The organism is Silanimonas sp. (assembly GCF_044377035.1).
In the GTDB taxonomy this organism is placed as follows: Bacteria; Pseudomonadota; Gammaproteobacteria; order Xanthomonadales; family Xanthomonadaceae; genus Silanimonas.
Genome location: NZ_JBILJW010000010.1, coordinates 1 through 113096, shown reverse-complemented (window position 1 = coordinate 113096; position 113096 = coordinate 1). Strand labels below are relative to the sequence as shown.

At 70.0% G+C, this 113096-nt stretch carries 97 protein-coding genes, 1 other RNA gene and 1 pseudogene (1 of these 99 running past the window's edge); 27 read left to right on the top strand and 72 right to left on the bottom strand.

What is annotated here, in order from left to right:
- On the top strand, positions 1-2180 hold the 3' portion of the coding sequence (locus ACIQ6S_RS07575) for a PAS-domain containing protein (RefSeq protein ID WP_397607826.1). Its footprint begins 1141 nt before the window's first position; 2180 of the gene's 3321 nt are visible here — the last part of the coding sequence; the start codon falls outside the window, past its left edge; its stop codon occupies positions 2178-2180.
- 7 nt (positions 2181-2187) lie between these two features.
- On the opposite strand, the gene ACIQ6S_RS07570 is transcribed toward ACIQ6S_RS07575, so the two are convergent.
- A complete protein-coding gene (locus tag ACIQ6S_RS07570; RefSeq protein WP_397607825.1) occupies positions 2188-2829 on the bottom strand; it encodes a response regulator in 642 nt (213 codons plus the stop codon).
- Between the two features lie 17 nt (positions 2830-2846).
- Complete coding sequence (locus ACIQ6S_RS07565; protein WP_397607824.1) at positions 2847-3641, bottom strand: 3-hydroxybutyrate dehydrogenase; 795 nt, start codon at positions 3639-3641, stop codon at positions 2847-2849.
- A gap of 85 nt (positions 3642-3726) precedes the next feature.
- On the opposite strand from ACIQ6S_RS07565, the gene ACIQ6S_RS07560 reads away from it, so the two are divergent.
- Positions 3727-5463 carry a 3-hydroxybutyrate oligomer hydrolase family protein gene (locus tag ACIQ6S_RS07560; protein ID WP_397607823.1) on the top strand — a complete coding sequence of 579 codons (1737 nt, stop codon included), beginning with the start codon at positions 3727-3729 and terminating at the stop codon, positions 5461-5463.
- 18 nt (positions 5464-5481) lie between these two features.
- On the opposite strand, the gene clpB is transcribed toward ACIQ6S_RS07560, so the two are convergent.
- The 5 genes from clpB to rluD form a co-directional block, all read right to left on the bottom strand.
- Positions 5482-8064: an ATP-dependent chaperone ClpB gene (clpB, locus tag ACIQ6S_RS07555; RefSeq protein WP_397607822.1), complete on the bottom strand. Its 2583-nt coding sequence runs from the start codon at positions 8062-8064 to the stop codon at positions 5482-5484.
- Positions 8065-8225: 161 nt separating this feature from the next.
- On the bottom strand, positions 8226-9200 hold the full coding sequence (locus ACIQ6S_RS07550) for a tetratricopeptide repeat protein (protein WP_397607821.1): 975 nt from the start codon (positions 9198-9200) through the stop codon (positions 8226-8228).
- Between the two features lie 115 nt (positions 9201-9315).
- Positions 9316-11424 (bottom strand): S8 family serine peptidase, encoded by a 2109-nt coding sequence (locus tag ACIQ6S_RS07545; RefSeq protein ID WP_397607820.1) that lies wholly within the window; start codon positions 11422-11424, stop codon positions 9316-9318.
- 170 nt (positions 11425-11594) lie between these two features.
- The gene (gene pgeF / locus ACIQ6S_RS07540; RefSeq protein WP_397607819.1) at positions 11595-12383 is read right to left on the bottom strand and encodes a peptidoglycan editing factor PgeF; all 789 of its coding nucleotides are present in this window, start codon (positions 12381-12383) and stop codon (positions 11595-11597) included.
- Positions 12384-12411: 28 nt separating this feature from the next.
- Positions 12412-13434: a 23S rRNA pseudouridine(1911/1915/1917) synthase RluD gene (gene rluD / locus ACIQ6S_RS07535; protein ID WP_397607818.1), complete on the bottom strand. Its 1023-nt coding sequence runs from the start codon at positions 13432-13434 to the stop codon at positions 12412-12414.
- Between the two features lie 84 nt (positions 13435-13518).
- Here rluD and ACIQ6S_RS07530 point away from each other — a divergent pair, with 84 nt between their 5' ends.
- Complete coding sequence (locus tag ACIQ6S_RS07530) at positions 13519-14358, top strand: outer membrane protein assembly factor BamD (protein WP_397607817.1); 840 nt, start codon at positions 13519-13521, stop codon at positions 14356-14358.
- A gap of 66 nt (positions 14359-14424) precedes the next feature.
- Here ACIQ6S_RS07530 and ACIQ6S_RS07525 read toward each other — a convergent pair whose 3' ends face one another.
- From ACIQ6S_RS07525 to sucC, 3 genes are all read right to left on the bottom strand, one after another.
- The gene (locus ACIQ6S_RS07525; RefSeq protein WP_397607816.1) at positions 14425-16062 is read right to left on the bottom strand and encodes an NAD+ synthase; all 1638 of its coding nucleotides are present in this window, start codon (positions 16060-16062) and stop codon (positions 14425-14427) included.
- A 146-nt stretch (positions 16063-16208) separates the two neighbouring features.
- Positions 16209-17084 (bottom strand): succinate--CoA ligase subunit alpha, encoded by an 876-nt coding sequence (sucD, locus tag ACIQ6S_RS07520; RefSeq protein WP_298337644.1) that lies wholly within the window; start codon positions 17082-17084, stop codon positions 16209-16211.
- 22 nt (positions 17085-17106) lie between these two features.
- Positions 17107-18267, bottom strand: a complete 1161-nt coding sequence (gene sucC / locus ACIQ6S_RS07515; RefSeq protein WP_397607815.1) for an ADP-forming succinate--CoA ligase subunit beta — start codon at positions 18265-18267, stop codon at positions 17107-17109.
- A 169-nt stretch (positions 18268-18436) separates the two neighbouring features.
- On the opposite strand from sucC, the gene ACIQ6S_RS07510 reads away from it, so the two are divergent.
- The 10 genes from ACIQ6S_RS07510 to coaE all read left to right on the top strand — a co-directional run bounded on the left by ACIQ6S_RS07510 (position 18437) and on the right by coaE (position 29397).
- Positions 18437-20071 carry a sensor histidine kinase gene (locus tag ACIQ6S_RS07510; protein ID WP_397607814.1) on the top strand — a complete coding sequence of 545 codons (1635 nt, stop codon included), beginning with the start codon at positions 18437-18439 and terminating at the stop codon, positions 20069-20071.
- On the top strand, positions 20068-21474 hold the full coding sequence (locus ACIQ6S_RS07505) for a sigma-54-dependent transcriptional regulator (protein ID WP_397607813.1): 1407 nt from the start codon (positions 20068-20070) through the stop codon (positions 21472-21474). Before ACIQ6S_RS07510 ends, ACIQ6S_RS07505 begins: the two co-directional genes overlap by 4 nt.
- 236 nt (positions 21475-21710) lie before the next feature.
- Positions 21711-22064 carry a prepilin-type N-terminal cleavage/methylation domain-containing protein gene (locus ACIQ6S_RS07500; RefSeq protein WP_397607812.1) on the top strand — a complete coding sequence of 118 codons (354 nt, stop codon included), beginning with the start codon at positions 21711-21713 and terminating at the stop codon, positions 22062-22064.
- A gap of 166 nt (positions 22065-22230) precedes the next feature.
- Positions 22231-22602 (top strand): prepilin-type N-terminal cleavage/methylation domain-containing protein, encoded by a 372-nt coding sequence (locus ACIQ6S_RS07495; protein WP_397607811.1) that lies wholly within the window; start codon positions 22231-22233, stop codon positions 22600-22602.
- A gap of 214 nt (positions 22603-22816) precedes the next feature.
- On the top strand, positions 22817-23767 hold the full coding sequence (locus ACIQ6S_RS07490) for a hypothetical protein (RefSeq protein ID WP_397607810.1): 951 nt from the start codon (positions 22817-22819) through the stop codon (positions 23765-23767).
- Between the two features lie 3 nt (positions 23768-23770).
- A complete protein-coding gene (locus ACIQ6S_RS07485; RefSeq protein WP_397607809.1) occupies positions 23771-24850 on the top strand; it encodes an acyltransferase family protein in 1080 nt (359 codons plus the stop codon).
- 60 nt (positions 24851-24910) lie between these two features.
- Complete coding sequence (pilB, locus tag ACIQ6S_RS07480; protein WP_397607808.1) at positions 24911-26632, top strand: type IV-A pilus assembly ATPase PilB; 1722 nt, start codon at positions 24911-24913, stop codon at positions 26630-26632.
- A gap of 3 nt (positions 26633-26635) precedes the next feature.
- Positions 26636-27895, top strand: a complete 1260-nt coding sequence (locus ACIQ6S_RS07475; RefSeq protein WP_397607807.1) for a type II secretion system F family protein — start codon at positions 26636-26638, stop codon at positions 27893-27895.
- 10 nt (positions 27896-27905) lie between these two features.
- A complete protein-coding gene (locus ACIQ6S_RS07470) occupies positions 27906-28778 on the top strand; it encodes a prepilin peptidase (RefSeq protein WP_397607840.1) in 873 nt (290 codons plus the stop codon).
- Positions 28779-28785: 7 nt separating this feature from the next.
- Entirely contained in the window at positions 28786-29397 is a 612-nt protein-coding gene (coaE, locus tag ACIQ6S_RS07465) for a dephospho-CoA kinase (protein WP_397607806.1), read from the top strand.
- Between the two features lie 24 nt (positions 29398-29421).
- On the opposite strand, the gene ACIQ6S_RS07460 is transcribed toward coaE, so the two are convergent.
- From ACIQ6S_RS07460 to ACIQ6S_RS07450, 3 genes are all read right to left on the bottom strand, one after another.
- Positions 29422-30408, bottom strand: a complete 987-nt coding sequence (locus ACIQ6S_RS07460) for a Nudix family hydrolase (RefSeq protein WP_397607805.1) — start codon at positions 30406-30408, stop codon at positions 29422-29424.
- A gap of 28 nt (positions 30409-30436) precedes the next feature.
- A complete protein-coding gene (secA, locus tag ACIQ6S_RS07455) occupies positions 30437-33184 on the bottom strand; it encodes a preprotein translocase subunit SecA (protein ID WP_397607804.1) in 2748 nt (915 codons plus the stop codon).
- Positions 33185-33322: 138 nt separating this feature from the next.
- Positions 33323-34231 carry a M23 family metallopeptidase gene (locus tag ACIQ6S_RS07450; protein ID WP_397607803.1) on the bottom strand — a complete coding sequence of 303 codons (909 nt, stop codon included), beginning with the start codon at positions 34229-34231 and terminating at the stop codon, positions 33323-33325.
- Here ACIQ6S_RS07450 and ACIQ6S_RS07445 point away from each other — a divergent pair.
- On the top strand, positions 34230-34757 hold the full coding sequence (locus tag ACIQ6S_RS07445) for a DciA family protein (protein WP_397572090.1): 528 nt from the start codon (positions 34230-34232) through the stop codon (positions 34755-34757). The two genes, ACIQ6S_RS07450 and ACIQ6S_RS07445, sit on opposite strands and share 2 nt — an antisense overlap.
- 116 nt (positions 34758-34873) lie before the next feature.
- Here ACIQ6S_RS07445 and lpxC read toward each other — a convergent pair whose 3' ends face one another.
- The 19 genes and pseudogenes from lpxC to rsmI all read right to left on the bottom strand — a co-directional run bounded on the left by lpxC (position 34874) and on the right by rsmI (position 55872).
- Positions 34874-35785, bottom strand: coding sequence for a UDP-3-O-acyl-N-acetylglucosamine deacetylase (lpxC, locus tag ACIQ6S_RS07440; protein ID WP_397607802.1), 912 nt, complete (start codon positions 35783-35785; stop codon positions 34874-34876).
- A gap of 210 nt (positions 35786-35995) precedes the next feature.
- The gene (ftsZ, locus tag ACIQ6S_RS07435; protein WP_297865752.1) at positions 35996-37246 is read right to left on the bottom strand and encodes a cell division protein FtsZ; all 1251 of its coding nucleotides are present in this window, start codon (positions 37244-37246) and stop codon (positions 35996-35998) included.
- A gap of 62 nt (positions 37247-37308) precedes the next feature.
- Complete coding sequence (gene ftsA / locus ACIQ6S_RS07430) at positions 37309-38544, bottom strand: cell division protein FtsA (RefSeq protein WP_297865751.1); 1236 nt, start codon at positions 38542-38544, stop codon at positions 37309-37311.
- Entirely contained in the window at positions 38541-39278 is a 738-nt protein-coding gene (locus ACIQ6S_RS07425; RefSeq protein WP_397607801.1) for a cell division protein FtsQ/DivIB, read from the bottom strand. Before ACIQ6S_RS07425 ends, ftsA begins: the two co-directional genes overlap by 4 nt.
- Positions 39275-40261, bottom strand: coding sequence for a D-alanine--D-alanine ligase (locus ACIQ6S_RS07420; protein ID WP_397607800.1), 987 nt, complete (start codon positions 40259-40261; stop codon positions 39275-39277). Before ACIQ6S_RS07420 ends, ACIQ6S_RS07425 begins: the two co-directional genes overlap by 4 nt.
- A complete protein-coding gene (murC, locus tag ACIQ6S_RS07415) occupies positions 40258-41691 on the bottom strand; it encodes a UDP-N-acetylmuramate--L-alanine ligase (protein WP_397607839.1) in 1434 nt (477 codons plus the stop codon). Before murC ends, ACIQ6S_RS07420 begins: the two co-directional genes overlap by 4 nt.
- Before the next feature lie 8 nt (positions 41692-41699).
- Positions 41700-42758: pseudogene (murG, locus tag ACIQ6S_RS07410) on the bottom strand (undecaprenyldiphospho-muramoylpentapeptide beta-N-acetylglucosaminyltransferase); the annotation flags it as partial.
- Positions 42755-44086 (bottom strand): putative lipid II flippase FtsW, encoded by a 1332-nt coding sequence (gene ftsW / locus ACIQ6S_RS07405; RefSeq protein ID WP_397607799.1) that lies wholly within the window; start codon positions 44084-44086, stop codon positions 42755-42757. The gene ftsW and the pseudogene murG, both read right to left, overlap by 4 nt.
- Positions 44086-45162 carry a phospho-N-acetylmuramoyl-pentapeptide-transferase gene (gene mraY / locus ACIQ6S_RS07400; RefSeq protein ID WP_397572098.1) on the bottom strand — a complete coding sequence of 359 codons (1077 nt, stop codon included), beginning with the start codon at positions 45160-45162 and terminating at the stop codon, positions 44086-44088. The genes ftsW and mraY overlap by 1 nt, the downstream gene beginning before the upstream one ends.
- Positions 45152-46516: a UDP-N-acetylmuramoyl-tripeptide--D-alanyl-D-alanine ligase gene (gene murF, locus ACIQ6S_RS07395; RefSeq protein ID WP_397607798.1), complete on the bottom strand. Its 1365-nt coding sequence runs from the start codon at positions 46514-46516 to the stop codon at positions 45152-45154. Before murF ends, mraY begins: the two co-directional genes overlap by 11 nt.
- Entirely contained in the window at positions 46513-47994 is a 1482-nt protein-coding gene (locus ACIQ6S_RS07390; RefSeq protein WP_397607797.1) for a UDP-N-acetylmuramoyl-L-alanyl-D-glutamate--2,6-diaminopimelate ligase, read from the bottom strand. Before ACIQ6S_RS07390 ends, murF begins: the two co-directional genes overlap by 4 nt.
- Positions 47991-49763 carry a peptidoglycan D,D-transpeptidase FtsI family protein gene (locus tag ACIQ6S_RS07385; RefSeq protein ID WP_397607796.1) on the bottom strand — a complete coding sequence of 591 codons (1773 nt, stop codon included), beginning with the start codon at positions 49761-49763 and terminating at the stop codon, positions 47991-47993. The genes ACIQ6S_RS07390 and ACIQ6S_RS07385 overlap by 4 nt, the downstream gene beginning before the upstream one ends.
- The gene (gene ftsL / locus ACIQ6S_RS07380) at positions 49760-50023 is read right to left on the bottom strand and encodes a cell division protein FtsL (protein ID WP_297865879.1); all 264 of its coding nucleotides are present in this window, start codon (positions 50021-50023) and stop codon (positions 49760-49762) included. Before ftsL ends, ACIQ6S_RS07385 begins: the two co-directional genes overlap by 4 nt.
- A 2-nt stretch (positions 50024-50025) precedes the next feature.
- Positions 50026-50982 (bottom strand): 16S rRNA (cytosine(1402)-N(4))-methyltransferase RsmH, encoded by a 957-nt coding sequence (rsmH, locus tag ACIQ6S_RS07375; protein ID WP_397607795.1) that lies wholly within the window; start codon positions 50980-50982, stop codon positions 50026-50028.
- A gap of 5 nt (positions 50983-50987) precedes the next feature.
- A complete protein-coding gene (mraZ, locus tag ACIQ6S_RS07370; RefSeq protein WP_397607794.1) occupies positions 50988-51434 on the bottom strand; it encodes a division/cell wall cluster transcriptional repressor MraZ in 447 nt (148 codons plus the stop codon).
- 186 nt (positions 51435-51620) lie between these two features.
- Positions 51621-53741: an LpqB family beta-propeller domain-containing protein gene (locus tag ACIQ6S_RS07365; protein ID WP_397607793.1), complete on the bottom strand. Its 2121-nt coding sequence runs from the start codon at positions 53739-53741 to the stop codon at positions 51621-51623.
- A 101-nt stretch (positions 53742-53842) separates the two neighbouring features.
- Positions 53843-54562 carry a 2OG-Fe(II) oxygenase gene (locus tag ACIQ6S_RS07360; protein ID WP_397607792.1) on the bottom strand — a complete coding sequence of 240 codons (720 nt, stop codon included), beginning with the start codon at positions 54560-54562 and terminating at the stop codon, positions 53843-53845.
- A 24-nt stretch (positions 54563-54586) separates the two neighbouring features.
- An RNA gene (gene rnpB, locus ACIQ6S_RS07355) (RNase P RNA component class A) lies at positions 54587-54956 on the bottom strand.
- Positions 54957-55032: 76 nt separating this feature from the next.
- Positions 55033-55872, bottom strand: a complete 840-nt coding sequence (gene rsmI / locus ACIQ6S_RS07350; RefSeq protein WP_397607791.1) for a 16S rRNA (cytidine(1402)-2'-O)-methyltransferase — start codon at positions 55870-55872, stop codon at positions 55033-55035.
- 56 nt (positions 55873-55928) lie between these two features.
- On the opposite strand from rsmI, the gene ACIQ6S_RS07345 reads away from it, so the two are divergent.
- On the top strand, positions 55929-57662 hold the full coding sequence (locus ACIQ6S_RS07345) for a penicillin-binding protein activator (protein ID WP_397607790.1): 1734 nt from the start codon (positions 55929-55931) through the stop codon (positions 57660-57662).
- 26 nt (positions 57663-57688) lie between these two features.
- Positions 57689-58099: a YraN family protein gene (locus ACIQ6S_RS07340; protein WP_397607789.1), complete on the top strand. Its 411-nt coding sequence runs from the start codon at positions 57689-57691 to the stop codon at positions 58097-58099.
- On the opposite strand, the gene ACIQ6S_RS07335 is transcribed toward ACIQ6S_RS07340, so the two are convergent.
- Genes ACIQ6S_RS07335 through ribH form a run of 4 tightly spaced genes read right to left on the bottom strand, consistent with a single transcriptional unit; the run spans position 58096 to position 60528 of the window.
- Positions 58096-58599, bottom strand: a complete 504-nt coding sequence (locus ACIQ6S_RS07335) for a phosphatidylglycerophosphatase A (RefSeq protein ID WP_397607788.1) — start codon at positions 58597-58599, stop codon at positions 58096-58098. The genes ACIQ6S_RS07340 and ACIQ6S_RS07335 overlap by 4 nt on opposite strands.
- Positions 58596-59567 carry a thiamine-phosphate kinase gene (thiL, locus tag ACIQ6S_RS07330; protein ID WP_397607787.1) on the bottom strand — a complete coding sequence of 324 codons (972 nt, stop codon included), beginning with the start codon at positions 59565-59567 and terminating at the stop codon, positions 58596-58598. Before thiL ends, ACIQ6S_RS07335 begins: the two co-directional genes overlap by 4 nt.
- 26 nt (positions 59568-59593) lie before the next feature.
- The gene (nusB, locus tag ACIQ6S_RS07325) at positions 59594-60052 is read right to left on the bottom strand and encodes a transcription antitermination factor NusB (RefSeq protein WP_297865734.1); all 459 of its coding nucleotides are present in this window, start codon (positions 60050-60052) and stop codon (positions 59594-59596) included.
- Entirely contained in the window at positions 60049-60528 is a 480-nt protein-coding gene (gene ribH, locus ACIQ6S_RS07320) for a 6,7-dimethyl-8-ribityllumazine synthase (RefSeq protein WP_397607786.1), read from the bottom strand. The genes nusB and ribH overlap by 4 nt, the downstream gene beginning before the upstream one ends.
- Before the next feature lie 124 nt (positions 60529-60652).
- On the opposite strand from ribH, the gene ACIQ6S_RS07315 reads away from it, so the two are divergent.
- The gene (locus tag ACIQ6S_RS07315) at positions 60653-62002 is read left to right on the top strand and encodes a DUF389 domain-containing protein (protein ID WP_397607785.1); all 1350 of its coding nucleotides are present in this window, start codon (positions 60653-60655) and stop codon (positions 62000-62002) included.
- Here the strand turns inward: ACIQ6S_RS07315 and ribB are convergent, their stop codons facing one another.
- Positions 62003-63124 (bottom strand): 3,4-dihydroxy-2-butanone-4-phosphate synthase, encoded by a 1122-nt coding sequence (gene ribB, locus ACIQ6S_RS07310; protein ID WP_397607784.1) that lies wholly within the window; start codon positions 63122-63124, stop codon positions 62003-62005.
- Between the two features lie 304 nt (positions 63125-63428).
- On the opposite strand from ribB, the gene ACIQ6S_RS07305 reads away from it, so the two are divergent.
- The 4 genes from ACIQ6S_RS07305 to ACIQ6S_RS07290 all read left to right on the top strand — a co-directional run bounded on the left by ACIQ6S_RS07305 (position 63429) and on the right by ACIQ6S_RS07290 (position 68247).
- A complete protein-coding gene (locus ACIQ6S_RS07305; RefSeq protein WP_397607783.1) occupies positions 63429-63995 on the top strand; it encodes a hypothetical protein in 567 nt (188 codons plus the stop codon).
- A 184-nt stretch (positions 63996-64179) separates the two neighbouring features.
- Positions 64180-64875 (top strand): response regulator transcription factor, encoded by a 696-nt coding sequence (locus ACIQ6S_RS07300; RefSeq protein WP_397607782.1) that lies wholly within the window; start codon positions 64180-64182, stop codon positions 64873-64875.
- A 14-nt stretch (positions 64876-64889) separates the two neighbouring features.
- Positions 64890-66017, top strand: a complete 1128-nt coding sequence (locus ACIQ6S_RS07295; RefSeq protein ID WP_397607838.1) for a sensor histidine kinase — start codon at positions 64890-64892, stop codon at positions 66015-66017.
- A 91-nt stretch (positions 66018-66108) separates the two neighbouring features.
- A complete protein-coding gene (locus ACIQ6S_RS07290; RefSeq protein WP_397607781.1) occupies positions 66109-68247 on the top strand; it encodes a TonB-dependent receptor plug domain-containing protein in 2139 nt (712 codons plus the stop codon).
- A 60-nt stretch (positions 68248-68307) separates the two neighbouring features.
- Here the strand turns inward: ACIQ6S_RS07290 and ACIQ6S_RS07285 are convergent, their stop codons facing one another.
- The 12 genes from ACIQ6S_RS07285 to ACIQ6S_RS07230 form a co-directional block, all read right to left on the bottom strand.
- The gene (locus ACIQ6S_RS07285; RefSeq protein WP_397607780.1) at positions 68308-69009 is read right to left on the bottom strand and encodes a cytochrome b/b6 domain-containing protein; all 702 of its coding nucleotides are present in this window, start codon (positions 69007-69009) and stop codon (positions 68308-68310) included.
- Between the two features lie 5 nt (positions 69010-69014).
- On the bottom strand, positions 69015-69500 hold the full coding sequence (locus ACIQ6S_RS07280; RefSeq protein WP_397596185.1) for a c-type cytochrome: 486 nt from the start codon (positions 69498-69500) through the stop codon (positions 69015-69017).
- 216 nt (positions 69501-69716) lie between these two features.
- Positions 69717-70319: a riboflavin synthase gene (locus ACIQ6S_RS07275; protein WP_397607779.1), complete on the bottom strand. Its 603-nt coding sequence runs from the start codon at positions 70317-70319 to the stop codon at positions 69717-69719.
- 112 nt (positions 70320-70431) lie between these two features.
- Entirely contained in the window at positions 70432-70893 is a 462-nt protein-coding gene (locus ACIQ6S_RS07270; RefSeq protein ID WP_397596186.1) for a DUF962 domain-containing protein, read from the bottom strand.
- Positions 70894-70992: 99 nt separating this feature from the next.
- The gene (locus tag ACIQ6S_RS07265) at positions 70993-71724 is read right to left on the bottom strand and encodes a helix-turn-helix transcriptional regulator (protein ID WP_397607778.1); all 732 of its coding nucleotides are present in this window, start codon (positions 71722-71724) and stop codon (positions 70993-70995) included.
- 2 nt (positions 71725-71726) lie between these two features.
- Entirely contained in the window at positions 71727-72818 is a 1092-nt protein-coding gene (gene ribD / locus ACIQ6S_RS07260; protein ID WP_397607777.1) for a bifunctional diaminohydroxyphosphoribosylaminopyrimidine deaminase/5-amino-6-(5-phosphoribosylamino)uracil reductase RibD, read from the bottom strand.
- Between the two features lie 9 nt (positions 72819-72827).
- The gene (locus ACIQ6S_RS07255) at positions 72828-73313 is read right to left on the bottom strand and encodes a GNAT family N-acetyltransferase (protein WP_397607776.1); all 486 of its coding nucleotides are present in this window, start codon (positions 73311-73313) and stop codon (positions 72828-72830) included.
- Entirely contained in the window at positions 73310-73834 is a 525-nt protein-coding gene (gene nrdR, locus ACIQ6S_RS07250; protein ID WP_397572117.1) for a transcriptional regulator NrdR, read from the bottom strand. The genes ACIQ6S_RS07255 and nrdR overlap by 4 nt, the downstream gene beginning before the upstream one ends.
- Before the next feature lie 11 nt (positions 73835-73845).
- Positions 73846-75114 carry a serine hydroxymethyltransferase gene (gene glyA / locus ACIQ6S_RS07245; RefSeq protein ID WP_397607775.1) on the bottom strand — a complete coding sequence of 423 codons (1269 nt, stop codon included), beginning with the start codon at positions 75112-75114 and terminating at the stop codon, positions 73846-73848.
- A 104-nt stretch (positions 75115-75218) separates the two neighbouring features.
- The gene (gene creD / locus ACIQ6S_RS07240; protein ID WP_397607774.1) at positions 75219-76556 is read right to left on the bottom strand and encodes a cell envelope integrity protein CreD; all 1338 of its coding nucleotides are present in this window, start codon (positions 76554-76556) and stop codon (positions 75219-75221) included.
- Between the two features lie 123 nt (positions 76557-76679).
- Positions 76680-80270 (bottom strand): condensation domain-containing protein, encoded by a 3591-nt coding sequence (locus ACIQ6S_RS07235; RefSeq protein WP_397607773.1) that lies wholly within the window; start codon positions 80268-80270, stop codon positions 76680-76682.
- A 173-nt stretch (positions 80271-80443) separates the two neighbouring features.
- Positions 80444-80959: an RcnB family protein gene (locus ACIQ6S_RS07230; protein ID WP_397607772.1), complete on the bottom strand. Its 516-nt coding sequence runs from the start codon at positions 80957-80959 to the stop codon at positions 80444-80446.
- Between the two features lie 207 nt (positions 80960-81166).
- On the opposite strand from ACIQ6S_RS07230, the gene ettA reads away from it, so the two are divergent.
- Positions 81167-82828 carry an energy-dependent translational throttle protein EttA gene (ettA, locus tag ACIQ6S_RS07225; RefSeq protein WP_397607771.1) on the top strand — a complete coding sequence of 554 codons (1662 nt, stop codon included), beginning with the start codon at positions 81167-81169 and terminating at the stop codon, positions 82826-82828.
- A 4-nt stretch (positions 82829-82832) separates the two neighbouring features.
- Positions 82833-83678, top strand: coding sequence for an orotidine-5'-phosphate decarboxylase (gene pyrF, locus ACIQ6S_RS07220; protein WP_397607770.1), 846 nt, complete (start codon positions 82833-82835; stop codon positions 83676-83678).
- On the opposite strand, the gene ACIQ6S_RS07215 is transcribed toward pyrF, so the two are convergent.
- The 19 genes from ACIQ6S_RS07215 to xerD all read right to left on the bottom strand — a co-directional run bounded on the left by ACIQ6S_RS07215 (position 83669) and on the right by xerD (position 104763).
- Positions 83669-84532 carry a glycosyltransferase gene (locus ACIQ6S_RS07215; protein ID WP_397607769.1) on the bottom strand — a complete coding sequence of 288 codons (864 nt, stop codon included), beginning with the start codon at positions 84530-84532 and terminating at the stop codon, positions 83669-83671. The genes pyrF and ACIQ6S_RS07215 overlap by 10 nt on opposite strands.
- Positions 84529-85374, bottom strand: coding sequence for a class I SAM-dependent methyltransferase (locus ACIQ6S_RS07210; protein ID WP_397607768.1), 846 nt, complete (start codon positions 85372-85374; stop codon positions 84529-84531). The genes ACIQ6S_RS07215 and ACIQ6S_RS07210 overlap by 4 nt, the downstream gene beginning before the upstream one ends.
- Positions 85371-86237: a glycosyltransferase family 2 protein gene (locus ACIQ6S_RS07205; RefSeq protein ID WP_397607767.1), complete on the bottom strand. Its 867-nt coding sequence runs from the start codon at positions 86235-86237 to the stop codon at positions 85371-85373. Before ACIQ6S_RS07205 ends, ACIQ6S_RS07210 begins: the two co-directional genes overlap by 4 nt.
- Positions 86234-87433, bottom strand: coding sequence for an ABC transporter ATP-binding protein (locus ACIQ6S_RS07200; protein WP_297865709.1), 1200 nt, complete (start codon positions 87431-87433; stop codon positions 86234-86236). The genes ACIQ6S_RS07205 and ACIQ6S_RS07200 overlap by 4 nt, the downstream gene beginning before the upstream one ends.
- On the bottom strand, positions 87430-88203 hold the full coding sequence (locus tag ACIQ6S_RS07195; RefSeq protein ID WP_397607766.1) for an ABC transporter permease: 774 nt from the start codon (positions 88201-88203) through the stop codon (positions 87430-87432). The genes ACIQ6S_RS07200 and ACIQ6S_RS07195 overlap by 4 nt, the downstream gene beginning before the upstream one ends.
- Positions 88204-88209: 6 nt before the next feature.
- The gene (gene gspD / locus ACIQ6S_RS07190) at positions 88210-90381 is read right to left on the bottom strand and encodes a type II secretion system secretin GspD (protein ID WP_397607765.1); all 2172 of its coding nucleotides are present in this window, start codon (positions 90379-90381) and stop codon (positions 88210-88212) included.
- Positions 90378-91127, bottom strand: a complete 750-nt coding sequence (locus ACIQ6S_RS07185; protein ID WP_397607764.1) for a hypothetical protein — start codon at positions 91125-91127, stop codon at positions 90378-90380. Before ACIQ6S_RS07185 ends, gspD begins: the two co-directional genes overlap by 4 nt.
- On the bottom strand, positions 91120-91731 hold the full coding sequence (gspM, locus tag ACIQ6S_RS07180; RefSeq protein WP_397607763.1) for a type II secretion system protein GspM: 612 nt from the start codon (positions 91729-91731) through the stop codon (positions 91120-91122). The genes ACIQ6S_RS07185 and gspM overlap by 8 nt, the downstream gene beginning before the upstream one ends.
- The gene (locus tag ACIQ6S_RS07175; RefSeq protein ID WP_397607762.1) at positions 91715-92848 is read right to left on the bottom strand and encodes a PilN domain-containing protein; all 1134 of its coding nucleotides are present in this window, start codon (positions 92846-92848) and stop codon (positions 91715-91717) included. Before ACIQ6S_RS07175 ends, gspM begins: the two co-directional genes overlap by 17 nt.
- A complete protein-coding gene (locus ACIQ6S_RS07170; RefSeq protein WP_397607761.1) occupies positions 92848-93759 on the bottom strand; it encodes a general secretion pathway protein GspK in 912 nt (303 codons plus the stop codon). Before ACIQ6S_RS07170 ends, ACIQ6S_RS07175 begins: the two co-directional genes overlap by 1 nt.
- Positions 93756-94424 carry a prepilin-type N-terminal cleavage/methylation domain-containing protein gene (locus tag ACIQ6S_RS07165; RefSeq protein WP_297865702.1) on the bottom strand — a complete coding sequence of 223 codons (669 nt, stop codon included), beginning with the start codon at positions 94422-94424 and terminating at the stop codon, positions 93756-93758. Before ACIQ6S_RS07165 ends, ACIQ6S_RS07170 begins: the two co-directional genes overlap by 4 nt.
- Positions 94421-94909: a prepilin-type N-terminal cleavage/methylation domain-containing protein gene (locus ACIQ6S_RS07160; protein WP_297865701.1), complete on the bottom strand. Its 489-nt coding sequence runs from the start codon at positions 94907-94909 to the stop codon at positions 94421-94423. The genes ACIQ6S_RS07165 and ACIQ6S_RS07160 overlap by 4 nt, the downstream gene beginning before the upstream one ends.
- Positions 94906-95436, bottom strand: a complete 531-nt coding sequence (locus tag ACIQ6S_RS07155; RefSeq protein ID WP_297865700.1) for a GspH/FimT family pseudopilin — start codon at positions 95434-95436, stop codon at positions 94906-94908. The genes ACIQ6S_RS07160 and ACIQ6S_RS07155 overlap by 4 nt, the downstream gene beginning before the upstream one ends.
- A gap of 38 nt (positions 95437-95474) precedes the next feature.
- On the bottom strand, positions 95475-95900 hold the full coding sequence (gspG, locus tag ACIQ6S_RS07150) for a type II secretion system major pseudopilin GspG (RefSeq protein WP_397572135.1): 426 nt from the start codon (positions 95898-95900) through the stop codon (positions 95475-95477).
- Positions 95900-97123, bottom strand: coding sequence for a type II secretion system F family protein (locus ACIQ6S_RS07145; protein WP_397607760.1), 1224 nt, complete (start codon positions 97121-97123; stop codon positions 95900-95902). The genes gspG and ACIQ6S_RS07145 overlap by 1 nt, the downstream gene beginning before the upstream one ends.
- 4 nt (positions 97124-97127) lie before the next feature.
- Entirely contained in the window at positions 97128-98855 is a 1728-nt protein-coding gene (gene gspE / locus ACIQ6S_RS07140; protein ID WP_397607759.1) for a type II secretion system ATPase GspE, read from the bottom strand.
- Positions 98856-98914: 59 nt separating this feature from the next.
- Positions 98915-102766, bottom strand: a complete 3852-nt coding sequence (purL, locus tag ACIQ6S_RS07135; RefSeq protein ID WP_397607758.1) for a phosphoribosylformylglycinamidine synthase — start codon at positions 102764-102766, stop codon at positions 98915-98917.
- 115 nt (positions 102767-102881) lie between these two features.
- Complete coding sequence (locus ACIQ6S_RS07130; protein ID WP_397607757.1) at positions 102882-103688, bottom strand: DsbC family protein; 807 nt, start codon at positions 103686-103688, stop codon at positions 102882-102884.
- A 112-nt stretch (positions 103689-103800) separates the two neighbouring features.
- Positions 103801-104763 (bottom strand): site-specific tyrosine recombinase XerD, encoded by a 963-nt coding sequence (gene xerD / locus ACIQ6S_RS07125; protein ID WP_397607837.1) that lies wholly within the window; start codon positions 104761-104763, stop codon positions 103801-103803.
- An 80-nt stretch (positions 104764-104843) separates the two neighbouring features.
- Here xerD and ACIQ6S_RS07120 point away from each other — a divergent pair, with 80 nt between their 5' ends.
- Positions 104844-105365 (top strand): RDD family protein, encoded by a 522-nt coding sequence (locus ACIQ6S_RS07120; protein WP_397607756.1) that lies wholly within the window; start codon positions 104844-104846, stop codon positions 105363-105365.
- Here the strand turns inward: ACIQ6S_RS07120 and lptG are convergent, their stop codons facing one another.
- Positions 105366-106460: an LPS export ABC transporter permease LptG gene (gene lptG, locus ACIQ6S_RS07115; RefSeq protein ID WP_397607755.1), complete on the bottom strand. Its 1095-nt coding sequence runs from the start codon at positions 106458-106460 to the stop codon at positions 105366-105368. It lies immediately after the preceding gene.
- Entirely contained in the window at positions 106457-107545 is a 1089-nt protein-coding gene (lptF, locus tag ACIQ6S_RS07110; protein ID WP_397607754.1) for an LPS export ABC transporter permease LptF, read from the bottom strand. Before lptF ends, lptG begins: the two co-directional genes overlap by 4 nt.
- 132 nt (positions 107546-107677) lie before the next feature.
- Between lptF and ACIQ6S_RS07105 the strand changes: the two genes are divergently transcribed.
- A complete protein-coding gene (locus ACIQ6S_RS07105) occupies positions 107678-109144 on the top strand; it encodes a leucyl aminopeptidase (RefSeq protein WP_397607753.1) in 1467 nt (488 codons plus the stop codon).
- Positions 109141-109566, top strand: coding sequence for a DNA polymerase III subunit chi (locus tag ACIQ6S_RS07100; protein WP_397607752.1), 426 nt, complete (start codon positions 109141-109143; stop codon positions 109564-109566). The genes ACIQ6S_RS07105 and ACIQ6S_RS07100 overlap by 4 nt, the downstream gene beginning before the upstream one ends.
- A gap of 10 nt (positions 109567-109576) precedes the next feature.
- Here the strand turns inward: ACIQ6S_RS07100 and ACIQ6S_RS07095 are convergent, their stop codons facing one another.
- Both ACIQ6S_RS07095 and ACIQ6S_RS07090 read right to left on the bottom strand, forming a co-directional pair.
- On the bottom strand, positions 109577-110905 hold the full coding sequence (locus ACIQ6S_RS07095) for an aminopeptidase P N-terminal domain-containing protein (protein WP_397607751.1): 1329 nt from the start codon (positions 110903-110905) through the stop codon (positions 109577-109579).
- The gene (locus ACIQ6S_RS07090; protein ID WP_397607750.1) at positions 110905-111444 is read right to left on the bottom strand and encodes a UPF0149 family protein; all 540 of its coding nucleotides are present in this window, start codon (positions 111442-111444) and stop codon (positions 110905-110907) included. The genes ACIQ6S_RS07095 and ACIQ6S_RS07090 overlap by 1 nt, the downstream gene beginning before the upstream one ends.
- Before the next feature lie 115 nt (positions 111445-111559).
- On the opposite strand from ACIQ6S_RS07090, the gene ACIQ6S_RS07085 reads away from it, so the two are divergent.
- On the top strand, positions 111560-113096 hold a 1537-nt coding region (locus ACIQ6S_RS07085; protein ID WP_397607749.1), incomplete at its 3' end, for a putative bifunctional diguanylate cyclase/phosphodiesterase.

Below are 113096 nucleotides of genomic sequence, written 5' to 3'. Positions count from 1 at the left end.
CCTGGGGCTACAGCCGCGTGCTGGGCGACGACGGCGCGCTCGCCGACCTCGGCGCGCTCTCGTTCTCGGGCCTCGGCACGCTGGCACCGGCCGTCGGATTCGCCCTGTGGCGGCCGCAGACGCCGCCCTGGGCGGTGATCGCCGGTCTCGTGGCGGGCTTCCTGGTCTGGGCGTGGGTGCTGCTGCCCGGCGTGGCCGAGCCGATGGGCTTCACGCTCATCGACCGGCACAGTGCGCCCTTCGGATGGGCGTGGCTGTCGCCGGCCGGTCTGTTCGGTCTGGGCGACTGGAGCCCGCTCAGCCGCGGCGTGGCCGCCAGCCTGCTGGTCGGCACGGCCGTGCCTCTGCTGCTGGCGAGTTGGCGCGGCTCGGCCGACGACCGTCGCGACGGCCCGCTCGATGTCGCGGCGGTGAAGCGGCTGGCCTCGCGCTTCCTGGCCACGGATCGCCTCGACGCCGCGCTGCGCGATGCGCCCGCCACCGGTCTGTTGCCCGTGGCGCAGTTGGCCCGCGTGGAGCGCGAACTCGCGGCCGTCGTGGGCGCCTCTTCCGCGCGCCTGCTGCTCGATGCGCTGCGTCAGCCCAGCGGCCCGGCGCCGGAGCAGGTGGCGGAACTCGTCGACGAGGCCACGCAAGGCCTGCGCTTCAACCAGCAGCTGCTCGAGGTGGCGCTCGAGCACATGAGCCAGGGCATCAGCGTCGTCGACCGCGACCTGCGTCTGGTGGTGTGGAACCGGCGCTATCGCGAGATCTTCGGCTACCCCGAGGGCCTGCTGCAGGTCGGGCTGCCCGTCGCGGCGCTGGTGGAGCACAACCTGCGTCGCGGGCTCACCGGCGACATCGACGTCGCGCGCGGCCTCGAGCAACGCCTCGCGCACATGCGCGCCGGCACGCCTTACTTGAGCGAACGTCGCATCGGCGGCGCGGTCATCGAGATCCGTGGCGAACCGATGCCCGGCGGCGGCTTCGTCGCCACCTTCACCGACGTGACGGTGTTCCGCGCCAGCGAAGATGCGCTGCGCCGCGATGCCGAAACGCTGGAAGCCCGAGTGGCGGAGCGCACGCGTGAACTCGTGGCGGCGAAGGCCGAAGCCGATCGCGCGAACCAGGCCAAGACGCGCTTCCTCGCCGCCGTGAGCCACGACCTCACGCAACCGCTGCACGCCGCGCGGCTGTTCACCGATGCGCTGGCGCGGCGAAGCGACGAGGCGGGGGTCGCACCGCAGGTCGCACGGATCGCGGGTGCGCTGGAGTCGGCGGAAGACCTGCTCGGCGGCCTGCTCGATATCTCGCGGCTCGATGCCGGCGGCCTCGCGGCGCAGCCGGTCGACCTGCCGCTGCAGCCGCTGCTCGACGGATTGGCGCGGGAAGCGGGCGTCATGGCGGAAGCGAAAGGCCTCTCGCTGCGCTGCGTACCGACCGCGGCCTGGGTGCGCAGCGACCCGCAGCTGCTGCGCCGCGTGCTGCAGAACTTCCTCGCCAACGCGGTGCGTTACACACCACGCGGCGGCCTCGTGATCGGCGTGCGTCGACGCGGCAAGAACGCCCTGGCGATCGAAGTCTGGGACAGCGGCATTGGCATCGCACCCGAGCAGCAGCGACTCGTGTTCGAGGAGTTCCGCCGCCTGCAGCGCGGCGGCCAGGGCCTTGGCCTCGGCCTCGCCATCGCCGACCGTCTCGCGCGCTTGCTCGATGCTCCGCTGGCGCTGCGCTCGCGGCCTGGGCGCGGCAGCGTGTTCTCGATCACCGTCGCACGCGTCGCCGCTCGATCCACCCATGCGACGACGGCCCCGGTTCCCGCCGCTGCCGCGGCGGACCTGCCTCTTCGCGTGCTCGTGGTCGACAACGACACCGTCGTGCTCGAGGCCACCCGCCAGTGGCTCGAAAGCTGGGGCGCGACGGTGCGCACCGCCACCACGCCCGAGGAGGCCCTGCGCGCTGCCGCTGCGCTGTCGCCACAGGCCTGGGTGCTGGACTTCCACTTGGACGACGGGGCGACCGGCGATGCCTTGCACCAGGCCCTGTCGCTGCGCCATCCACGCGGCATCGGGATCGTTGTCAGCGCGGACCACGGCGAAGCTGTGCGCCAGGCCGTGCTTGCCGCAGGCGCCACGCCACTGACGAAGCCACTGAAACCCCTGCGCCTGAAATCCCTGCTGGCCGCTTTGGCCCGCGCCTGAGTCGCCGCTATTCCCCGGCCAGCCCGCTGAGCAGCACGCCCGCCTGCGTGCGATTGCGCACGCCAAGCTTCTCGAAGACGACGGTGAGATGCGCCTTCACCGTGCGCTCCTGGATGCCGAGTTCGTCGGCGATCTGCTTGTTGAGGCGCCCCTCGGCGACGCGCTGCAGCACCTTCAACTGCTGCGGCGAGAGGGTCGCGAGACGCCCGGCCAGCGATTCCGACTCGCCGTCGCGCGGCGTGCGCGCCAGCAGCTCGCGCAAGGCCGCCGGCATCCAGGTCTCCCCGGCCAAGAGGGCACGCACGCCGGCATGCAGTTCCTCGGTGCCCGCGTGCTTGGTGAGGTAACCGCAGGCGCCCATGGCCAGCGCACGGCGCACGATGGCCGGATCGTCCTGCCCGGACAGGATCGCCACCGCGACGCCCGGATGCGCGGCACGCAGTTCACCCAAGGCGAGCAGGCCGTGCGTACCCGGCAACTGGAGGTCCAGCAGCACGAGATCGGTGTCCGGGGCTTCGGCCAGCAGGCCCTGCGCCCCGGCGAGGTCGCCCGCTTCGTCGATGCGGGCCCCGGGCAGGCCGGCGGCCAGCGTCTGCCGCAGGGCGAGCCGGTACAGCGGGTGGTCGTCGACGATCAGCAGATGGTGCATGGCGGCAGCTTAGCCGCTCATTGCACCGTCCACCCGCCATCCACCGGGAGCGCCGCGCCGTTGAGGTTGTGCGCTTCGCGGCGGCAGAGCCACAGCACCAGGGAGGCGATTTCCGCCGGCAGCGTCATGCGCAGGCTGGGCTGCTTCTCCGCCAGCAGGGCGCGGACGCCGGCCTCGCGGTCACCGTCCACCGACCGCGCGGCGATCTGCGGCTCGATCAGCGGCGTTTCCACCCAGCCCGGGCACACGCAGTTGGCGGTGACGCCGCCCGAAGCGCGCGAACCCTGCGCTGCCATCTCCAGCGCGGCCACTTTAGTCAGCCCGATCAGGCCGTGCTTCGCCGCGACGTAGGGCGCCTTGTTCACCGACGCGACCAGGCCGTGCACCGAGGCGATGTTGATGACGCGGCCGAAACCGCGTGCGGCCATGCCGGGCATCGCCGCCTTCATCGTGTGGAAGCAGGCGCTGAGGTTGATGGCGATCAGCGCGTCCCAGCGCTCGTCGGGCATCTCGGCCAGCGACGCGGTGTGCTGGACGCCGGCGTTGTTGACGAGCACGTCCACGGTGCCGACGGCCGCCATCATCGCGCGGATGGCGTCGGGGTCGCGCAGGTCGGCATCGTGGTGCGAAGCGGACGGCGCACCGGCCATGCGGACCGCGGCGAGCGCAGCCGCGATCTGCCCGCTGCTGCCGAGGCCATTGATGTGCACGTGCGCGCCGGCGGCGCCCAGGGCTTCAGCGACGGCGAGGCCGATGCCGGAGGTGGCGCCGGTGACGAGCGCGATGCGGCCTTCGAGGAATCGATCAGTCATGGCGCCAGCTTGCCGCGCGCGCGGCCGGCCGGCCTTTGGACGAAAGTACGATGGCCACGCCGACCCCGGACCTCAGACTGCCGCGATGAACGCCGATTCGCCCTCGCCACTCCGTCCGCGCGCCCTCGCCGCGATCCAGCCGATGACGCTCGCGCTGCTGGCCTTGCTGGGCGTTGGCGCGGCGCAGGCCGAGGCGCCGGCTATCGCGAACAGCGTGGCGGTGCCGACCACGAGCACCCATCGCGACGGGGACGACCTGCTCACCGCTGGCCTCGGCATCGACGGCCTGCGCGGCCCCATCCCCCCGCTGGCGGACGCGGACGCACCGACCTTCGCCGAACTGCGTCGCCGCGCGTTCTGGACCAATTGGCGAGGCATCGCCGACGTGAGCTCCACCGGCGGCCTCGGCACGGCCTACGGTGATCTCCGGCCGGTGCCGGGCCGAGAGTTCCACGGCAGCGCGACTGCCCCGGGCGCGACCCATCCGCATCGCCTGCTGCTGCAGGTGCCCGACACCTTCGACCGCGAGAGCCCCTGCCTGGTCGTCACCGCCTCCTCCGGCTCGCGCGGCGTCTATGGCGCCATCGCGCTGGCCGGCGGTTGGGGCCTGCCGAAAGGCTGCGCCGTCGCCTACACCGACAAGGGCGCGGGCACCGACTGGCGGCGCGTTCCGATCGGAAGCGGCGACGATGCGGTGCACGTGCCGCACGCCCATTCCGGCGACCACCCGGAAGCCGACTGGGGCCGCCACGTGCTTCAGGCCGCCGCGTTCGGTCGCGAGGTACTGGTTCGCGAAACGGGCATCGACCCAGATGCGTTGATCGTCATCGCCGCCGGCGTCTCGAACGGGGCAGGCGCAGTGCTGCGCGCGGCCGGTGACGAAGCGGCCAGCGAACGCGGCATCGAGGGTGCACCGCGTCTCGATGGCGTGGTCGCCGTCTCGCCCAACATCCACATCGACGGCGCGCGCCCGCTGTTCGACGTGGCGACCCACGCCGCGCTGCTGATGCCCTGTGCGCTCGCCGCTCCGCACTTCGACGGCGATGCCCTGCTGCGGCCGGGCGCTGCGATTCCGCCCGCCTACGCCGCAAGCTGCGCGGCGCTCGCCGCGCGCGGAGCAATCGACGGCGATGACGTCGCCACGCAGGCCACGAACGCGTGGACCGCGATGCAGAGGGCTGGCTGGACCGACGCGGCGATGCGCGCGGGCAGCTTGAGCGTCGCGTTCGATCTGTGGCGCGCAGTCGCGTCAGGCTACGCCTCGGCCTATCGGCGCACGCCGGCCGAGTCCATGCCGCTCGGCTACCGCTACGCCGTGCGCGACGCGCAGGGCGCGCCGGTGCCGCCCTCGACGGCCGAAGCCGCGCTGTGGTGGAGCGACAGCAGCGGCATTCCGCCCGGCAATGGCGTGGTGCTGCTCGATCCACCCGGCGACAACGGGCGTCTGGAGGGTCTGCTCGGTCTGCGCGAACTGGCGACGGACGATCCCGCCGTGCGCGACGCCATCGCCGCCACGCGCGCCCTGCCGCCTCGCGAGGGCCTGCCGATCCTGCTGCTGCACGGCCTCGACGACGGCCTCGTACCGGAGTGGGAGACGAGCGCGCCCTACGCCGCGTTCGCCCGAAAGCAAGGCGCGCGCCTCGTCTACTGGCGCATCGAACGCGCACAACACTTCGACGCCTTCCTCGGCAACCCAGCGCTGGCCGCCCGCTACGTGCCCCTGATGCCGCAGGCCTACGCCGCACTCGACGCGATGCTGGCGCACCTGCGCGAAGGCGCGCCGCTACCGGGCGACCGCACGATCAGTGCGCCGGGGCGCTAGGCCGCCGGCGCGTCCGCTTCAGTTTTTCCGGAAGGTGATCGTTCCGCCGTCGCTGCTCACCTGCAGCGCGTCGCCGGCGACGAACTCGCCACCGAGGATCTTCTGCGCCAGCGGGTTCTCGATCTGCTGCTGGATCGCGCGCTTCAGCGGCCGCGCGCCGTAGACCGGATCGAAGCCGACGTTGCCGAGCACGTCCAGCGCCTTGTCGTCGATGCTGAACTTGATCTGCCGCTCGGCGAGACGCTTGGCCAAGTAGGCGGTCTGGATGCGCGCGATCTCGCGGATCTGCTCGCGGCCCAGCGGGTGGAACACCACGATCTCATCGAGGCGGTTGATGAACTCCGGGCGGAAGTGCGACTGCACCACGCCCATCACCTCGGCTTTCATCTGGATGTAGGCGGCATCGCCCTCGCCGCTCAGCTCCTGGATGTGCTGGCTGCCGAGGTTCGACGTCATCACGATCACGGTGTTGCGGAAATCCACCGTGCGACCCTGGCCGTCGGTGAGGCGCCCGTCATCGAGGACCTGCAGCAGCACGTTGAACACGTCCGGATGCGCCTTCTCGACCTCATCGAGCAGGATCACGCTGTACGGGCGGCGACGCACGGCTTCCGTGAGGTAGCCACCCTCTTCGTAGCCCACGTAGCCCGGGGGCGCACCGATCAGGCGGGCCACGGAGTGCTTCTCCATGAACTCGCTCATGTCGATGCGCACCATCGCTTCCTCGGTGTCGAAGAGGAAGCTCGCCAGCGCCTTGCATAGCTCGGTCTTGCCCACGCCGGTGGGGCCGAGGAACAGGAAGCTGCCGTTGGGGCGGTTCGGGTCGGAGAGGCCCGCACGCGAACGGCGGATCGCATCCGACACCGCGCGCACGGCCTCGCGCTGGCCGACCACGCGGGCCGCCAGCACCTCGTCCATCTTCAGCAGTTTCTCGCGTTCGCCTTCCAGCATCTTGCTGACCGGAATGCCGGTCCAACGCGACACCACCTCGGCGATCTCCTCGGCCGTCACCTTGTCCTGCAGCAGGGTGAAGCCCTTGGTCTCGGCGGCCTGCGCATCGGCGAGCTGCTTCTCCAGCTTCGGCAGCGCGCCGTACTGGATCTCCGAGGCGCGCGCGAGGTCCTGCCGGCGGTGCGCGGCTTCGAGCTCCTGCTTCAGGTGCTCGATCTGCTCCTTCACCTTGGTGGTGCCGCTGACGATGGCCTTCTCGGCCTTCCACACCTCTTCGAGGTCGTTGAACTCGCGCTCCAGCTTGGCGATCTCGGCCTCGAGGTCGGCGAGGCGCTGCTTCGATTCGTCGTCCTTTTCCTTTTTCAGCGCTTCGCGCTGGATCTTGAGCTGGATCAGGCGGCGCTCCTTGCGGTCCATCTCCTCGGGCTTGGAGTCGATTTCCATGCGGATGCGCGAGGCCGCCTCGTCCATCAGGTCGATGGCCTTGTCGGGCAGCTGGCGGTCGGCGATGTAGCGATTCGAGAGCGTGGCCGCGGCGACGATGGCCGGGTCGGTGATCTCCACGCCGTGGTGGACCGCATAGCGTTCCTTGAGGCCGCGAAGGATGGCGATGGTGTCCTCCACACTCGGCTCGCCGACGAACACCTTCTGGAATCGGCGCTCGAGCGCAGCGTCCTTCTCGACGTACTTGCGGTACTCGTCCAGCGTGGTGGCACCGATGCAATGCAGTTCGCCGCGCGCGAGCGCGGGCTTCAGCATGTTGCCGGCGTCCATCGAGCCTTCCGCCTTGCCGGCGCCGACCATCGTGTGCAGCTCGTCGATGAACAGGATGACGTTGCCCTCCTGCTTCGCGAGGTCGTTCAGCACGGCCTTGAGGCGCTCTTCGAACTCGCCACGGAACTTCGCGCCGGCAATCAGCGCGCCCATGTCGAGCGAGAGCACACGGCGACCGCGCAGCCCTTCCGGCACTTCCCCGTTGATGATCCGCTGCGCGAGGCCTTCGACGATGGCGGTCTTGCCCACGCCGGGTTCGCCGATCAGCACCGGGTTGTTCTTGGTGCGCCGCTGCAGCACCTGGATGGTGCGGCGGATCTCCTCGTCGCGGCCGATCACCGGGTCGAGCTTGCTGCTCTCGGCGCGGGCCGTGAGGTCGATGCAGTACTTCTCCAGCGCTTGGCGCTGGTCTTCGGCGTTTTCGCTCTGCACTTTCTCGCCCCCGCGCATCTTCTGGATGGCCGCCTCGAGCCGGGCCTTGTCGAAACCCGCCGACTTCAGCAGCTTGCCGGCGTCGCCACCGTCCTCGATGCAGGCGAGCAGGAACAGTTCGCTGGCGATGAAGGCGTCGCCGCGCTGGCTGGCCAGCTTGTCGGTGACGTTGAGCAGGCGCGCCAGTTCGTTGCCGAGGTTCACCTGGCCGGCCTGGCCAGTCACCTTCGGCAGCTTGTCGAGCGCCTCGCCGATCTTCTCGCGCAGCACCACCACGTTGCCGCCGGCCTGCGCCAGCAACGGCCGCGTGCCACCGCCCTGCTGGTCGAGCAAGGCCGAGAGCAAGTGCGCGGGTTCGATCAGGTTGTGGTCGCGAACGAGCGCCAGCGACTGCGCGTCCTGTAGGGCCTGGGCGAAGCGGGAGGTGAGCTTGTCCATCCGCATGGGTCGTCTCCGAAAGGGGCGGCGGCCCACGGAACGGGCCGCGATAGCTTCCAGATGCGGATGATGAAGAGGTGATTCAAGGCCGGCTTGATCCGGCGCAAGCCGGCCACGCCGAATCGTTCAGTCCGGAAGACTGCCTCGGCCCCGGGCGTCGACCTTCCTCAGAGCGCCTCGAGATCCTTCTTCGCTTCGGCGTTGGCGGGATCGAGGCGCAACGCGGTCTGGAACGAAGAGCGCGCGGCGGCCGTGTCGCCCTGCTTGGCCTGGATCTGGCCGAGGCGCCACCACGCGGCCGTGTCCCGCGGATCGTTGTCACCGCGGGTGAGGCCGCCGTCGAGGTAGTGTTTCAGCCCGGCGCTGCCCTCGTCGAGGAACTGGCCGCTGATCGCGGCGAGGCGGCCGAGGTGGTAGTGCGGCGCGGCATGTCGCGGCTGCGCGGCCGCCCACGCACTGTAGAAGGTGTGGGCGTCGGCATAACGCTCGAGCGCGACGAGGCTATTGCCCAACATCACGCGGGTGTCGATGTCGTCGGCGGCCAGCGCCGGCGCCGCAGCCATGGCGGCATCGATGGCACGCATCGCCGCCGCGTTGTCCTCGAAGTGGGCGCGTTGGATGGTCGCTTCCGCAAGATGACCTCGCACCGGGTTGCGCTTCGCGATCTCCACGACCTGTGCCTGCGCCTTTTCCACGCCGCCACCGGGTGCCGCCGGATACAGGTAGTACTGGATCAGCCTGCTGCGGGCGTCGAGCAGGTTGCCGTCGAGGCGCACGGCGGCCTCGTAGGCGTCGCGCAAGGACGGCGCCATGGTCAGCTTGCGCAGCATGTTCACCTCGTTGATGCGCACGCCCAGGCTATTGCCCAGCCAGAACTGCGCCTGCGCATCGTTCGGCGCCAGTTCGACCGCCTGTTCAGCACTTTCGACGGCCTCGTCGGCCTCGCCTTTCTGCAGCTGCGCGCGCGCCAACAGCACCCAGGCGCGGGCGTTGGCCTCGTTGGTCTCGACGAAGGCCTGCGCCTTCGCCAGCGCGCCGGGATCACGGACCTTCAACAGGGACTCGATGTCGGCGGCGTTCGCGAAGGCCGCCGCGGAGAAGCCGGCGAAGCACAGGGCGAGGGCAAGGGGGGCGAGGCGCATCACGACACTCCGGGGGACAAGGGCGGTGAGGTGAGCATCACCTCACGGCCCCGTCGTCGTCGCCCTGCCGTTCGTCATGCCTGCGCCCGTCGTTCAGCCACGGGCCGGGGCGGCCTCAGAACGCGAGGCTCCAGCGGTCGATCAGGCCGGTGTTGCCCGTCACCTGGTCGGTGACGCGCAAGGTCCACGTGCCGTTCGCGGCGCGGCCCGGCGCCTGCAGGCTGATGCGGCCCGCGAGGTTCGGCGTGGCACCGCCAGCGCGGTTGTGCAGCAGCACCACGAGGCCGTCGGGCATCACCAGCTCCACCTTCAGCTCGCCGGAAGCCGGGTGCTTCAGTGCGAAGTTGATCGTGACCGGTGCCGACAGCGTGGCGGCACGGCCGCTCACCGCGATCGCGCTGGTGGCCGTGGCGTTGTCGCGGATGGCGACATCGGTCTCGTTCGCGAAGGTCGCCGGGGTGGTGCTGCCGCCCTGCACGTAGCTGATCTTCAGCGTCATGCCGCTGAAGGCCGCCGTGGCGTTGATCAGCACGTGGTAGGTGCCGGCCACCGGCGTGGCGAAGGCGCACAGGCCCGCGTTGCCGGCAGCGTTGGCTTTGCACGTGGCCTGCGCCGTCGTCGGGGCGGTGCCCTGGCCGACGAAGAGGTCGGCATTGCCGATGCCCCCACTGGTCTCGATGCGCAGGTCGCGCGCGCCGGCCGGCACGTTGAGGCTGGTGCGCATCTGCGTACCGGTGCTGGCCGTCAGGTTCAGGAAGGTCTGGGTGAAGGTGGTGCCCGGCGTCGTCGGGTTCGTCGGCGTCGTGGGGGTCGTCGGCGTGGTCGGGTTGGTGGGCGTCGTCGGCGTCGTGCTCGCGCCGCCCGCCGCCTGCACGGCGGCCTGCGCGCTCAGCAGGCCGGCACCGCAGCCGCTGCAGCCGGCGGCCGCGGCGTAGGTGCTGCGCTTCAGCAGGGCTTCCTGATCGGCCACCGTCAGCGGCGAGAGACGCAGCGCCGTGCGGCGCGCCTGCACCAGGGCAAGCGTCGCACTGACGTAGGGCGCGGCCATCGAGGTGCCGCTGTAGGCGAGGAAGTTCTCCGCACCCGGCACCTGCGTGCCGGCGTTCGCCGTCGAGAGGATCGACACGCCCGGCGCGGCGACATCCACCACCGCGCCGAAGTTCGAGAACGACGCGCGCGCACTGTTCGCGCCCACCGCCGCCACGGTGATGACGCCGGGGCAGTTGGCGGGCGTGTAGGCGCCGGCGTCGCGGGCATCGTTGCCCGCCGCCACCACCACCGGCACGCCGCGCGAGGCCGCGCTGGCGATGGCCGACTGCAGGGCGCTGGTGCAGGTGCCGGGGCCGCCCAACGAGAGGTTCAGCACGTCGGCCGCGTTCGCGGCGGAGAGCGTGGGCACGCCGGCGACGGCGCCGCCCGAGGCCCAGACGATGGCGTCGGCGATGTCCGAGGTGGTGCCGCCGCCGCGGCCCAGCACGCGCACCGGCATCACCTTCGCGCTGAAGGCGAGGCCGGCGATGCCGGCGGCGTTGTTGCCACGTGCCGCGGCGATGCCGGCGACGTGCGTACCGTGCCAGCTCGAATTGCGGCCGTTGGCGAAATCGCCCGGATCGCTGGCGTCCGCATCACGGCCGTTGCCGTCGCCCGCGGTGGTCACGCTGGTGATGAAGTCGTAGCCCGGCACCACATTGGCATCGAGGTCCGTGTGGCGGGCAAAGCCCGTGTCGAGCACGCCGATCACGACGCCACTGCCCGTCGAAAGATCCCACGCGGCTTCAGCACGCAGGCCGGCATCGGCATCGGTCATCGCCCACTGCTCGGCGTAGCGGGTGTCGTTCGGCCGCAGGTTGGCCTGCAGCACGTAGTCGTACTCGACCCGCGCAACGCCCGGCTGGGCCGCGAGTGCGGCGCGCGCAGCCGCGGCTTCGTCGAGGGCCAGCAAGCGCGTGGCCCGCAGCACATCGCCACCCACGGAAAGCCGGCGCTGGTAGCCGAGGCCGGCCGAAGGGCCCCGCTTGGCCATCAGGCCGGAGCGCGCCACCTGGCGGCTGGCGTCGGAGAGGCGCCGCGCCGCGATGTTCGCGTTGGCGGCCTCCGCCGTGCCGGGCGCGTACGTGACGATGAAGCCGGCGATCTCCGGCGTCGGCGTGGTCGACTGCGCGGAAACTCCCGCCGCGGAGAACAGCGCAGCAAGGGCGAGAGCGACAGGACGGACGACGGGCATGGCAGGACTCCGGTTCGGATGCCGCGCAGGCTGCGCCTTCAGCCGCCGCGCGAAAGCCACGCGCTGTCAACTGCGGCGCCACGTCTCAGTTCGCAGGTCGCGGCGCGCCCGCCATCACGCTTTTTCTGCGATGGCGCGCACGGGCCGTGTGCGCCGCAGCATGCGTTCGCTCAGGAAGCGCGCCAGAGAAGGCTGGCCATGCGGCCAGTGCGCGCATCGCGGCGATGCGAGAAAAACGCCTGCGGCTCGCCGATCGTGCAGCGTCCGCCGCCGTGCACGCGCGCGACGCCGATCGCCGCGAGACGACGCCGCGCGAGCGCATAAAGATCCACGCGCCAATGTCCGGGGCGCGTTGCGGTGAACGCGGCGGCCGCGCCGGCATCGCCATCGACGAAGGCGGCGCGCACCTCTTCGCCGATCTCGTAGTTCGCAGGCCCGGCGGCGGGGCCAAGCCACGCCATGACGCGCTCGCCCGGAACGCGCATCGCGTCGACCGTGGCTTCGACGACGCCGGCCGAGAGGCCACGCCATCCCGCATGCGCGGCACCGAGCACCGCGCCGTCATCGGAACACAGCAGCACCGGGAGGCAATCGGCATGCAGCACCGCCAGCACCACGACGGCGCACCGCGTCACCGCGGCGTCGGCCTCGGGTTCATCACCGTCCGATGGCAACGACGTGCCACTGACCGCGCCCGTGTCGGCATCGAACACCGCCGTGCCGTGCACCTGACGCAACCAGCGCGGCGCGGAAGGCAGTTCAAGCGCCTCACGCAGGGCCACGCGGTTTGCGAGCACGTGCCCCCCCGCGTCACCGTCGGCGCTGCGATGGCCACCGAGGTTCAAGGTGTCGAACGGCGGCGGCGAAGCGCCCAAGCCGAGGCGCTGCGTCGAGCCACCGCGCACGCCGGGCGGCGCCGGCCAGTCGGCCCACTCGAAGAACGGCAGCGCGACGTCCATCAGCGCCGCGCGATGCCGATCGTCGCCATCACTTGATGCCCTTGGCCGCCGCTTCCGCGGTGTCCTCGCGCAACTGCGCCAGCAGGGCAAGCATGTCGTCGGGCATGCCGGCCTCGAAGCGCAGCGTCTCGCCGCTGGCCGGGTGCACGAAAGCCAGCGATTCGGCATGCAGGGCTTGTCGCTTGAAGCCGCGCAGGCCCTCCACCAGCGCCTCCGTCGCGCCCTTCGGCAGGCGCAGGTTGCCGCCGTAAAGCGGGTCGCCGACCAGCGGATGGCGCACGTGCGCCATGTGGACGCGGATCTGGTGGGTGCGGCCCGTCTCGAGCCGGCATTCCACCAGCGTGTGGCTGCGGAAGCGTTCGCGCACGCGGTAGTGGGTGACGGCCTCGCGGCCGCTCTCATTCACCGCCTGGCGGATGCGGTCGGTCGGGTGGCGGCCGATGGGCGCGTCCACCGTGCCGCCCGCCACCATCGCGCCACAGGCCACCGCGAGGTACTGGCGGTGCACCTCGCGGCTGGAAAGCTGCTCCACCAGCGCGGTATGCGCGCGCAGGCTGCGGGCGACCACCATCAGGCCCGAGGTGTCCTTGTCGAGCCGGTGCACGATGCCCGCGCGCGGCAGCTCGGCCAGCTTCGGGTCGAAGTGCAGCAGCGCATTCACCAGGGTGCCGCGCGGATTGCCGGCACCGGGGTGCACCACGAGGCCGGCCGGCTTGTTCAGCACGATCACGTCCTCGTCGGCGTGGCGGAGATCGAGGGCGATGGCCTCGGGCTCGGCCGTCGTCTCGATCGAGAGCGTCACCCACACGGTGACGGTCTCGCCGCCGCGCAGGGCCTGCTTGGGCTTGGCTTCCGCGCCGTCCAGCAGGGCCTCGCCTGTCTTGATCCAGCTGGTCAGGCGGGAGCGCGAGAAGTCGGGGAAGAGGTCGGCCAGGACCTGGTCGAAGCGGCGGCCGGCGTGCTCCAGCGGCACCACGGCCTCGAGCAGTTCACGCTCGTCCTCGGCACGCGCATCGTCGGTGTCCGGGCGGCCGGAATGGGGAAGGGTCATGGGCGGGACGGCTCGGCGGCGATTCAGGGGATTCCGCTATTATCGACCGTCCTGAACCCCGCTGGTGCCCGTTCCGTGCCGTCCATGCCGTCCACGCGCGTCCTGACCCGCCTCGCCCTCCTTTCGCTGCTGGCTCTGGGCACCACCGGCTGCCAGACCATGAAGGGCTGGTTCGGCGGTGGAGAACCGGACACCGAGACCCTCCCGGTCGAGGCCCTCTACGCCGAAGCCCGCGAATCGCGCGAGAGCGGCAACTACTCGCGCGCTGAGGTCTACCTGACGCGCCTTACCGGCCGCTTCCCGTTCGGCCCCTACACCGAGCAGGCCCAGCTGGACCTCGCCTACGCCCAGTACAAGCAGGGCAAGCACGAGGACGCCACGTCGACCCTCGACCGCTTCATCCGCACCTACCCGACCCACCCGGCCATCGACTACGCGTTCTACCTGCGCGCGCTGAACGGCTTCGACCGCGAGAGCTTCTTCCTGCAGCGCGTGGCCCGCGCCGACATGTCGGCCCGCGACCTCACCCGCGTGCAGTCCAGCTTCGAGGCCTTCGCCGAGCTGCTTCGCCGCTACCCGAGCAGCCGCTACGCCGCCGATTCGCGGCAGCGCATGGTCTACCTGAAGAACTTCCTGGCCCGCCACGAAGCGACCACCGGCCTCTACTACCACCGCCGCGGCGCCTACGTGTCAGCCATCAACCGCGCGAAGTTCCTGCTGGAAACCTACCCGCAGAGCGAGTTCGAGGCCGACGGCATCGCCCTGCTGGCTTCCAGCCATGCCGCGCTCGGCCAGGACGACCTCGCCGCCGACGCCCGCCGCGTGCTGGAAAAGAACTACCCCGAGCACCCCTACCTCAGCGGCAACTGGCCGGAGCGCGGTGGCCTCTGGGGCCAGCTGAACCCGTTCGGCGCCGGCCGCTAACGGCCCCACCCCGGCCCAATCGGCACCCACGAAGACCGCCTCCGGGCGGTCTTCGCGTTTCCGGCCTCAGCTTCGCCAGCCGTTGGTGATCGGGTAGCGCCGCTCGCGGCCGAAGGCCCGGCGCGACAGCTTCGGCCCCGGCGCGGCCTGGCGGCGCTTCCACTCGCTGATGCGGACCAGGCGCAGCACCTGGTCGACCGATTCGATCGGAAAGCCCCAGGCCAGCAAGGCCTCACGGCCCTCGCGGCCTTCAATGTGCGCTTCGAGGATGGCGTCGAGCAGCGCGTAGGGCGGCAGCGAATCCTGGTCGGTCTGGTTCTCGCGCAGCTCGGCCGACGGCGGGCGCGTGATGACTTCGTCCGGGATCGCCGGTGGCGCGCCGGCCGGCTGCCGCGCGTTGCGCCAGCGCGCCAGCGCGAACACCTCCATCTTGTAGAGGTCCTTGATCGGCGCGTAGCCGCCGCACATGTCGCCGTAGATCGTCGCGTAGCCGACCGCGTACTCGCTCTTGTTGCCGGTGGTCAGCAGCAGGCCACCCTTCTTGTTGGCCAGCGCCATCATCAGCGCGCCGCGGCAGCGCGACTGCAGGTTCTCCTCCGTCACGTCCGGCGCGAGGCCCTCGAACAGCGGGCCAAGCGCCTGCAGGAAGCCATCGAACGGCGCTTCGATCGCAACGGTCTCCAGCCGCACGCCGAGCGCCGCCGCCTGCTCGGCGGCGAGGTCGTTCGACAGGTCCGAGGTGTAGCGCGAGGGCAGTCGCACGGCGGTGATGTTCGCAGCGCCCAGCGCATCCACCGCCATCGCCAGCACGAGGCCGGAATCGATGCCGCCGGAGAGCCCCAGCCACGCGGTCTTGAAGCCGTTCTTGCCGCAATAATCGCGCAAGCCCCGCACGGCGGCGCGGTAGGCGAGCGACTCGCGCGATTCGTCGTCTTCCGCCGGCCAGCGCACCGGGGTGAAGCGCCCGCTCGCCGCGTCGAAATCGGCGACCAACCACTGATCCTCGAAGGCGCGTGCGGCCGGATGCAGGCGGCCGTCGGCATCGGCCAGCACGGACGCGCCGTCGAACACCAGTTCGTCCTGCCCGCCGACGAGGTTGAGGTAAGCAATCGCCGTGCGGGCCTCGGCGGTGCGAGTGGCCAACAGGGCGTCGCGGTCGGCGAGCTTGTCGCGCTCGAAGGGCGAAGCGTTCGACACCACCACGAGTTGCGCGCCGGCAGCCACCGTCGCGGCGATCGGTTCCGGGTGCCAGAGGTCTTCGCAGACGATCACGCCCACCGGCACGCCGGCCACCTCGACCACGCAGTCCTCGTGGCCCGGCGCGAAGTGCCGGCGCTCGTCGAACACCGCGTAGTTCGGCAGCTTGCGCTTGCGGTACGTGGCTTCGACGCGCCCGTCGCGCAGCACGCTGGCCGCGTTGAACACCACGCCGCCCACGGCCTCGGGCCAGCCGACGATCGCGGTGATGCCGCCGGTGCAGGCCTCGGCCACCCGCTGCAGCTGTGCCGCGCACTCGGCCAGGAATCCGGGCCGCTCCAGCAGGTCTTCCGGCGGATAGCCCGAGAGCGTGAGCTCGGGGAACACCACGAGGTCGGCGCGATGCGTGTCGCGCGCTTGCGCGATCCACGCGATCACGCGGTCGGCGTTGGCGGCGACGGCGCCGACAGGGCAGTCGAACTGGGCGAGGGCGAGGCGCAGCGTCATCGAGGGGCGTCGGGCATCCGGGGGCGATAGTGTCGCGCGTCGCCGCGGTGGAAGTCGCGTGCCGCAGGCAGGCCCGAAAACACGAAGGCCGCCCCTGCGGGCGGCCTTCGGTACTCACGAACCCCGGCGCTTCTGCGCCGCGGCCCTTACTTCTTCAGCAGCTTGGCGATGGCCGCACCGAGGTCGCCCGGCGACTTCACGGTGACGACGCCAGCCTTTTCCAGCGCAGCGAACTTGCCTTCCGCCGTGCCCTGACCGCCCGAGGCGATGGCGCCGGCGTGGCCCATGCGCTTGCCCGGAGGGGCCGACGAGCCGGCGATGAAGCCGACGACCGGCTTGGTCACGTACTCGCTGATGAACTCAGCGGCTTCTTCTTCGGCCGAACCACCGATCTCGCCGACCATGATGATGCCTTCGGTCTGCGGATCGTCTTGGAACAGCTGCAGCGCGTCGATGAAGTTGGTGCCGTTGATCGGGTCGCCGCCGATGCCGATGCAGGTCGACTGGCCGAGGCCAGCGTCGGTGGTCTGCTTCACGGCTTCATAGGTCAGCGTGCCCGAGCGCGACACGATGCCGATCTTGCCCGGCATGTGGATGTGGCCCGGCATGATGCCGATCTTGCACTCGCCGGGCGTGATCACGCCGGGGCAGTTCGGGCCGATCAGCACGACGTCGTCGCACTGCGCCAGCACGTGCTTCACGCGCAGCATGTCGAGCACCGGAATGCCTTCGGTGATGCAGACGATCAGGCGGATGCCGGCGGCGGCCGCTTCGAGGATGGCGTCGGCCGCGAACGGCGGCGGCACGTAGATGACCGAGGCGTCGGCGCCGGTCTCATCGACCGCGTCCTGCACCGTGTTGAAAACCGGCAGGCCGATGTGGGTGGTGCCGCCCTTGCCGGGCGTCACGCCACCGACAACCTTGGTGCCGTAGTCGAGCATCTGCTCGGCGTGGAAGGTGCCCTGCTGGCCGGTGAAGCCCTGCACGATCACCTTGGTGTTCTTGTTGACGAGAACGCTCATGTTCGATTCCTTGGTGTCGTGATCAGGCAGCGGCGGCGACGGCTTTCTTCGCGCCGTCGTTGATGTCGTCAGCGGGCTGGATGGCCAGGCCGGAGTTCGCCAGCAGTTCCTTGCCCTTCTCGACGTTGGTGCCTTCAAGACGCACGATCACCGGCACCTTGACGTCCACTTCCTTGACCGCGGCGATGATGCCTTCCGCGATCATGTCGCAGCGGACGATGCCGCCGAAGATGTTGACGAAGATCGCCTTGACCTTGTCCGAGCTCAAGATGAGCTTGAAGGCTTCGGTCACGCGCTCCTTGGTGGCGCCGCCGCCGACGTCGAGGAAGTTGGCCGGCGAACCGCCGTTCAACTGGATGACGTCCATCGTGGCCATGGCGAGGCCCGCACCATTGACGAGGCAGCCGATGTTGCCGTCCATCGTCACGTAGTTGAGGTTGTACTTGACGGCCAGCACTTCGGCTTCGTCTTCCTGCGCGATGTCGCGCATGGCCGTGGTCTTCGGCTGGCGGAAGTCGGCGTTGTCGTCCGAGTTCACCTTGCCGTCGAGCGCGATCAGGTCGCCGTTCGTGTTGATGGCGAGCGGGTTCAACTCAATGATCGACAAGTCGTACTTGTTGAACAGGGTGAACAGGCCCAGCATGATCTTGGTGAGCTGGCCGCACTGCTTGGCGTTCAAACCCATCGCGAAGCCGACCTGGCGGCACTGGTAGGGCTGCAGGCCTTCCACGAAGTTCACGTGCACCGAGTGGATCAGTTCCGGCGTTTCGGCCGCGACCTTCTCGATTTCCACGCCGCCTTCAGCGGAGCAGATGAAGGTGATCGACTGCGTCGCGCGATCGACCAGAGCCGAGATGTACAGCTCTTTCGCGATGTCCGAAGCCTCGGTCACCAGCACCACGTCGATCGGCAGCGCGCGGCCACCCGACTGGTAGGTTTCCATCTTGCGGCCCAGCAGGCCGGCGGCCGCTTCCTTCACGGCATCGAGGCTCTTGCAGAGCTTCACGCCACCGGCCTTGCCGCGGCCACCCGCGTGGATCTGCGCCTTCACCACCCAGAAGTCGCCTCCGAGCGCCTTGGCGGCCTCGACGGCTTCATCAGCGGTGCGGGCGATCTTGCCGGCGGGAACGGGGATGCCGACCTCGGCGAACAGCTCTTTGGCCTGGTACTCGTGGAAATTCATGGGACACCTGGGTCTGGGGCGGCGGGAGCGCCGCGGGGCTGGGCCATCGGGGTGGCGATTCGGGATGCGCCCGCCGACGGGGCGCGTATTGTCGTCGCTCGGGGCGGGGAAGGCAAAACGCGGCGCCCGCACCGGCCCGCCGGCCACGAGGGCCGGCTACAGTGCGCCCATGCCCTTCGTACGCTCGACCAGCGAACTGCCCCAAGGCGGCGTGCAGCAGCGCGAGCTGTTCGGTTTCGCCCTGTACCGCGTGCTGGAAGCCGTCCTGCTGGCCACGCTGGCCTGGACCCCCGGGCACCTCGGCCTGCTGAGCGCCGTCGACGGCCCGCTGCTGCGCGGTGCCGCCACGCTCTACCTGCTGCTCTCGCTGGGCCTGCTCTGGGCCAGCCGCCGCGAGGGCGCGAACCTGCCCATCCAGGGCGGCTGGGGCCTGGCCCTCGACATCATCATCGCCGCGACGGCGCTCTCGGCCCAGCAAGGGCTGGACGCCGCCATCGGCCTGATGCTGCTGTTCAACATCACCATCGGCAGCCTGATCGTCGGGATGCGGCTGGCCCTCGCGCTGGCCCTGCTGGCCGCGGGCGCCGTGTTCGGCGAGTTCGCCATCAGCACCTTGGCCGCCCGCGACGACCGCCCGCTGGTGGAGCCAGCGATGTTCGCCGTCTGCTACCTCGCCGGCGCGGCCTTCTCGCAGTTCCTGCGCCGCGAACTCGCCCGCACCGAAGCGCTGGCCGACGAGCGCGGCAGCGAAGTGGCCCAGCTGGCGGAATTGAACGAACTGGTCATCCGCCGCATGCGCACCGGCGTGCTGGTGGTGGACGGCCAGCACCGCATCCGGCTGTTCAACGAGGCCGCCTGGGCCCTGCTCGGGGCGAAGGGCGAGGCGCAGCGCCTCGCCGACCTGCATCCGCCACTCGACGCCCTGCTGCGGCGCTGGCGCAGCACCGGCGAGGTGCAGCCGCGCAGCCTGCGGGTGGGCGAGGACGGCCCCGAGCTGCTGCCGCGCTTCGCCGCAACGGGCGTCCGTGACGAGTTGTATCTCTGCTTCCTCGACGACGCGCGCCACTACAGCGGCCGCGCCGAGGAGCTCACCCTGGCCACGCTGGGCCGCCTCGGCGCCAGCATCGCCCACGAGATCCGCAACCCGCTCTCAGCCATCCTCCACGCCGCGCAGCTGCTCGACGAATCGCCCGGCATGCCCGAGGCCGACCGCCGGCTGCTGGAGATCATCCAGGGCCAATGCCAGCGCATGGACGGCATCGTCGACAGCATCCTCGGCCTCGCCCGCCGCGAGAGCGCGCAGGCCGAAGTGGTGGACCTGCCCCGGCTGCTGCAGCGCTTCGTCGACGAGTACCGCACCATGCACCCGCTCGGCGCCGACGAGCTGAACGAGCGCAGCAGCGGGCCCTTGAGCGTGATGGTCGACCCGCGCCACCTGCAGCAGGTGCTCACGGTGCTGGTCGACAACGCCCGCGCCTACGGCCGCCTCCCCGGCCAACCGGCCCGCGTTCTGCTGCGCGCCCAGCCGGCGAGCGGCGAGGGCGTCGAACCCGGCGCCGTCGATCTCGACGTGGTGGACCATGGCCCCGGCATCCCGCCGGCCGTCGCCGCGCGCCTGTTCGAGCCCTTCTATACGACCAGCGAACACGGCACTGGGCTTGGCCTGTACATCGCCCGCCAGCTCTGCGAGGCCAACCAGGGCGGCCTGCGCTTCGTGGCCGTGCCCGGCGGCGGCGCCTGTTTCCGCATCCGGCTGCCGGGCCGTTACGCTAGCGAACGGCCAGGACGCCCCGGGACCCCATGATTTCGCGCAGCGCCCTCATCGTCGACGACGAACGCGACATCCGCGAGCTGGTGGCGCTCACCCTCGGGCGCATGGGGCTGCGCGTGGAAACCGCCGGCGACCTCGCGCAGGCGCGCGCCCAGCTGCAGGCGCACGATTTCGACTTCTGCCTCACCGACATGCGCCTGCCCGACGGCAACGGCACGCAGCTGGTCGAGCTGATCGCCGCGAAGCACCCGAACACGCCGGTGGCGATGATGACGGCCTACGGCAATGTCGAAGCCGCCGTCGCCGCGCTGAAGGCCGGCGCCTTCGATTTCGTCACCAAGCCCGTCGACCTGACCGTGCTGCGCCAGCTCGTCACCCACGCGCTGAACCTCGGCGTGCAGCGCCGCGCCGCCGCGCAGGCACACACCCCGCGCCTGATCGGCGATTCGCCGGCCATGCGCCAGCTGCGCGAGACCGCCGCCAAGGTGGCGCGCAGCCAAGCCCCGGTCTTCATCTGCGGCGAATCCGGCACCGGCAAGGAGCTGGTGGCTCGTCTTGTTCACGCCCAAAGTGGACGGAAGGACGGCCCCTTCGTGCCGGTGAACTGCGGCGCCATCCCGGCCGAATTGATGGAAAGCGAGCTGTTCGGCCACCGCAAGGGCAGCTTCACCGGCGCCCACGCCGACAAGGACGGCCTGTTCCAGGCCGCGCAGGGCGGCACCCTGTTCCTCGACGAGATCGCAGAGCTGCCCCTGCACATGCAGGTGAAGCTGCTGCGCGTCATCCAGGAGAAGGCCGTGCGCCCGGTCGGCGCGCCGGCCGAGGTGCCGGTGGACGTGCGCATCCTTTCGGCCACCCACAAAGATCTGGCGAAACTCGTCGACGACGGCCGCTTCCGCCACGACCTGTTCTACCGAATCAACGTGATCGGCCTGCCCGTGCCGCCGCTGCGCGAGCGCCGCGAGGACATCCCGGCCATCGCCGAGGCGGTGCTGGCCCGCATCGCGCAGGAGCAGGGCCTCGCCCTCGGCTTGGCCGACGACGCCCGCGCCGCGCTGGCCGCCTACCCCTTCCCCGGCAACGTGCGGGAACTCGAGAACGTGCTGGAGCGCGCCGTGGCCTTGGCCGACGGCCCGAGCCTGCGCGCTGCCGATCTCGGCCTGCCGGTGGCCGGCACCCCGGGAGGCATCCCGAACGGTCACGCCACCGAGGCCGAAGGCCCGGAAGCTGCCGACGCCCCCCTCCCCGCCACCGCCGCGGCCCTGGCCCGCGCCCGTGCGGAAGGCGCCTTGCCCGACGCGCTGGCCCAGATCGAGCGCGAGGCCCTGATCGCCGCACTGGACGCGCACCGCTGGCACCGCACCAAGACCGCCGAAGCCTTGGGCATCACCTTTCGGGCCCTGCGCTACAAGCTGAAGAAGTACGGGATCGAGTAGCGAGCGTGAAGGCCATCACCCAGTGACGCGGCCGGTCGCGTCACTTTGTGACCCTCCCCGTCCGGACGATGGCACAAGACCGCACCCACGGCCCACGTTTTGCAACGCGTCACAGAATCCGGGGTTCCGCCCTTGGCACGGATGGTGCATTGTTCGCCCCGTGCCGGCGTCGGCACCGACGGGTGCCACCACGGCTCCGGGCACGAAAACCACCACCACTAGCTAGGGGTATCACCATGAACAAGCAGCAGGGCTTCACCCTCATCGAACTGATGATCGTCGTCGCGATCATCGGCATCCTCGCCGCCATCGCGCTGCCGGCCTACAACGAGTACACCCGCAAGTCGGCCAACCGCGCCTGCCTCGGCGAAGCCAAAGCCTTCGCGAACGCCGCCGCCGTGGCCATTGCCGACAACTCGCTGATCCCGACCGCGGTTAACCGCGCTTGCACCAACATCCCGGTCGTGACCGCTGCAACGGCCACGTTCACTGCAACCGCGGCGCTGCCGGGCGACGGCACCGTGACCTGCACGATGGCCAGCGCCTCCTGTGTGCAGGCCTCGGGCGTCGGTGCCCCGGCCGCTCCGTAAAGGGACGCCAAACCCGTCCGGCGCCTCTGGCGACCGGCGCGTGGGTTTGAGGGCAAACCCCGCTTCGGCGGGGTTTGTTTTTTTTGGAGCGGCGGTCAAATGCGTCGGCCCGCGCAGTCCTTTCGCTGCTAGCATTCTGAGACAGGTTGCACTTACGAGGTCCGTCATGCGCAAGCAATCAGGAATCACACTGATCGAATTGATGGTCGCCGTGGCGGTGATCGGCATCATGGCAGCGGTCGCGCTGCCGGCCTACAGCGATTACACGGGGCGAGCAGAGGCGACACATGCCGTGTCATCGCTCGACATCTCGAAAGTCCTCGTCTCCGATGCGTTTGCGGCAACGGGGGCACTGGGTTGCACCGACACCTCGGGAGCCTCCATCACAGGCTGCAGCGGCGCAGGACAGCTCACTCACACGTATAAGGGCGTCACTGCCACGCTTGCGCCAAGCGCCGTCGTCGGTACCGGGACACTGGCGTGGACGTGCACGCTCACCCCGGCCAGCGCGCCCAAAGTACAAGGCTGCGGACTCTGAGCTCCTGCCGTCGGCGCCACAGCGCCGGTCGAGGGCTCGGCCCAGGCCTGCCACGCTTCCCGAGCACAAGAATTCTCGAGACCCCGAGCCTGAAGGGAACATCGAGAAAGCCCAATTCCTTTTGGAGGCGTCGATGACTGGCGCAATTGACTCGCAATCCTCCCGGCCTCACTTGCTCGGATACGGGTTCGATCGCGCCCTAGTCTTGCTCCCAGTGACCCTCGGACTCACAGCCCTGCTGGCGGTCGGCATCGAACCAGCGCTTTTTCTCGCGTTACTGATCGCAGACTTGTGGCTCCTCGGCTATCACCACGTCATCGCGACCTATTTGCGCCTCGGACTCGACGCGCAGACCAGGGCCGCGCACGTCGCTCTATGGCTGCTGTTACCCCTCATGCTTCTCTTGGTGGGGCTTCTGGCCTGGGCAGCGGGAGTTTGGGTGGTTACCTCCATCTACTTCTTCTGGCAATGGTTTCACTACGTTCGGCAAAGCTGGGGCATTTCCCTCGTTTTGCGCACCTCAAGCAAGGCCAGTGGGAGACTGGACTGGCTTGACAAGTGGGTTTTCTGGCTGGTTCCCATTACCGGGATAGTGTGGCGCTGCGCAGAACAGCACTCCCAGTTTCTGGACTTCGATTTCTGGACTCCACCGGTTCCGGCACCCGTCGCCCAGACGCTGGCGATCGTTACTGCTGCCTTCGCGGCAATATGGGCCATCAGGACGCTGAGGCGCGGGCGCAGCGAATGGCACCTGGGAACGTTGTTCGTCGCCTCGCATCTAGGCATGTTCGCCATCGGTTACATGTTTACGGCGAACATCGACCATGGCTGGCTGGCGATCAATATCTGGCACAATCTCCAATACCTGCTCTTCGTGTATGCCTTCAATAGGAAGCGCTATCGAGCCGGCGTCGAAAGCGGGTCGCTGGTTATCTCTTGGCTCAGCCAGCCCGAGCGCTTGCTTCCGTACTTCGGATTCTCGCTGCTCCTGACGCTCGTGATCTACCAGATAGGGAACTACTTCGCGTACTCGCTCTCTGAAATCGGGATCGCGGGTATCGTTATCGTGTTCCAAGCACTGAATTTCCATCACTACGTCGCTGACAGCAAGATTTGGAAGCTTCGACAATCGGCCATCAAGAACACCCTTCACTCTCCGGCCTGATCGATGGATCGCAAAGCCGGATTGGACGTGGTCCGCACCGCGGCAATCTCCTTTGTCCTGTTGCGCCACTGGTGGGTGGCCATCGAAGGGTACGGTCCGACTAGCTCCATCCTGGGCAATATCGCTGCGAATGGATGGCTCGGCGTAGATATCTTTTTTGCGCTATCCGGATTTCTTGTCTCGAGAAGTTTCTGGACGAAGAACGATGCGCGCGAATTCCTCGTACACCGGATCGCACGCATCGTGCCTGCGTATTTCTTTTGCCTGCTTGTTATCTTTGCCGCACCCGGCGTGTTCATGGGCGATCCGGCGGGGGCTTCTGCGCTGGAGATTGTCGAGCACCTGTTCTTCTTGAACGATTACACAGGATCAGAGCTTATCGTCGCGTTCTGGACGCTTGCCGTTGAAATGAAATTCTACGTAGTCGCGGCTGGCGTTTTTGTGATTCTGCGAGGGAGGAAGCCGACGACCATCGCGCTGGTTCTTGCGGGGCTTGCGTTTGCAAGCATCGCTGCACGCGCGCTGGAGGCCGCAATGCTTGGCGATGGAATCGATTATCTGTTGTACTTCCACAACCTGCGATCCCCGATGCATGTATCTCTGGACCCATTGTTTCTCGGTGCATCTGCGGGAGTTCTGACCCTTGCGCGAACTCCGAGCCAAAGCCTGTCTACTGCTATGGTCTGGGCCGGCACCTTGGGACTATTCACCTTGCTGGCATCCAAGCAGTGGATGGTCGTACCGGGAGTCATGGAGGTAGCGGCGGTGCCCGGCGCGGCCGGCATTTTTGCAGCGCTGCTGGTCGCTGGCGCCGCGCAATCGCGATCCATGCCTGCGTCAAGGGGATTCAAGAGGGCCGCGGAGTTAACCTTCGCTGTATACCTCGTCCATATGTCAACGATCCCATGGGCGAAGGGGGTTATGGAGTTTTTTCAGGGCAGCGAGTTAGCCTTCACGCTGTTCTATCTCTGTGCGACGCTGATGCTTGCCGCGATCCTTCACGCGGTCATTGAGCAGCCGGCACGCAGATACCTCTTGAATCGATTCAGCACATCACCACAACGCATGGCCGCAGGCAGTTGAGGGACTAGTGCGATTTCGGCGTATGCTTCAACGGTAACTTTTTCGGCCGTCCTCTAACCGATGAACGCGCAAGTCACTCCCAACCTAGTCGGCATCACCGGCATCGCCCGGCGCTTGGTGATGGATGGCGCCCTAAGCGAGACTGACGCCCGCAGGGCCATGGACGAGGCGCCCAAGGCCAAGCAGCCAGTGGTGCGCTGGCTGCTAGAGAAAAAGCTGGTCGGCAGCGCCGCCGTGGCCGCCGCGAACAGCATCGAGTTCGGCATTCCCCTGCTCGAGGTCAATGCCTTTGATCTGAGCCGCGCCGCCGTCAAGGCGGTCAACGAGGAGATGATCACCAAGCACGGCGTGCTACCGCTCTACAAGCGCGGCAACCGCCTGTTCCTCGGCATCAGCGACCCCACCAACACTCGCGCCATCGAAGAGATCCAGTTCGCCGCCGGCGCCACCGTCGAGCCGATCCTGATCGACGAGGAGCAACTGAAGCGCGCCATCGACCGCGCCTTCACGGCGGCCGAGGCCTTCGATGCCGGCGGCGACGACGAGGGTCTCGATGCGCTGGATTCCGAGGCCGGCGACGACGACAAGGCCGAGGGCGGCGGCAATGACTCCAAGGGCGACGACACCCCGGTCGTCAAGTTCGTCAACAAAATGCTTCTGGACGCGATCAAGCGCGGCGCCTCCGACCTTCACTTCGAGCCTTACGAGCACGACTTCCGCGTGCGCTTCCGCATGGATGGCGTGCTGAAGATCGTGTCGAAGGCGCCGGTGAAGCTGGCCCAGCGCATCACCGCCCGCCTGAAGGTGATGAGCGGGTTGGACATCGCCGAAAAACGTCTGCCGCAGGACGGACGCATCAAGCTCAACATCAGCAAGACCAAGGCGATGGACTTCCGCGTGTCCACTTGCCCCACCTTGTTTGGTGAGAAAACCGTGCTGCGTATCCTGGACGGCAGCGCCGCCAAGATGGGCATCGACAAGCTGGGCTACGAGGACTACCAGAAGCAGCTTTACTTGAGCGCGCTGGACAAGCCCTACGGGATGATCCTCGTCACCGGCCCCACCGGCTCGGGCAAGACCGTGTCGCTTTACACGGGCCTGAACATCCTCAACACCGAGGAGCGCAACATCAGCACCGCCGAGGACCCGGTCGAAATCCGAGTGCCCGGCATCAACCAGGTGCAGATGAACCCGAAGAAGGGCATGAACTTCGCTGCCGCCCTGCGCAGCTTCCTGCGCCAGGACCCGGACGTGGTGATGGTCGGCGAAATCCGCGATCTGGAAACCGCCGAGATCGCCATCAAGGCCGCACAGACCGGCCACCTGGTGCTCAGCACCCTGCACACCAACGACGCGCCGCAGACCGTGGCGCGCCTGATGAACATGGGCATCGCGCCCTACAACATCACCAGCTCGGTCACGCTGATCATTGCCCAGCGCCTCGCCCGCCGCCTGCACGACTGCAAGAAAAGGGTGCATATTCCGCAGGCGGCTCTGGTGGCCGAGGGCTTCAAACCCGAGGAATGCGAGGGCGGGCTCGACGTCTACGAGGCCGTGGGCTGCGACGACTGCAACGCCGGCTACAAGGGCCGCGTGGGCATCTACCAAGTGATGCCGATGACCGAGGAGATCCAGAAGATCATCTTGGAAGGCGGCAACGCCATGGACATCGGGCTGGTCTGTGCCCGCGAGGGGATCGGTGACCTGCGCCGCTCCGCCATCAACAAGGTCAAGGCCGGGCAGATCAGCCTGGCCGAGATGAACCGAGTGACCAAGGACTAAGCCATGTCTGCGACCGCAAAGAACGCGAAGGGCGCCAAGCCCACCGTCCGCGAGAACCCGCTCAGCCAGTTCGTCTGGACCGCCACCGACAAACGCGGCAAGACACTGAAGGGCGACATGGCCGCCAAATCGGCCAACTTTGTTCGCGCCGAGCTACGCAAGCAAGGCCTGAATCCGGGCGATATCAAGCCCAAATCGAAGCCGCTGTTCGGGTCTGCCGGCAAGACCGTAAGCCCCCGCGAGATCACCTTCTTCAGCCGGCAGATGGCGACGATGATGGCTTCGGGCATACCGATGGTGCAGTCGCTCGAGATTCTTTCGAACGGCCAGAAGAATCCGAAGTTCGCGGCTCTAATCAGGAGTCTCCGAGACGATGTGTCGGGAGGCTCCGCCTTCTCAGAGGCCCTCAAGGCGCACCCCATGCAGTTCAACGAACTGTATCGGAACCTGGTCAGGGCTGGCGAAGGTGCTGGCGTGCTGGATACGGTGCTCGACACACTCGCAACCTACCTCGAGCGCATCGAGGAGCTGAAGGGCAAGATCAAGAAGGCGCTGTTCTATCCTGTTTCGGTGCTGGCTGTCGGCATGATCGTCAGCCTCATCCTCCTGATGTTTGTGATTCCACAGTTCAAGGAAACATTCGCCGGCTTCGGTGCCGACCTGCCGGCCTTCACACTGCTGTACGTTAACGCCTCCGACTTCATGCTCGCCAATTGGTGGTGGCTACTGGTGGTGGCGATAGGCAGCGTAGTCGGGACGGGATTTGCCTACCGCGCCTCTCCGACACTCCAGCGCAATGTCGACCGCTGGATGCTGAAGGTGCCGGTGATTGGCAAGATCATGCACGACTCGGCCATCTCGCGATTCGCGCGCACCTTGGCCCTAACCTTCAAGGCCGGTGTGCCACTGGTGGAAGCCCTTGGCACCGTCTCCGGCGCCACGGGCAGCATCATTTATGACGAGGCCGTTGCCAAGATTCGTGACGATGTCGCCGTCGGCTATGCCCTCAACCTAGCCATGAAGCAGGTCGGCATCTTTCCTCCGATGGTCGTGCAGATGACGGCCATCGGTGAAGAAGCCGGTGCACTTGATCAAATGTTGTTCAAGGTGGCCGAGTTCCACGAGCAAGAAGTCAACAACGCAGTCGATGCCATGACCAGCCTGATGGAGCCCTTCATCATCGTGGTGCTCGGCACGTTGGTTGGCGGCATGGTGGTCGCGATGTACCTGCCGATCTTCAAGCTCGGCCAGGTCGTGGGCTGACGTGCTCGATCTGATTGCGCAACACCCGACGGCCGCGATCGCGGCCGTCTTCCTCTTCGGCCTGCTGGTCGGCAGCTTCCTCAACGTGGTCATCCTGCGCGTGCCGCCTCGCCTGATGTGGGCCTGGCGCCGCGAGGCGCGGGACGTGCTCGAGCTGCCCGAGGTGGGCGAGCCCGAGCCCCCGGGCATCGTCGTGAAGGGCTCGCATTGCCCCAAGTGTGGGCACGCGCTGCGCTGGTACGAAAACGTGCCGCTGGTGAGCTGGCTGGCGCTGCGCGGAAAGTGTTCCGCATGCAAGACGCCAATTTCCGTCCAGTACCCCATCGTCGAGCTGCTCACCGGCCTCGCCTTTGCGGCCTGCGTGTGGCGCTTCGGGCTGGGCGCGGAAGGCGCGGCGGCAATCGTCTTCACGGCACTGCTGATCGCCTTGTCGGGCATCGATTGGCACACCAAGCTGCTTCCTGACGATCTCACCTATCCGCTGCTGTGGCTGGGCCTCGGCGCCAGCGTGATGACCCTGTTCGTGCCGACGCAGAGCGCGATTCTTGGGGCGCTGGCGGGCTACCTGAGCCTCTGGACGGTCTACCAAGGCTTCAATCTGGTTACCGGCAAGGAGGGCATGGGCTTCGGGGACTTCAAGCTGCTGGCCGCGCTCGGTGCGTGGTGCGGCGTTTCGGCGATCCTTCCCATCGTGCTGCTGTCCTCCCTGGTCGGTGCCGTCATCGGCGGCGCTGCCATCGCCATCCAAGGGCGCGACCGCGCTACCCCGATCCCCTTCGGCCCCTTCCTGGCCATCGCCGGCTGGATCTGGTTCCTGTTCGGCCCGGAGCTCTCGGCGCTCTACTGGGGCCTGATGCTGCCGCCGGGCGCCACCGCGCCCTGAGACCGGCATGGCCCGCCGCCCTGCCCTGATCGGCCTCACGGGGGGCGTGGCTTCCGGCAAGTCCAGCGTGGCACGGGCCTTCGACGCCCGGCATCCCAGCTGCGTTGTCGATGCCGACATCGCCGCCCGCGCCGTAGTCGAGCCCGGCACGGAGGGGCTGGCTGCCGTGGTCGCGACCTTGGGCGCGGACGTGCTGGGGCCGGATGGGCGCTTGGACCGCGCGGCCCTGCGCGCCCGTGTCTTCGCCGACGCCAGCCAGCGCAAAGGGCTGGAGGCCCTGCTCCACCCGCGCATCCGCGCCTGGATGCTGGCACGCGCCGAGGCGACGGCGACGCCCTACGTGATCCTCGATATCGCCCTGCTCACCGAGGGCGGTGGCCGCACCACCTGGCCGATGCTCGACCGCATCGTGGTGGTCGATGTGCCCGTTTCGGTGCAGCGGGCGCGCCTGAAGGCTCGCGACGGCGTGGACGCGGACCTGGCGGAGCGGATGATCGCGGCGCAAGCCACGCGGGCGCAGCGTCTGGCGCTGGCCGACGATGTGATCGTCAACCTTGGGTCGCTGGAGGAACTGGACGCGGCAGTCGGCAGGCTGGACGCCCGTTGGCACCCCGGCTGAGCCGTCAGCCCAAGGACGCGTGACTTACGCCGGTCCGATCAAGGCCGGCCAAAACGCCCGGATGCCGGCCACGCCCTGCGCGCCGTGCCGCCGCGCCTCCGCGAGGTCGTCCGGGCACACTCCGCCCAGCGCATAGACCGGCAATGCCGTCTGGGCCCGCAGCCGTTCGAAGGCCGGCCAACCGAGCCCGGGCTGGCCCGGATGGGTTGCCGTGGGCTTCACCGGCCCCAGCAGCAGGTCGTCGACGCCGAGCGCCTCGGCCAAGGTGAGCTCTTCGGCGTCATGCACGGCGGCGCAGACGCGCCCACCGGCCTCGCGGTGGCGGCGGGTTATCGCGGCGGCCTCAGGGTCTCGCAGTTGGGAGGCGCGCCAGTGAAGGCCCACGCCCAGCTCGGCAGCCAGCGCGGCGTCGCCGTGCACCCAGAGGCCGGCGCCCGAGGCCCGGCAACGGTCCGCGAGGGCAGCGCAGAGCCGACGACGCTGCGCGGGGTCGGCGAGGCGCAGATGCACGCGGCGCAATTCCGCGCCGAGGGCGCGATCAATACCCGCAAGCCAGTCAACCTCGGCCGCGGGGCCGTCACCCGGCTCCGGCGTGACCAGCACCCGGTCAGACTCGCGCAGGGCGGCCACCACGGGGCGATCGGCCGGCGGCATCGGATAGCGGTCAAGCGCCTCCAGCGCCACCCAGGCGAGGGCGTCGTGCTCGTGGGCGATCGGCACACCGTCGAAGGCGAGGATCGTCCACGTGTCGAGGTGCAATCGGATCGGGGCGCCATCGTCCGTCGACGCCACGGGCACGAGGATCAGCGGCTCGCCGTCGAGTGCGCGAAGGCCCAGTTCCTCATGCAGTTCACGCCGCAGCGCGTCGAGCGCGGTTTCGCCGGGCTCGACTTTGCCACCGGGGAATTCCCACAGCCCGGCATCCGCCTTGCCGGCGGGACGCCGGGCCAGCAGCACGCGCCCCTGCGCGTCCCGCAGGACGCCAGCGACGACGTGCAGCGGCGCGTCCATCACCCGGCGGGCGGGCGACGGCCCGCGCTCAGGCCTGCCCGTGGCAGTGCTTGTACTTGCGGCCCGAGCCGCAGGGGCAGGGGTCGTTGCGGCCGATGGCCATGCCAGCGGTGCCGGCGGCCGCACCCGAGGCGGCGGCGATGCGGGCGAGGCGCTGCTGCTCCTCGAGGACGTCGGCCGCTTCCTCGTCGGCACCGTAGCTGCCGGTTTCCGGGTGCTGGAACTGCATCGCGCGGGCCTGGGCTTCGGCACGACGGCGATCCTCGGCTTCCATCGAGGCCACTTCTTCCTCGGTGCGGATGCGCACGCGGGCGAGCAGCGTGACGATGTCGCGCTTCACCTTGTCGAGCATCTCTTCGAACAGCTCGAAGGCTTCGCGCTTGTACTCCTGCTTCGGCTGCTTCTGCGCGTAGCTGCGCAGGTGGATGCCCTGGCGCAGGTAATCCATCCGCGCGAGATGCTCCTTCCAGTTCTGGTCGAGCATCGAGAGCATCACCTGGCTCTCGAGCTGGCGCATCAGCTCCGGGCCGAGCTGCGCTTCCTTGCTGGCGAAGTGGGCGCGGCCGGCCTCGATGACCTTCGCGAGGATGCCCTCGTCGTCCAGTTCGGCGCCGGCGGTGATCGCGCCGCGCACGTCGACCTGGACGCCGAACTCGTCGCGCAGGCTGTTCTCGAGCGCGGGCAGGTCCCACTGCTCGTCGATGGACTGCGCCGGCACGTACTTGCGGGTGTGCGAGGCCAGGACGTCATCGCGGATAGCGCCGATGGTCTCGTGGATCTCGCCCTGGTCGAGCAGCTCGTTGCGCTGCTCGTAGACCACCTTGCGCTGGTCGTTGGCGACGTCGTCGAAGTCGAGCAGGTTCTTTCGGATGTCGAAGTTGTGGGCCTCGACCTTGCGCTGCGCGTTCTCGATCTGGCGGGTGACGAGGCCGCTCTCGATGGCCTCGTCGTCCTTCATGCCCATGCGCTGCATCGCCTTCTGCACCCAGTCGCTGGCGAAGATGCGCATCAGGTTGTCTTCGAGCGACAGATAGAAGCGCGAGGAACCCGGATCGCCCTGGCGACCCGAACGGCCGCGCAGCTGGTTGTCGATGCGGCGGCTTTCGTGGCGCTCCGTGCCGATGATGTGCAGGCCGCCCGAGGCCTTGACCGCGTCATGGCGCTGCTGCCACTCGGCCTTGATGCGCGCCTTGGTGACTTCGTCGATCTCGCCCGCGGCGTGCAGTTCGGCTTCGAGGCTGCCACCCAGCACGATGTCGGTGCCGCGGCCGGCCATGTTGGTGGCGATGGTCACGGCACCGGGCTGGCCGGCCTGCGCGACGATGTGCGCTTCGCGCTCGTGCTGCTTGGCGTTGAGCACTTCGTGCTCGATGCCGGCGGCCTTCAGCTGCTCGCTGATGAGTTCCGAGGTCTCGATCGAGGTGGTGCCGACCAGCACCGGCTGGCCCTTGGCGTGACGCTCCTTGATGTCGTCGATCACCGCGAGGTACTTGCCCTTGCGGTTGAGGAAGACGAGATCCGACATGTCCTTGCGGACCATCGGGCGGTGCGTCGGGATCACCGCGACCTCGAGGTTGTAGATCGAGTTGAACTCGAAGGCCTCGGTGTCGGCGGTGCCGGTCATGCCGGCGAGCTTGCCGTACATGCGGAAGTAGTTCTGGAAGGTAATCGAGGCCAGCGTCTGGTTCTCGCGCTGGATCGGCACGTTCTCCTTCGCTTCGATCGCCTGGTGCAGGCCGTCCGACCAGCGGCGGCCCGACAGCGTGCGGCCGGTGAACTCGTCGACAATCACCACTTCGCCATTGCGGACGAGGTAGTCGACGTCGCGCTGGTAGATCGCGTGCGCACGCAGCGCCTGATTCAGGTGGTGCACGACGGCGATGTTGTGGCCGGCGTAGAGGCTGTCCTCGCCCTGCAGGATGCCGGCGGCGCGCAGCAACGCCTCGGCGTGCTCCATGCCGCCTTCCGACAGGTGCACCTGCTTGCCCTTCTCGTCGACCCAGAAGTCGCCATCGGCGTTCTCGTCGGCCTGGCGGCGCAGCTGCGGCACCACCTTGTTGACCTTGACGTACAGCTCCGGCGATTCATCGCCCGGGCCGGAGATGATCAGCGGCGTGCGCGCTTCGTCGATGAGGATCGAGTCCACTTCGTCGACGATGGCGAAGTTCAGGCCGCGCTGGTGGCGGTCTTCCTTGCGCAGCGCCATGTTGTCGCGCAGGTAGTCGAAGCCGAACTCGTTGTTGGTGCCGTAGGTGATGTCGGCGGCGTAAGCGGCCTTCTTGTCGCCCATCGGCATGCCCGGGTAGACGACGCCCACCGACAGGCCGAGGAAGTTGTAGAGCTTGCCCATCCATGCGGCGTCGCGGCGCGCGAGGTAGTCGTTGACCGTGACGACGTGCACGCCCTTGCCGGACAGCGCATTGAGGTAGACCGGCAGCGTCGCCATCAGCGTCTTGCCTTCGCCGGTGCGCATCTCGGCGATCTTGCCGCTGTGCAGCACCATGCCGCCGATCAGCTGCACGTCGTAGTGGCGCATGCCGAGCGAGCGCTTCGCGCCCTCGCGGCAGACGGCGAAGGCCTCCGGCAGCAGCGCGTCGAGCGTCTCGCCATTCGCCACCCGGGCCTTGAGCTCGGCCGTCTTGGCCTGCAGCGCGGCGTCATCGAGGTCCTTCAGCCCGGCTTCGAGCGCGTTGACCTTGGCGACGGATTTCGAGAGCTGGCGGACCAGACGCTCGTTGCGGCTGCCGAACAGGGCGGTGAGGAGGCGATTGAGCATGGACGGGTCTTTGCGGAATGGGGGCGCGCCATAGGCCGCGCTAAACGGAAGCGGCCGCCGGAGGGCAGCCGCGCATTCTAGCTGGTGGCGGAGGAGGCCGAAATCAAGCGGGCGCCGGGGGCCCGCCGCGGCGCGGCATCAGCCGCGGATACGCTCCAGGTAGGCCATCGGATTCACCGGACGGCCGTTGACGTGCACTTCGAAGTGCAGGTGGGCGCCGGTGGAGCGGCCGGTCGAACCGACCTTCGCCACTTCCTGGCCCGCGCGGACGACATCGCCGACCCGCACGAGGTTCCGCTGGTTGTGGCCGTAGAGCGTCTGGTAGCCGTCGCCGTGGTCGACGATGACGGTGTTGCCATAGCCGCTTTTCCAGCCGGCGAAGCTGACGATGCCGTTGCCTGCCGCCTTCACTGGATCACCGTAGTTCGCATCGAAATCGACGCCGAGGTGGTGGTCGCGGCCGCCGGTGAAGGGGTCGGCGCGGGTGCCGAAGCCGGAGGAGATGTAGCCCGGCGCCGGGGCGCGGCTGGGGCGCGAGGCGTCGGCCAGCTCCTGGCCTTCGAGCAGGGCGCCGAGCACGTCGAGCTGCTTTTCCGCCTGGGCGAACTGGGATTCCACCGAACCGAGCACGACGGCCACGTCCTGCGGCTGGCCCGGGTTCTCGGGGCCGCCCATCGCCGGGCGCTCGCTGAAGTCGAATTCGCCGTCCTTGAGCTGGCCCATGGCCGTGAGGCGATGGCCGAGGGCATTGAGGCGGTTGGCCTGCGCCTGCAGCTCGCCGAGCTTGGCGGCCATAGCATTGACGTCGCGCTGCGCGGCTTCGCGCGCATCGTCGACGGCGGCGCGGCTCGCCTGCACTTCGGCACGCAGCGGCTCGAGGGCCGCATCGGTGCCTGCCACCCAGTGGCCGATGCCGGCGCCGAGCAACCCGATGGCCGCGACGACCGCCGTGGCGCCGCCCGCGAGCATCCAGCGGTTGCGCCGGGACTCCAGGCTGAAGGTCCAGGGCGCGCGCAGGCTGCGGGAAACGACGATGATGTTGAGCATGCTTCGATCCAAAAATCGCAACGCGTCGGAACCGGCGCCGGGGGCCTCCAGCGCCCCCCGGCCGGCTGGCCAGTGGGTCGCGGAAGGCGACCTCGCCTCGGTGATCGCCCGCGCCCAGTGGCTGGACGCCGCCGACCAGCGTTTCCGCCGCCATCTGCCGCCAGCGCTGGCCGGGCAGGTGCGCCTGGCGAACGTCGACCGCGGAACCATGGTGGTGGTGGTCCCCTCCCCGGCTTGGAAGGCCCGGCTGCGCATGGACACCGCCCTGTTGCTGGCGGCGGCCGACGCGGCCGGCATCGAAGCCCGGTCGGTGACCCTCAAGGTGGTGCCGCCTGACGCGCCGTTGCCGGAACGCCCGGGGGCACCGCTCTCGGCGAAAGCCCGAGCCACGCTCGAAGCTGCCGCCCAATCCGTTGCGGACCCCGATCTCAAGGCCCAGCTCCTGCGCCTGGCCGCGAGCGGCCGGACCCCCGGCCTTTCGGTCGGGAACCCGGAGTCTACGGACGGGTCGTTAAAAAGCCGCTAACGAACGGTGAAGCGGGCCCCGGAACGACGAAGCCCGCCGGGGTCACCGACGGGCTTCAGGTCACTTTGTGACGGGGAGCACGCTTCGCGCGGCATCCCTGTCGATGGACGGGGCGATCAGACCGCCGCGGCCGGGCTCGCGTAGGAGATCGGCGACTTCGCCGGGTCGCTGAAGGTCACCTCTTCCCAAGCCGACTTGTCGGCCAGCAGGGTGCGCAGCAGGCGGTTGTTGAGCGCGTGGCCCGACTTGTGGCCGTAGAACGCGCCGATCAGGCTGTGGCCCAGCAGGTACAGGTCGCCGATCGCGTCGAGGATCTTGTGCTTCACGAACTCGTCCTCGTAGCGGAGGCCGTCGTCGTTGAGCACGCGGTAGTCGTCGAGCACGATGGCGTTGTCCATCGAGCCGCCCAGCGCCAGGTTGCGCTCGCGCAGGTACTCGATGTCCCGCATGAAACCGAAGGTGCGGGCGCGGCTGACTTCCTTGACGAAGGAGGTCGTCGAGAAATCGATCTCGGCGCTCGAGGTCGAGCGGCGGAAGGCCGGGTGTTGGAAATCGATGGTGAAGCCGACCTTGAAGCCTTCGAACGGCTCGAAGCGGGCCCACTTGTCGCCGTCCTCGACGAGGATCGGCTTCTTGATGCGGATGAAGCGCTTGGCGGCGTTCTGCTCTTCGATGCCCGCCGACTGCAGCAGGAACACGAAGGGGCCGGCCGAGCCGTCCATGATCGGCACTTCGGCCGTGGACAGGTCGACGTAGGCGTTGTCGATGCCGAGGCCGGCCATGGCCGAGAGCAGGTGCTCGATCGTCATGACGCGGACCTGGTCCTTGACCAGCGCGGTGCAGAGCGAGGTGTCGCCCACGGCCAGCGCCGTCGCCTGGATCTCGACCGGCTGGTCGAAATCGACGCGGCGGAACACGATCCCGGTGTCGACGGCCGCCGGGCGGAGGGTCATGTAGACCTTCTCGCCGCTGTGCAGACCGACGCCGGTGGCGCGGATGACGTTCTTGAGGGTGCGCTGCTTGAACATATCGTCAGGATCCCCGAGGGGGTTGACACGGTAGGGCGCGCACATTAGCACGCCCCTGCTTTAACGAAACCTTAAAAACTGAACTTCTCCGTGTCAAATCTGCAACAGAGCGGGCAGCCCCCTGCCCGCCTGTTGTCCAGCCGGCGACTGAGACGAGCAGTCCCCGGCCCGGAGCCCTCCGGCTCCGTCTACTTCGGCCGGGACCGGGTTTCAGTCGGCCTGGCGGCGCAGGAAGGCCGGGATGTCCAGGTAGGCCTGGTCGGCCGGCAGGTCGGAAAGCGCCGTCGGGCCAGCCACGTCCGCCGAGCGGCCGCGCAGGCCACCCGCGAAGCTGCCGCTGTCACGGCCGGTCGCGGCCGGGGCCACGGCGTCGGCGTACTCGGCCAGGCCGGTGCTGCCGTTGCGGATCAGCTGCACCTTCGGGCGGGCCACTTCGCGCTCGACGGCGCGGGCCAGCTCGCGGTGGCTGTCGCGGTTCGGCAGGCGGCCGGCCTGGACGCCGCGGTTGAGGCCGGTGGCCACCACGGTGACGCGGACGTCGTCCTGCATGTCCGGATCGAGCACCGTGCCGAGCACGACGGTGGCGTCTTCCGAGGCGAACTCCTCGATAGTGCGGCCGACTTCGTCGAACTCGCGCATGGTGAAGTTCGGGCCGGCGGTGATGTTGACCAGCACGCCGCAGGCGCCGGCGAGGTTGACCTCGTCGAGCAGCGGGTTGCTGATGGCGGCCTCGGCGGCGGCCTGGGCGCGGTCGTCGCCGCGAGCGGTTCCGGTGCCCATCATGGCCAGGCCCATCTCGCTCATCACGGTGCGCACGTCGGCGAAGTCGACGTTGATCAGGCCCGGACGGACGATCAGGTCGGCGATGCCCTGCACGGCGCCGAGGAGCACGTCATTGGCGGCGCGGAAGGCCTGCACCATGGTGGCGTCACGGCCGAGCACGGTGATCAGCTTCTCGTTCGGGATGGTGATCAGCGAATCGCAGTGGCTGGCCAGCTCCTCGATGCCCTTCAGCGCCACCTGCATGCGGCGCCGGCCTTCGAACGGGAAGGGCTTGGTGATGACGGCGACGGTGAGGATGCCCATCTCCTTCGCGAGCTGGGCCACGACCGGGGCGGCGCCCGTGCCGGTGCCGCCACCCATGCCGGCGGTGATGAACACCATGTCGGCGCCTTCGAGGGCATTCATGATGCGCTCGCGGTCCTCCAGCGCGGCCTGGCGGCCGACTTCCGGGTTCGCGCCGGCGCCGAGGCCCTTGGTCACGTTGGCGCCGAGCTGCAGGTGCAGCTTCGCGCCGACGTTCTTGATGGCCTGCGAATCCGTGTTGGCGACGACGAATTCCACGCCGTCCACGTTGGCATTGACCATGTGCGCCACGGCGTTGCCGCCGCCGCCGCCCACGCCGATGACCTTGATCACTGCGTTCGGAGCCAACTTCTCGATGAGTTCAAACTGCGCCATGGTCTCGTCCTCTCGTCTCGGGGGTGTTTCTTCTTGGTGGGAAAACGTCGGGGGGCCGACGGTCAGAACGCGCCCCGGAACCAGTTCCGGAAGCGCGTGAAAGCGACGCCGGCCTTGCCGGCGTTGAGGCTGGGGCGGGGGCCCGCTTCGAGCGAGCGCCCCCAGAGCAGCAGGCCCACGCCGGTGGCGTGGACCGGGTTGTTGATGACTTCGCCGAGGCCGGTGACGTGCTGCGGAATGCCGACGCGCACGGGCATGTGCAGCATCTCCTCAGCCAGCTCGACCACGCCTTCCATGCGGGCGCTGCCGCCGGTGAGCACCATGCCGGCGCGCACCAGCTCCTCGTAGCCGGCGCGGCGGAGTTCCGCCTGCACCATCTCGAAGATCTCCTCGTAGCGGTTCTGCACCGCTTCGGCGAGCGCCTGCCGGGCGAGGCGGCGCGGCGCGCGATCGCCGACGCTGGGCACTTGAATGGTCTCCTCGCGGCCAGCGAGCTGGGCGAGCGCGCAGGCGTAGCGCACCTTGATCTGCTCAGCCTCGGGCGTGGGCGTGCGCAGCAGGTGGGCGATGTCGTTGGTGATCTGGTCGCCGGCGATCGGCAGGCAGGCCGAATGGCGGATGGCGCCCTGCACGAACACATTGATGTCGGTGGTGCCCGCGCCGATGTCGACCAGCACGACGCCGAGTTCCTTCTCGTCGGCAGTGAGCACGGCGGTGCTCGAGGCCAGCGAGGACAGGATGAGGTCGTCGACCGAGAGGCCGCAGCGCTGGATGCACTTGCTGATGTTGGCGGCCGCGGCGGTGGCACCGGTGATCAGGTGGGCGCGCACTTCGAGGCGCACGCCGGACATGCCGACCGGGTTGCGGATGCCTTCCTGCGAACCGTCGACGATGTACTCCTGCGGGATGGCATGGAGGATGCGCTGGTCCGCCGGCACTGCGACGGCGCGGGCCGCTTCGAGCACGCGGTCGAGGTCGGCGTAGCTGACTTCGCCCGAGGCGATCGGCACCACGCCGTTGGAATTGCGGCACTGGATGTGGCTGCCAGCGATCGAAGCGTAGACCGAGCGGATCTCGCAGCCGGCCATCACGTCGGCTTCCTCGATGGCGCGCTGGATCGACTGCACCGTGGATTCGATGTCGACGACGACGCCGCGGCGCATGCCGCGCGATTCGTGCGACCCGATGCCGATCACTTCGATCGGCTGGTCGGGAGCGTATTCACCAACCAACGCCGTCACCTTGGAGGTGCCGATGTCGAGGCCGACGATGAGGGACTTGTCGCTCTTGCGGTTCATGCGTTGCTCGATGCAGGAGGCGCGGTGGGGGCCGCGGCGGGTTCACCCCAGGTCAGGGCGAAGCCATTGGTGTAGCGGAGGTCGGCGCGCTGCAGCACGCGGCCGGCGGGATCGCGACCGAGCGTGGGCAGCAGTCGGGCGAAGCGCGACAGGCGCGGCAGGGCGTCGTTGCGGCCGAGTTCGACCTCCAGGCCGTCCACGGTGGTGAGCGACCAGCCGCCGCGCGCGGACAGCCGCAGTTCGCGGATGTCGCTGCCCACGCGCACCAGCACCGGGCGGGCTTCGCGGTGGAAGGCGATGACTTCGGCAACGCGGCCGTCGGCGGCGTCGAAGCGCGGCAGCGGCGTGGCGAGGCCGGACGGGAGGACGAAGAGCCGGCCGTCGTCGGACAGCAGGCGATCCTCGCCCCAATGCGCGTAGGGGCGAAGCTCGGTGAGCCGGACTTCGAGGCGGTCCGGCCAGCGCTTGCGCACATCGACGGCATCGACCCACGGAAGCGCGGCGACCGACTGGCGGATGGCGACCGGATCGACGGCGAAGAAGCCGCCCTGCGCCATGGGGGCGATGGTCGAGCGCAGCGTGGCTTCGTCGACCAGCTTCAGCGGGGCCTGCAGGGCGAGCGTGCGGATCGGCCAGCGCTCGGCGCCGATCCAGCCGTTCACGACGGCCACCACCGGCATCGCCAGCAGCAGCAGCGCGAAGGTCCAACCCAGCAGTCGCCACACGCGGGTCATGCGCGGTCGGCCTCCAGCGTCTGGGCGAGGATGGAGAGGCAGAGCTCTTCGAAGCCGATGCCGACGTCGCGCGCGGCCTTCGGCACCAGCGAATGGCTGGTCATGCCCGGCGCGGTGTTCACTTCCATCAGCAGGAAGCGGCCATCGGCATGGCGCATCACGTCGACACGGCCCCAACCCGTGCAGCCGGCGGCGCGGAAGCCGGCCAGCGCGAGCGCGCGGATGGCGGCTTCGTCATCGCCGTCGAGGCCGGGGCAGTGGTACTGCGTGTCGTCGCTGATGTACTTGGCGTGGTAGTCGTACCACTCGCCGGGCGGAACGATGCGCACGGAAGGCAGCGCGATGCCGCCGAGAATGCCCACGGTGAACTCGCCACCGGTGATCATCTGCTCGGCCAACAGTTCGCCGGCGTACGTGCTGGCGAAAGCGATCGCCGGGGCGAGATCGGCCTCGCTGGCGATGCAGAACACGCCGACGCTCGAGCCTTCCGTCGAGGGCTTCACGAACACCGGCAGGCCCAGCGAACGCACCGCCGCCGCAAGGTCAGCGCCCGGCGCGATGCGGACGAAGCGGGCCGTCGGCAGGCCTTCGGCCATCCACACCTGCTTGGTGCGGATCTTGTCCATCGTCAGCGCGCTGCCGAGGACGCCGGGGCCGGTGTACGGCAGGCCGAGCGCGTCGAGCGCGCCTTGCAGCACGCCGTTCTCGCCGTCGCCGCCGTGCAGGATGTTGAACACCCGATCGAAGCGCTCGCCGCGGCCGAGGGCGGCCAGCAGTGCGCCCAAGCCATCGACACCGTGGGCATCGACACCGCGCGCCTGCAGGGCGGCCAGCACGTTGGCGCCGGAGTTCAGCGAAACCTCGCGCTCCGCCGATTCACCACCCATCAGCACGGCGACGCGACCGAACGCCGCGGGTGCGAGCGCGGCGACCCGCGCCTTCAGGGCGTCGACGGCAGCGCGGCTGGCGGCGTCGAGGCTCATGCACTCCGCTCCGGCAGGCCGCGGTCGGCCAGCTGCTGCGCCACGGCGCCGATGTCGCCGGCACCGAGCAGGATCACGAGGTCGTTCGGCTGCAGAACGTCGCCGAGCATCGCCGGCAGCTCTTTCGCCGTGCCGGCCAGCACCGGATCGACGCGGCCGCGGGTGCGGATGGCGCGGGCCAGCGACTTGGCGTCGGCGTTCGCGATCGGCGCTTCGCCAGCCGGATAGACGTCGCAGAGCACGAGTCCATCGACATCGCTGAGCACCTTGGCGAAGTCGTCGAACAGATCGCGCGTGCGGCTGTAGCGATGGGGCTGGAAGCAGGCGACGAGGCGGCGATTCGGCCAGCCGCCGCGGGCGGCGGCGAAGACTGCAGCCAGCTCGGCCGGATGGTGGCCGTAATCGTCGACCAGCAGCGCACTGCCGCCGTTCGGCAGCGCCATCTCGCCCTTGAGGTTGAAGCGCCGGCCCACGCCTTCGAACGCGGAAAGCGCGCGGGCGATGGCATCGGCGGGAACGCCGAGCTGCCAGCCGATGGCGGCCGCGGCCAAGGCGTTCTGGACGTTGTGGCGACCCGGGAGGTTCAACGCCATCGGCGTCGGCGTCTCGCCCGGAAGATGCAGCAGGAAGTGCATCTGCTGGCCCTGCTGCGAGACCTCGCTGGCGCGCACATCGGCGCTCTGGGCGAAGCCGTAGCGAAGCACGTGGCGCGGCGTGCGGGTGGCGAGCATCGCGACTTCGGGATCATCGATGCACAGCACGGCGAGGCCGTAGAACGGCAGGCGATGCAGGAATTCATCGAAGGCCTGCTTCACGCGCTCGAAGTCGCCACCGTAGTTCTCGAGGTGGTCGGCATCGATGTTGGTGACGACGGCCACCAGCGGATTCAGGCGCAGGAAGCTGCCGTCGCTCTCGTCGGCCTCGGCCACCAGCCATTCGCTGCCGCCGAGGCGCGCGTTGGCACCAGCGGAGAGCAGCTTGCCGCCGATCACGAAGGTCGGGTCGAGACCGCCTTCGCTGAGCACGCTGGCCACCAGCGAGGTGGTTGTGGTCTTGCCGTGCGTGCCGGCGATCGCGATGCCGCGCTTGAAGCGCATCAGCTCGGCCAGCATCTCGGCGCGCGGCACCACCGGGATGCGGCGGGCACGGGCTTCGATCAGCTCCGGGTTGTCGGCCTTGATGGCACTCGACACGACGAGCGCGTCGACGTCGCCGACATGCTCGGCGCGATGGCCGCGGTGGATGGCTGCGCCCAGCTTCGCCAGGCGTTGCGTCGTGGCGTTGTCGGCGGCATCGGAGCCGGAGACGGCGTAGCCGAGCGTCAGCATCACTTCCGCGATGCCGCTCATTCCGACGCCGCCGATACCGACGAAGTGCACGCGGTTGAAGACGCGCGAAAGGTCACCGGGGTGTTTTAGGCGTCCGCGCATCATGCGTGGGCTTCCTCGTAGGCGATGTCGGCAACGCGCTCGGCCGCGCCCGGCAGGGCCAGTTCGCGCGCGGCGCGGGCCATGTCGAGCAGGCGGCGGCGGTCGCCGAGCAGGGGTTTCAGGAGGTCGGCGAGATCCGCCGCGAGCGTGTCGGTCTGGCGCAACCACAGCGCCGCGCCGCCTTCGGACAGGTACTCGGCGTTGCGCGCCTGGTGGTCGTCGACGGCACCGGGGAACGGCACCAGCACGCTGGCCACGCCGGCGGCGCAGAGTTCAGCCAGCGTCGAGGCCCCGGCGCGGCTGATCACGAGATCGGCCCAGCCGTAGGCGTCCGCCATGTCGGTGATGAAGGGCTCGATGCGCGCCTGCAGCTTCGACACGGCGTAGGCCGCGCGCGCTTCGTCGACCAGCTTCTCGCCGCACTGGTGGCGGATCTCGAGGTTCATCCAGCCCGCCAAGGCCTTCGGCACCGCGAGGTTCAGGCCGCGCGCGCCTTGGCTGCCGCCGAGCACCAGCACGCGAATCGGCCCGGTGCGGCCCTGCAAACGACGCACCGGATCGGGCAGCGCGGCGATGGCTTCGCGCACCGGGTTGCCCACTGCCTCGGCCGGCGGCGGGAAGGCGCCCGGGAAGCCGGTGAGCACCTTGCGGGCGAAACGGGCCAGCACGCGATTGGTCAGGCCCGGGGCGCGGTTCTGCTCGTGCACGATCAAGGGCAGGCCGAGCGTGCGGGCCGCCAGACCGCCGGGGCCGCTGGCGAAACCACCGAACGCCAGCACCGCCTGCGGCTGTTGCGACTTCAGCAGGGCGCGCGCCTGTAGCACCGCGCGAGTGACGTTCAGCGGTGCGGCGAGCGCGGCGAGCGGGCCCTTGCCGCGCAGCGCACCGATACGGATGGCGTCGATCGCGAAACCGCCCTGCGGCACGAGGCGCTCTTCCATGCCGCCTGCCGAACCCATCCAGCGCACGTCGGCGCCACGCTCACGCAACACGCGGGCCACGGCCAAGGCCGGGAAGATGTGGCCGCCGGTGCCACCGGCCATGACGGTGAAGCGCGGCGCGCTCATCGCGGCCCCCCGATCACGGGCTCGATGCGCGCGGTGCCGCGAGCGGCAGCCATCGGCGCGGGCTTCGCGCGCGCCGCCACGGCCTGCGCCGCGACCAGCGCGGCCGGCAGCACGGTGTCGCCGGGCTCGTCGATGCCGCGCAATTCGCCGCGCGCGCGCTGCACCTGCCGCTCCGAGCGATCGAGCTCGTAGCTGACACGCAGCAGCACGCCGAGCATCGCGCAGGTCATCATCACGCTCGAGCCGCCGGAGCTGATGAGCGGCAGCGTCAGGCCCTTCGTCGGCAGGAGGCCGAGGTTCACGCCGATCGAGACGGTCGCCTGGATGCCGATCGACAAGCCGATGCCGAACGCGACGAGGCCGGCGAACTGGCGGCGCAGCGCCATGCAGCGCAGGCCCACCGAAAATGCGCGCCACAGCAGCACGGCGTACAACGCCAGCACCGCGCAGACGCCGAGGAAGCCGAGCTCTTCCGCCAGCACCGAGAAGATGAAGTCGGTGTGCACCTCGGGGAAGGCCTGCAGCTTCTGCACCGACGCGCCGAGGCCGACGCCATCGAAGCCGCCGCGACCGATGGCGATGAGTGCTTGCACCAGCTGGTAGCCACCACCGAACGGATCCTCGAAGGGCTCGCGGAAGCTGGTGATGCGCGCCAGGCGGTAGGGCTCGAGCACGGCGATGCCGACGAACAGGACCACCACAGGCGCGCCCAGCAGCATCAGCTTGCCGAGCGGGGCACCGCCGAGGAAGATCATGCCGCCGACGATGGCGAGCAGCAGCGCCGACGAGCCGAAGTCCGGCTGCGCCAGCAGCAGCAACACCAGCAGGCCGACGATGCCGAGCGGCTTGATCAGGCTGGGCCAGTGCGCCGCGATCTCGTCCTTGCGGCGGGCCAGGTAGCTGGCGGTCCAGATGATCAGCAGCAGCTTCACGGCCTCGACGGCCTGGAAATTCAACACGACGAAGTTCAGCCAGCGGCGCGCGCCGTTCACGCGCACGCCGAAGCCGGGGATGAACACCAGCAGCAGCGCGGCGAAACAGGCCAGCAAGGCCAGGCCCTGGTAGCGCTCCACGGTCTTCAGCTCGAGGTTCATCGCCACCCAGGCCAGCATCCCGCCGAGGGCAAGGGCGAACAGATGGCGCTGCACGAAGTAGAACTCGCCCACCCCCATGACATCGGCGAGGCCGAGCGAGGCCGAGGTCACCATGACGATGCCGAACACGACCAGCGAAAGGACGGCGCCGAGCAGCCAGCGGTCGTAGCGGCCCTCGATGGCGTCGAGGCGCGTGGCCTGGGTCGGGACGTCGATGGGCTTGGCCAGCGTCATCAGCGCACCTTCAACGTCGCCAGCGCGACGAGGGCGAGCATCACCGAGATGATCCAGAAGCGCACGATCACGCGCGGCTCCGGCCAGCCCTTGAGCTCGAAGTGGTGGTGGATCGGCGCCATGCGGAAGATGCGCCTCCCGGTGAGCTTGAACGAGGCGACCTGCGCCATCACCGAGAGGGTCTCGATGACGAAGATGCCGCCGACGATCACCAGCACGATCTCCTGCCGGACGATGATGGCGATGCAGCCCAGCGTGGCGCCGAGGGCGAGCGCTCCGACGTCACCCATGAACACCATCGCCGGATAGGTGTTGAACCACAGGAAGCCGAGGCCCGCGCCGCCGATGGCCGCGCACAGGATGGCCAGCTCTCCGGCGCCGGGGATGCGCGGCATGCCGAGGTATTCGGCGAACACGGCGTTGCCCGAGGCGTAGGCGAACACGGCGAGCACGCCGGCCGTCAGCACCACCGGCATGATCGCCAGGCCGTCGAGGCCGTCGGTGAGGTTGACGGCATTCGAGAAGCCGACGATCCAGAAGTAGGCGACGACGATGAACATCAGCCCCAGCGGCAGCGCGAAGTTCTTCAGCAGCGGCAGGTAGAGCGTGGTGTTCGAGGGATGGTCGGCCGTCGCGAACAGCACCACCGCGGCGATCAGGCCGAACACCGACTGCAGCGCGTACTTGTGGCGCGACTTCAGGCCGTTCGGGTCGCGGCGGACGATCTTGATCCAGTCGTCCAGCCAGCCGATCAGCGCGAACGACAGCATCACCGCCAACGCAATCCACACGTAGCGGTTCGACAGATCCGACCACAGCAGGGTGGACAGCGTCACGGCCAGCAGGATCAGCGCACCGCCCATCGTCGGCGTGCCGGCCTTGCTGAAGTGGCTCTGCGGGCCGTCGGTGCGGATGGGCTGGCCGCCGCTCTTGAGCGCGCGCAGGCGTTCAATCACGAACGGCCCCATCCACAGCGACAGGGCCAGCGCGGTGCCTGCGCCGACGATCGCGCGCATGGTGATGAACTCGAACAGGCCGAACCCGGGGAACAGCCAACGGAGCAACTCAAGCAGCATTGGCGCCCTCCTTGGCCAGAACCCCGGCCACCACCACGTCCATCGCGCTTCCGCGCGAACCCTTCACCAGGCAACGCACGCCCGCGGCACCGGCGAGCGCCTCGCGCAGCGCCTGCACGAGCGACTCGCGCGAATCGAAATGCCGGCCGCCCTCGCCGAACGCGCGACTGGTCTCGGCGGCGAGCGCGCCGATCGTCCAGACCTGCTTCAGGCCGGCGGCGCGCGCCTGCCGCCCCGCTTCGGCATGCAGGGCCGGGCCGCCCGGGCCGAGCTCACGCATGTCGCCGAGCACGAGCCAGGCCTCGGCCGTTCCGGCCAGCGTGGCGATGGCCGCGGCGAGCGAGCCCGGGTTCGCGTTGTAGCTGTCGTCCACGAGCACGTTGCCGTTCGCCAGTGCGTGCGCGACCTGGCGGCCCTTGACCGGCTCGGCGCCCTGCAGGCCGGCGACGATCGCCTCGAAGCCGGCGCCGGCGGCCAGCGCCATCGCCGCGGCGGCCAAGGCGTTCGCCACGGCGTGGCGGCCCGGCAAGGGCAGGTGGATGTCGGCCCGGCCGGCCGGAGTGACGAGGACGAAGCGGCTGCCGGCGGCGTCGAGACGGACCTCGCGAGCCCGCACGTCGGCATCGTTTTCCATGCCATAGCGCAGCACGCGACGGTGGCCGATGCGCTGCATGAAGTAGGGCGCGAAGGCGTCGTCGGCGTTGACCACGGCGATGCCGTCATCCGGTAGCGCTTCGTAGATCGCGCCCTTGGCCTCGGCGATGCCGTGCAGGCTGCCGAGGCGCTCGATGTGCGCGGCGGCGATGTTGTTCACCAGCGCCACGTTCGGCGCGACGATGCTGCACAGGTAGGCGATGTCGCCCGGCTTGCCCGCGCCCATTTCGTAGACCGCGAACTGCGCGTCTTCCGGCGCACCGATCACGGCGAGCGGCAGTCCGATCTCGTTGTTGAGGTTGCCCGGGTTCACGTGGGCGCGGCCGGCCCGGGCGAGGATGCCGTGCAGCAGCGTCTTCACCGAGGTCTTGCCGTTGCTGCCGGTGAGCGCCAGCACCACGGCCGGGCGGCCCTGCTGCAGACCGGCGGCGAGTTCGCCCAGCGCCTCTTCGGTATCAGCCACGTGCACTTGCGGCAGTGCGGTCTCGACCGGGCGGCTCACCATCACCGCGGCAGCGCCGGCGGCTTCGGCCTGGGCGACGAAATCATGGGCGTCGAAACGCTCGCCGCGCAGCGCGACGAACAGCGCGCCCGGCGCGATGGCGCGGGTGTCCGTGGAGATGGCCGCGACGGTCGTGTCGTCGCCGATCAGCCGGCCTTCGGTCCAGCGTGCGACGTCGGAGAGCGCGATCGGCCTCATGCGCAGGCCTCCAGCGCGGCGCGGGCTTCGGCCACGTCGTCGAAGGCGTGCTTCACGCCGGCGATCTCCTGGTAGGGCTCGTGGCCCTTGCCGGCCAGCAGCACCACGTCGCCCGGGCCAGCGGCGCCGACCGCGGCGCGGATCGCCGCGCGACGGTCGCGCACCACCGTGTGGCGTGCCGGATCACGGAAGCCAACGAGGATGTCGGCGACGATGGCGTTGCCGTCCTCTCCCCGCGGATTGTCGTCGGTGACGGTGACGCGGTCGGCGTGGGCCTCGGCGATCGCCGCCATCTGCGGCCGCTTGCCGCGATCGCGCTCGCCGCCGCAGCCGAACACGCAGGCGAGCGCGCCGTGCACGTGGCCGCGCAGCGAGAGCAGCGCCTGCTGAAGCGCGTCCGGCGTGTGGGCGTAGTCGACGACCACCAGCGGCTTCGTGCCGCCGCCGAGCCGGGTCATGCGCCCGTGCACGGGCTCGAGCGTCGGCAGCACCGCCGCGACGGCGTCGAACGTGACGCCGAGGGCGCGCAGCGCGCCGGCCACCGCCAGCAGGTTGTCGGCGTTGAACCTCCCCAACAGCGGCGAGGTGATCGTGGCGCGCGCGCCGCCTTCGACGAGGTCGAAGCGAAGCCCATCGGCCGTCAGGGCAAGGCCCTCGGCCCGCAGGCTCGCCGCGGCATCGCCGTTCGCCGAGACCGTCCAGCGGATCGACCCCGGGATGCGCACGGCCAGCGCACGGCCGAAGGCATCGTCGATGTTGACCACCGCGCCCTGCAGCGTCGGCCAGGCGAACAGCTTGGCCTTGGCCTCGCCGTAGGCATCCATCGTGCCGTGATAGTCGAGGTGGTCGCGGGTGAGGTTCGAGAACACCGCCACCTCGAAGCGCACGCCATCGACGCGCCCCTGGTCCAGTGCGTGCGAACTCACTTCCATGGCCACGGCGCGCGCGCCGTCGTCGCGGAGCTGGGCCAGCAGGCCATGGACGCTGAGCACGTCGGGCGTGGTGCGCTCGCCTTCGACGAGGCGGCCGACGCGGCCGGCGCCCAGCGTGCCGATGGTGCCGGCGGGCGTGCCGAGGCGTTCGAGCGCCTGCGCGATGAGCTGAACGGTCGAGGTCTTGCCGTTGGTGCCGGTCACGCCGATCACGCGAATCGCGGCGGAGGGCTCGCCCGCCAGGCGGTCGGCCAGTCCGCCCAGCTCAGCGCGGAGGCCCGGCACGGCGATCGCATGGGCCGCGACGGCTTCATCCAGCATCAGGTCGGCCGGCGCCTCACCGTCATGGAGGATCGCGACGGCGCCCTTCGCCAGCACATCGGGCGCATGGCGCAAACCGTGCGTGCTCGCACCGGCAAGGGCGACGAAGACATCGCCAGACCGGGCGCGACGGCTGTCGGCCACGAGCCGCGACACCGGCAGGTCGAGCGCGGCCGGGACCCGGGCGAGCCCGGCAAGCAGTTCGGCAAGACGAGGCGCGGTCACGGCTGCACTCCCGCGGCCGGCGCATCGAGCGGCACCAGGCCGTCGGTGCCGATTTCCGTGGCGGCGGCTTCAGGGGCGGTCGCGAACCAGCCGCGCACGTTGTCCGGCGGAACGTCCATCAGGCGCAGCGCGCCGTCCATCACGCTGTGGAACACCGGAGCCGCCACGGCACCGCCGTAGTAGGCGCCGGCGCTCGGGTCATGGATCGCGACCACCATGGCGAAGCGCGGCTGCCGCACCGGCACGATCCCGGCGAACATCGAGACGTAGCGCTTCTCGTAGCCACCGGCCACCGAGCGCCGCGTGGTGCCGGACTTGCCCGCCACGCGGTAGCCGGCCACGGCGGCGGTCGTCGCGGTGCCGCCGGGCGCCACCACGGTTTCGAGCATACCGACGACGCTGCGCGCGATCTGCGGGTCGATCACCTGCCGGCCATTGCCCTGCGCGACGTTGCCGCCGCGCACGAAGGTCGGCGACAGCAGGCGGCCGCCTTTGCCGAGCGCGGCATAGCCCTGCGCCACCTGCAGCGGCGTCACCGAGAGGCCGTAGCCGTAGGAGATCGTGGCCTTCTCGACTTCACCCCAGCCGCCCGGCGCTTCGAGCCTGCCGCCCGCTTCGCCAGGGAACCCGCTGTTGGTGGTCTGGGCGAAGCCGAAGCGGTTGAGCACGTCGTAGAAGTGCTCGTTGCTCATCTCCAGCGCCAGCTTGGTGGAGGCGATGTTGGAGCTCTTCTGCAGCAGCCGCGCCATGTCGACCATGCCGAAATTGCGCACGTCGCGAATGGTGTGGTTGCGCAGCGGGAAGAAGCCGGGGTTGGTGTCGATCTGACGCGTCGGATCGGCGCCGTTTTCCATCGCCGCGGCAACGGTGAAGGCCTTGATGACCGAACCGGGCTCCACGAGGTCGGTGACCGCACGGTTTCGACGGGCCGCCTCTTGCCCAGGCGCGCGCGCGTTCGGGTTGTAGCTCGGCTGGTTGACCATGGCGATCACCTCGCCGGTCGGGATGTCGAGCACCACCACCGAGCCGCTCTGCGCGCCGTGCAAGGTGAGCGCCGCCTTCAATTCACGGTAGGCGAGGTACTGCACGCGGCGGTCGATCGACAGCACGAGGTCGCGGCCGGGCTCGGCGGGGCGCAACAGGTCGACGTCGTCGATGACCTGTCCTTGCCGGTTGCGGATCACCCGCTTGCTGCCCGGCTTGCCGGTGAGCCACGGGTCGAAGGCAAGCTCGAGGCCTTCCTGCCCGCGGTCGTCGATGTTGGTCGTGCCGAGCACGTGCGCCAGCACCTCGCCGTGCGGGTAGAAGCGGCGGAACTCGCGCTGCTCGTGCACGCCGGGGATGCCCAGCGCGACGACGGCCGCGGCGGCATCGGGATTCATGTGCCGGCGCAGGTAGACGAACTCGCGGTCGGCGCGCTCGCCGAGGCGGCGCGCGAGCTCGCGGCGCGGCAGGCCGAGGGCCTGCGCGAGGTCGCCGAGCCGTTCCGAATGCTGCAGCGTCTCCTTCGGGTTCGCCCACACCGAAGCCACCGGCGACGACGCGGCCAGCGTCTCGCCGCTGCGGTCGAGGATGCTGCCGCGCGAGGCCATGATCGGCACGTCGCGCACGAAGCGGGCGTCGCCCTGCTGCTGGTAGAACTCCGGGCTCAGCAGCTGCAGCCACGCGGCGCGCGCGGCGATGGCGAAGCCACAGGCGCCCAGCACGGCGGCGAGGAACAGCAGGCGGCCGCGCGGGTCGAAGGTGTTGGGCTTCACGCGCGGGCTCATGGCTGGACCACCACCACGTCGGCGCCTTCCGGGAACTTCATGCCGAGCTTCGACGTCGCGATCTGCTCGACGCGGTTGGTCTCTGACCAGGTGGCCTGCTCGATCTGCAGCCGGCCGAATTCGATGTTGAGTTCGTCGCGCTCGTTCTCGGCCTTCGAGAGCGCGATGAAGGCTTCGCGGTGCTGGTGGCGCGTGAGCACGACGGCGATCGCGCTGGTGGCGACCAAGCCGAGCAGCAGGAGCAGCACGAAGGCGCGCAGGCTCATGCCGCTGCCCCCGGGACCGCGAGCTTCTCCGCCACGCGCAGCACCGCGCTGCGGGCGCGCGGGTTCGCGGCGAGCTCGGCCTCGTCGGCCTTGATCGCGCCGGAGACGTCGCGCAGGCGCGGCGTGAACGCCACTTCGACCACGGCACGACGATTCGACGGCGGCGCCTTCGCCCGCTCGTTGATGAATTGCTTGGCGATGCGGTCTTCCAGCGAGTGGAAGCTGATGACCGCGAGGCGCCCGCCCACCTTCAAGGCCCGCTCCGCGGCCTCGAGCCCGGCGACGAGGTCGTCGAGCTCGGCATTCACGTGGATGCGGATGGCCTGGAAGCTGCGCGTGGCCGGGTGCGTCTTGCCGTCGCCGCGGCCGAGTAGCTTGGCGATGACGTCGGCGAGATCGCCGGTGCGCTCGAACACGCGCTCCGCGCGACGCGCGACGATGGCCTTGGCGATGCGCCGGCTCTGGCGCTCCTCGCCGTGCACCCACAGCACGCGGGCGATCTCGGCTTCATCGGCGGTGTTGACGAACTCGGCGGCGCTCATCCCCTGCGTCGGGTCCATGCGCATGTCGAGCGGGCCGTCGTTGCGGAAGCTGAAGCCGCGCGCGGCCTCGTCGAGCTGGGGCGAGGACACGCCGAGGTCGAACAGCACGCCATCGAGGCCACCGGCCGCCTCCGGCCATTCGCCGAGGGTGGCGAAGCTCGCCTGCCGCACGCGCACGCGCGCATCGTCGGCGGCCAGCGCATTGGCGACGCGGATCGCCTCCGGGTCCTTGTCCATCACCAGCAGGCGGCCTTCCGGACCGAGCTGCGCCAGCACGCCGCGCGCATGACCGCCGCGGCCGAAGGTGCCATCGAGGTAGGTGCCCGCCGGCTTGACGGCGAGGCCGTCCAGCACCGGCGCCCAGAGCACCGGCACGTGTTGCGAGGGCGGTGCGGCGGACGCGCTGGCCATCGGCACTAGAGCCGCAAGTCCTGCATCGCCGCACTGACGCCCGCCGACCCGATGGTCTGCCGCATCAGCGCGAGATGCGCCTGCTCGCTCCACAGCTCCAACCGCCCACCCATGCCCATCAGCACGGCCTTCTTCTCGAGGCCGGCGGTCATCCGCATCGAAGGCGGGAGCAGCACGCGGCCGGCGGAATCCGGCTCCAGCGGCGTGGCCGCACCGACCAGCATGCGCTGCAGCACGCGGTGCTCCGGGACGAAGGGCGACAGCGCGACGATCTGGTCGCGCACGGCCTGCCAGCCGGCTTCGGGGTAGAGGTAGAGCGAGCCCTGGTCGAAGGGGTTGTAGGTGAGCACGAGGCGGTTGCCGCATTCACGCGCGACGGCATCGCGAAAGGCGACCGGAATCGCCAGCCGCCCCTTGTCGTCGATTGTGATGGCCGTCTCGCCCTGGAACATGCCCGTCGGTGGATCCCCACCTTCTCCCACAAAAAACCAGAAATTCCCTCAGGCGCCCACGGTAGGCCCGCGTCAGGGGAGTGTCAATGACTTTTTGGAGGCAAATTCGCTTGGCGGATCAATCGCTTACGCCACACTTCAAGTGTTACTTGAAGTATTTATCCACAGCCGTTGTTTTACTTGGATTCACTCCTCGGCGGGCTGCCGGTAGCGCTCGAACCACGCCAGGATGTTGTCGATCTTGGCGATGAACTGGCTGGGCCGTCCCGTCAGGCCATGAGACGCCTCCGGCACCCGGACCATGGCGGTGGGCACCCCCCGCAGGCGCAGGGCCTGGAAGTACTGCTCGGTCTCGCCCATCGGGGTGCGGTAGTCGGCCTCGCCGGTCAGCAGCATCGTCGGCGTCTTCACGTTGCCCACCAGCGAGAGCGGCGAGCGCGCCCAGTAGTCCGCCTGCGACTCCCAGGGAAAGCCCTTGAACCAGTGGCGGTGGAAGTACGGCGTCATGTCCGCCGTCAGCACGAAGCTGGTCCAGTTGATCACCGGCTTGGCGACGACCGCCGCACGGAAGCGGTCGGTCTTGCCGACGATCCACGCGGTGAGCACGCCGCCGCCGGAGCCGCCTGTGACGAAGAGGTTCTTCTCGTCGATGAAGCCGCGGGCGATCACCGCGTCCACGCCCGACATCAGGTCGTCGTAGTCGAAGCCCGGATACGCGAGGTGGATGCTGTTGGCGAATTCCTCGCCGTAGCTCGTGCTGCCGCGCGGGTTGGCGTAGAGCACCACGTAACCTGCCGCGGCGAATCGCTGCACTTCCACGCTGAACACCGGGCCATAGGCCGTGTGCGGGCCGCCGTGGATCTCGAGCAGCAGCGGGTAGCGCTTCGACGGATCGAAGCCGGGCGGCGTCACCAGCCAGCCTTCGATCTCTTTGCCGTCATGCGACGAGGCCCAGGTGATGGTTTCGACCTTGCCGAGCGTCTTGTGCGCGAAGAGATCCTCGTTGATGGCAGTGAGCGTCCGCACGCGGCCGCGCGCGTCGCTGACGGCCACGTCGCCGGGCCGCGCGGTCGACGCATGCACGAAGGCGAAGCGGCCGTCGCGCGACACCGAGAAGCCACCGCCGGTGTACGGGCGGCCGACATCGCTGGCACCGAGCGGCGACGCGATCACCTCGAGCGAGCCGTCCATCGCGATGCGTCCCAGCTTGCGCACGCCGCGCTGGTCGAAGGCCACGTACAGGTGCCTGCCGTCCGCCGACCAGGTCGGCTGCTCGAAATCGAGATCGTGCTCGCCGGTGAGATCGCGCACGTTACCGCCGTCCGCATCCATCACGTAGAGCCGATGGTGCTGGTGACTGACGCGGCGATCGTCGAAGCCGAGATAGGCGATGCGCTTTCCGTCCGGCGACACCGCGGGGTTCGCGTCCGGGCCGTCGCGACGCGTCAGCGTGCGCAGCGCGCCACTGGCAACGTCGATGGCGTGGATCTCCGAATCCAGCGGCGCCTGCTCGCGGTCGGCGCGGCGATTCGCCGAGACATGGAGCGTGCGACCGTCGGACGAGAAGGCCAGCGGGCCGCCATGGTCGGCGTCGCCGGAGGTCAGGGCGCGCGGCGTGCCGCCTTCGGCCGGCACGATGAAGACATGCGTACTGCCGCTGCGCAGAACCCCTTCGCCATCCATGCGGAACACCGCGCGGTCGACGACCGTCACCGGATCGGCCCACTCCGCGCCCTCGGGCTTGGCCGGCGGCGCGGCCATCGTCGCCGGCTTGGACGCCACGAAAGCGATGAAGGCGAGCTGCGTGCCATCCGGCGACCACGTGAGGTCGCCCGGCGCTTCCACGAGGTCGGTGATGCGCGCGGTCTGCCCGCTGTCCATCCAGCGCACGAACACCTGCGGCTTGCCGTCGCTGCTCGAGATGAAGGCGAGGCGCGTGCCGTCCGGCGACCAGCGCGGCGAGCGGTGGATGTCGCCGTCGGAGCGCAGCGGGCGATGCGCGGAACGTCCGCCCTCGGCATCGACGATCCACAGGTTGGCGACCGGCCGGTCCTTCATCACGTCGTAGCGCGTGCGCACATAGACGATGCGGCGACCGTCCGGCGAGATCTGCGCGTCGCCGGCGGTCTCCATGGCGAAGAGATCCGCGCTTTCGAAGCGCACGCTGTTCGAGATCGTCGCAGGCGTCGCGTCCGCGCTGGCGACCGCCGGCGATGGCGGGGCCGCGTGCAGTGGCGCAACGAGTGCCAGCGTGAGGGCGAGCGCGAAGGCGCGCGGGAACGACGACGGCAACGGGCGAAGCGGCATGGGCGAGCGTCCTGACGGCGAGTGCGCCGGCAAGGGTGGCTGCCACGGCCGCGATTGGCAAACCGCAGTGCAGCGCGACGCTCTGGAGCGTCGCGGGGGCCTCAGTCGAGGTGCAGGCCCTTGTAGCGCGTGTTGTGCGGATCGCGGATCTCATCCGCGGGGCGCTCGGCCGTGTAGTAGTAGGCCGCGATCGACCGCCGGAACGTGCCTTCAGGGCAAGCCAAAGGCCGCGGATGGCCGTGGAACGTGTCGCTACGCGTGTTGAACACGACCGCGCGGTTCATCAGCGGCGCGATGCTGCGCACGCAGCGGCTGGCCGTCGTGTCCCACAGCTCGAGGTCGCTGCCCCAAGCCGTGTCCCAGCCGGGATTGAGGTAGATGAGCAAGTTGATGCGACGGTGCAGCTTGAGCTTCGGATGCCAGTTGAAGTCGGCATGGATGCCCAGCAGGTCGCCGGGACGGCTCAGGTGGATGCCGCCGCCGAGCATCGTCGGGTCGGGGATCAGCCCCTCGATGCCCGTCAGCACCTCGAGGAATTCGATGAAGGGCGCGGTGTTGAGCTCCTGCAGCGTGCGACGCACCAGCGGCGGCAACAACTGCTCCTTGGACGTCGCGATCTTCTTCTCGAAACCCTCGTAGCCGTAGTGGTCCCAACCCACCGGGTCTTCGGGGCGCGGGAATTCGTGGGCCAGCGCCTCGGCGGCCTCGAGGCGCAGCAAACCGTCGAACACCGCGTGGGGATAAGGATCGGCCGCGGCGTATTCCGCCGCGCGCGCCTTCGCGAGGGCCGCGAGGGCGGCCGGGTCGAACACGTAATCCACGCCTGCATCCATCGATGAAGAGGGTGACGGAGCCGGCCGATAAGCCGGGTTCTGTAAGCACCGTTGCCGGTGCCGGCAGCCATTCCTCTCGGCGACACCTCGCGATGCCGCTCCAGCAACCTACCCGGGTGCGGGCCGGGCCAACCCAATGCACCCCTATTTGGTCTTGCTCCGAGTGGGGTTTGCCGTGCCCTGCGGCGTTGGCCCCGCAGGCGGTGGGCTCTTACCCCACCGTTTCACCCTGACCACGCACCCTTGCGGGCCGTTCGGCGGTCTATTCTCTGTTGCACTTTCCGTCGGCTCGCGCCGCCCAGGCGTTACCTGGCACTCTGCCCTATGGAGCCCGGACTTTCCTCGGCGGGATTGCTCCCGACGCGACTGCCTGGCCGACTCCGTCAGGGCGCAGTGTACGCGTCAGACGCACCCCGAAACGGAATGGGCGCTGTCGCGCGTGGCGCGCAGGCCGCCGATCAGTCGGAATCGCCACCCACGTACAGCGCCTTGCGCGGTGCGCCGCTCAATTCGGCCGCCAACTTCGCGGCCTGCGAGGGCTTCAGGTGGATGGCGAGCTTCGCGTAAAGGCGCTTGCCCTCGGCCAGCTGCGCCGCCTCGCGGTCGACGCTGCCGCGCACCACCAGCACGAACTCGCCCTTGCGCTGGTTCGCATCACTGGCCACGGCCTGCTGGATCGCAGCGAGCGTGGGACCCAGCAGGGTCTCGAAGCGCTTGGTGAGTTCGCGGCCCAGCGTGGCTTCGCGCTCGGCGCCGAACACCGCGACGAGGTCGGCCAGCGACTCCTCGATGCGGTGCGAACTCTCGTAGAACACCAGCGTTCGCGTTTCCGACAGCAGCTCGCCCAAGCGCTCGCGGCGTGCACCGCCTTTCGCCGGCAGGAAGCCCTCGAAACAGAAGCGGTCGCTGGGAATACCGGCCACGCTCAGCGCGGCAATGGCCGCGCAGGCGCCAGGCACCGGCACCACGGGCAGGCCCGCCTCGCGCACCGCGCGCACCAGCCGGTAGCCCGGATCGCTGACCAACGGCGTACCGGCGTCCGACACCAGGGCCAGGCTGTCGCCGGCCTGCAGCCGGGCCACCAGCTTCGCGGCGATGTCGCCCTCGTTGTGGTCGTGCACGGCGATCAGCGGGGTACCGATGCCGAACTGGCCCAGCAGCACGCCCGTGTTGCGGGTGTCTTCCGCACCGATGGCAGTCACGCCGCCCAGCACCTCGCGAGCCCGGGGCGTGAGGTCGCCGAGGTTCCCGATGGGCGTCGCCACCACGTAAAGCGTTCCAGCGACGATTTCCGACATCGAGTCCTCCCGGTGAGCCGTATCATTCTAGGCCCGGCTCACCGAGATTCCCCCGCATGGCCCGCTGGCTGCTCCTCGCCCTCCTCGCTGTTTCGCTCGCCGGCTGCGCCAGCGCGCCCACGTCGCGACAGGCCACGCCCGCGGAATCCCAGGCGCGCGCACTCGACGCGCAGGGTCGCCACACCGAGGCCGCGCAGGCCTGGCGCTCGATTGCCGCCAGCTCGCGCGGCGCCGACCTCGCCATGGCGCGCCTGAACGCCGCGGAGGCCCTGCGCCGGGCCGGCGATGCCGCGGGGGCCCGCGCCGAACTCGCGGAGGCGCCGCGCCGGCGGCTCACGCCCGAGGACCAGTTCCGCCACGACCTGCTCACCGCAGCCTTCGCGCTGGACGATGGTCGCGGCGCCGAGGCCCTTGCGCTGCTGCAGCAGGACCGCGCCCTCGTGCCCGGCGGGCGGATGGCCGACTGGTTGGCCTTGCGCGCCCGCGCGCTCGATGCCACGGGCGACCGCTTCGGCATGGCCGCCGCCCTCGCCGAACGCGCCGGGTTGCTGCAGGGGGCCGATCGCGCCGCCGCGCTGCGCGACGCCGAGCGCCAACTGAAGTCGGTGCCGGATGCCGCCCTGGCCCAGCAGGCTGGCTTCCTCGACGACGCCGCCGCGGTGCTGCCGCTGGCCCTTCGCGAGGCACGCCGTCGCGGCCTGGCCGTCACCCGCGCCGCCGCGGCGCCCGCCGCTGCGGATCGCCCGCCGCCGGCCTCGGACGGTTACCACCCGCCACGCCGCATGGCGGTGCTGCTGCCGCTCAGCGGCGAACTCGCGCCGGCCGGCCTCGCGGTGCGCGACGGCCTTTTGGCGGCCTACTACGCCGAAGCGCGCACGCGCCCGGCCATCGCCTTCCATGACACCCAAGGCACGGTGGACGGTGCGAAGGCCGCGCGCGACCGCGCCGCGGCCGAAGGCGCCGACCTGCTGGTGGGCCCACTCGGGCGCGAGGAAGTGGCGGCCCTGGCCGCCGCACCGCTCGGCACCGCCACGTGGCTGGCGCTGAACCGCACGCCGGTGGCAACGGCCGGCGGCGGCAGCTTCGCCCTCGCCGCCGAGGACGAGGGCGCCGCGGTCGCGCAGCGCCTGATCGAACGCGGCCTGACCCGGGCGGTGGCGATCGCCGAGAGCGACGACAGTGCCCAGCGCGCGCTGGCCGGCTTCCGCGAGCGCTTCGTCGCCGAGGGCGGCGAACTGTTGGCGGTCGCACCGATCGATGCCTTTGGCGGCAATGCCGCCGAGGGGCTGGCCACGCTGGCGAACCACGGCACCCGCGCACAGGCGCTGTTCGTCGCGGCCCGCGCTCCGGCCCTGCGCATCCTGATGCCGCAGCGCGAGGAGGCCGGTTTGGCCGCCCTACCGGTGTTGGCCACCTCGCTGGTGCAGTCCGGCGGCGAACCTCGACTCGATCGCGAGCTCGACGGCCTGCAGTACCCCGAACTGCCCTGGCTGCTCGGCGACCTCGTCGGCCCCGGTGATGCGGAAAGCCTCGGCCGTCGCCTGCCCAGCGCGCGCGGCAGCGCCGCGCGCCTGTTCGCCTTCGGTTTCGACGCCTGGAAAGTAGCGACCTACCTCGACGCCCTGCGCGGCGGTGCGCAGCTGCGTGGCGCCACGGGCGAGCTCGGCATCGATGCCGCCGGCATCGTCGAGCGCGTGCCGGCCTGGGCCGAGTACAGCGGTGGCGTGACGCGCCGCGCCTCGGACGGCGCGCTGATGCCGGTGGACGCCACGCCCCCGCCGACGCCCTGAGCCTCGAACCCCCAAGGACAACGCGCATGGATGCGCCGCACCGAACGACACCCGGCCCACCCGAGGCAGCGACGCGCACCCGGGCGCAGCAGCTTGGCGACGCCGGTGAGTCGGCCGCCCTCGCCTTCCTCGCCGCACGCGGCTTGCGTCCGCTAGCGCGCAACGTCCGCTTCAAGGGCGGCGAGCTGGATCTCGTGATGCTCGACGGCGAAACGCTGGTGTTCGTCGAAGTGCGCCGTCGTGGACGAAGCGACTTCGGCGATGCGCTCGACAGCGTCGACGCGCGCAAGGCACGAAAGCTCGTTCTCGCCGCGCGGCTCTACCTGCAGCGCGAGCCGCGGCATGCCCGGCGCGATTGCCGGTTCGACGTGGTCGGCTTTGATGGCGGCGAGGAACCGCGCTGGGTGCGCGGTGCGTTTTCCCTGGACGATCTCTAGCCGCGCAGCATCGGCCAGAGGGCCAAGGCCACCTGCAGCACGCCGAAGGCCATCAGGCCCGCCAGCGCATCGTCGACCATCGTGCCGAAGCCGCCTTTCAGCGAACGGTCGGCCCAGCGCACCGGCCAGGGTTTCCAGATGTCGAACAGGCGGAACAGCACGAAGGCGGCCAGGACCCACGGCCATTCGCGCGGCAGCAGCCACAGCGCCAGCCACATCCCGACGAATTCATCCCAGACGACGAGCGAGGGGTCTTCGATGCGGCTTTCGCGGATCGCCCAGCGCGCGGCCCACACGCCGACCGCGAAGGCGAGGATCAGCACGGCCGCGTAATCGCGCGGGGCGAGGTCGTTCATCCAAAGCCACCAAGGCAGGATGGCGACGATCGAACCCACCGTCCCCGGGGCCTTGGGCGAGAACCCGGCGCCGAAACCGGCGGCGATCCATCCGCGCGGGTGCCGCATCATCCGTCGGCGCGTGCCGACCGGCAGCACCGTCATGCCGCGCCCCCGGCGAAATGGACGTAGCCGCGGCGCGGCGGCAGCGCCAGCGACAGGCCATCGGCGTCGAACAGGCGCAGCGAGGCGCCTTCGGTGATGCGGCCCACGCGCGTGGCCGGCGTGGCCACGGCGTCGAGCGCGGCCTGTACGGCCTCACGCTTCTTCGCCGGTGCCGTGAAGCAGAGTTCGTAATCGTCGCCGCCCGTGAGCTGCAGGGCGCGACGAGTGGGCGTGTCGGGGAAAGCGTCGAGCAAGGCCGGGGACAGCGGCAGCGCGTCGGCCTCGACATCGGCCCCGACGCCGCTCATGGCCAGGATGTGCCCGAGATCGGCGAGGAAGCCATCGCTCACGTCGATGCAGGCGGTGGCGAGACCGCGCAGCGCGAGGCCCGCGCCGAGCCGCGGCGCCGGGCGGTCGAGCCGCTCGCGCAGCACGCCGGTGCGCAGCATCGGGATACCGGATTTCCACAGGGCCAAGGCGCCGGCGGCATCGCCGAGGGTGCCGGTCACCCAGAGGTCGTCGCCGGCTTCGGCACCGGCGCGGGTGAGCGCCTTGCCCTTCGGTACATAGCCCATGACCGTGACGCTCGCGGCCAGCGGGCCGCGCGTAGTGTCACCGCCCACGAGGGCGACGCGATGGGTGTCAGCCAATGCGCTGAAACCGGTCGCGAACTCGTCGACGAAGGCGGTGTCGTCGGTCGGCAGGGTCAGCGCCAGCAGGGCGACGGCAGGCTCGGCGCCCATCGCCGCGAGGTCGGACAGGTTGACCGCCAGCGCCTTCCAGCCGATGGCCGAGGCCGGCACGCCTTTCGCGAAATGCACGCCTTCGACGAGGGTGTCGACGGCCAGCACCACCTGCTGGCCTTTTGGCGGTTCGATCAGGGCGGCATCGTCGCCAATGCCCAGCGCCACGTCCGGGCGGGACCCGGCGCGCTGGCGGAGGCGATCGATGAGGGCGAATTCAGCCATGCCCGGCGCGGTGCAAGCCGCGTGCCTCAGCGACGGCCCTGGGCCGCCTCGCCGGGACGCCACTCGGCCGCGGCGCGGTCGAGCACGCCGTTCACGTAGGTGTGCCCATGGTCGGCGCCGAAGCGCTTGGCGGTCTCGATGGCTTCATTGAGGACCACGCGGTACGGCACGTCGACGCGGTGTAGGAGCTCGAAGGCGGCGATGCGCAGCACGGCGCGCTCGATCGGGTCGACCTGCTCGATGCCACGATCGAGGTAGACGGCGAGGCGCTCGTCGAGGCCTGCGCGGTGATCGGCCACGCCCTTCACCAGCGCCTCGAAGTACTCCTGGTCGGCCACTTCCATGTCCTGCTCGTGCTGGAACTGGTTGATGACCTGCGGGATCGACGTGCCGGAGACCTGCCAGGCGTAGAGGGCCTGCAGGGCGCGGCGGCGCGCGCGCGAACGCGCGGCGGGATCGATGCCATCGGTGCGGATCGGCTTCATGCGGTGGTCTTCTGCCAGTGTTTCAGGAGGTCACTCATCTCGAGGGCGGCCAGCGCGGCCTCCTCGCCCTTGTTGCCCATCGCGCCGCCGGCGCGCGCTTCGGCATCAGCATAAGCCTCGACCGCCAGCACGCCGTTGGCCACCGGCAGGCGGAAATCGAGCTGCACGCGCATCAGCGCGTTGGAACAGCCGTCGGCCACCTGCTCGTAGTGGCGGGTGTCGCCGCGGACCACGCAGCCCAGCGCGACGATGGCCGCACAGCCACCGGCCTCGGCGATCGCCGCGGCGGCCAGCGGAATCTCCCAGGCACCGGGCACGCGGACGACGTCGATGCGCTCGGCCTCGACGCCGTTGTCGACCAGCGCCTTGCGGGCGCCATCGACCAGTACGTCGGTGATCTTCGGGTTCCAGCGGCTGGCGACGATGGCGTAGCGGCCGGACGGGTGCGGCCGGAGGTCGCCTTCGAAACGGGGCATGGGCGGGACGGAAGGAGATGGCCGCACAGTTTACGCCCTGCGGAGCTCACGGACGCCGCCGACCGGGCTTGCCGCGGGCGACGGAGCCGTCGAGGATGGCGCGCCGCCCTCCCTGGAGCCGTTCATGGCCGTTCGTCTGTCGCCCCTGCTCCGCCGGTTCGACCTCCGTTACGACCAGGAGGACCCCGCGGTCATCGACGCGCAGATCCGCCAGGGCGTGAACGCGGTGGGCGCCAACCTCTGGGTGCTGATCTTCGCGATCATGGTCGCGTCGATCGGCCTGAACGTGAACTCCACCGCCGTGATCATCGGCGCGATGCTGATCTCGCCCTTGATGGGCCCGATCGTCGGCATCGGCTACGGCGCGGCCATCAACGATTTCCCGCTGATCCGCCGCGCGGCGGCCAACCTCGGATTGATGGCCGGCATCAGCCTGGTGACGGCCATCCTGTACTTCTCCGTCTCGCCGCTTTCCGAGGCCCGCTCGGAACTTCTCGCGCGCACCTCGCCGACGCTCTGGGACGTGCTCATCGCGTTCTTCGGCGGTGCGGCGGGCATGGTCGCCAACACCCGAAAGTCGGTGCCCAACGTGGTGCCCGGCGTGGCCATCGCCACCGCACTGATGCCGCCCTTGTGCACCGCGGGCTACGGCATCGCCAACGGCAACTGGGAGTACGCGACGGGCGCCTTCTACCTGTTCGCCATCAACGGCGTGTTCATCGCGCTGTCGACGTTGGTGTTCGTGAAGATCGCCGGCCTGCCCCAACGCGTGGACGTCGACGCGCGCACGGCGCGCCGGCACCGCTGGATCATCATGGCCGTTGCGACGCTGATGGCGGTGCCGAGCGGCGTGCTGGCCTATCGGCTGGTGCTCGCCGAACGCTTCGAAGCGGCCGCGAGGCAGGTGCTCGCCGATTACCGGGACGACCCCCGCGTGGTGCTGTTGGCGACCCAGGTCGATGGGAAGGCGAAGACGCTGCGCCTCGCGATCACCGGCGACCTCCCGCCCGACGCCCTGCGCAAGGAGATCGAACGAAAGCTCCGCGCGCAGGGCCTGTCGTCGGTTCATGTCGATGTCCGCGACGCGGGCGCGCATGCGACGGACATGAAGCCGATCGAGGATTTCCTCCGGTCCCAGCAGACCGCGAGCCGCGATGGCCAGCTCGACGAGGCGCAACAGCGTCTCGTCGTGCTCGAAGCGGAGCTGGAACCCCTGCGGGCCCGCGAACGCCTCGAACGCGAGTTGCTGGCCGAGGTTCGGGCGCAGTTCCCCGAGGCCGAGTCGGTGTCGGTCAGCGCCGGGATCGGCCAGAAGGGCGACGCGGCGGCGGCCCCGGTGCTGGTGGTGCGCGTGGTCGCCGACGTCGCGCTGGATGCCGACGCTTCGGCTCGACTGCAGGCCGGCTGGGCCAGCCGGGCGCCGGGGGTGGACGTGCAGTTGGTCGTCACGCCCCCCGGCAACGGCGAGCCCTGATCAGCGCAGCGGCAGGTACTCGACCACGTCGAGACCGTAGCCGCCGAGGCCGATCTGCTTGCGCGGCGTGCCGAGCACGCGCAGGTGCTTGAGACCGAGGTCGGCAAGAATCTGCGAGCCCGCGCCGTTGCGCCGCCATTCCTGCACCTTGCCGGTGCCGGCCTCGGGTTGCTCGGTGATGCGCGCCAGCAGGGCGTCCGGCGCGACCGCGTCGGCCAGCACCACCAGCACGCCCTCGCCTTCCGCGGCGATGCGCGCCATGGCCTCGTCGGCCGAGCCGCCGAAATCCGGGCGACGCCAGCGCAGCACGTCGGCCAGCGGGTTCTTCACGTGCACGCGCACCAGCGCCGGGCGCTCGCCCGAGGGCGTGCCACGGACCAGGGCGAAATGCAGTTCGCGGCTGAGTCGGTCGCGATAGGTGATCAGGCGGAACGAGCCGTGCACCGTCTCGATGGCGCGCTCGTCGACGCGCTCCACCGTGTGTTCCGTCGCCAGCCGGTGGCGGATCAGGTCCTCGATCGAGCCGATCTTCAAGCCGTGCTCGCGAGCGAACACTTCGAGCTCCGGTCGGCGCGCCATCGAGCCGTCGGGATTGAGGATCTCGACCAGCACGCCGGCGGGCTCGAGCCCGGCGAGCAGGGCGAGGTCGCTGGCGGCCTCGGTGTGGCCGGTGCGCGTCAGCACGCCGCCGGGCTGGGCCATCAGCGGGAAGATGTGACCCGGCTGCGAGAGGTCTTCGGGCGCGGCGTCGGGGCGCACCGCGGTGCGGATGGTGTGCGCGCGGTCGTAGGCGCTGATGCCGGTGGTGACGCCCTCGGCGGCCTCGATGCTCACCGTGAAGTTGGTGTGGTGCGGCGAGGTGTTGCTGACCACCATCGGGCCGAGGCCCAGCTGGCGGCAGCGCTCGCGCGTCAGCGAAAGGCAGACCAGGCCGCGCGCATGCGTGACCATGAAGTTGATGTCGGAAGGCCGAACCAATTCGGCGGCCATGATGATGTCGCCTTCGTTCTCGCGGTCTTCGTCGTCGACGATGACCACCATCTTCCCGGCGCGGATGTCCTCGAGAATCTCGGGGATCGTCGCGAAGCGACTCGGCGCCGCGGAAGAACCAACACCAGCCATCGTGGACCTCTTCGCCTCTGTCGAAAAGTCAGGCGAGCGAACGCCGTTCTCTGGGGATACCCGGGAAGACGCCGCGGGTCGGGGGCGTAAGTCTACCCTCACGCCGAGCTGGGGACTTGGCACGCCATCGTCGTGTCCGCTCCGCGCGCCCCGCAATCGAATCGCAACACCGCCTCAATCCTCACGGGACGCTTCGCAAGCAAGCTCCACCCCGGATGGCCACCGCGGCCGCTCGCCCCGACTCCGGCCCAGACGTCGCGGCCTGCACTCGCTCTTCACGCCGGACCTCACCAGGAGATCCACCTTGCTGCGCATGCTCGTTCTCATGATGGTCGCAACGCTCGGCGCGCCCCCCTCCATTCTCGTGGCGGCGCAAACGGCCTCGACATCCCTCGTCGCGAATCCAACGCTGCAAGCGATCGATGATTCAGGCGCACCGCGTGGATGGCGTCTGGACGGAACGGCCGTCGAGGTCGCATCCGACCCCACCGTGACACGGGATGGCTTGAACTCACTCCGTGTCACGTTCGAAAAGGGCGCACCCTATGCCGGCATCGTCCAGAGATTGGATGGCGATAGGGTCAAGGACGCGACGGTGGTCATTGAAGGTTGGCTAGCACGCGACACGGCCACCGCCGCTGTCGGGGTGTGGGCCCGCGCGTTTGACAAGGAAGGCAGGAGCATTGGGTATGCGAACTCATACGAGCTTGACCTGCCGGCCGACAAGCGCTTTCGTCGCCACAGCATCGAGCTGAAGGTGCCGCCCGAAACGAACACCTTGCTCGTCGGTGCGTCGATCTATGGAGACTCCGGCATAGCGTGGTTCGGCGGCGTGGACGCCAGCATCAAGCGCGACAGCGATACTCAGTGAAAGCCATACTCTCGTTCAACGCGGCGTCCTCTGGCGTGGATGCGCCGAGCATCACCGTTTTCCCTCCCGGCTCTGCCACTCTGGCAGACGCTGGTCGGCTCTGGCGATAGCATCACCACGCCCATGGCGTTTACCGCTGGGGCCCCCTGAGCAAAGCTTGCACCCAACGTCGTCCGGAACGTCCGTGAAGAACCTGCTGGAAGGCCGCAAGATTCTCATCGCCGAGGACGAACCCGCCTTGGCGGACGTTCTTCGCGCCTACTTGGCGAGGGAGGGCGCCCTCGTCAGGATCGCGCCGGACGGCCGGATCGCCAGCGAAGAGGTCCATCGGTGGCGGCCGGACGTGATCCTCCTCGACATCCGGATGCCCAACAAGGACGGCCTTTCGGTACTGGTGTCGGTGCGGGAGGACGATGCCAACATTCCCGTCATCCTGATCAGCGCGTTGGGCGACGACGTCGACCGTCTTTCCGGATTTCGACTCGGCGCGGACGATTACATCGTCAAGCCCTTCAATCCCCTCGAGGTCGTCGCACGCGCCGCCGCCGTGCTGCGTCGGCAGGAGGGCGCCAAGCAACTTGCATCGACCCCGCCTATCGTCCACGGGGGGCTGCGCATCGAAGTCGAAAGCCGGCGTGCGTTCGCCAACGACAAGCTGATCAACCTGACCCCGACGGAGTTCCGACTCCTCACGACCATGGCACGTCGCCCGGGCCGGATGTTCACTCGGGCAGAATTGGGCGATGCCGTGCTGAGCGAAGTGGCGGCCGACCGGGGCGTCGACGCCCACCTCAGTCGATTGCGCGCCAAGATCGCCATTGTCGACTCGGTCAGGATCGTCGCCATCCGCGGTGAAGGCTACAGGCTGGACATCGAATGATGAATTCCTTGCGGATGCAAATCGCCTGCCTAGCGATCGCGATCAGCGTGGCGGCGGCCCTGATCGCCGCCTTCGTCCCCGACGTGCTGTACTGGCTGCGCGATTACCTCTTCATGGCATCGCTGCCGGCGCAGGAGCAGGAGACGTTGCGCAAGCTCACCGAGGCCTACGGAAGTTGCTCCGGCATCGTCCGCTCCTTCGAGAGCCAGCATGGCATCGAGCGCTGGAACCTCAATTACCACGTGGCCCTGACCACCGTGATCGTCGCCACCGCGTTGATCGGCGGAGCCTTGGCGTTCAAGTTGGCGGGTGGCATCGCCGCGCCGATCATCGGACTGTCGCGGGCCGTCCGGGCGATCGCCGGTGGATCGCGCGACACCGCGCTGCTGCCGCCGCGTTCCGGTCCGCGCGAGGTCGGCGACCTGATCGGCGACTTCGCGCTCATGACCGAATCACTGGCCGCCGCGGATCGCGACCTCCGCCTGCGGTCGAACGGCATCGCGCACGAACTGCGCACGCCCTTGGCGGTGATCCGCGCCCGATTGATGGGCGCGAAGGACAAGGTGTTCGTCGCCGATGGGGTGTTCTTCGACAGCCTGCTCGGCCAGGTTTCGCAGATCGAGCGCCTCGCCAGCGACCTGAGCATGCTCTGCGACAGCCAGGGCATCGGGTTCTCGCTTGAGCGCGCCCCGACGTCGGTCGACGACGTCGTCGATGCGGTGATCCACTGCCTCGAGCCGATGGCGGAGGAACACCGCGTGGACCTGACGCGACAGAGCAGCGGGCGGGTGATCGCCGACGCCGATCCCGCCCGTCTGGAACGGGCGATCTCCAACCTGGTCGAGAACGCGATCCAGCACGCTGGCGCCACCCGGGTGACCATCACGGTGGAAGACGTCGGCGATCAATGCCGGATCATCGTCGTCGATGACGGTCGCGGCTGGCCGGTCAGCGATCCCGAGGCGCTCAAGGAGCCGTTCGTCACCGGCGACTCCGCGACCCGAGAGCGCAGCAAGCGCACGGGCCTTGGCCTTGCCATTGTTCAGGCGATCGGGCGGGCGCACCACGGCTCGCTCGTACTCGACGATGCCGCCGGCGGCGGGGCCCGCGCGACGCTGACGATCGCGAAGTCGATCAACTGAACGAGAGGGCAACGCGCGTCGCGCACAACCGTACCGCAATCGAGCGCGCATTCTCCCGAAATTCCACGACGCCATCGTGCGGGCATCCTCCTTGCACGAGAACGTCGACATGCCCGCGTCACCGGATCGCCACCGCGCACTCAACCTACTCGCACTTTCGATTGCCCTTGCCATCAGCTCGCCAGCGCGCGCGCAGGCCGAGGACGCCGTAGAAGCAGACGCAGGGACAAAGATCTACGCGCCGGACTTCTTCGCGTCCTCCGCGCCGGTGAACGCCCTGCAGATGGTCGAACGCGTCCCAGGATTCACGATCGCCGAAGTCGGCACGGAACGCGGCTTCGGCATCAATGCCGGCAATGTGCTGATTGACGGCGAAAGGCCGTCCACCAAGTCCGACGACATCCGCACGCTCCTCGCCCGTATCCCCGCGGATCGCGTCACGAGGATCGAGCTGGTCGAGCGCGCCGGCGTCAACCAGGAAGCGCAAGGCCAAAGCCGTATCGTGAATGTCGTCCGGAGTGCGAGCACCGGGGCCAACGGCACCTACACGCTGGGCCTCGGCGTCGACGAGGACGGCATCGCCCGGCCGTTCGGCCAGTCTTCGCTGTCCTTCGAGCGGAGAGGAACGCAGTTCGAGCTCGGCCTGGATTACCGGAACGACCTGTACCAGCTGTCCGGGGCCGAAACGAACTACGACGCCGCACGCCGGGCCGATCGCATTCTGGGGATCGGCATCGACAGCGACAGCAGGCAAACCGCCGTGACCGGCACCGTCCGCGGCGCCGTGGGATCGGCGCGCTGGGGGGTCAATGCAAAGCTCGATCGTGATTCGTACACGACGGTCCGGATCAGCGACGTCTTCAACCCGCAAGGGGCCTTGCAGGGTCGGGAAGTGCTCGAAAGCGGATCGCCGACGAACCGCGACGGTTTCGAGCTGGGGGCGGACCTTGAGTTCAGCCCCACGCGATCGATCACCACCAAGCTGGTGGGGCTGTACAGCAGGTACGACATCGTGTCCCGCAACGATCTTTCGCGGTCTGGACCGGGCCTTTCCGCACTGTCGCAGAGCTCACGCAACGACAACCGCGAGGATGAAGCCATCCTGCGGATCGGCAACACCGTCGCCGCCGGCGACCGCCATTCGATCCAGTTCGGCGTCGAGGCGGTCCGCAACCAACTTCGCGGCCGCTTCACCAGCGCGATCGCGGGCCTTCCCCCGCTGCCCGCGTCGAACGTCGATGTCAGCGAACTCCGAATTGAACCTTTCATCTCCGACGTGTGGTCGATTCGTCCGACATGGAAGATCGAGGCCGCGATGATCGCCGAGCGATCGACGCTTCGCGTCCGTGGCGACGCGTCGGCCAGCCGACGGTTCCTGTTCTGGAAGCCCCGCCTCGTGTCGACGTGGACGCTAGACCCTGCCACGACCCTGGACCTGCGCTTCGAACGACGGGCGGCGCAGCTTGATTTCAACGACTACGCGACGTCCGTCGATCTCGGCCTGGGCGCCCTGGTCGATGCCGGGAATGCCGACCTGGTGCCGCAACGGACCTCGACCTTGACGGCAACGCTGCGTCGCGCGTGGCTGGGCAGGGGCAGTGGCCAAGTCCGCGGATGGGTGGCGCACATCGACGATACGCAGGACTTGGTTCCGATCACGATTCGCGACGGCACGGGCGCGATCGTGTCGGTGGTCGACGGCCCGGGGAACATCGGCCGCGGCCGCGAATGGGGGGTTTCGCTGGACCTGAGCCTGCCTCTGGAGAAAATGCTCCCGCTCGGCGATTCCGGGGAGGTCACGCTCACGTATGCCGGGACGTACCAGCACAGCCGCGTCACCGACCCGGTCACCGGCCTGGAACGGCGCCTGCAGCCGAAACCCGGACAGTTCTGGGCACCGGAACAGCAGCACGCACTCGCGCTGCGCCATGACGTCCTCGACTCGCCCTTCGCCTGGGGGGCGAACGTGGACTGGTCGTCGAGCCAAACGCGCTACTTCTATGACCAGACCCTGCGCTTCGGGGAAACCCCCTCCCTGGGTCTGTTCGCGGAGTATGCGGTGGCACGCGGGAAGTTCCGGTTCGAAGTCGACAACGCCAACAGTTACGACATCGGCCGGGAACGCGTCTTCTATGCCGGAAGCCGGGCGGACGGCGTGGTCGCGGGCTCGGCATCGCGCGCGCTGAATCGCAACACGCGCGTGCTGCTCTCGTTCAACGGCCGTTTCTGAACAGCCCGATGAGGATGGGCCAGCGGTGTCGCGAAACACCGCCGGCCTTGCTCGAAGGCATCAGGCGAAGCGGACCAGCGCCCAGACGCCCGCGGCGACGAGGGCCCCGAGGACGATGGCGCGCGACAAAGGCGCCATGAAAGGCGCGGGTCCCTGCAGATCGGCATCGCGCCCCGTCAGCATCGGCACGATGAGGTTGCGGCGCTTGAGCACGGCATAGGCCAGCGCGGCCACGATGTGCAAGGCGACCACCGCCTGCAACACGGTGAACCCCCATTCGTGCACGTCCCCCAGCCAGCGGGTCATGCGCCCGCCGACCCAGCCGCTCAGCGGGGCTTCGACCAAGAAGAGATCGCCGCCGGAGAGAAACAGCCCGGACAACGTCTGCACACCCACCAGGAGCAGGAGCAGGATCACGGCCAGTGCGCCGGCGGGGTTGTGCCCCGGATGGGCCGGAAGCGGTCCCGGGCGGGCGAGCTCACGAAGGTGCGCGAGGACGGCTGCCGGACCGCGAACGAAACTCCGGAAGCGCGCGGTCTCGCTTCCGACCATCCCCCAGGCGACACGGAACACCACCAAGCCGAGTGCGCCATAGCCAAACAGCAGATGGCGCTCCCAATCCTCGTTCTCCGCCGTCCACCAGGAGCCGGCGAGACAAACGACCAGCCCCCAGTGGACGACCCGGACCGGGAGGTCCCAAACGCGAAGGGACCGTTCGGACGTGGGCGAAGGAGACCGCTCGGAATCAGCCGGGGCGATCATGGGGATCAGTCCAGCTTGTAACCGTCGTGGCAGGCCCCGCACTCGCGGCCCACGGCATTGAGGGCCGCGCCGATGCGGGCCCGATCGCCCGTGGCGGCGGCCTGCACCAGACCGGGGAGTGTCGCCTCAAAGCGCTTCTGGAGGGCGAGGAACTCCGCCTTCTTCGTCCAGATTTCGGGCTTTGCTTCGCTATCACCAACGCCGACAGCCGTTCCTTCAGGCCACCAGTCACCGATACGGCGCCCGGTCTCTGCAAGAGTGGCCGCCGCCGCTCGGGCGTCCTCGGCCGTGCCGCCCTCGCCCTTGACGAATGTATCGAGGGTATTCATCGCCCGCCCAAGCGTCTTGAAGTTGGCCTTTCTCTCCTCGACCTGGGCGACCGGATCGGCCGGAGTGGAGCCCGCTTGGGCCGAGGCGCCCGAAGCAACGGCCAGAAAGGTGCCGGAAAGGGCGACCAAGACCAACGGGCCAAACAAACGATTTGCTTTCATCGACTTTCTCCGTTGCTTTCGCTGCCGGACGGCGGGCCGGCACCGTGGTCGTCCGACGTTCGGCCCTCAGGGCCGGACTTCGCCGGAAGCCCAGAGACGAGCGTGCGGCGCCAAAGACGCAGGACGATTGGTGCGCTGTTGCGATTCGATTGCAAGCGGAGCTTCATGCGGCGGAACGGATGATCGGCGCGTCCGATCGGCAAGAGGGAAGGCCCGTCAGGCCCAGCCCTCCGTTTCCTGCAGGCGCGCGACGTAGCGCGCCACCGTGTCCACTTCGAGATTGACCGGCGTGCCGACCGGCATCGCGCCGAAGCCGGTGTGCGCCAGCGTGTGCGGCACCAGCATCACCTCGAAACCGGCGTCATCCACCGCGTTCACCGTCAGCGACGTGCCATCGACCGCGATCGACCCCTTCTGCGCGATGAAGCGCAGCAGGGCCTTGGGCGCACCGAAGCGCCAGCGCTGGCCGCGGGCGTCGTCGTGCACCGCGGCGACCGCGCCGACGCCATCCACATGGCCGCTGACGAGGTGGCCACCAAGACGGTCACCGACGCGCAGCGCGCGCTCGAGGTTCACGGCCGCGCCCACGGGCAGGGCGCCCAGCGTCGTCAGGGCGAGGGTTTCCGTCGAGACGTCGGCGTCGAAGTGCGCGGTGTCGAAGGCGACGACCGTCAGGCAGACGCCATTGCAGGCGATGGATTCGCCGAGCTGCACGTCGCCAAAGGGCATGACGCCGACGGTGAAGCGCAGGCGCACGTCGCCGCCGAGGGGCGTACGGTCGACGAGGCGGCCGACGGCCTGGATCAATCCGGTGAACATCGGGGTGTCCGGTAAGGGCAGCCCGCGATTATAGGGAGCGCCCCCGGGCTGGGCGTCGCCGTGGTGGCAACGCGGCGTTGCGCGGTGGCCGGCGACCCGCGCCGCGAGCGGATCAGTACGGGAGGCCGGCCTTGCGGAAGGCCTTCACCAGTAGGAACAGCGGGCCGACCAGCAGGAACTGCAGGTCCTCGAGGAAGCTGGGCTTCTTGCCTTCGATCTTGTGGCCGATGAACTGCGCGATCCAGGTGACCACGAAGGCCGCCAGCGCGACCCAACCCACGTGTGGCACCACGAAGAACGAGGCCACCGACGCCGCCGTGAAGCCCGCCATCACCACCGCCATCGGCCACGACAGACGGAAGTAGTGCACCAGCGAGGCCGCGACGAAGGCGTAGCACAGCCAAGGATGCACGACGAACACCAGGGCCAACGTGCACCAGACGATGATCGGCACGCAGACCCAATGCACGGCGACATTGGTCGGGTGGCGGTGCGATTCCGCGTACTGCCCGACCAGCACGTCGATGCGGCGGCGTTCGCGGGGCTGCGGAAGGTCGGCGGCAGTGGTGTTCATTGGCGGGCGCGCGGGTTCGGGAATGCGGCTCAGGCTAGGCGGCGGTGGCCGACGGCGCTTGAACCAGCGCACTGGATGTGAGGCCGAGGTGGTGGGGGCTTAGCGCCCCGGCAGCAGCGAGGACGGCGCCGCGCCGATGATCCGTCGGAAGCTGCGCGACAGATGCGCCGCATCGGCGAAGCCGGTGGCATGCGCCGCGGCCGTCACGCCCTCCCCGGCCTGCAGCCGCGCCGTGGCTTCGAGCAGGCGCCGCCACAGCAGGTAATTGCGCACTGGCAGGCCGGTCGCTTCGCGGAACAGCACCTGGAACCGGCTCGGCGAGAGGTGGGCGCGCTCGGCCAGCGAGCGATGCGTCCACGGCGCGAGCGGCTCGGCCTCGAGGGCGTCGAGGGCGCGCTTCAGCCGCGCATCCGCGGGGGCCTGCACCGCGAGGCCCGGCCAGCACTCGGCGCACCAGCGCGCCGCGAGTGCTTCCACCGCGCCGCGGTCCGGGTCGGCACCGGGTCGCACCAGCGCGCGCAGGGTGTCCAGCAGGGCGGGCTCCGGCGCCCGGGCTTCGCCTCCGGCCTCGCGCCAGGCCTGCCACGCGCGCGGCCCGACATCAAAGAACAGGTAGGCGATCAACGCGCCGCCGCCGCGGATGCGATGCCGCTCCATCGGGGCGAAGGCCGCGAAACGGCGCTCGGCTGCCGCGGCGTCCTCGCGTTCGACCCGGAAACCCTCGTCCAACGCCACCATCGCCTGCAGCGCGCGATGGGCGTGCCAGCCCGAATCCGCGGTTCGTGTCAGCACCAGCGCGCGCTCGCGGAAAAAGTGCAGGCGCGCCGGCATCGTCAGCGCTTGGGCCGGTAGGTGAGGCGCAGGTCGCCGTCGTCGAAGGCGTGCACCTCGAGGCGCTCCAGACCGAAGCGCTCGTCCATGCGGTCGATGCCGAGGCCGCCGAACAGCGGGCGTCCGCGCTCGCCGAGCAGCACCGGCGCGACGTAGAGCAGCAGTTCGTCGACGAGCCCCGCGCGCAGGAAGGCGCCGGCCAGCGTGGCGCCGGCCTCGACCTGCACCTCGTTCACCTGCCGCGTGGCCAGCTGCGCGAGCACGGCGAGCAGGTCGAGGTGGCCATCGCGGCGCGGCACGGCGAAGCCTTCCACCGTCGGGCCATAGTCGGGAACGATGTCATCGGCATGCGCGACCAGCGTCGGCGCTTCGCCATCGAGCAGGCGGCAGGCGCGCGGCAGCGCGCCGTGGTGGTCGAGCACCACGCGCATCGGCGGCACCACTTCGACGCCCTCAGGCACGCGGGCGGTGAGGCGCGGATCGTCGGCCAGCACCGTCCCAAGGCCGGTCAGGATGGCGGAGGCGCGCGCCCGGTAGACCTGCACATCGGCGCGCGCGGCCTCGCCGGTGATCCATTTCGACTCGCCGCTGGCCATCGCGGTGCGGCCGTCGAGGCTCATCGCCAGCTTCACGCGCACCCACGGCCGGCCCTGCCGCGCACGCATCAGGAAGCCACGGTTCAACCACTCAGCCTCCTCGGCGAGCAGGCCGTGCTCGACGGTGATGCCCGCGGCTTGCAGTGCGGTGAAGCCGCGGCCGGCGACGGCATGGAAGGGATCGCGGATGGCTGCGACCACGCGCATCACGCCGGCGGCCACCAGCGCGTCGGCGCAGGGCGGCGTGCGGCCGAAATGCGCGCAGGGCTCGAGCGTGACGTAGGCCGTCGCACCGACGGCGCGCGCGCCCGCCTCTCGCAGCGCGAACACCTCGGCATGCGGCTCGCCGGCGCGCTGGTGTGCGCCACGCCCCACCACCTCGCTGCCCTGCGCGATGACGCAGCCGACCATCGGGTTCGGCTTGGTGGTGCAGGCATGCTCGGCGGCGAGGCGCAGGGCCTCGGCCATGTGGCGGCGATCGAGTTCGGAGAAGGGCATGCGCGAAGCCTACGGCACGCGGGTCAGGACATCGACGGACTGGCCGGCGCTTCGCGCCGGCGCCTCGTACACCCAGCCGAGCCGTTCGTAGAACGCCCGGTGCTGAGGCGTGAACAGGCGCAGGTGCGTCAGGCCGGCCCGCGCCGCGTGGTCGACGAGGGCGCGGACCAGGGCCTCGCCCAGGCCTCGGCCACGGGCATCGGGCCGAACGAACAGGCTGGCCAGCCACGGCCCCTCGAAGGCCCGCAGGTCCGGCGAATCCTCGGCGACGAGGCTCACCGAGCCCAGCAAAGCACCGTCGTCGGCAAGGGCCACCAGCGTCGTGGGCACGGGCGACTCGGCGCGGGCGGCCTCGAGCAGTTCGGCCAGCGCCCGCTCCTCCGACCAATCGGCATAGAGCCCGGCCCACTCGGCGTGGTGCCAACGGGCCAGGGTGGGAAGCCAATCGAGGGCCTCGCCCGCCAGCACGAGTCGCCAGCGCGCGCCGGCGCTCATCCCTTCTTCGGCTTGGCCGGCTTCGGCGCCGTGTCCTCGAGCGGCAGGTCGAGGGTCTGCGCGGCCGGCAGGTCGCGCTGCAGCTTCTCGATCTCCTCGCGGAAATCCTGCACGTCCTCGAAGCTGCGGTAGACCGAGGCGAAGCGCACGTAGGCCACCTGGTCGAGCAGCTTCAGCTGCGCCATCACGAACTCGCCGACGCGTCGCGACGGCAGTTCACGCTCACCACTCTTGCGCAGCTCGTTCACCACGGCGAACACCGCGGCATCGATCTGCTCGGCCGGCACCGGCCGCTTCTGCAGGGCCTTCTCGAAGCTGGCGCGCAGCTTGCGTTCGTCGAACGCCTCGCGGCGGCCATCGCTCTTGATGACCGCCGGCAGGCGCCACTCGACCTGTTCAACCGTGGAAAAGCGCTCGCCGCAGGCCGGGCATTCCCGGCGGCGGCGGATGCTGCTCCCGTCCTCGGCCACGCGCGAGTCGATCACGCGCGTGTCCTCGTGCGGGCAGAAGGGGCAATGCATGCGTCAGCGGCTCAGCCGTAGACCGGGTACTTGCGGCACTGCGCGGTGACGGCGTCACGCACGCGCGTCAGCACGGCCGCGTCGGTCGGGGCGTCGAGCACGTCGGCGATCCAGCCCGCGAGCTCGACGCAGTCGGCCTCGACGTAGCCACGGGTCGTCACCGCCGGCGTACCGATGCGCAGGCCCGAGGTGACAAAGGGCGAACGCGGGTCGTTCGGCACCGAGTTCTTGTTGACGGTGATGTGCGCGGCGCCGAGCGCGGCCTCCGCGTCCTTGCCCGAGACCTCGCGACCGATCAGGTCGATCAGCATCAGGTGGTTCTGCGTGCCGCCGGAGACGATCTTGTACCCGCGGGCGATCAAGGTCTTCGCCATGGCCTGCGCGTTCTTCACCACCTGCTGCTGGTAGGCCTTGAACTCCGGCTCCAGCGCTTCCTTGAAGGCCACGGCCTTGCCGGCGATGACGTGCATCAGCGGGCCGCCCTGGATGCCCGGGAAGACGATGCTCTGCAGCTTCTTCTCGAGCTCTTCGGCCTTGTCGCCGGCGCCGGCTTTGCTCATCACGATGATGCCGCCGCGCGGGCCGCGCAGGGTCTTGTGCGTCGTACTGGTGACGACGTGGGCGTAAGGCAGCGGGTTCGGGTAGACGCCCGCAGCGACGAGGCCGGCGATGTGCGCCATGTCGACGAACAGGACGGCGCCGACCTTGTCGGCGATCGCACGGAAGCGCGCCCAGTCCAGCACCTGCGAGTAGGCCGAGAAGCCGGCGATGACCATCTTCGGCTGGTGCTCGACGGCGAGGCGCTCGACCTCGTCCATGTCGATGAGGCCCTGCTCGTTCACACCGTACTGCACGGCGTTGTAGAGCTTGCCCGAGGCGTTGACCTTGGCGCCGTGGGTCAGGTGGCCGCCGTGGGCCAGCGACATGCCGAGGATGGTGTCGCCCGGCTGCAGGAGGGCCATGAACACGCCCTGGTTGGCCTGCGAACCCGAGTGCGGCTGCACGTTGGCGTAGTCGGCGCCGAACAGCGCCTTGCAGCGCTCGATGGCGAGCTTCTCGGCCACGTCGACGTACTCGCAGCCACCGTAGTAGCGCTTGCCCGGGTAGCCTTCGGCGTACTTGTTGGTCAGCACCGAGCCCTGGGCTTCCATCACGCGCGGGCTGGCGTAGTTCTCCGAGGCGATCAGCTCGACGTGGTCTTCCTGGCGCTGCCGCTCAGCGGCCATGGCCTGGGCCAGTTCGGTGTCGTAATCGGCAATGCGCATGCTGCTCGGGAACATCGGGCGGGCCTCGGGCGAAGGGAAGCCGCCATTGTAGCCGCTCCCCTCCCCCCATCCCGGCCGCCGCCCCCCGGCCCGCATTCGAATGCAGGCCGGGGCGGTCTTCACGGCACCGGCGGCGGTGCGCTGCCCAGCTGCGCCCAGTCGATGCGGCGGGTCAGCACCATCGTCGCCGCCAGCACGCCGAACAGCAGCACGGCGCCGAGCAGCAGGGCGTGGTCCTCGGACTGCAGCAGGCCGTAGAGCGCGCCGTATAGGGCGCCAAGCAGGGCCGCGAGACCGAGGCCGCGCTTCGCCCCGCCCAGCACGCCGCTCAGGTAGTAGCCGATGAGGGCGATGCAGGCGCCGGCGGCCAGCGCATAGGCCAAGCCAAAGCCAACGTGCTCGGCCAAGGCCAGCAGCAGCAGAAAGAACAGGGCCAGCGCGAGCCCGACCAGCAGGTAGTGCAGCGGGTGCACGGACGCCCCGCGCAGCACTTCCAGCAGGAAGACCGCGCCGAACACCAGCCCGAGGAACAGCAGCGCGTATTTGATGGCGCGGTCGGTCATCAGGTAGCGGTCGACCGGGTCCAGCAGCTCCAGGCTGACGGCCGTGGCATCCAGCCCCGGGCAATGCGACTCCGGGCCGCAGGCGGCGAGGCGCTGCGGCGCCTGGCTGGCCAACGACGACAGCCGCCATTCGGCAGTGAACCCGTCGGCGCGGACCTCACGCTGCACCGGCAGCGCGAATCCGGCGAAGCGCGGGTGCGGCCAGTCGCCCGACAGCCGCCAGCGGAAGTCTTCGGCCACGGGCAGCCAGGCCAGCTGGCTGGTGCCGGTGAGTTCCAAGGTCGCCGCCGTCTCGATGACCGCGCCGGGGGTCGCCACGCCCGGCACGGCGGCCTGCACGCCCTCCGGGAGCCAGGCCACGCCGGTGCCCGGCTCCGGCTGCAGGGCGCGGCCGTTGGCCTTCACGGTGAGCGCGGTGATGCCGCGGTTGTCGCCGAGGCCCAATACCCAGCGCGCATCGCGGAGGCGCACCGAGAGCTGCCCGGGCACCTCGCGCGGCACAGGCACGCGGAACCGCGCGCTGATCTCGGCCTTCTGCTGGAAGATCCGGGCGTCGAACAGGCCGCGCTGGCGGGTCTCCGTGCCGAGCGTGGCGTTCACGTCGACCGCATCCGCCGCCACCAGCACAGTCTCGACCTCGGTGTAGTCGACAGGCTGCGAAGGCGCGCGTTCATCGCTGCCGACGCGCTCCATCCGCCGCACCACGCGCTCGATCTCCACCCGGAGCAAAGGCGCAGTCACGCGCTGCGCGTTCGCACTGGCCTGCGCGATGTCCGCGACGACCTCTGCCGCGCGCTGCTGGCGTTCGTCGACCAGCCCATCCAGCAGGGCGAGGGGAATCAGCAACAGCAGGATCAGGCCACCGATGGCCAGCAGTTTGCGTCCAAGACGCATGGGGCACCTCCAGGATTCACGGGAGGGCGCAGCGTGGGTGCGTGGCGCGGCGATCCGTCGCCTGCTGACGGGCGGTCGGCGGGCGAATTCAGGCGCAGTCGGGCAGGCGGGGCCGGTCCGGGCTCACGGCGGCCCCGCGCGCCCGGCACCGGCCTGCCAGAGTTCGGCCGCCAGCCCACGCAGGCTGCTCCGCGCCATCGCCACGAGCGACAGGCGAACGCCGAACTCGTCTTCCACGCTCCGTGCGTAGCGGAGCGCGAGCAGGGAATGGCCACCCGCATCGAAGAAGCTGTAGTCCGCCTCGGCATCGGGCAGCAGTTCCCGCGCCAGCGCGGTCAGGCGCTGCGCCAAGGCGTCGATGGCCGCCTCGTCGACGGCGCCGCCCGCGGTGCACGGCGATGGATCGACCGCATGGTCCGCCATGGCGGACACCGCTTCCTCGTCGACCGCTGATCGCAGCAGACGATCGTCGATCGCATAGGCGTCGATCGGCAGCTCCGGCGAGGCCACCGTCTGGGCAAGCAGGTGCAGGTAGGCCTCGACGAAGGCCTCCGCGCGGGCGCGATCGAAACGGTCCTCCGCGTACTCCAGGTGCACCTGCGCGAACACGTCGAGGTCGACGCTCAGCGACAGGTCGAACTGGGCGCCACCGCGGTCAAAATCAAACGCCTCAATGGCATGCGGGCCGAGGGCGAGGGCGTCGAACGGCACGCTGACGAGGTTGAACATCACGTTCGCCAGCGGCATGTCGCCGGCGGTGCGGTCCGCCGCCAATCGGGCGACCAGCTGTTCGAACGGGGCATCCTGGTCGGCGTAGGCCTCGAGGGCGACGCCGCGGACGCGCTGGAGCAGCACGTCGAAGCGCGGATTGCCGGCGAGCTCCGTGCGCATCACCACCGTGTTCACGAAGGTGCCCACCAGCCCCTCGACGTCGAGGCGATGACGGTTGGCGATGGGCGTGGCGACAGCCACGTCACCCTGCCCGCTCACCCGGGCCAGGAGCACCTGGTACGCCGCCAGCAAGGCCATGAACGGCGTGACCCCGCGCTGCCCGCACAAGGCCTTCAAGGCCACTCGCAACCCGGCATCCAGGGCCACGGTCACGCGGCCACCGTGGCCGCTGGGAGCACCGATGCGGCGGCGATCGGCCGGCAGGTCGACCGGCGCCACGCCCTGCAGCCGTCGGCACCAGCGTTCGATCTGGGGCGCCATCGCCGCTTCGCGCTCGGGGGAACGCTGCCAGGCCGCGAAATCGACGTAATCGAGACGCGCCAAGGGGCGTGCGCGGTAGGCGTCGAGGTCGACATAAGCCGACGAGACCTCGCGCAACAACACGCCGAACGACCACAGGTCGCCGATGGCATGGTGGATCGCCCACAGGAAGGCGTGCTCGTCGTCCGCGAGCCGAACGAGATGCGCGTGATGCAGCGGGGACTGCGCGAGGTCGAAGGGCTGGCGGATGCGCGCTTCGAGCCAAGCGCGGGCGGCGCCGTCCCGCGCCGCGGGCGCGAGCGCCGAAACATCGTGGAGCGCCAACGGCGTCGCGAAGTGGGGACCGATGCGCTGGCACACGTCGTCGCCTTCGACGGCAAGGTGGCTGCGGAACACGTCGTGGCGGTCCGCCACCGCCGCCAGCGCCGCGGCAAGCCGCGGCACGTCGAGCCGGCCGCGGATGCGGAAGGCGAAGGCCATGTTGTACGCGGTGGTGCCCGGCGTGAGCTCTTGCACCATCCACATGCGCCGCTGCGAGAACGAGGTCGGGGCCCGATCCCGCGAAGCGATGCGCGGAATGCACGCCTCAGGCACGTTGGTTCCATCGGCGCGGCTTGCGGCCTCGATGCCGGCGGCCATGCCCGCGAGATCCGCCTGCGCCAGCACCCAGTCGACGCCCAATGCCACGCCGAAGCGCTCGCCGATCCGAGAGGCGAGCTGGGTGGCACGCAGCGAGTCGCCGCCGAGGGCGATGAAGGCATCGCCCCGCCCGACCCGCTCCACGCGCAGCAACTCACGCCACAGCTCGGCCAGCGCCGCTTCCACCCCGGGCCTCGGCAGGGCTTCCTCGACCGGTGTCGACGCGGCACCCGCATCGACATGCAGCACGGTGAGCTGGCCCGCGAGATAGGCCTCGCGGCAGGCGCTCCGTCGGATCTTGCCGCTGGAGGTGCGGGGCAGGCTGCCGCTGCGCACGAAGACGAGCGCGGCCAGCGGCAGGTCGAAGGCGTCGGCCACCGCACGCCGGACGGCCTGGGCGAGCGGGCCCGGCTCGGGAACTGCCCGCTCCAGCTCCTGCACCAGCACCGCGTTGTCACCGTCCTCCCCAGCCACGGCGAAGGCCGCCCCGTAGCCCGTGCGCATCGCCGCATCGACCGCCTGTGCGCACCACTCGATGTCCTGCGGATGCAGGTTGCGCCCGCGGACGATCAGCAGGTCCTTGAGACGCCCGGTGACGACCAGTTCGCCGGCCACCAGGTGCCCGAGGTCGCCGGTGCGCAAGAAGGGCCCTTCGCCCGCGGCATCGAAAGCCTCGAACGTCTCGGCACTGAGCGCGGCATCCCCCCAGTAGCCGCGACCCACGCTGTCGCCCGCCACCCAGATCTCGCCTTCGACGCCCTCCGGGCAGCCCCGTCGCGACTCGGGATCGACGATGCGGACACGCATGCCGGGCAGCGGCCGCCCACAAGAGACCAGCGCACCATGACCGCTGCCGGCGCCCACCGTCACACCGACGCCCGGCGGCACCGCGGTGATGGCCAACACGGCCTCGGCCATGCCGTAGGCGGGCGATACCGCAGCTGCCGACAAGCCGTGTGGCGCGAATGCCTCCACGAAGGCGGCTATCGTCGGCGCATGGATGGGTTCCGCGCCGCAGCTCATCGAACGCAGGTGGCGAAGATCGCCCTGCCAGCCGGGGTGGGCCGCCAGTGCACGCACGCAGGCCGCATACGCGAAGTTCGGCGCCCCGCTGTGGGTGATGCCAAGACGAGCGATCGCGTCGAGCCAACGCAGCGGCCGGCGCAGGAAGGCCATCGGCGACATCAGGTGGCCGGTCGCCCCGCTGCACACCGGCAGCAGCACGCCCTGCACCAGCCCGTAGTCGTGGTGGTGCGGCAGCCAGCTCAGGATGCGGCTCTCCGCGTCGATCCCCCCCGTCGCGCCGATGGCGCGGCACTGCGCCAGCACGTTGAACGAGTCGATCACGACGCCGCGCGGCGCCCGCGTCGAGCCGGAGGTGTACTGCAGGTACACGGTGGCATCCGGATCGCTGGCCGCCGCGGTTGCCGGAAGGCTCCGTTCGGCCTCGTCGGCGGCGTTGGAAGACATCGCAAGCAGCGGCGTTTCCGGAAGCCCATCCGTCGTCGCCCACCGCTCGGCCAGCGAGGCAGGGAGCACCACGCAGGCCGCCTGGGCGTCGAGCGCGATGGCGCGCAGCCGGGGTGCCGAGTTCTTCAGGCGTGCGGCATCAAGGGACGGCACGGGAACTGCCACTCGCCCGGCAAGCACGCAGCCCCAGAACGCCGTGACGAAATCGAGGCCGGGCGGAAGCAGCAGCAGGATGCGATCACCCACGGCCGAGGTCTCGGCCAGTCGAGCGGCGAATGCGGCCGCCCGGCCCGCCAAGGCGCGGCCGGACAGCATCGACGCCGGGCGACCGTCGTCGTCCAGATCGATATAGATCGGTGCATCGGGTGCCGCGTCGCATCGCGCGATGAACACGTCCGCAAGCGAACGAGCCTCGGCGAGCGAGGGGGCATTTCGTCCTTGAAACACGGGGGGGAACACACAGCGGGCGGGAGGTGGATCACTGTCCCCTCCGGCCCGGCCCAGGGTCAAGAAATGCGTGACGGAATTCGCAATTTCCTGTCAACCGGCGGCGCGCGCCGGCGATCTCAATCGCCGAAGACCACGTCCGCGATGATGCCGCTCGCGATCGCCACCAGCAGCCAGTCGCCGCGGTCGTCGCGGCGCCAGTGGTGGCCGCGGGGCGGGTGGCGCAGGCCGTAGCGGTCATAGTCGACGACCACGTAGGTCGGCGCCCAGCCGTAATCGTGGATACGGTGCCCGCGGGCCCAGCGCGGCGGCCCGTAGTGGCGCGGCGGCGGGCCGTAGCCGTAAGCCGGCACCGGGTAGACCTCGCGGTAGACCACCCGGCCCCGGTGGTCGCGGCGCCAGTCCCGGCGGTCGTCATGGCGCTCCCAGCGGCGATCCGAACGGCGATCCCAGCGACGATCGTCGCGGCGGCCGTCCCGGTAGCCCTGCCGGTCGTCGCGATCGTCCCAGTCGCGATGCTCGTAACGGTGGTCGTACCCGCGGTCACGGCGCCCGGCGTCGGCCGGGGAGGACGCGAGCATCGCAGCGCCCAGCAGCAGCGCCGAAGCCAGTCGGGGGAAGGTGGCGAGAATCATGCGGGGCCTCCGTGGGGTGCATCGAGGGATTGCGCCTGGAGCATCGGCGCCCCCGGCTGAATCGATTCTTGCCAGCCGCCTGAACGGCCCGCGGCGTTCAGCGCGCGGCCGGGGGCCGACGGGCCTCCGGTATACTTCGACTGTCCCCGTATGCCCCCTCCCGCCGCCGGCGCCGCCGCGGCCGGGCGCGTCTGAATGGAGTGAGACATGCAGTACATCTACACCATGAACGGTGTTTCGAAGACCGTTCCGCCGAAGCGCCAGATCATCAAGGACATCTCGCTGTCCTTCTTCCCCGGCGCGAAGATCGGCCTGCTCGGCCTGAACGGTGCCGGCAAGTCGACGGTGCTGCGCATCATGGCGGGCGTCGACAAGGACTTCGTCGGCGAAGCGCGCCCGCAGCCCGGCATCAAGGTTGGTTACCTCGAGCAGGAGCCGCGCCTCAACCCGGAGCACACCGTGCGCGAAGCCGTCGAGGAAGGCCTCGGCGACATCTTCAGCGCGCAGGCGCAGCTGGACGCCGTCTACGCGGCCTACGCCGAAGAGAACGCCGACTTCGACAAGCTCGCTGCCGAGCAGGCGCGGCTCGAGGCCATCCTCGCCGCCGGTGACGCGCACCAGGTCGAGCAGCAGCTGGAAGTGGCCGCCGACGCCCTACGCCTGCCGCCGTGGGACGCCATCGTCGGCAAGCTCTCGGGCGGCGAGAAGCGCCGCGTGGCGCTGTGCCGCCTGCTGCTGCAGAAGCCCGACATGCTGCTGCTCGACGAACCCACCAACCACCTCGACGCCGAATCGGTGGAGTGGCTGGAGCAGTTCCTCGCCCGCTATGCAGGCACCGTGGTGGCCGTCACCCACGATCGCTACTTCCTCGACAACGCCGCCGAGTGGATCCTCGAGCTCGACCGCGGCCGCGGCATCCCCTGGAAGGGCAACTACACGCAGTGGCTTGAGCAGAAGGACGAGCGCCTGAAGCAGGAAGAGAACTCCGAGAAGGCGCGCCAGAAGGCGATCCAGAAGGAACTCGAGTGGTCGCGGCAGAACGCCAAGGGCGGCCGCACCAAGGGCAAGGCACGCCTCGCCCGCCTCGAGGAGCTGCAGTCGGTCGACTACCAGCGCCGCAACGAGACCAACGAGATCTTCATCCCGCCGGGCGAGCGCCTCGGCCAGAACGTCATCGAGTTCAAGAACGTCACCAAGGCCTACGGTGACCGCGTGCTGATCGACGACCTCAGCTTCATCATCCCGAACGGCGCGATCGTCGGGATCATCGGCCCGAACGGCGCCGGCAAGTCGACGCTGTTCCGCATGATCACCGGGCAGGAAAAGCCGGACAGCGGCACGATCACCATGGGCTCGACGGTCAAGCTGGCCTACATCGACCAGAGCCGCGACAAGCTGGAAGGCAACCACAACGTCTTCCAGGAAGTGTCGGGCGGCGCCGACATCCTCAACATCAACGGTGTCGAGATCCAGTCGCGCGCCTACATCGGCCGCTTCAACTTCAAGGGGCAGGACCAGCAGAAGATGGTCGGGTCGCTCTCGGGTGGTGAACGCGGCCGACTGCACCTGGCCAAGACCCTGCTGCAGGGCGGCAACGTGCTGCTGCTCGACGAACCGTCCAACGACCTCGACATCGAAACGCTTCGCGCGCTGGAAGACGCCGTGCTGGAGTTCCCGGGCTGCGCGATGGTCATCTCGCACGACCGCTGGTTCCTCGACCGCATCGCGACGCACATCATCGCTTTCGAAGGCGATTCGCACGTCGAGTTCTTCATGGGCAACTACCGCGAGTACGAGGAAGACAAGAAGCGTCGCCTCGGTGCCGACGGCGCCGCCCCGAAGCGCATCCGCTTCAAGGCGCTGAAGTAAGTCCATGGCCGCCGCGGCGACGGCCTTCAACGCGACGCTGGCGGCCCGCTGGGCCGCCTCCGGCTCCCTGCTCTGCGTCGGCATCGACCCGGAGCCGGGGCGGTATCCATCGTCGCTCGTGGACGACTCCGACCGCGTGTTCACGTTCGGCAAGGCGATCATCGATGCCACGGCGGAGTGCGCCTGCGCCTTCAAGCCGCAGATCGCCCACTTCGCGGCGCAGGGCGCCGAGGACGCGCTGGAACGGCTCATCGCTTACGTGCATGCGGCGCACCCCGGCATCCCGGTGATCCTCGACGCCAAGCGCGGCGACATCGGCAGCACGGCGCTGAATTACGCGCGCGAGGCCTTCGACCGCTTCCGCGCCGATGCGGTCACCGCCAACCCCTACCTCGGCAGCGACTCGCTGGCGCCCTATCTCGAGCGCGCCGACAAGGGCGTGGTGGTGCTGTGCCGAACGTCGAACCCGGGCGCGGCCGACCTGCAGGATCTGCCGGTCGCCAGTGCCGACGGCGCGACGCGGCCGCTGTACCAGCGCGTTGCCGAGAAGGCCGCGCGCGACTGGAACGCGAACGGCAACCTCTCGCTGGTGGTGGGCGCCACGTGGCCCGAACAGCTCGGCGAAGTACGTGCGATTGTTGGCCCGTCCATTCCTCTTCTGGTGCCGGGCATCGGCGCACAGGGCGGGGATGTGGAAGCGGTGCTGAAGCACGGCCTCAACGCCGAGCGCACCGGACTGATCATCAGCAGCTCGCGCGCCATCCTTTACGCCAGCAGCGGCGCGGATTTCGCCGAAGCCGCGGCCCGCGTGGCCCGCGACACGCGCGACCTGATCAACCGTTACCGCTGACGGCGCAGCACGGCCGCCGGCCAAGCCGTCAACAGCAGCCGCGCCGCCAGCACTGCCAGCACCAACGGCGCCAGCAGGGACGTCGCGCCGCGGGCTTCGAAGCGCCACCAGTAGCGCCACAGCCCGCGATGTTTGTGCCACTCGACGAAGAACGGCCGGGAACGACTCGATACGCCGCGGTGGTGCAGCACCGGCACGTCGTTGGCGACGGCGACGGCGAAGCCAGCGGCGCGCAGGCGCCGGCAGAAATCCAGGTCCTCGACGTGCAGGCGGTAGCCCGAATCCCAGCCGCCGACGGCTTCGAACGCCGCACGTGGAACGAGCATGAGCGCGCCCGAACAGGCGTCCACCGGCTGCACGACACGCGCGGCGTCGCATTCGACGTCGAGCGCACCGCGCCGGCCCGCGGCCAGCAGCATCCGCGACAGCGAGAGATCGCGACGGCGCGCGGCCGGGTCCTGCTGCCCCGCGGAATCGCGCAAATCGGCCCCCAGCAGACCGAGCCGCGGCATTGCCGACGCGTGCGCAAGGAGCCGACCCAGCGCGCCGGGTGGGAGTTCCAGGTCGGGATTCACGAACAGCAGCCATGGCGACGGTTCACCGCGCGCCACGGCGCAGGCGCCCGCATTGCAACCGGCGGCGAAGCCGGGGTTGCCAGGCTGGCGGATCAGGACGATGCGGGAATCGCCGGCGGCCATCGCCTCGACGCGACGCACCGTATCGTCACGGGAGCCGTTGTCGACCACGCGCACGCTCGCGAGCTCCGGCTGCAGGAGCAGCGCACGCAGGCTGGCGTCGATGGTGGAGGCGCTGTCGTAGCTGACGACGACAGCGTCGACGGCATTCGGGTTCAAGGGCCGTCCGGCAGTCCAGCCGCGCGCAGCCGCTCGCGCAAGGTATGGGCGTAGCGATCGGTGAGCATCAGCTCGCGGATGACCTGCTGGTAGTGCGCGAACACGCTCTGCTGCGCATCAGCGAAGCAGGACACCGCGGGCAGGCCGGCCAAGGCCTCGCCGCGCTTGGCGCAGACGGCCACGTGGTACATCGGCAGCGCACGCATGCCGCCGAACACGTCATCGCCGTCCTGCGTGTAGGTGGTGATCGCCCCGGTGCCGCCATCGAGACGCCACAGCATCGAATGCGTGACCACGCGCTGGCCATACAGACGGTGGCGGGCGAAGTGCCGCGACAGCAGGGCTTCGAACTCCTCGCGGTACAGCTCGCGGACGTGGTGCGGATTCTGCTGGCCGGCGAGGTCGGTGTAGGTGTGCTTGTCCGGCGTGGAGATCACCAGCAGGCCTTCAGGCTTCAACACGCGCTTGAAGGCCGCGAGCAAGGCGTCGTGCTCGTCCACGTGTTCCAAGGTCTCGAAGCTGACGACGAGGTCGAGGCTGGCATCGGCGATGCCCTCGAGGCGCAGCACGTCGCCCTGCTCGAAACGCAAGCGCGGCCCGCCGTAACGCGACTGCGCGTGCGCGACCGCCTCGGGCGAGAGGTCGACGCCGACCACCGACGTCGCCGTACGCGCCAGCAGCGCGGCGCCATAGCCCTCGCCACTGGCGGCATCGAGCACGTGGCGACCACGCGCCAGCTCCATCGCGAAGGCGTAGCGATGCCAGTGCTCGTAGGCCATCTCGCGCGGCACCTCGGGGTGGTAGCGCTCCCCGGTAAAGGCCAGCGGCGGTGCGTCGCTCATCGGAACAGGTCCCCCTGCGGGCTCTCGGCCGCCAGCATAGCGAGGGCGCCGGAAAGCCGCTCGCGGTCGCCCCGCAGCGGGTCGTCGAGGATGAAACGGGCGATCCGCTCGTTGTAACCCGGCCAGCGGGCGTTGAGCCGGCGCAGGTTCTCGCCCCCCGGGGCGAGGCCGGTCGCCGCGAACGAGGCGTGGCCGCGATGCACCACGTAGGCGTCGTCGCAAAGCGCGTGCCGCCAGCCGTGGCCCTCAGCGCGCAGGCACCAGTCGTTCTCTTCGCCATAGCCTTTGCCGAAGGTCTCAGCGTCGAAGCCGCCGACGGCCATCAGGGCCGCACGGCGCAGGTACATGCAGAAACCGACGGCCGTGGGCAGCGTGGGGTAACGCGGCGCGAGCCGCGCCGCCGCGCGGGCGAGCGGCTCGGGGTCGTCCGGCAGCGGGTTCGGGGAAACGAAATTCGGGTACGAGACGATTTCGCCGTTGTTGCTCCACGGCGTCAGGCTGGCGAGGTGGGGGTCGGCGGCGGCGCCCGCCGCGAGACGCAGCAGCCAGTCGCCCGCCGGCTCGGTGTCGGAGTTCAGCAACACCACGTCGGCCTCGCCGGTCTCCGCGAAGGCGGCGTTGCAGTTGCCGGGGAATCCGAGGTTGCGCTCGCGGCGCACCGACGTCACGTCAAGGCGCGTGCGTCGGACCCAGTCAGCGATCAGCGCCGGCACGCGCGGGTCGGTGGAGGCGTCGTCCGCCACGTGCACGCGCGCGCCGGCTGGCAGCGTGCGGTCCAGCGCGGCGAGGCAGGCGTCCAGCTCGTCGAGCGCGTTGAACACCGGCACGACCACAACCGGCAACGCGGCGGCTTTCGGGTTCATGGCGCCTCCCAGCGGTGTGGCAGGCGCAGCAGGCCGAACTCGCGGCTCGCGCCGCCCACGCTGAAGGTGCGCTCCACCGTGTCGAACACGCGCAGGGCCTCGGGGTCCATCGCGTGCGCGCGGAGGCGGTAGTCGCCGGGCTGCAGGCGCACGTCCTCGAGCACCAGCTGTGCGCCCACCTGCCCTTCCGCGCCGATCGGCCAGGCCGCCACGCCGTCGATCTCGGTGCCGGTGCCGAAGATCGCCGTGCCGTCGATGCGCGACAGCCCGACCAGCAGGTGCGGACGTTCGCCGTGCCGGCTGCTGGCGCGCAGCGCGATGCGGATCGTGCCGCCTTGGGTTGATTCCATGCCGTGCATCGCGACCTCCATGGCGTCGATACGGAAATCGCCGCCGGCCGCGGTGGCCGCGCGATCCACGGCCTCGCGCTGCTCCAGCCACGCCTGGTAGCGCTGCGTCACATCGAAGGCGTCGCCTTGGGCCTCGATGCGGCCGTCCTTCAGCCAGATCGCGTGCCGGCAAAGCTTCTGCACGTGGTAGGTGCTGTGCGAGACGAGCAGCAGGGTGCCGCCCTCGGCGAGGTACTGGTCGATCCAGCGGATGCACTTCTTCTGGAAGCGCTCGTCGCCGACGGCCAGCACCTCGTCGGTGATCAGCAGGTCGGGCCGCGTCGCCGCGATCACCGCGAAGCCGAGCCGTACCACCATGCCGCTGCTGTAGTGCTTCACCGGCTCGTCGAAATAGCGTCCGATCTCGGCGAAGGCTTCGATCTCGGGCAGCTTGGCCGCCAGCGCATCGCCCGCCAGACCATGGATGGCCGCGGCCATGCGCACGTTGTCGCGGCCGCTGTACTCGGGATGGAAGCCGGCGCCCAGCTCCAGCAACGCACCGATGCGGGCTTCACTGACGACCCGGCCGGTACTCGGCGTCAGCGTGCCGGTGATCAACTTCAGCAAGGTCGATTTGCCCGCGCCGTTCTCGCCGACGATGCCGAGCGACTCGCCACGATGGATCGCGAGGTCGATCCCCGACAGCACCTCGACCTCGCGCAAAGGCGCACGACCGAGCAGCAGGCGCCCGAGTGCACTGAGACGATCACCGCTGGCGCCGACGACGGGATAGCGCTTCGACAGGCCTTCCACGCGCACCAATGGTGCATCGCGCGTCACCGGCGGCGTCGATGCCGAGGCGCTCACAGGAAATCCTCGATATGGCGGCCAGCGCGTCGCTGCAAGCCGAGCGAGAGCCCGAGCAGCACGACGGCCACGCACGCCGACACACCCAAGGCCGCCCAAGGCAGCACGCCTTCGCCGGAGAGCCCGTGGCGGATCGCTTCGAGCGGCGCGACCAGCGGGTTCCAGCCGAGCGCCTCGGCGGTCGCGGCCGGCAGCTGCGAGCGCTCGTAGAGCACCGGCGCGAGGAAGAACCCGAGGCCGGTGAGCTGCCCGACCAGCGCCGCGAGGTCGCGGACGAACACCTGCAGCAGCGCGGCGATGCGCGCCAGCGCGAGCGCGATCACCGCCAGCACGGCCACGCCGCCGAGCGCGGCCAGCGCGCCGACCGCATCGAAGCGCAGGCCGAAGGCCACCAGCACGCCGAGCACCAGCAACAGGCCGGCGCCATCGACGATCACGCTGCCGAGCACGCGCGCATGCACGTACAACGATGGGGGCAGCGGCACGCGGGCGATGAGCCCCGCGTTGTCGAGGTAGGCGGTGACGCCGCGATTCACCGCGTTCGCGAAGAGCAGCCACGGGAACAGGCCGAGGGCGAGGAACATCGGGTACGGCAACGCGCCCGACGAGGCGCGGGCAGGCAGCAGGGTGCCGAACACGAAGGCCAGCACGGCCAGCTGCGCCAAGGGCAGCAGGCCGAGCCACGCGACGCCGAGGACACTGCCCTGGTAGCGCTCGCGCCACTCGCGGGCGAGCAGTTCGCGCAGCACCGGGCCCGAGGCGAGCCGCATCGCGGATCAGCCGCCCGGCGGCGGTTCGGCAGCCGGGGGGTTCGCCACCGGCGTGGCGGGGGCCGCGCCCGGCGCGCGCAGCGGCTCCATGCCCTGGAAGCGCTCGAGGTAGTCGTCGGTGAGCGTGCGCGTCTGCTGCGGCGTGCGCACCACGCGCGGCGTGATCAGCAACACCACTTCGCTGCGCAACTGCGAGCGCCCCTGCGTGCCGAACAGGCCGCCGACAACCGGCAGCTTGGCGAGGCCCGGAACGCCCGAGCTGCCCTCGGTGTCCGACTGCCGGATCAGGCCGGCCAGCATCACCGTCTCGCCATCGCGCACCAGGGCCTCGGTAGTCACCGTGCTGGTGTTGACGTCGGGATTGCCACCGCCGGCCGGTCGCTCCGTCGGCGAACTGATCTCCTGCTCGATCTCGAGGAAGACCATGCCATCGCCGCCGATGCGCGGCTTCACCTTCAGGCTGGTGCCGGTTTGCAGGTACTGCACGCTGCTGATGGTGTTGCCCGGCGTGGTGCCCGTGCCCGGGTTGAAGCTGGTGCTGGTGACCGCGAGGTTCTGGCCAACGTTGAGCGCGGCCTCGGCGTTGTTGCGCACGAACAGCGAGGGCGTCGACAGCACGCGCACGTCGGATTCGCGCTCCAGCAGGTTCACTACGGCCACCGCATCGCTGGACGTGAAGGTAGCGCCGAGCGACGCGATGCCCTCCGCATCCTGCGCCACGGAACCTCCCACGAAGCCGAGGCTGCTGCGGCCGGGCCGCAGCCCACCCGCGAGGCTGGCAGGAATCGCATTCTCGAAGTACCAGTTCACGCCGTAGCTGAGGTTGCCCTGCAGCGTCACCTCCAGCACCTGCGCCTCGATGTGCACCTGCGACGGCATCACATCAAGCCGCTCGATGGCGCGGCGGATCGACTCCCACTGCGCCGGGCTGGCGCGCACCATCAGCGCGTTGCTCTCTTCGATGGCGCTGATGCCGATGCCCGACTCGCCGCTGCCGGTGCTGAGGCCGGCCCCACCGCCACCCGCGGGCTGCGGCTGCGAGATTTGCCCGGCCTCGCGCGAAACGGCCCCCAGCTCCACCGGCGTCAGGCCCGGCGAAATCGACGCCGAACCCGAACCGCCGCTGCTGCTCACGCTGGCATCGAACACCGTGCCCAGCTGCGAGGCGAGGTCGCCCGCCTTCATGTACTTCACTTCGTAGACGAACAGCCGCGCGCCCTCGCCGGCCATGTCGAGCTTCTCGATCCACTCGCGCGCGCTCGAGAGGTACTGGCGCTGCGGCGTGATGACGATGATCGAGTTGCTGCCCTCCACGGGCAGGAATCGGAACATGCCGGCCAGCGGCGTGCCGCTTTCCGCACCGAACACGCGCTCCAGCGCAGTGACGATCTTCTCGGGCTCGGCGCTCTGGATCGGGAACACGCCGACCGACATGCCCTTCAGCCAATCGACGTCGAAGATGCGCACGGTGCGCAGGTAGTTCTCGAGCTCGCTGCGGCTGCCGGAGAGCACGATCAGGTTGCGCGCGGCGTCGGCCTGCACCACGGCGCCCTGGCGCACGTAGGGCTTCAGCAGCTTCTCCATCTCGGTGGCCGAGACGTACTGCAGCGGCACGGCGCGCAGCTCGAAGCCGCGCGCGTTCGCGGCGCTGCCGGTGCGCGGCGAGAGGTTGCCGGCCACGGCCTGGTCGGCCGGCAGGATGGCGTAGCGGCCGTTGCTCCACACGAGGCGGGCGTTGTTCCAGCCCAGCACCATTTCGAGCAGCGAGAGGGCCTGCGCCGGGCTCACCGGGCGCGGCGTGGCCAGCGTCACCGTACCCTGCACCGTCGGCGCGATCACGTAGTTCTGCTGCAGCAGGTCGCCCAGCACCGCCTTCACCACGGCGTGCAGCGATTCGCCTTCGAAATTGAAGGTGGCCTCGCCGCCCTCCGGCAGCTGCGGTGGCGCCTGCGCGGCGAGCGACTCGTTGATGACGATGCCGCTGCCCGGCGTCATGTCGGGCTCTCCCGCGGAGGACGGGCCGCCGATGGCTTCACCGTCGGCATTCCGCGCGATGGTCGGCATGGTCGCCAGGTCGGGGTTGCGGGCGATGTCGGGCACCGGCGTGGTGGCGCAGCCGGCCAGGGCCGTCATCACGGCGGCGGCGAGCAGGAGGCGCGGGGAGGTCATATCGTTCATTGCTCGGCAACCGGGGCGTTGTTGTTCTTGGCCTTCTGTTCGGCCAATTGGGCGCGGCGCGCTTCGATGCGGGCGCGGATGGCGTCGATCTGCGCCTGGTCGGCGGCGCTGCGCTGCGATTCGGCCCTGGCCTGCGAGGCCTGCTGCACGAGGCTGGGCGGATTCGACGAGCCGGGCTGGCCCGCGGCCGCCGGGGCGCCGGGAGTGTCCGGCTTGTCCTCGACGATGGCGGCGACCGGCGTCGGCGCGGCGCCGCCCTGCCCGTCGAAGACGCGCAGGTCGAGCACGCGCTGGCCTTCGGGGCCCTCGAGCACAGCGCGGCGCGGTTCCAGCGACGCCAGCCGCCAGCTCGTGGCCGGCACGGTGTCGCCGAGGCGCACCCGCTTGCTCACCTGGCCGTTCTCCTCGCTGAAGATCGCCATGCGCAGCGTGTCGGTGATCAGCACCGACGTGAGCACGCCATTGAACGGCGCCTGCTGCTCGGTGTTGGCGATGGCCACCGGCGCCGGGCGGCGGTCCGGATTGAACAGCGGCCGATCGCCCACCGCGAGGTAGTCGGTGGCGGCGCCGAGGCGCGGCGCGTTCTCGCTGAAGCGCAGCTCGGGGATGGGCGGGCCGAGCGCCGGGTCGCCGGGGTGCGGACCGACGCGCCCGCCGAGCCCGGCGAAAGCAAGCAGCAGCAGGCCGACGCACCAGGCGGCCACGGCGCCGGACAACCACGTGGCGGGACGCAGGGCCTCAAGCATTCGGGTCGCCCTCCTGCACCGGCGCGGTCGGGCGCAGGTAGCCGTAAAGGTCGAACACCGCGTCCACGCGGCTGTCGGTGGCACCCTGCCCCGCGCCGAAGTACGCGGCCATGCTGTTGAAGGCGAGATTGTCGATGAACAGCTGCGGGCTGCCGCTTTCCAGCCCGTGCAGCAACGCGCCGAGCATCGCCGCGTCGCAGCGCAGGCGCACCTGCATCGTCACGCGCGGGTAGGGGTCGCTGCTCTGCGCTTCGAGCGGCGTGCGGGACGTGATCTCGCAAGCCAGCGGGTTCGGCGCCACGCGGCGCACTTCGGATTCCAGCCGCTGCACCAGCGCCGCGGTGGCGAGGTCCTTGTTCGGCTCGGCGAGGAAGCCGGGGTTCGCTGCTTCCGCCGCGCGCACCTCGGCCAGGCGCGCCTGCAGTTGCGGGATTTGCTCGCCTTCCATGCGCAGGCCGAGTTCCTCGTCGCGCACCTCGGCGATCTGGTCGCCCAGCGCCAGCATCGGCGCCGTCCACCACCAGTGCACGAGCAGGCCGTAGCCCAGCACCATCCCGATGCCGAGCCAGAGCAGCGGGCGGAAGCGCTCAAGGCTGCGGCGCATCGCGGCCTCCCGGCACGAGTTCGGCAACGACGGTGAACCCGTCGCGGCCGGTGCTGCGGTCCTGCTGCACGGCGCCGGCCAGCGCCGGGCCCTTCAGGTAGGGCGAGCCCTGCAGCGTGGCGACGATGCTGCCGGCGGAGCGCGCCGCCCCGCTGATCGTCACGCGGTCCTGCTCCACGGAGAAGCGCTGCAGGTAGACATCGTCGGGCAGGCGGCGCGTCAGGTCGTCGAGCACCTCCAGCATCGTGGGGCGCTTCTGCCGCTGCTCGGCGAGGAAGTTCGCGGCGCTCGCCGCCCCGTCCAGTTGCAGGCGCAGGGCGCGGGCCTCGCGCGCGGTGTTGAACGCGGCGTCGCGCTGCGCTTCAAGCGCCGCCAGCGCGCGCTCGCGGTTGCCCAGCGTGATGAACCCGGTGGCCAGCAAGGCGAGGGCCGCGACCGCGATCACCGCGATGCGTACCCGCGCATCGCGGTCGGTGCGCTGCACGCGCTGCGCTAGCGGAAGAATATTGCGACGGCGTCCGGCGCGGTGTGCCGCGTCATCGATATCCACCCCGGAGAGGCGCGCGGCCAGCGGGCCGAGGGCCACCAGCGCGGCCTCCAGCGTGGCCTTCGGCACGACCACCAGCTCGGCGCGCAGCTGCCCTTCGGCAGGATGGCGCGACACCACCTGCACGGCGTGCACCACCTGGTCGGCGCTGAAGGGCGTCTGGCGATCGATCTCGTGGCGAAGCACGCCTTCGAGCTGCGCCTCCGCGGCCAGCGGCAGCGACAGCGTGCGCACCAGCGCCTGCGAGGCGGGCAACGACAGCCAGAGTTCGCCATCCACGCCGCGACGATCGAGGCTGGCGGCCAGAAGGGACGCGCCCTCGCCATCGGCCAGCGGCACCGGAGGCAGCGCCACGCGCTCGCGGCCGGCCTCTTCCATGGGGTGGAGGGCATCGCCTTCCCAGCGCAACCACAAACGGCGGACCGGCGGGAACCACACCCGGGCCAGCGAGGGCGGGAGCAGGTCGAGCAGGTCGTCCCACCAGCGCGACAGGACGGCGGGAACGGGGCTTGCGGCCCAGCGCAGACGCAGGGTGTCCCACGGGAGATTGGCAGCGGGGGGTGTGGCCATCAGTCCTGTTGTCCGTAGCGCCAGACCAGCGGCGTGTAGACCTGACCGAGAAAGCCCCCGGCGCCGACCCGGACGGTGGCTTCGAGTTCGGCCCTGGGCCCGTCAGTACGCGCGGCGCGGCTGGAAACACTATACGTGCCGGTGCCGCCGGCAGCGAGAACTATGCCGCCCGGCAAGGCCGGCGGCGGCAGGCCCGGCTGCACCAGGGCACGGGCCGCAAGGATCTGCTCGATCACGGGCGGGGCCAAGCCCAGCGCGACCAGCACGGGGCGGTCGGCGAAAGCGAGATTCGGCTGCGCGAGGCCGGTGTACACGGTGAGGTAGGGCCGCACGCGCCGGTACAGCGCATGGCGCATGCCCAGCACGCGCTGGACGTCCGACACCTGGGCGAAGGGCCGATTGGCGGGTCCGTAGGGCAGGCCCGCACTGCGGTAGTCGCGCTCCTCGCCGCCGCCCGCCGCGCTCACCAGCCCATCGGCATCCCGCCAGTCGACGATGGCGCCAGCCAGCCGGGTGGCCTCTTCGCTCGCCACGCCGGTGGCTTCGAACAAGCGCTGCAACAGCAGCACGTCGGCGACATTGAGGTCGACCTTCCCGCTTTCGTCGGTGACGGCCACGGTCACCGTGATGCCGTTGCCGAAGTCGAAGGTGGACTCGCGGCCGTCGGGCACCGGGCGTCGGCGCGCATCGACCGCCAGCAGGCGCGCGGCGACGGCCTCGATGCCGGCTTCCGCCGCGTGGTCGAGCTCGGTGCGCTGGCGCACGGCCGAGGCCTGCACGGCCTCCGCATGCGAGTTCAGCGCGAACAATCCGACGATCGCCGCCAGCAGCACCAGCAGCCACATCACCACGATCAGCGCGACGCCGCGCTGGCGCCGCACGGCGCCGCGGACCAAGGGACGCCGGCTCATTGCTGGCTCTCCCCGCCGGTGTCGCGACGCGCGGCTTCGGGCACCGCGCCGGTCGCGCCCGACAGGCTGTAGCGCAGCGGCACCACGAGGTCGGGAAAGCGCAAGCGCGGCTCGGCGAAGCGCGCGGTGAAGCGCACCTGGCTGGGCAACTGGCCGAGGCGCGTCCACTCCGAAGCCCAAGCCTCGGGTCGACCGTCCGGGCCGAAAGCCCGGGCACTGAAGCGCGCCTCGGCGAGGCCGTCGATCAGCACCTCCGCTGGCCGCTCAGCCTTCAGCGGGCCTTCGGCCGTCATCAGGCGATGCTCGAACAGCAGTGCCGTCCCGCGCGTGCCGCGCTGCAGGCGCAGCACCTGCAGGTAGGGACCGCCGCGACCGAGATAGCCCGGCATCTCGCCGATGAACTCGATGCGATCGGACGACAGGCGAAGCAGGCGGATCTCCTCGAACCCGGCCGCAGGATCGATCGGCTGCGGCAGCGCGGCGGCGACCTGCCGGCGCACGAAGCCATGCACGGTGCGCACGCGATCGCTGTGCGCGGCCACGCGCTCGGCCGAGGTGGACGCGCGCACGCTGCCCTGCACGATGCCGAAGGCGAGCGCGAGGCCGGTGGCCAGCAGCGCCACCGCCACCAGCATTTCCAGCAACGAGAAGCCGCGCGCCCTCACAGGTCCTCCGGCAGCGGGTAGAGCGCGCGCAGCGTCGAGGTGCGGAAGGTCTGCTTCGGTCCACCCTCGCCCCACTGCAGCGTGAGATCGAGGCGGTACAGCACGGGCTCGCCGGCATCGACGATGCCATCCGCGCCCGGCCCCAGCGTCGCCTCGCCCGGTGCCGGCAAGAGCGCCGGCAGGGGGTCTTCCACGCGCTGCACTTCGAGGGCCCAGCGGTAGCGGCCGTCGTCGATTTGGCCATTGCGGCCGCCCGGCCGCAGGCGTTCCATGCGCCCGAAGTTGTCCATCAGGCTGCGTGCATGCAGGGCCGCTTCGCCGTGGCGCTCGGCATCGGCAACGTCGCGCAGGCCGTTCGAGAGGATCGAAAGCAGCAGCACCGAGGCACCCGCCAGCAGGGCGAAGGCCAGCAGCACTTCGAGCAGCGTGAAGCCGCGCTGGCGCGCGACCGCCACGCGACCCGAAGGTGGCGCAAGCGGGCTCATCGCCCGCCCTCGCCGCGCTCGACGCGCACCGCGCCGGTCAGCCAGTTCACATCCACGCGCCACGCGGCATCCCCGCGACGGACGACGACACGGCCGCCGGTGCTGCTGCCGTCGGCGAAGAAACGGATCGCGGCGATGCCCGGGCCCGGCTGCTCCTCGCGCGCGACGGTGGCGCCCAGGGCCAAGGCGTCGTCGAGTTCGCCTTGGCGGCGCGCGCCGCCGCCGGAAGCGCCAGGCTTCGTGCCCGGTATCGGAGCGAACGCCTCCACGAACTCATCGCTGGCACCGCTGCGCCAGGTGCGCGCCTGCGTGTCGATGACGAAGCTCTGGTCGATGCCGGTGGCCACGGCGCGCGCGCGGGTGGCGCGCATCTCGGCGGCGAGGCGATGCGTGGCGTCGCGCAGCTGCTGGCCCGGCAGCGCGCCGACCAGCGCACCGGCGAACAGCGCGAAGGCCGTCGCCATCAGCGCCATCACCACCAGCGCTTCGATCAGCGTGAAGCCGGCCGCTCGCGTCGCGTGCTTCATCCGTAGGCCTTCATCGGATCACGCGACGTCCGCCCGCCTCAGGGCTTGACGATGTCGGCGGCGGTGCTTTCGCCGCCGGGCTTGCCATCGCTGCCGAGGCTCACCAGCTCGAACTCGCCGTTCGCGCCGGGCGTGCGGATCTGAACCGGGCGGCGCCAGGCGTCCTGCAGGTCTTCAGCCTTGCGCACGTAGGGGCCGAGCCAGCCGCTGGCGCCGGGGTTGGTCACCAGCGCGTCCAGCGAGGACGGGATCTGTCCGGTGTCCATCCGGTACTGCTCGACCTTGGCCGCCAGCGATTCCAGCTGCGTCTCGGTCAGGCGCACGTTGGCCTGGTCCTTGCCGCCGAAGATCTGGCTGGCCGCGAACGCCATGATCGCGGCGATGATGCCGACGACAATCAGGATCTCCATCAGGCTGAAGCCCGACTGCGAACGGGCGGCGAAGCCGGGGGACGTCTTGCGCATCACAACACTCCTGCGGAACTCGTGAGTTGGTAGATCGGGACCAGCACGGCCATGATCACGACGCCGACCAACAGCGCCATCAGCACGGTGATGAAGGGCACCAGCGCGGCCAAGGCCCGCTGGATGGCGCGCTGGGTTTCCGCGTCGAAGGTGTCGGCCACCTTCAGCAGCATCGCGCCCAGTTCGCCGGATTCCTCGCCCACCTGCACCATCTGGACCGCGAGGCGGGGAAAGAGTTTCGTCCGCGACAGTGCGAAAGCCAGCCCCTGGCCGGTCTTCACCTCGTCGGTGGCGCGCTCCAACGCGGCGCCGAGCGCCCGGTTGTCCATCACCTGCCGGGCGATGCCCAAGCCATTCAGCAAAGGCACGCCGTTGCCCAGCAGCGTGCCGAGCGTGCGGGCGAAGCGCGCTGTTTCGTAGCGCGCGAGCAGCTCGCCGATCCGCGGGCGGCCGAGCAGCCAGGCGTCGAGCCGGGCGCGCGGCTCGGGCTGGCGGAAGTGGCGCACCGCCAACAGCAGCGCCACCGCGCCGGCGATGAACAGGTAGAGGCCGTAGGTACGGACGAACATGCCGCTTCCGAGGACCAACTGCGTGTACCAGGGCAGGGTGACGTCGGTGCTGGCCAGCAGGTCGTTGAACTGCGGCACGACGACGCCGAGCAGCAGCGCGCAGACCGCCAGCACCATCACCAGCAGCAGGATCGGATAGATCAACGCCGAGATCACCTGCGCCTTCAGGGCCGCCGCACGCTCGAGGTACTCGCCGAGGCGCAGCAGGGCCACCTGCAGGCCACCGCCCGCTTCACCCGCGCGCACGAGGTTCACGTACAGCCGCGAGAACAGACCGTGCTGCTGCTCGAGGGCGGCCGAGAGCGGCAGGCCGCCGCGCACGGCGTCGCGAATGCGCTCGATCACGCGGCGGCTCTGCGGGTTATCCGGAAGATCCAGCAAGGTGCCCAGCGCGCGATCCAACGCCTGACCAGCGCCGAGCAGTGTCGCCAGCTGCTGGGTGAACTGCAGCACCGCCGCCTCGTCGAGCGCTTTCTTGCGGAACAGCGCCGCAAAGCCAGCCCCCGCGCCCTCGTCCAGCGAGGTGCCGACGTCGAGCGGCAGATGGCCCTGCTCCTGCAGGCGCGCGACGACGTCCTCGGCGCGCACAGCCTCCATCGTGCCGGCGAGGGCTTCGCCGGCGGCGCTCAGGGCCTTGTAGCGGAACAGCGCCACGCGATCACGCCTCTTCCGTCACGCGCAACACTTCCTCGATGGTCGTCTGGCCGGCGAGGGCCTTCGCGAGGCCGTCCTCGTACATCGTGCGCATGCCGCGGGCGCGGGCCTCGCGCTCGATCTCCACACTCGTGGCGTGCTGCATCACCAGCTTGCGGATGGCGTCGTCGACAACGAGGAACTCCATGATCGTCGTGCGGCCGAGGTAGCCCGTCGGGGTGAGCGCGGAAGGCTTCGGGCGGTACAGGTGTATCGTCCCCTCCGGCTGCAAACGGCGCAGGCCGAACTTCTCGATCTCCTCGGCACTCGCTTCGTAGCGCTCGGCGTGGGTCGGCTCGAGGCGACGCACCAGGCGCTGGCCGAGGATGCCGTTGATCGTCGAGGTGAGCAGGTAGTCCTCGACGCCCATGTCGAGCAGGCGGGTGACGCCGCCCGCCGCGCTGTTGGTGTGCAGGGTGCTGAGCACCAAGTGGCCGGTGAGCGCGGACTGGATCGCGATCTTCGCGGTTTCCAGATCACGCATTTCGCCGATCATGATGATGTCCGGGTCCTGGCGGACGATGCTGCGCAGCGCCGTCGCGAAGTCGAGGCCGATCTGCGCCTTGGCCTGGATCTGGTTGATGCCCTCGATCTGGTACTCGACCGGATCCTCGACGGTGATGATCTTGACGTCGTCGGTGTTGAGCTTCGACAGCGCGGTGTAGAGCGTCGTGGTCTTGCCTGAACCCGTGGGGCCGGTGACCAGCAGGATGCCGTGCGGCTGGTCGAGAACGCGCATGAACTGCGGCAGGAACTCGTCGGTGAAGCCGAGCTGGTGGAAGTCGAACACCACCGACTCGCGGTCGAGCAAACGCATCACCACGCTCTCGCCATGCTGCGTCGGCACGGTGCTGACGCGGAGGTCGAGCTCCTTGCCCTGCACGCGCACCATGATGCGGCCGTCCTGCGGCAGCCGGCGCTCGGCGATGTTGAGCTTGGCCATGATCTTGATGCGCGAGATCACTGCTGCAGTCAGTGCAGCCGGCGGGCTCTCGGCATCGATCAGCACGCCGTCGATGCGGTAGCGCACCTTCAGCCGCGTTTCGAAGGGCTCGATGTGGATGTCCGACGCGCGCGTCTCGACCGCGCGCTGGATCAGCAGGTTCACGAGGCGGATCACCGGCGCCTCGGAAGCGAGGTCGCGCAGGTGCTCGACGTCGTCCTCTTCGCGCGATTCTTCGCCGACGTCCTCGACGATGCTGCCGAGCGCGCTCCGGCCCTGGCCGTAGTAGCGCTCGACGAGGTCGCTGATCTCCGAGCGCAGGCCGACGGCGAGCTTCACTTCGCGGCCGGTGGCCAGGCGAACGGCATCGGCGAGGTAGGCGTCTTGGGGATCGGCGCAGAGGACGGTGACGCTGTGTTCGTCCTCGCCCACCGGGCAGATCGCGTGGTGCTTCAGGAACTTGATCGCCAGGGCCACGCCGGCCGGCGGAGCGTCCGGGCAGTCCTTCGCCGCCATCAGCGGCAGGCCGAGCACATCGCCGAGCGTGTCGGCCATGTCGCGCTCGGAGACCATGCCGAGCTTCACCAGCAGGCCCGGCAGTGCGCCGCCGGTTTCGGCGCGCAGGCGCTCGGCGCGGACGAGATCGGCGTCCTTCAGGCGGCCGCGGGCCACGAGGGCCGCGGCGATGCGGGCATCGAGGTCGGTGTCGAGGCCGCTGTCGAGGGGGGCGAGGGCGTCGGTATCAGGCATCGCCCAAGCGTATCAGGGGCGAGTGACCGCGTTCGCGGCCCGCGCCTCGCCCCGAGACCTCAGGCGACGAAGGCCCGCGCGTTGCGGAACAGCCGCAGCCACGGCGAATCCTCGCCCCAACCCGCCGGCGCCCAGCTCAGCTGCACGGTGCGGAACACGCGTTCCGGGTGCGGCATCATCAGCGTGGCGCGGCCATCGCGTGAGGTGAGGCCGGCGATGCCGTCGGGCGAGCCGTTCGGGTTCGCCGGGAAGGCCTGGGTGACACGGCCCTCGCCATCCACGTAGCGCATCGCCACCGCGGCGGCGGCGCGGTGAGCGTCGTCGCTGAAGCGCGCGCGGCCCTCGCCGTGCGAAACGACGATCGGGATGCGCGAGCCGGCCATGCCTTTCAGCAGCACCGAGGGCGAGTCCTCGACGAGCACCTGGGCCACGCGGGCCTCGTACTGCTCGCTCAAGTTTCGAACGAAGCGCGGCCAGTGCTCGGCGCCCGGCACGAGGTCCTTGAGCTGCGCCAGCATCTGGCAGCCGTTGCAGACGCCGAGGCTGAAGCTGTCCGGCCGTGCGAAGAACGTGGCGAACTGCTCGCGAAGCGCATCGCGGGTGAGGATCGAGGTGGCCCAGCCGCGGCCCGCACCGAGCACGTCGCCGTAGCTGAAGCCGCCGCAGGCCGCGAGGCCCTTGAAGCCGTCGAGGCGCACGCGGCCTTCGATCAGGTCGCTCATGTGCACGTCGACCGCCGTGAAGCCGGCGCGGTCGAAGGCGGCGGCCATTTCGATCTGGCCGTTGACGCCCTGCTCGCGCACGATCGCCACGCGCGGGCGCACACCCGTGTTGATGAACGGCGCGGCGATGTCGTCCTGCGGCTCGAAGCTGAGCTTCGGATTCAGGCCGGCGTCGTCGAAGCGGCGGCGGGCCTCTTTCTCGTCATCGGCGCAGGCGGGATCGTCGCGGCGCTGCTGCATGGCATGGCTGGTCGCCCACCAGGCCTCGAAGAGTTCGGTCCACGACCATTCGGCCAGCGCCTTGCCTTCGTCGCTGACGCGCACGCGCGGGGCGCTGACGGGCTTGCCGACGCGCTGCGCGCATTCGGTGAGGCCGTGGCGCTCGACGAGGTCGGCGAAGGCCGCGCGGTCCTCGACCGCCACCTGCACCACCGCGCCAAGCTCCTCGGCGAACAGCGTGCGGAACGGATCGTCGCCCCAGCCGTCGAGCGCGATATCGAGGCCCAGGTGGCCGGCGAAGGCCATCTCGCACAGCGTGGCGAAAGCACCGCCATCGCTGCGGTCGTGGTACGCGAGGAGCAGCTTGTCCTCGCGCGCCTCGCCGATCAGCGCAACGAAATCCTTGAGGCGCTGCGGGTCGTCGAGGTCGGGCGCGGCGCCACCGAAGGCGTTGTAGCACTGGGCGAGGATCGAACCGCCGAGACGCTTCTTGCCCGCACCGAGCCCGATCAGCCACAGCTCCGAGTCGACGCCGCGCTTCAAATCGGGCGTGAGCTGCGCGCGCACGTCCGCCACGCGGGCGAAGGCGGTGATGATCAGCGAGACCGGCGAAACAGACTTCTCCGGGCTGCCATCGACGGCGTACTGCGCCTGCATCGACAGCGAGTCCTTGCCAACCGGGATCGACAGATCGAGTTCGGGGCAGAGCTCGAGGCCGACGGCCTTCACCGCATCGAACAGCGCAGCGTCCTCACCGGGGTGCGAGCAGGCCGCCATCCAGTTGGCCGAGAGCTTCACTTCCTCCAGCGCACCGATGGGGGCCGCAACAAGATTCGTGATGGCTTCGCCGACCGCCATGCGCGCGGAGGCCTTGGCATCGATCAGCGCCAGCGGCGTGCGCTCGCCCATCGCCATGGCTTCGCCAGCAAAGCCGTGGAAATCGGTGAGCGTGATGGCGACGTCGGCCACCGGCAGCTGCCAGGGGCCGACCATCTGGTCGCGGGCGGTCAGGCCGCCGACGCTGCGGTCGCCGATGGTGATGAGGAAGCTCTTGCTGGCCACCGTCGGGTGCGCGAGCACGCGCAGGCCGGCCTCGCGCAGGTCGAGCGCGGCGGTGTCCAGCTTCGGCCAGCGGGTCGGCGCCACGTGCGCGGTGTCGCGGTGCATCTTCGGCGCCTTGCCGAACAGCACGTTCATCGGAAGATCGATGGGGCGCGAGCCGTCCGGCGCTTCCAGCACCAGCACCTCGTCGTTCGTGGCCACGCCGACCGCGGCATACAGGCAGCGCTCGCGCGCGCAGATCGCGTCGAAGTCTGCGAGGTGCTCCGGCGCGATGCCGAGCACGTAGCGCTCCTGCGACTCGTTGCACCACAGCTGCATCGGCGACAGCGACGGATCGTCGCTGGGGATCTTCGCCATGGCGATGCGGCCGCCCAGGCCGGCGTCGTGCAACAGCTCGGGGATCGCGTTCGAGAGCCCGCCCGCACCCACGTCGTGGAAGGCGCGGATGGGGTTGCCGGCGCCCAGCGCCACGCAGCGGTCGATGACCTCCTGCACGCGGCGCTCCATCTCCGGGTTGTCGCGCTGCACGGAAGCGAAATCGAGGTCTTCGCTGCTCTGGCCCGAGGCCAGCGAGCTGGCGGCACCGCCGCCAAGGCCGATCAGCATCGCCGGGCCGCCGATCACGATGACGAGGTCGCCGTCGCGCAGGCCGAGCTTCTTCACCTGCCCGCGGTCGATGGCGCCGAGGCCGCCAGCCAGCATGATCGGCTTGTCGTAGGCGCGGACGAGGCCGGGCGTTTCCGTCGGCAGCTCGAAGCTGCGGAAGTAGCCCGACAGCGCCGGGCGGCCGAATTCGTTGTTGAAGGCCGCGGCGCCCAGCGGGCCGTCGCGCATGATCTCGAAGGCCGGGGCCATGCGCGGGTTCAGCGCGCGAGGCTGCTCCCAGGGCTGCGGCGCACCGGGGATGCGCAGGTGCGACACGGTGAAGCCGGTCAGGCCGGCCTTGGGCTTGCCGCCGCGGCCGGTGGCGCCCTCGTCGCGGATCTCGCCGCCGGCGCCGGTGGAGGCGCCCGGGAAGGGCGAGATCGCCGTCGGGTGGTTGTGGGTCTCGACCTTGATGCAGTACGCGCTGTCGGCGACCGGCTCGGCCACGTACTCGCCGCTGGCGAGGTCGGGGCGGAAGCGGCGGCCCGGGTGGCCTTCGACCACGGCCGCGTTGTCGGCGTAGGCGGTCAGCGTGAACTGCGGCGTCGCGGCGTGCGTCGCCTTGATCATCTTGAACAGCGAGTGCGCCTGTTCCTCGCCGTCGATGGTCCAGCTGGCGTTGAAGATCTTGTGCCGGCAGTGCTCGGAATTCGCCTGCGCGAACATCATCAGCTCGGCGTCCGTCGCCGGACGGCCCAGCTGGGTGTAGGCCTCCTGCAGGTAGGCGATCTCGTCTTCGGAGAGCGCGAGGCCGAGGCGGCCGTTGGCAGCGGGAAGATCGGCCGGCGCGATGTGCTCGACGGCGCCCTTCGCCGGCACGCGGAACAGCGCGGCGGCCTCGTCGATCGAAACGACGATCGACTGCGTCATCGGGTCGTGCAGCACGCGAGCAAGGCGCTTCGCCGTCTCCGCATCGGCCGGCCAGTTCGCGACGTCGATGCGAAGGCCGCGCTCGACGCGGGCGATGGCGTGCCCGGCACCGCGCAGGATCTCGCCGGCCTTGCTGGCCCACGGCGACAGGGTGCCGAGACGCGGCACCACGTAGCGGCTGACCGCTCCGGTCGGCGTCGGCGTGGTGGCGATGCAGCCTTCCAGGATGGCCCCGACCGCCCCGGTGTCGACGGCGGCGCCGTCGCGGGGCTGGATCAGGTAGACGTGGTGGGTGCCCAGCACCTCGACCGCGGGATGGATCGCCTGACACTCGGCCCGGAGGCGTTGCAGGCGGAAGGCGGAAAGGGCCGGAAGGCCCTCGAGCACGATCATGGACCAGCGGTTCCGACGAGGCGGGGCCCGAATTCTAGCAAAGCCCCCTGCCCTGCCCCTCCGGTCCCGGCCGCGCCACCTCGCCCAAAGGGACGAGGCGCCGGCGGGACGGACCTCAGCGCGCGGCGGTGGCGGTCTTCGCGGCGGCCTCGGCGGCCGCGTTGGCCTCGAGGGCAGCCAGCAAGCGCTGCGGCTCGAGATAGCCGCCCAGTTGGGCCCCGTTGGCCGCGAAAACCGCCGGCGTGGCGTTGACACCGACGTCCTGACCGAGGGCGTATTCCGCCGCGACCGGGTTCTCGCAGTTGCCCGGCGGCAACGTCTTGCCGGCCTTGGCGTCGGTCATGGCCTGGCGCGGGTCCGTGGCGCACCACACCGACTCGGCCTTGGCCCAGCCCTCCGAGCCCTCGCCCGCGCGCGGGAAGAACAGGTACTCCACCGCGATGCCGAGCGCGTTGTACTCGGCCACGTGCTGGTGGAGCATCCGGCAATAGCCGCAGTCGATGTCGGTGAACACCGTCACCGTGTACTTCGGGTCGCGCGGCGCGAACACGATGCGCTGCGAGGCCGGGATGGCCTTGAGGCCTTCGACGCGGATGTCGTCCATCGCCGATTCGGCGATGTTGCGGCGCTCCTGCATGTCGATGACCGCGCCATCGATGATGTAGCGGCCGTCATTGCTCACGTAGAACACGCGACCGGCGACCACCGCTTCGGTGAAGCCGGCGATCGGCGCCGGGCGCAGACGACGAAGGGCTGCTTCCGGAAGTGCCCCGGCGATCGTTGCGCGGACCGCGGCTTCCGTGCCCGGGGGCAGTGCCGGGTCGATCTGCGCGGGGACCGACGGCGCCGGCTGGGCGCAGGCCGAGAGGCCGAGGCCAAGCGAGAGGGCAAGAGCGGACAGCGGGGCAAGGCGACGGCGCATGGGCGTTCCAGGAAAAAAGGGGGGCGGCGGACGCCGCGGTGCGATTCAGGCGCCGTATTGAATCACAGCACCCGGGCTCCGACCGTGAGCGCGGTGCCGAGTTCCCGCCCACTCAACCGCGCGGATGGTGGGCGGCGTGCAGGCGCTTCAGGCCCTCGCGGGCGACATGGGTGTAGATCTGCGTGGTCGAAAGGCTGCTGTGCCCGAGCAGCATCTGCACCACGCGCAGGTCGGCGCCGTGGTTCAGCAGGTGGGTCGCGAAGCTGTGCCGGAGGCCGTGCGGCGTGACCTTTGCCGGGTCGATGCCGGCCAGCGCGGCCAAGGCCTTCAGCCGCGCCCAGAACTGCTGGCGCGTCCACGGCTCGCCGTTCATGCCGAGGAAGAGCGCCGTCGGGTTGGCGCGGCGCTCGGTCGCGCCACGCGCCAGCGCGGGCCGGGCCTCGGCGAGGTAGCGCTCCAGCCAGTGCTGCGCTTCGGCCCCGATCGGCACCAGCCGCTCCTTGCCGCCCTTGCCGCGCACGCGCAGCACGCCTTGGCGGAGGTTCACGGCCAAGGTGGGCAGGTCCACCAGTTCGGAAACACGCAAGCCGGTGGCATACAGCAGCTCGAGGAGGGTGCGCTCCGCCAGTCCTGCCGGCGTGCCGAGGTCCGGGGCCCGAATCAGGGCCTCCACCTGCGTCTCCGCCAATGCCTTGGGCAGCGACCGCGGCAGGGCCGGCAGTTCGAGCAAGGCGGTCGGATCGGCCGGGACGCGTTGGTGGCGCAGGGCATCGGCGAAGAACGCGCGGAGCGCGGCCATCAGTCGCGCCGTGCTGCGGGCGGCATAGCCCGCGCCGGCACGCATTTCCAGCAGGGCGAACAGATCGGCGCGCGCCGCGGCGCGAAGGCCGCCACGCCCCCGGGAGGCCAGCCAGCGCGCGGCCAGCACAAGGTCGCCGCGGTAAGCCGCTTGGGTGGCGCGCGCGCTCCCGGTCTCCGCCCAGTGGCGGCGCAGGAAGGCCTCGATGTCGGCGGCGTCCTCGGCCGGGAGTTCCGGCCAGTCGGCGCCGAGCACGCGGCGTTCGGCGGTGGTCATCGGCCGGCGCGGCGCGCGCGCGGCCACGGGGGCTTCGCTCATGACGGCACTCTAGCCGAGGGCGCCGGTATCCTTGCGCGATGACCTTTTCGACCCCGCAGGCCCGGCCTGCCCACATCGGCTGGCGCCTGCTCGCCCTCGTCTACGACTTCTTCCCGGTGTTCGCGGTGGTGCTGGCCTTCGGCGGTGTGGTCACCGCGGTGGCCGCAGCCCTCGGTCACCCGGACCTGAGCGACCTGCCGTGGATGGCGCCGCTGCTCGTGGCCGGCACATGGAGCGTCGCCGGTGCGTACTTCGTACTGAGCTGGTCGCGCGGAGGACAGACGCTGGGCATGCGCCCGTGGCGGCTGAAGGTGGTCGCCCTCGACGGCGCGCCGGCGACGCGTCGTGCGCTGCTGCGTCGCTATGCCTTCGCGACGGTGCCGGCCATCGTCGGCATCGAACTGTTCGCGCTGCTTCCCGGCATCGAGCGCCTGCTGCCGTTCTGGATCGGCGCGGCCATCGCGGCGGCCGGGCCGCTGTGGTCCCTGTTCGACCGCGAGGGCCAGGCGCTTTACGACCGCTTCGCGGGCACGCGTTTCGTTCGCCTCGCCACGCCCTGATCAGCGTCGGCGGATCCACCAGGCGCCGAGCGCGATCAGCAGCAGCACCGGCAACGCGTAGGCCAGCACGATGGGCCACTGGTAGGCCTTCGCGAGATTGACCAGCATCGGCTGGACCAGTCGCGCCACCAGCGCGAAGACGATGCCAATGAACAGCCGCTGCCCGAAGCCACCGCTGCGCTGCTGCCCGAAGGCCACCGGCAGCGCCGCGAACACCAGGGCCAGCGTCGTCAACGGGAAGAACCAGCGGGCCCAATAGGCCTCGAGCAAGACGCCGGCATCGAGGCCGTTGCGCTTCAACTGCTCGATCCGGCCACCCAGCGCCATCGTAGAAAGCAGGTCGGGATGCTGCAGGCTGGCCTCGATGGCGCCGGGACGCAGGGCCGTCGCCCACGATTGGACGTCGAACTGCTCCACCGCCACGCTGCGCGCGCTGAAGGTGGTGCGTTTGACGTCGCGGAGCTGCCAGCCACGGGTCTCGTCGTAATCGGCCTCGCCGGCCTCCTGGATCCAGGCGAGGCGGCCTTGCGGATCGAAGGCGAACACGCGCACCTGGTTGAACACCAGCACGGTCCGGCCCTCGACCACCCGGCGTTCGCCGCCCTGCGCGTTGAACACCTCGCTGCCCTCGCGGGCCCAGACGTTGGCGCCGCCGGCCAGCGTGACCTCGTGCTTCATCGCCGCCAGCTTGAGCGCCTGCGCCTGCTGTTCGGCGCCGGGGATCACGATCTCCATCGCCGCCATCAGCGGCACCACGACGATCGCCACCGCCATCAGGGCCGTCGCACCGATGCGCATCGGCGACAGGCCGGCCGCGCGCAGCGCCACCAGCTCGGATTTCGCGGCGTGCGCTCCCAACGCCAGCACGGTGCCGATCACCGCCGCCATCGGGAAGCTCTCGTAGGCGCGGCGCGGCGTCTGCAGCGCGAGATAGAGCGCGGCATGGCCGAGGCCGTAATCGCCCTTGCCGAGGTCGTCCATCTGGCCGATCAGGGCGCCGAGCACGGCGAAACCAGTGAGCACCCCCCACGTGGCCAGCACGGTCACCAGGACCGAGCGGCCGATGAACCAGCGGTGGACCGGGAGGGCGCTCATGCGCGCACCGCCGGTGCGCGACGCCACAACGGCGGCTCGCCGTCACGCCACACCAGCCAGATCGCGAGCGCCAGTGCCGGCACCAGCAGCCACCACAGCCCCGCCTGGATCGGGATCTGGCCGCTGCCCAGCCACGTGCGCCCGAGGATGAGCAGGTTGCTGCCGAAGACGTAGGCCAGCGTGGCGACAATCATCCGGCCGTAACGCGCCTGCCGCGGCGGGCTGCGCGACAGCGGCAGCGCGAGGAGGGCCAGCACGACCGCGAACAGCGGCACGCCGATGCGGTAGTGGAACTCCGCCCGGGCCCGCGGCGTCGCCGTCGGGCTGATCAGCGCGAGCGTCGGGCGGCCCGCCAGCGGATTGCGGTTCTCGCTCTCCACGTCGGGCAAGCGCACTTCGTTCACCTGGAAGCGCTGCAGGCGGAAATCGCGCTCGCCCGGCTGGCCCTCGGCGCGGAAACCGTCGCGCAGGCGGAGGAAGCGGCCGCCGCGATCGACGAACATCTCGCCTTCCACCGCGGTGATCACGTCGACACGCTCGCCGCGCTGCATCTGCACGAAGAGCCGCTTGAACTCGCGGCCGTCGGGCGAGAGCGAGCCGACGAAGACCACGCCCCGCCCGCCCGGCAATTCCACAAAGCGACCGGCATCGAGGCCGGCGACGAGGAAGCTGCGGTTCGCGTCGGCGACGGCGGCCGTGGCCAGGCGCTCGGCGAGCGGGCCCAGCCAAAGGCTGCACGCCGCGATCACCGTGGCCACCGGCAGCGCGACCAGCAAGACCGGGCCGACCATCTGGCGCGGCCCCTGGCCGAGGGAGAAGAGCACGGCCATCTCGCTGTCGCGGTACAGGCGGCTGATGCCCATCAGCAACCCGATGAACAGGCCGAGCGGCAGCACCAGCGGCAGGTAGGAGACGAGGCGCAAGCCGAGCTGCGAGAACAGCAGCGGCGCCGGCACGCGGCCGCGCGCGATCTCGGAGACAAGGTCGGCGAAGACGCCGCCGAGCCCGACCAGCAGCAGCACGACCACGGTGGCCACGGTGGTCGCGGCCAGCTGTCGCACGAGGTAACGCTGCAGGGTCGTCAAGGCGGTCCTCGCACGGGATCGATTACACTCGCGGCCCCCACGGGGCACCGCCGCACTGGCGGCCAGTGCCTCGGCACCGACCTGTCCTTCCGGCGATGCCGGCAAGGCGCTGCATTCTACGGAAACTCCCCGATGGCACTCGAATTCGACCTGAACCTCTCCGCCGCCCCGTCGGTGGCCACCGACGCCGTCATCGTCGGCATCCACGCCGATGGGCGCCTGAGCGCCAGCGCCGCGGCCATCGACGCCGCCAGCGGCGGTCGCCTCACGGCGCTTCACGCCCGCGGCGACCTGCCGGGCAAGGCCGGCCGCACCACCCTGCTCACCGACCTGCCGGGCGTCGCCGCGCCGCGCGTGCTGGTGGTGGGCGCCGGTGAGGCCGGCAAGCTCAACGCCGCCGGCTACCAGAAGCTGATCGGCGACGCGCTGCGCGCCGTGAAGGCCACTCCGGCCAAGCGTGCGCTGCTCACCCTCAACGAACTCGCCATCGAGGGCCGCGACGCCGGCTTCGCCATCGAGCAGGCCGTGGCCTGCGCCGACCACGCGGCCTACCGTTACACCGCCACGCGCAAGGCCGGCCCGGCGCCGGACCTCGTGGCCCTGTCGATCAGCGGCGACGACGCCGCGGCGCTTGAGCGTGGCAAGGCGATTGCTGCGGGCACCGAACTGGCCCGCGAGCTCGGCCACCTGCCGCCGAACATCTGCAACCCGGCCTATCTCGCCGAAACCGCCCGCAAGATCGCCGCGGAAAACGAGGGCGTGCAGGTCGAGGTGCTCGAGGAAGCCGAGCTCGAGGCCCTCGGCATGGGCTCGCTGCTGGCCGTCGGCCGCGGTTCGCACAACCGCCCGAAGGTCATCGTGCTGAAGTGGAGCGGCGGCGGCGACGCCAAGCCGCACGTGCTGGTCGGCAAAGGCATCACCTTCGACACCGGCGGCATCAACCTGAAGGTGCAGGGCGGCATCGAAGAGATGAAGTTCGACATGCTCGGCGCCGCCAGCGTGTTGGGCAGCTTCCTCACCGCTGCGAAGCTCAAGCTGCCCATCAACGTGATCGCGATCGCCGCGGCGGTCGAGAACATGCCGGACGGCAACGCCTACCGCCCGTCCGACGTGCTCACCTCGATGAGCGGCAAGACCATCGAGGTCGGCAACACCGACGCCGAGGGTCGCCTGATCCTGTGTGACGCTTTGACCTACGCGCAGCGTTTCGAGCCGAAGGCCCTCGTCGACGTGGCCACGCTGACCGGCGCGGTGATCATCGCGCTGGGCAAGCACGCCACCGGCCTGATGTCGCACCACGACGACCTCGCGGCCGAACTGCTGGCCGCCGGCGAGTACGCGCACGACCGCGCCTGGCGCCTGCCGATCTGGGACGACTACCAGTCGCAGCTCGATTCGATCTACGCCGACGTCTACAACATCGGCGGCAAGGCGGCCGGCTCGATCACCGCGGCCTGCTTCCTCGCGCGCTTCGCCGAAGGCCAGCGCTGGGCGCACCTCGACATCGCCGGCTCCTCGTCGGACGAAGGCCGCAAGGGCATGGCCACGGGCCGCCCGGTGGGCCTGCTGACGCGCTGGCTGATCGACCAGGCGAAGTGAGCCGGGCCGACTTCTACCTGATCGACAAGCCTCGCTTCCGCGAGCAGCCCCTGCTGCTCGCCTGTGAACTCGCCAAGCGCTGCCACGGCACCGGCAAGCCCACGCTGGTGCTTTGCGCCACGCCGCAGCAGGCGGAAGAACTCGACGACCTGCTGTGGTCGTTCGAGGAGGACAGCTTCATCGAGCACCAGATCGCCGGGCTCGACGAAGACGATGCCGACGTGCCCGTGCTGATCGTGCCCCCGGGCATCGACGCAGCGATGCGGGCGATGGTGATCAACCTCCGGGCCGAAACGGTGCCCGAAGGCTTCGAGCGCGTGCTGGAGGTGGTGCCTGCCGACCCGGCCGCGCGCGAGCCGCTGCGCGAGCGCTGGAAGCAGTACCAAGCCCGCGGCTTGGCGCTCAACAAACACGACATGTGAGGGGCGGGCCTCAGCCCGCCATCCAGGCCTCGATCGCGTCGGCATCCTTCGGCACCGCACCGGTCAGCACCTCGCCGCCCTCGTCGGTGATCCGCACTTCGTCTTCGATGCGGATGCCGATGGCGCGCCATTTGGCCGGCACCTTCGCGTCGGGCGCGATGTAGAGGCCGGGCTCCACCGTGAACACCATGCCGGGCTCGAGCAAGCGCGACTCGCCCGCCACCTTGTAGTCGCCGACGTCGTGAACGTCGAGGCCGATCCAGTGCCCGGTCTTGTGCATGTAGAAGGCCTTGTAGGCCTCGCTTTCCAAGGCTTTCTTCAACGTGCCCTTGAGCAGCCCCAGCGAGAGGAGGCCCTCGGTGAGCACTTCGACGGCCGCGTCGTGCACGGCCGCGTACGGGCGGCCCGGCAGAGCCTGCGCGATTGCCGCGGCCTGCGCCGCGAGCACCAGGTCGTAAAGCGCACGCTGCTCCTTCGAGTAGCGGCCGTTGACCGGCCAGGTGCGGGTGATGTCGCTGGCATAGCCGCGGAACTCCGCGCCGGCGTCACAGAGCAGCAGGTCGCCGTCGCGCAGCGCGCCGTTGTTGGCGATGTAGTGCAGCACGCAACCGTTCGGGCCCGCACCGACGATGGGGCTGTAGGCCGGCACGCAATCATGCGCACGCCACACCGCCCACAGCGCCGCCTCCACTTCGAACTCGCGCCCTCCGGCGCGGGTCGCGCGCATCGCGGCCTTCTGCGCTTCCGCGGCCACCACGGCGGCGAAGCGCATCTGCTTCAGTTCGGCCGGCGACTTGAACAGCCGCAGTTCGTGCAGCAGGTGGCCCAGTTCGAGGAACTCGTGCGGCGACTGCGCGCCCTGCCGTGCCTGCGCGCGGACGCGGTTCACCCAGCCGATCAGCTTGAGGTCGAAATCGGTGTCGCGGCCGAAGTGGTAGTAGACGCGCGAGCGACCTTCGAGCAGGCCCGGCAGGATCTCGTCGATGTCGTCGATGGGGTAGGCGTCGTCGATGCCGTAGGCCGAGACGGCGCCTTCCGGGCCAGCGCGTGGGCCGTCCCACAGCTCCCGCTCCGGATGGCGCTCGCGGCAGAACAGCAGGGTCTCGCCATGGGCGCGGCCCGGCACCAGCACCAGGACGGCCTCCGGCTCCGGGAAGCCGGTGAGGTAGGAGAAATCGGAATCCTGCCGGTAGGGATGGTGCGTGTCGTGGCTGCGGATGCGCTCCGGCGCGGCCGGCAGGATCAGGATGGCGTCGTCCTGCGCCATCTGCAGCAGGGCGCGGCGGCGGCGCTGGTATTCGCCCTTCGCGACCTCGGCCGGGGCCTTCGCTGCCGCCATCAGTGCAGGCGCTTGCGATCGCCGGCGGCGGCGAGGCAGTCGCCGTGGATCAGCAGGGCCGCCACGCGGACGAACTCCTCGAGCTCCACCAGGGCTTCCTCGTCGGCCTCCGGATCGTCGTAGCTGACGTCGGATTCCGCGATGCGGGCGACGTCACCCAAGGCTTCGCGGGCTTCCTCGCCCAGCTTCGGCTCGATGCCGGCCAAGCCGACACCTCCGAGGAAGCCGCGGCACCAGGACACCAGCGCTTCGCCACGTTCGGCCACCGGCGCATCGTCGTCCGGGAGCAGCAGTTCTAGGCCGAAATCGGTCTCGCCGAGCTGCTCGATGGTGGCGGCGTCGAGCCGCCCCAGCGCCGAGGAGGCCGGCGGCAGCGGCACCGTGTCGTCGCCCATCGCCTCGGCGAGCCAGTTGGCCCGGTGGGGATGGCCGCAGCGGAGGGCGCAGAGCGAACCGTGCAGTTCGGACGCATCGACCGACAGGGCCAGAGCGACGATCTGCTCGGCCACCGCGGCATAAGGGGGCAGGGAATCGGACATTTCACGCCGTCGAATTCGATGGCGCCAGTCTATCAGCGGCCCGTCGCCCTTGGTGCCTGTGCGCACCCTGCGTACACTGCCGTTCCTGCCGGCGACTCCGAGGCGACCACCCGCAATGCCTGCTGCCCCTCTCGCAGCCGAAGCCTGGTTCCTGGTGGTCGTACTGGGCGTGGCCCTGCTGGGACTGCTGGTCGCGTGGGCCCGGTCGAAGCGCAGGCGCGATGTGGAGGACGACCAGCATCTCGGGCAGTTCCGCCGCCTGAAGCAGCAGCTCGATCTCGTTCTCTCCACCTCCGGCGACGTGTTCTGGGAACTCGACGTGCGCACCGGCGTCCTCGCGCGCCAGGGCATCCAGCGCCTGGCCGGCGCGTCCGCGCCGGACCACATGCCACTGGCGAAATGGCGCGAGGAGGCGGTCCATCCCGACGACGTGGAACGCCTGCGCCGCCTCGTCGAGCGCCACGTGAACGGCGAGACGGAGACCTTCGAATCCGAGCACCGCATCCGCCACGAGGACGGCGGCTGGCGCTGGGTGCGCGCCCGCGGCAAGGTCACCGACCGCGACGCCAGCGGCAAGGCGGTGAAGCTGGGCGGCACCACCCGCGACATCCAGGAACTGCGCAGCGCCGAGCGCGAGACGCGCGTGGCCTACGAGGTGTTCCGCAGCATGAGCGAGGCGGTCTCGGTGATCGACCTCGACTTCACCTTCGTCGCCGTGAACCCCGCGTTCTCGCGGATCACGGGCTACAGCGAGGGTGACGTTCTCGGCCTGCCCTCCAACCTGCTCGACTCGTCCCAGCACAGCGCGGAGTTCTACCAGCGCGTCCGCAGCATCGTCGTCCGCAGCGGCCACTGGAGCGGCGAGATGTGGCAGCGCCGCAAGGACGGCGGGGAGTTCCTGAGCTGGATCGAGCTCTCCGAAGTCACCGACGCCAACCAGCAGCGCACCCACTTCGTCGCCGTCGTCAACGACATCACGCAAAAGAAGCGCGCCGAGCAGGAACTGCGCTACCTCGCCAACTACGACACGCTCACCGGCCTGCCGAACCGCACGCTGCTTTCCGAACGCCTGTCCCGCGCCATCATCCGCGCGCGCCGGCAGGAAAGCCGTGTGGCCGTGCTGTTCATCGACCTCGACCACTTCAAGGACATCAACGATTCGCTGGGCCACGCGGCCGGCGACCGGCTCCTGAAGGCCGCGGCCGCGCGCCTGCAGTCCGCCGTCGGCCCCACCGACACGGTGGCCAGGCTCGGCGGCGACGAATTCACGATCATCGTCGAGGACCTGGACAGCATCGATTCGGCCGGGCGCCTCGCCCGCGAACTGCTCGCGGCCTTCAGCCTGCCGCTGGAGGTCGACGAGCGGCACAACGTCAGCATCACGCCCTCCATCGGCATCAGCCTGTACCCCGACCACGCGATGGTGCCGACCGACCTGCTGAAGTACGCCGACACGGCGATGTACCAGGCGAAATCCGTGGGGCGGAATACCTTCGAGGTGTACGACGAGGCCATGGACGCGGAGGCGCGCCGGCGCGCCACCCTCCTCGCCGCCCTGCGCCGCGCGCTCGCGCAGGACGAGTTCCGCCTCGTCTTCCAGCCGCGCCTCAGCCTGCGCAGCGATCGCATCGTCGGCGTCGAAGCCCTGCTCC

Excerpts from the sequence above, each read along its gene's own strand:
- ACIQ6S_RS07425 (WP_397607801.1), bottom strand. The coding sequence starts at position 39,278 with ATGACCCGCGTGTGGCGACTGCTGGGTTGGACCTTCGCGCTGCTGCTG.
- ACIQ6S_RS07265 (WP_397607778.1), bottom strand. The coding sequence starts at position 71,724 with ATGCCGGCGCGCCTGCACTTTTTCCGCGAGCGCGCGCTGGTGCTGACA.
- coaE (WP_397607806.1), top strand. The coding sequence starts at position 28,786 with ATGGCCCGCCGCCCTGCCCTGATCGGCCTCACGGGGGGCGTGGCTTCC.
- ftsZ (WP_297865752.1), bottom strand. The coding sequence starts at position 37,246 with ATGGCGCAGTTTGAACTCATCGAGAAGTTGGCTCCGAACGCAGTGATC.
- ACIQ6S_RS07155 (WP_297865700.1), bottom strand. The coding sequence starts at position 95,436 with ATGAAGCACGCGACGCGAGCGGCCGGCTTCACGCTGATCGAAGCGCTG.
- ACIQ6S_RS07285 (WP_397607780.1), bottom strand. The coding sequence starts at position 69,009 with ATGATCGCCCCGGCTGATTCCGAGCGGTCTCCTTCGCCCACGTCCGAA.
- ACIQ6S_RS07205 (WP_397607767.1), bottom strand. The coding sequence starts at position 86,237 with ATGAACCCGAAAGCCGCCGCGTTGCCGGTTGTGGTCGTGCCGGTGTTC.
- ACIQ6S_RS07090 (WP_397607750.1), bottom strand. The coding sequence starts at position 111,444 with ATGTCCGATTCCCTGCCCCCTTATGCCGCGGTGGCCGAGCAGATCGTC.
- glyA (WP_397607775.1), bottom strand. The coding sequence starts at position 75,114 with ATGTTCCCGAGCAGCATGCGCATTGCCGATTACGACACCGAACTGGCC.
- creD (WP_397607774.1), bottom strand. The coding sequence starts at position 76,556 with ATGCGTCTTGGACGCAAACTGCTGGCCATCGGTGGCCTGATCCTGCTG.
- ACIQ6S_RS07570 (WP_397607825.1), bottom strand. The coding sequence starts at position 2,829 with ATGCACCATCTGCTGATCGTCGACGACCACCCGCTGTACCGGCTCGCC.
- ACIQ6S_RS07275 (WP_397607779.1), bottom strand. The coding sequence starts at position 70,319 with ATGTTCACCGGATTGATCCAGGCCGTCGGCCGCCTCGTCGACCGTACG.
- ACIQ6S_RS07160 (WP_297865701.1), bottom strand. The coding sequence starts at position 94,909 with ATGAGCCCGCTTGCGCCACCTTCGGGTCGCGTGGCGGTCGCGCGCCAG.
- clpB (WP_397607822.1), bottom strand. The coding sequence starts at position 8,064 with ATGCGGATGGACAAGCTCACCTCCCGCTTCGCCCAGGCCCTACAGGAC.
- ACIQ6S_RS07130 (WP_397607757.1), bottom strand. The coding sequence starts at position 103,688 with ATGCGCCGTCGCCTTGCCCCGCTGTCCGCTCTTGCCCTCTCGCTTGGC.
- gspM (WP_397607763.1), bottom strand. The coding sequence starts at position 91,731 with ATGCGCCGCAGCCTTGAGCGCTTCCGCCCGCTGCTCTGGCTCGGCATC.
- mraY (WP_397572098.1), bottom strand. The coding sequence starts at position 45,162 with ATGCTGCTTGAGTTGCTCCGTTGGCTGTTCCCCGGGTTCGGCCTGTTC.
- ACIQ6S_RS07510 (WP_397607814.1), top strand. The coding sequence starts at position 18,437 with ATGCCCTTCGTACGCTCGACCAGCGAACTGCCCCAAGGCGGCGTGCAG.
- ACIQ6S_RS07280 (WP_397596185.1), bottom strand. The coding sequence starts at position 69,500 with ATGAAAGCAAATCGTTTGTTTGGCCCGTTGGTCTTGGTCGCCCTTTCC.
- ACIQ6S_RS07095 (WP_397607751.1), bottom strand. The coding sequence starts at position 110,905 with ATGGCGGCAGCGAAGGCCCCGGCCGAGGTCGCGAAGGGCGAATACCAG.
- pilB (WP_397607808.1), top strand. The coding sequence starts at position 24,911 with ATGAACGCGCAAGTCACTCCCAACCTAGTCGGCATCACCGGCATCGCC.
- thiL (WP_397607787.1), bottom strand. The coding sequence starts at position 59,567 with ATGGCTGAATTCGCCCTCATCGATCGCCTCCGCCAGCGCGCCGGGTCC.
- ACIQ6S_RS07450 (WP_397607803.1), bottom strand. The coding sequence starts at position 34,231 with ATGCTCAACATCATCGTCGTTTCCCGCAGCCTGCGCGCGCCCTGGACC.
- ACIQ6S_RS07475 (WP_397607807.1), top strand. The coding sequence starts at position 26,636 with ATGTCTGCGACCGCAAAGAACGCGAAGGGCGCCAAGCCCACCGTCCGC.
- xerD (WP_397607837.1), bottom strand. The coding sequence starts at position 104,763 with ATGACCACCGCCGAACGCCGCGTGCTCGGCGCCGACTGGCCGGAACTC.
- ACIQ6S_RS07175 (WP_397607762.1), bottom strand. The coding sequence starts at position 92,848 with ATGGCCACACCCCCCGCTGCCAATCTCCCGTGGGACACCCTGCGTCTG.
- ftsA (WP_297865751.1), bottom strand. The coding sequence starts at position 38,544 with ATGAACCGCAAGAGCGACAAGTCCCTCATCGTCGGCCTCGACATCGGC.
- ACIQ6S_RS07495 (WP_397607811.1), top strand. The coding sequence starts at position 22,231 with ATGCGCAAGCAATCAGGAATCACACTGATCGAATTGATGGTCGCCGTG.
- sucD (WP_298337644.1), bottom strand. The coding sequence starts at position 17,084 with ATGAGCGTTCTCGTCAACAAGAACACCAAGGTGATCGTGCAGGGCTTC.
- ACIQ6S_RS07195 (WP_397607766.1), bottom strand. The coding sequence starts at position 88,203 with ATGCGGCTCGCCTCGGGCCCGGTGCTGCGCGAACTGCTCGCCCGCGAG.
- ACIQ6S_RS07295 (WP_397607838.1), top strand. The coding sequence starts at position 64,890 with ATGCAAATCGCCTGCCTAGCGATCGCGATCAGCGTGGCGGCGGCCCTG.
- gspE (WP_397607759.1), bottom strand. The coding sequence starts at position 98,855 with ATGCCTGATACCGACGCCCTCGCCCCCCTCGACAGCGGCCTCGACACC.
- ACIQ6S_RS07485 (WP_397607809.1), top strand. The coding sequence starts at position 23,771 with ATGGATCGCAAAGCCGGATTGGACGTGGTCCGCACCGCGGCAATCTCC.
- ribB (WP_397607784.1), bottom strand. The coding sequence starts at position 63,124 with ATGGCTGGTGTTGGTTCTTCCGCGGCGCCGAGTCGCTTCGCGACGATC.
- ACIQ6S_RS07525 (WP_397607816.1), bottom strand. The coding sequence starts at position 16,062 with ATGACGCTGCGCCTCGCCCTCGCCCAGTTCGACTGCCCTGTCGGCGCC.
- nusB (WP_297865734.1), bottom strand. The coding sequence starts at position 60,052 with ATGAAGCCGATCCGCACCGATGGCATCGATCCCGCCGCGCGTTCGCGC.
- ACIQ6S_RS07500 (WP_397607812.1), top strand. The coding sequence starts at position 21,711 with ATGAACAAGCAGCAGGGCTTCACCCTCATCGAACTGATGATCGTCGTC.
- ACIQ6S_RS07185 (WP_397607764.1), bottom strand. The coding sequence starts at position 91,127 with ATGCTTGAGGCCCTGCGTCCCGCCACGTGGTTGTCCGGCGCCGTGGCC.
- ribH (WP_397607786.1), bottom strand. The coding sequence starts at position 60,528 with ATGCCCCGTTTCGAAGGCGACCTCCGGCCGCACCCGTCCGGCCGCTAC.
- secA (WP_397607804.1), bottom strand. The coding sequence starts at position 33,184 with ATGCTCAATCGCCTCCTCACCGCCCTGTTCGGCAGCCGCAACGAGCGT.
- mraZ (WP_397607794.1), bottom strand. The coding sequence starts at position 51,434 with ATGTTCCAGGGCGAGACGGCCATCACAATCGACGACAAGGGGCGGCTG.
- ACIQ6S_RS07120 (WP_397607756.1), top strand. The coding sequence starts at position 104,844 with ATGACCTTTTCGACCCCGCAGGCCCGGCCTGCCCACATCGGCTGGCGC.
- ACIQ6S_RS07210 (WP_397607768.1), bottom strand. The coding sequence starts at position 85,374 with ATGAGCGACGCACCGCCGCTGGCCTTTACCGGGGAGCGCTACCACCCC.
- sucC (WP_397607815.1), bottom strand. The coding sequence starts at position 18,267 with ATGAATTTCCACGAGTACCAGGCCAAAGAGCTGTTCGCCGAGGTCGGC.
- ACIQ6S_RS07545 (WP_397607820.1), bottom strand. The coding sequence starts at position 11,424 with ATGCCCGTCGTCCGTCCTGTCGCTCTCGCCCTTGCTGCGCTGTTCTCC.
- ACIQ6S_RS07335 (WP_397607788.1), bottom strand. The coding sequence starts at position 58,599 with ATGACGGTGCTGCCGGTCGGCACGCGCCGACGGATGATGCGGCACCCG.
- ACIQ6S_RS07460 (WP_397607805.1), bottom strand. The coding sequence starts at position 30,408 with ATGGACGCGCCGCTGCACGTCGTCGCTGGCGTCCTGCGGGACGCGCAG.
- purL (WP_397607758.1), bottom strand. The coding sequence starts at position 102,766 with ATGATCGTGCTCGAGGGCCTTCCGGCCCTTTCCGCCTTCCGCCTGCAA.
- pyrF (WP_397607770.1), top strand. The coding sequence starts at position 82,833 with ATGGCCGCCGCGGCGACGGCCTTCAACGCGACGCTGGCGGCCCGCTGG.
- gspD (WP_397607765.1), bottom strand. The coding sequence starts at position 90,381 with ATGAACGATATGACCTCCCCGCGCCTCCTGCTCGCCGCCGCCGTGATG.
- ACIQ6S_RS07270 (WP_397596186.1), bottom strand. The coding sequence starts at position 70,893 with ATGAACACCACTGCCGCCGACCTTCCGCAGCCCCGCGAACGCCGCCGC.
- ACIQ6S_RS07560 (WP_397607823.1), top strand. The coding sequence starts at position 3,727 with ATGAACGCCGATTCGCCCTCGCCACTCCGTCCGCGCGCCCTCGCCGCG.
- ACIQ6S_RS07445 (WP_397572090.1), top strand. The coding sequence starts at position 34,230 with ATGCTTCGATCCAAAAATCGCAACGCGTCGGAACCGGCGCCGGGGGCC.
- ACIQ6S_RS07420 (WP_397607800.1), bottom strand. The coding sequence starts at position 40,261 with ATGAGCCTCGACGCCGCCAGCCGCGCTGCCGTCGACGCCCTGAAGGCG.
- gspG (WP_397572135.1), bottom strand. The coding sequence starts at position 95,900 with ATGCGCAAGACGTCCCCCGGCTTCGCCGCCCGTTCGCAGTCGGGCTTC.
- lptG (WP_397607755.1), bottom strand. The coding sequence starts at position 106,460 with ATGAGCGCCCTCCCGGTCCACCGCTGGTTCATCGGCCGCTCGGTCCTG.
- ACIQ6S_RS07365 (WP_397607793.1), bottom strand. The coding sequence starts at position 53,741 with ATGCCGCTTCGCCCGTTGCCGTCGTCGTTCCCGCGCGCCTTCGCGCTC.
- lpxC (WP_397607802.1), bottom strand. The coding sequence starts at position 35,785 with ATGTTCAAGCAGCGCACCCTCAAGAACGTCATCCGCGCCACCGGCGTC.
- ACIQ6S_RS07345 (WP_397607790.1), top strand. The coding sequence starts at position 55,929 with ATGGCCCGCTGGCTGCTCCTCGCCCTCCTCGCTGTTTCGCTCGCCGGC.
- ACIQ6S_RS07105 (WP_397607753.1), top strand. The coding sequence starts at position 107,678 with ATGGCACTCGAATTCGACCTGAACCTCTCCGCCGCCCCGTCGGTGGCC.
- ACIQ6S_RS07230 (WP_397607772.1), bottom strand. The coding sequence starts at position 80,959 with ATGATTCTCGCCACCTTCCCCCGACTGGCTTCGGCGCTGCTGCTGGGC.
- ACIQ6S_RS07340 (WP_397607789.1), top strand. The coding sequence starts at position 57,689 with ATGGATGCGCCGCACCGAACGACACCCGGCCCACCCGAGGCAGCGACG.
- ACIQ6S_RS07505 (WP_397607813.1), top strand. The coding sequence starts at position 20,068 with ATGATTTCGCGCAGCGCCCTCATCGTCGACGACGAACGCGACATCCGC.
- ftsW (WP_397607799.1), bottom strand. The coding sequence starts at position 44,086 with ATGACGCTGGCCAAGCCCATCGACGTCCCGACCCAGGCCACGCGCCTC.
- murF (WP_397607798.1), bottom strand. The coding sequence starts at position 46,516 with ATGAGGCCGATCGCGCTCTCCGACGTCGCACGCTGGACCGAAGGCCGG.
- ettA (WP_397607771.1), top strand. The coding sequence starts at position 81,167 with ATGCAGTACATCTACACCATGAACGGTGTTTCGAAGACCGTTCCGCCG.
- ACIQ6S_RS07565 (WP_397607824.1), bottom strand. The coding sequence starts at position 3,641 with ATGACTGATCGATTCCTCGAAGGCCGCATCGCGCTCGTCACCGGCGCC.
- ACIQ6S_RS07385 (WP_397607796.1), bottom strand. The coding sequence starts at position 49,763 with ATGAGCCCGCGCGTGAAGCCCAACACCTTCGACCCGCGCGGCCGCCTG.
- ACIQ6S_RS07530 (WP_397607817.1), top strand. The coding sequence starts at position 13,519 with ATGCCGTCCACGCGCGTCCTGACCCGCCTCGCCCTCCTTTCGCTGCTG.
- rsmH (WP_397607795.1), bottom strand. The coding sequence starts at position 50,982 with ATGGCCAGCGCGTCCGCCGCACCGCCCTCGCAACACGTGCCGGTGCTC.
- ACIQ6S_RS07170 (WP_397607761.1), bottom strand. The coding sequence starts at position 93,759 with ATGAGCCGGCGTCCCTTGGTCCGCGGCGCCGTGCGGCGCCAGCGCGGC.
- ribD (WP_397607777.1), bottom strand. The coding sequence starts at position 72,818 with ATGCCCTTCTCCGAACTCGATCGCCGCCACATGGCCGAGGCCCTGCGC.
- rsmI (WP_397607791.1), bottom strand. The coding sequence starts at position 55,872 with ATGTCGGAAATCGTCGCTGGAACGCTTTACGTGGTGGCGACGCCCATC.
- ACIQ6S_RS07315 (WP_397607785.1), top strand. The coding sequence starts at position 60,653 with ATGGCCGTTCGTCTGTCGCCCCTGCTCCGCCGGTTCGACCTCCGTTAC.
- rluD (WP_397607818.1), bottom strand. The coding sequence starts at position 13,434 with ATGACCCTTCCCCATTCCGGCCGCCCGGACACCGACGATGCGCGTGCC.
- ACIQ6S_RS07550 (WP_397607821.1), bottom strand. The coding sequence starts at position 9,200 with ATGCGCCTCGCCCCCCTTGCCCTCGCCCTGTGCTTCGCCGGCTTCTCC.
- murC (WP_397607839.1), bottom strand. The coding sequence starts at position 41,691 with ATGCGCGGACGCCTAAAACACCCCGGTGACCTTTCGCGCGTCTTCAAC.
- pgeF (WP_397607819.1), bottom strand. The coding sequence starts at position 12,383 with ATGGACGTCGCGCTGCCGTTCTTCGAGTGGGCCGACTGGCCGGCGCCG.
- ACIQ6S_RS07255 (WP_397607776.1), bottom strand. The coding sequence starts at position 73,313 with ATGAGCGCCGGCGCGCGCTGGCGACTCGTGCTGGCGGGCGAGGCCCTC.
- nrdR (WP_397572117.1), bottom strand. The coding sequence starts at position 73,834 with ATGCATTGCCCCTTCTGCCCGCACGAGGACACGCGCGTGATCGACTCG.